At 36.6% G+C, this 86,341-nt stretch carries 78 protein-coding genes; 28 read left to right on the top strand and 50 right to left on the bottom strand.

From position 1 onward, the window contains the following. The first annotated feature begins 600 nt into the window (after window positions 1–600). The gene (locus KO524_RS11290; RefSeq protein ID WP_219294115.1) at window positions 601–774 is read left to right on the top strand and encodes a hypothetical protein; all 174 of its coding nucleotides are present in this window, start codon (window positions 601–603) and stop codon (window positions 772–774) included. Between the two features lie 94 nt (window positions 775–868). On the opposite strand, the gene dnaN is transcribed toward KO524_RS11290, so the two are convergent. The 5 genes from dnaN to KO524_RS11265 form a co-directional block, all read right to left on the bottom strand. After that, window positions 869–1,987: a DNA polymerase III subunit beta gene (dnaN, locus tag KO524_RS11285; protein ID WP_219294113.1), complete on the bottom strand. Its 1,119-nt coding sequence runs from the start codon at window positions 1,985–1,987 to the stop codon at window positions 869–871. 82 nt (window positions 1,988–2,069) lie between these two features. After that, complete coding sequence (gldG, locus tag KO524_RS11280; protein ID WP_219294111.1) at window positions 2,070–3,758, bottom strand: gliding motility-associated ABC transporter substrate-binding protein GldG; 1,689 nt, start codon at window positions 3,756–3,758, stop codon at window positions 2,070–2,072. Beyond that, window positions 3,758–4,483, bottom strand: coding sequence for a gliding motility-associated ABC transporter permease subunit GldF (gene gldF / locus KO524_RS11275; RefSeq protein ID WP_219294109.1), 726 nt, complete (start codon window positions 4,481–4,483; stop codon window positions 3,758–3,760). Before gldF ends, gldG begins: the two co-directional genes overlap by 1 nt. 9 nt (window positions 4,484–4,492) lie before the next feature. After that, on the bottom strand, window positions 4,493–4,789 hold the full coding sequence (locus tag KO524_RS11270) for a putative quinol monooxygenase (RefSeq protein ID WP_219294107.1): 297 nt from the start codon (window positions 4,787–4,789) through the stop codon (window positions 4,493–4,495). A gap of 15 nt (window positions 4,790–4,804) precedes the next feature. Continuing rightward, a complete protein-coding gene (locus KO524_RS11265) occupies window positions 4,805–5,626 on the bottom strand; it encodes an S-adenosyl-l-methionine hydroxide adenosyltransferase family protein (protein ID WP_219294105.1) in 822 nt (273 codons plus the stop codon). 96 nt (window positions 5,627–5,722) lie between these two features. Between KO524_RS11265 and KO524_RS11260 the strand changes: the two genes are divergently transcribed. After that, a complete protein-coding gene (locus tag KO524_RS11260) occupies window positions 5,723–6,679 on the top strand; it encodes a PhoH family protein (protein ID WP_219294103.1) in 957 nt (318 codons plus the stop codon). A gap of 146 nt (window positions 6,680–6,825) precedes the next feature. Here KO524_RS11260 and KO524_RS11255 read toward each other — a convergent pair whose 3' ends face one another. The 4 genes from KO524_RS11255 to KO524_RS11240 all read right to left on the bottom strand — a co-directional run bounded on the left by KO524_RS11255 (window position 6,826) and on the right by KO524_RS11240 (window position 14,659). After that, window positions 6,826–7,614, bottom strand: coding sequence for an META domain-containing protein (locus KO524_RS11255; protein ID WP_219294101.1), 789 nt, complete (start codon window positions 7,612–7,614; stop codon window positions 6,826–6,828). 109 nt (window positions 7,615–7,723) lie between these two features. After that, window positions 7,724–8,860: an efflux RND transporter periplasmic adaptor subunit gene (locus tag KO524_RS11250; RefSeq protein WP_219294090.1), complete on the bottom strand. Its 1,137-nt coding sequence runs from the start codon at window positions 8,858–8,860 to the stop codon at window positions 7,724–7,726. Window position 8,861: 1 nt separating this feature from the next. Next, the gene (locus tag KO524_RS11245) at window positions 8,862–13,190 is read right to left on the bottom strand and encodes a CusA/CzcA family heavy metal efflux RND transporter (protein ID WP_219294087.1); all 4,329 of its coding nucleotides are present in this window, start codon (window positions 13,188–13,190) and stop codon (window positions 8,862–8,864) included. Window positions 13,191–13,270: 80 nt separating this feature from the next. Next, entirely contained in the window at window positions 13,271–14,659 is a 1,389-nt protein-coding gene (locus KO524_RS11240; RefSeq protein WP_219294085.1) for a HAMP domain-containing sensor histidine kinase, read from the bottom strand. Window positions 14,660–14,788: 129 nt separating this feature from the next. Between KO524_RS11240 and KO524_RS11235 the strand changes: the two genes are divergently transcribed. Further along, entirely contained in the window at window positions 14,789–16,480 is a 1,692-nt protein-coding gene (locus tag KO524_RS11235; protein ID WP_219294084.1) for an acyl-CoA synthetase, read from the top strand. Between the two features lie 33 nt (window positions 16,481–16,513). Here the strand turns inward: KO524_RS11235 and KO524_RS11230 are convergent, their stop codons facing one another. After that, window positions 16,514–17,176 (bottom strand): response regulator transcription factor, encoded by a 663-nt coding sequence (locus tag KO524_RS11230; RefSeq protein WP_219294126.1) that lies wholly within the window; start codon window positions 17,174–17,176, stop codon window positions 16,514–16,516. A gap of 13 nt (window positions 17,177–17,189) precedes the next feature. Next, window positions 17,190–18,068: a diacylglycerol kinase family protein gene (locus tag KO524_RS11225; RefSeq protein ID WP_219294082.1), complete on the bottom strand. Its 879-nt coding sequence runs from the start codon at window positions 18,066–18,068 to the stop codon at window positions 17,190–17,192. A 113-nt stretch (window positions 18,069–18,181) separates the two neighbouring features. On the opposite strand from KO524_RS11225, the gene KO524_RS11220 reads away from it, so the two are divergent. Continuing rightward, on the top strand, window positions 18,182–20,266 hold the full coding sequence (locus KO524_RS11220) for an LTA synthase family protein (RefSeq protein ID WP_219294080.1): 2,085 nt from the start codon (window positions 18,182–18,184) through the stop codon (window positions 20,264–20,266). A gap of 85 nt (window positions 20,267–20,351) precedes the next feature. Here KO524_RS11220 and KO524_RS11215 read toward each other — a convergent pair whose 3' ends face one another. Beyond that, window positions 20,352–20,663 (bottom strand): rhodanese-like domain-containing protein, encoded by a 312-nt coding sequence (locus KO524_RS11215; protein ID WP_219294078.1) that lies wholly within the window; start codon window positions 20,661–20,663, stop codon window positions 20,352–20,354. Window positions 20,664–20,811: 148 nt separating this feature from the next. Here KO524_RS11215 and KO524_RS11210 point away from each other — a divergent pair, with 148 nt between their 5' ends. Continuing rightward, the gene (locus KO524_RS11210; protein ID WP_219294076.1) at window positions 20,812–21,474 is read left to right on the top strand and encodes a thiamine diphosphokinase; all 663 of its coding nucleotides are present in this window, start codon (window positions 20,812–20,814) and stop codon (window positions 21,472–21,474) included. Between the two features lie 110 nt (window positions 21,475–21,584). On the opposite strand, the gene KO524_RS11205 is transcribed toward KO524_RS11210, so the two are convergent. Further along, the gene (locus KO524_RS11205; protein WP_219294074.1) at window positions 21,585–22,490 is read right to left on the bottom strand and encodes a T9SS-dependent choice-of-anchor J family protein; all 906 of its coding nucleotides are present in this window, start codon (window positions 22,488–22,490) and stop codon (window positions 21,585–21,587) included. Between the two features lie 360 nt (window positions 22,491–22,850). Continuing rightward, on the bottom strand, window positions 22,851–23,894 hold the full coding sequence (gene aroC, locus KO524_RS11200; RefSeq protein ID WP_219294072.1) for a chorismate synthase: 1,044 nt from the start codon (window positions 23,892–23,894) through the stop codon (window positions 22,851–22,853). Between the two features lie 137 nt (window positions 23,895–24,031). Between aroC and KO524_RS11195 the strand changes: the two genes are divergently transcribed. Next, window positions 24,032–24,856, top strand: coding sequence for a UDP-2,3-diacylglucosamine diphosphatase (locus KO524_RS11195; RefSeq protein WP_219294070.1), 825 nt, complete (start codon window positions 24,032–24,034; stop codon window positions 24,854–24,856). Window positions 24,857–24,932: 76 nt separating this feature from the next. On the opposite strand, the gene KO524_RS11190 is transcribed toward KO524_RS11195, so the two are convergent. From KO524_RS11190 to KO524_RS11170, 5 genes are all read right to left on the bottom strand, one after another. Then, a complete protein-coding gene (locus KO524_RS11190) occupies window positions 24,933–26,435 on the bottom strand; it encodes a malate:quinone oxidoreductase (protein WP_219294068.1) in 1,503 nt (500 codons plus the stop codon). Between the two features lie 95 nt (window positions 26,436–26,530). Continuing rightward, window positions 26,531–26,941, bottom strand: a complete 411-nt coding sequence (ruvX, locus tag KO524_RS11185; RefSeq protein WP_219294067.1) for a Holliday junction resolvase RuvX — start codon at window positions 26,939–26,941, stop codon at window positions 26,531–26,533. Between the two features lies 1 nt (window position 26,942). Continuing rightward, on the bottom strand, window positions 26,943–28,118 hold the full coding sequence (locus KO524_RS11180) for an AIR synthase related protein (RefSeq protein ID WP_219294065.1): 1,176 nt from the start codon (window positions 28,116–28,118) through the stop codon (window positions 26,943–26,945). Between the two features lie 139 nt (window positions 28,119–28,257). After that, a complete protein-coding gene (locus tag KO524_RS11175; protein ID WP_219294064.1) occupies window positions 28,258–29,382 on the bottom strand; it encodes a cysteine desulfurase family protein in 1,125 nt (374 codons plus the stop codon). A 268-nt stretch (window positions 29,383–29,650) separates the two neighbouring features. Further along, complete coding sequence (locus tag KO524_RS11170; RefSeq protein WP_219294062.1) at window positions 29,651–31,426, bottom strand: MFS transporter; 1,776 nt, start codon at window positions 31,424–31,426, stop codon at window positions 29,651–29,653. 206 nt (window positions 31,427–31,632) lie between these two features. On the opposite strand from KO524_RS11170, the gene KO524_RS11165 reads away from it, so the two are divergent. Then, a complete protein-coding gene (locus KO524_RS11165; protein WP_219294060.1) occupies window positions 31,633–32,601 on the top strand; it encodes a hypothetical protein in 969 nt (322 codons plus the stop codon). A 17-nt stretch (window positions 32,602–32,618) separates the two neighbouring features. Here the strand turns inward: KO524_RS11165 and KO524_RS11160 are convergent, their stop codons facing one another. Further along, complete coding sequence (locus KO524_RS11160) at window positions 32,619–33,173, bottom strand: Smr/MutS family protein (protein ID WP_219294058.1); 555 nt, start codon at window positions 33,171–33,173, stop codon at window positions 32,619–32,621. Continuing rightward, window positions 33,163–33,372 carry a hypothetical protein gene (locus KO524_RS11155; RefSeq protein WP_219294057.1) on the bottom strand — a complete coding sequence of 70 codons (210 nt, stop codon included), beginning with the start codon at window positions 33,370–33,372 and terminating at the stop codon, window positions 33,163–33,165. The genes KO524_RS11160 and KO524_RS11155 overlap by 11 nt, the downstream gene beginning before the upstream one ends. Before the next feature lie 189 nt (window positions 33,373–33,561). Between KO524_RS11155 and KO524_RS11150 the strand changes: the two genes are divergently transcribed. Continuing rightward, a complete protein-coding gene (locus KO524_RS11150; RefSeq protein WP_219294055.1) occupies window positions 33,562–33,843 on the top strand; it encodes a DUF2752 domain-containing protein in 282 nt (93 codons plus the stop codon). A gap of 11 nt (window positions 33,844–33,854) precedes the next feature. Next, window positions 33,855–34,196 (top strand): CCC motif membrane protein, encoded by a 342-nt coding sequence (locus KO524_RS11145; protein ID WP_219294053.1) that lies wholly within the window; start codon window positions 33,855–33,857, stop codon window positions 34,194–34,196. 54 nt (window positions 34,197–34,250) lie between these two features. Here the strand turns inward: KO524_RS11145 and pdxH are convergent, their stop codons facing one another. The 5 genes from pdxH to pyrR form a co-directional block, all read right to left on the bottom strand. Continuing rightward, window positions 34,251–34,895 (bottom strand): pyridoxamine 5'-phosphate oxidase, encoded by a 645-nt coding sequence (pdxH, locus tag KO524_RS11140; protein ID WP_219294051.1) that lies wholly within the window; start codon window positions 34,893–34,895, stop codon window positions 34,251–34,253. Window positions 34,896–34,906: 11 nt separating this feature from the next. Continuing rightward, window positions 34,907–35,812 carry a ribonuclease Z gene (locus KO524_RS11135; protein WP_219294049.1) on the bottom strand — a complete coding sequence of 302 codons (906 nt, stop codon included), beginning with the start codon at window positions 35,810–35,812 and terminating at the stop codon, window positions 34,907–34,909. A gap of 94 nt (window positions 35,813–35,906) precedes the next feature. After that, complete coding sequence (locus KO524_RS11130) at window positions 35,907–36,239, bottom strand: ribonuclease Z (RefSeq protein WP_219294047.1); 333 nt, start codon at window positions 36,237–36,239, stop codon at window positions 35,907–35,909. Window positions 36,240–36,277: 38 nt separating this feature from the next. Beyond that, window positions 36,278–37,204 (bottom strand): aspartate carbamoyltransferase catalytic subunit, encoded by a 927-nt coding sequence (locus KO524_RS11125; protein WP_219294045.1) that lies wholly within the window; start codon window positions 37,202–37,204, stop codon window positions 36,278–36,280. 39 nt (window positions 37,205–37,243) lie between these two features. Then, window positions 37,244–37,789, bottom strand: a complete 546-nt coding sequence (gene pyrR, locus KO524_RS11120; protein WP_219294043.1) for a bifunctional pyr operon transcriptional regulator/uracil phosphoribosyltransferase PyrR — start codon at window positions 37,787–37,789, stop codon at window positions 37,244–37,246. Between the two features lie 182 nt (window positions 37,790–37,971). On the opposite strand from pyrR, the gene KO524_RS11115 reads away from it, so the two are divergent. Further along, entirely contained in the window at window positions 37,972–38,289 is a 318-nt protein-coding gene (locus KO524_RS11115) for a YbjQ family protein (protein ID WP_219294042.1), read from the top strand. A 54-nt stretch (window positions 38,290–38,343) separates the two neighbouring features. Beyond that, window positions 38,344–39,369, top strand: a complete 1,026-nt coding sequence (locus KO524_RS11110; RefSeq protein ID WP_219294041.1) for an META domain-containing protein — start codon at window positions 38,344–38,346, stop codon at window positions 39,367–39,369. A gap of 90 nt (window positions 39,370–39,459) precedes the next feature. Here KO524_RS11110 and KO524_RS11105 read toward each other — a convergent pair whose 3' ends face one another. The 14 genes from KO524_RS11105 to KO524_RS11040 form a co-directional block, all read right to left on the bottom strand. Then, a complete protein-coding gene (locus tag KO524_RS11105; RefSeq protein ID WP_219294040.1) occupies window positions 39,460–42,003 on the bottom strand; it encodes a M1 family metallopeptidase in 2,544 nt (847 codons plus the stop codon). 243 nt (window positions 42,004–42,246) lie between these two features. After that, the gene (sucD, locus tag KO524_RS11100) at window positions 42,247–43,119 is read right to left on the bottom strand and encodes a succinate--CoA ligase subunit alpha (protein ID WP_219294039.1); all 873 of its coding nucleotides are present in this window, start codon (window positions 43,117–43,119) and stop codon (window positions 42,247–42,249) included. A 92-nt stretch (window positions 43,120–43,211) separates the two neighbouring features. Further along, window positions 43,212–43,577: a nuclear transport factor 2 family protein gene (locus tag KO524_RS11095; RefSeq protein WP_219294038.1), complete on the bottom strand. Its 366-nt coding sequence runs from the start codon at window positions 43,575–43,577 to the stop codon at window positions 43,212–43,214. Beyond that, window positions 43,574–44,509: a UDP-3-O-(3-hydroxymyristoyl)glucosamine N-acyltransferase gene (locus tag KO524_RS11090; RefSeq protein WP_219294037.1), complete on the bottom strand. Its 936-nt coding sequence runs from the start codon at window positions 44,507–44,509 to the stop codon at window positions 43,574–43,576. Before KO524_RS11090 ends, KO524_RS11095 begins: the two co-directional genes overlap by 4 nt. A gap of 42 nt (window positions 44,510–44,551) precedes the next feature. After that, window positions 44,552–45,118 carry an elongation factor P gene (gene efp / locus KO524_RS11085; protein ID WP_219294035.1) on the bottom strand — a complete coding sequence of 189 codons (567 nt, stop codon included), beginning with the start codon at window positions 45,116–45,118 and terminating at the stop codon, window positions 44,552–44,554. An 18-nt stretch (window positions 45,119–45,136) separates the two neighbouring features. Next, window positions 45,137–45,922 carry an acyl-ACP--UDP-N-acetylglucosamine O-acyltransferase gene (gene lpxA / locus KO524_RS11080; protein WP_219294033.1) on the bottom strand — a complete coding sequence of 262 codons (786 nt, stop codon included), beginning with the start codon at window positions 45,920–45,922 and terminating at the stop codon, window positions 45,137–45,139. A gap of 11 nt (window positions 45,923–45,933) precedes the next feature. Beyond that, complete coding sequence (locus KO524_RS11075) at window positions 45,934–47,325, bottom strand: bifunctional UDP-3-O-[3-hydroxymyristoyl] N-acetylglucosamine deacetylase/3-hydroxyacyl-ACP dehydratase (RefSeq protein WP_219294031.1); 1,392 nt, start codon at window positions 47,323–47,325, stop codon at window positions 45,934–45,936. A gap of 53 nt (window positions 47,326–47,378) precedes the next feature. Next, on the bottom strand, window positions 47,379–48,392 hold the full coding sequence (gene lpxD / locus KO524_RS11070) for a UDP-3-O-(3-hydroxymyristoyl)glucosamine N-acyltransferase (protein WP_219294029.1): 1,014 nt from the start codon (window positions 48,390–48,392) through the stop codon (window positions 47,379–47,381). Between the two features lie 30 nt (window positions 48,393–48,422). Further along, a complete protein-coding gene (locus tag KO524_RS11065; RefSeq protein ID WP_219294027.1) occupies window positions 48,423–49,658 on the bottom strand; it encodes an HD domain-containing protein in 1,236 nt (411 codons plus the stop codon). 101 nt (window positions 49,659–49,759) lie between these two features. After that, window positions 49,760–51,268, bottom strand: a complete 1,509-nt coding sequence (hutH, locus tag KO524_RS11060) for a histidine ammonia-lyase (protein ID WP_219294025.1) — start codon at window positions 51,266–51,268, stop codon at window positions 49,760–49,762. A 105-nt stretch (window positions 51,269–51,373) separates the two neighbouring features. Continuing rightward, entirely contained in the window at window positions 51,374–52,138 is a 765-nt protein-coding gene (gene yaaA / locus KO524_RS11055) for a peroxide stress protein YaaA (RefSeq protein WP_219294023.1), read from the bottom strand. 78 nt (window positions 52,139–52,216) lie between these two features. Beyond that, a complete protein-coding gene (locus KO524_RS11050; protein WP_219294021.1) occupies window positions 52,217–53,221 on the bottom strand; it encodes a metal-dependent hydrolase in 1,005 nt (334 codons plus the stop codon). A 66-nt stretch (window positions 53,222–53,287) separates the two neighbouring features. Next, entirely contained in the window at window positions 53,288–53,767 is a 480-nt protein-coding gene (locus KO524_RS11045) for an Lrp/AsnC family transcriptional regulator (protein WP_219294019.1), read from the bottom strand. A gap of 82 nt (window positions 53,768–53,849) precedes the next feature. Next, on the bottom strand, window positions 53,850–55,004 hold the full coding sequence (locus KO524_RS11040) for a M14 metallopeptidase family protein (RefSeq protein WP_255555244.1): 1,155 nt from the start codon (window positions 55,002–55,004) through the stop codon (window positions 53,850–53,852). A 309-nt stretch (window positions 55,005–55,313) separates the two neighbouring features. On the opposite strand from KO524_RS11040, the gene KO524_RS11035 reads away from it, so the two are divergent. Further along, window positions 55,314–55,847, top strand: a complete 534-nt coding sequence (locus tag KO524_RS11035; protein ID WP_219294017.1) for a helix-turn-helix transcriptional regulator — start codon at window positions 55,314–55,316, stop codon at window positions 55,845–55,847. Here KO524_RS11035 and KO524_RS11030 read toward each other — a convergent pair. After that, a complete protein-coding gene (locus tag KO524_RS11030) occupies window positions 55,814–56,386 on the bottom strand; it encodes a 1-acyl-sn-glycerol-3-phosphate acyltransferase (RefSeq protein ID WP_219294015.1) in 573 nt (190 codons plus the stop codon). The two genes, KO524_RS11035 and KO524_RS11030, sit on opposite strands and share 34 nt — an antisense overlap. Window positions 56,387–56,420: 34 nt before the next feature. Here KO524_RS11030 and KO524_RS11025 point away from each other — a divergent pair, with 34 nt between their 5' ends. From KO524_RS11025 to KO524_RS11015, 3 genes are read left to right on the top strand one after another with little or no spacing between them, the layout of a single operon-like run. After that, complete coding sequence (locus tag KO524_RS11025) at window positions 56,421–57,104, top strand: spermidine synthase (protein WP_255555243.1); 684 nt, start codon at window positions 56,421–56,423, stop codon at window positions 57,102–57,104. Window positions 57,105–57,154: 50 nt separating this feature from the next. Continuing rightward, the gene (locus tag KO524_RS11020) at window positions 57,155–58,030 is read left to right on the top strand and encodes a transporter (protein ID WP_219294013.1); all 876 of its coding nucleotides are present in this window, start codon (window positions 57,155–57,157) and stop codon (window positions 58,028–58,030) included. Between the two features lie 5 nt (window positions 58,031–58,035). Further along, entirely contained in the window at window positions 58,036–59,154 is a 1,119-nt protein-coding gene (locus KO524_RS11015; RefSeq protein WP_219294011.1) for a GNAT family N-acetyltransferase, read from the top strand. A 100-nt stretch (window positions 59,155–59,254) separates the two neighbouring features. Here the strand turns inward: KO524_RS11015 and KO524_RS11010 are convergent, their stop codons facing one another. The 5 genes from KO524_RS11010 to KO524_RS10990 form a co-directional block, all read right to left on the bottom strand. Further along, on the bottom strand, window positions 59,255–60,523 hold the full coding sequence (locus KO524_RS11010; RefSeq protein WP_219294009.1) for an aminotransferase class I/II-fold pyridoxal phosphate-dependent enzyme: 1,269 nt from the start codon (window positions 60,521–60,523) through the stop codon (window positions 59,255–59,257). 377 nt (window positions 60,524–60,900) lie between these two features. Then, the gene (locus KO524_RS11005; protein ID WP_219294007.1) at window positions 60,901–63,306 is read right to left on the bottom strand and encodes a thiamine pyrophosphate-dependent enzyme; all 2,406 of its coding nucleotides are present in this window, start codon (window positions 63,304–63,306) and stop codon (window positions 60,901–60,903) included. A 410-nt stretch (window positions 63,307–63,716) separates the two neighbouring features. Next, window positions 63,717–64,349 carry a nitroreductase family protein gene (locus tag KO524_RS11000; protein WP_219294005.1) on the bottom strand — a complete coding sequence of 211 codons (633 nt, stop codon included), beginning with the start codon at window positions 64,347–64,349 and terminating at the stop codon, window positions 63,717–63,719. An 11-nt stretch (window positions 64,350–64,360) separates the two neighbouring features. After that, on the bottom strand, window positions 64,361–65,317 hold the full coding sequence (locus tag KO524_RS10995) for a phosphoribosylaminoimidazolesuccinocarboxamide synthase (RefSeq protein WP_219294003.1): 957 nt from the start codon (window positions 65,315–65,317) through the stop codon (window positions 64,361–64,363). Window positions 65,318–65,354: 37 nt separating this feature from the next. After that, window positions 65,355–67,340: a thiamine pyrophosphate-dependent enzyme gene (locus tag KO524_RS10990; RefSeq protein WP_219294001.1), complete on the bottom strand. Its 1,986-nt coding sequence runs from the start codon at window positions 67,338–67,340 to the stop codon at window positions 65,355–65,357. A gap of 494 nt (window positions 67,341–67,834) precedes the next feature. Here KO524_RS10990 and KO524_RS10985 point away from each other — a divergent pair, with 494 nt between their 5' ends. Continuing rightward, complete coding sequence (locus KO524_RS10985) at window positions 67,835–68,161, top strand: hypothetical protein (RefSeq protein WP_219293999.1); 327 nt, start codon at window positions 67,835–67,837, stop codon at window positions 68,159–68,161. Window positions 68,162–68,330: 169 nt separating this feature from the next. On the opposite strand, the gene KO524_RS10980 is transcribed toward KO524_RS10985, so the two are convergent. Continuing rightward, complete coding sequence (locus tag KO524_RS10980; protein ID WP_219293997.1) at window positions 68,331–68,765, bottom strand: hypothetical protein; 435 nt, start codon at window positions 68,763–68,765, stop codon at window positions 68,331–68,333. A gap of 476 nt (window positions 68,766–69,241) precedes the next feature. On the opposite strand from KO524_RS10980, the gene KO524_RS10975 reads away from it, so the two are divergent. From KO524_RS10975 to KO524_RS10940, 8 genes are all read left to right on the top strand, one after another. After that, the gene (locus tag KO524_RS10975) at window positions 69,242–70,192 is read left to right on the top strand and encodes an isopenicillin N synthase family oxygenase (RefSeq protein ID WP_219293995.1); all 951 of its coding nucleotides are present in this window, start codon (window positions 69,242–69,244) and stop codon (window positions 70,190–70,192) included. An 8-nt stretch (window positions 70,193–70,200) separates the two neighbouring features. Beyond that, window positions 70,201–70,551, top strand: coding sequence for a translation initiation factor (locus KO524_RS10970; protein ID WP_219293993.1), 351 nt, complete (start codon window positions 70,201–70,203; stop codon window positions 70,549–70,551). A gap of 16 nt (window positions 70,552–70,567) precedes the next feature. Continuing rightward, on the top strand, window positions 70,568–71,437 hold the full coding sequence (locus tag KO524_RS10965; protein WP_219293991.1) for a nucleoside phosphorylase: 870 nt from the start codon (window positions 70,568–70,570) through the stop codon (window positions 71,435–71,437). Between the two features lie 130 nt (window positions 71,438–71,567). Next, window positions 71,568–73,073, top strand: coding sequence for a succinate CoA transferase (locus KO524_RS10960; protein WP_219293989.1), 1,506 nt, complete (start codon window positions 71,568–71,570; stop codon window positions 73,071–73,073). Window positions 73,074–73,181: 108 nt separating this feature from the next. Then, on the top strand, window positions 73,182–74,027 hold the full coding sequence (locus tag KO524_RS10955; protein ID WP_219293987.1) for a substrate-binding domain-containing protein: 846 nt from the start codon (window positions 73,182–73,184) through the stop codon (window positions 74,025–74,027). Window positions 74,028–74,037: 10 nt separating this feature from the next. Next, entirely contained in the window at window positions 74,038–74,970 is a 933-nt protein-coding gene (locus tag KO524_RS10950) for a transglutaminase domain-containing protein (protein ID WP_219293984.1), read from the top strand. 9 nt (window positions 74,971–74,979) lie between these two features. Continuing rightward, entirely contained in the window at window positions 74,980–75,366 is a 387-nt protein-coding gene (locus KO524_RS10945) for a DUF423 domain-containing protein (RefSeq protein ID WP_219293982.1), read from the top strand. 184 nt (window positions 75,367–75,550) lie between these two features. Then, a complete protein-coding gene (locus tag KO524_RS10940) occupies window positions 75,551–76,675 on the top strand; it encodes a TlpA disulfide reductase family protein (RefSeq protein WP_219293980.1) in 1,125 nt (374 codons plus the stop codon). Between the two features lie 102 nt (window positions 76,676–76,777). Here KO524_RS10940 and ung read toward each other — a convergent pair whose 3' ends face one another. Further along, window positions 76,778–77,443 carry a uracil-DNA glycosylase gene (gene ung / locus KO524_RS10935; protein ID WP_219293978.1) on the bottom strand — a complete coding sequence of 222 codons (666 nt, stop codon included), beginning with the start codon at window positions 77,441–77,443 and terminating at the stop codon, window positions 76,778–76,780. A 225-nt stretch (window positions 77,444–77,668) separates the two neighbouring features. Between ung and KO524_RS10930 the strand changes: the two genes are divergently transcribed. The 3 genes from KO524_RS10930 to pheT all read left to right on the top strand — a co-directional run bounded on the left by KO524_RS10930 (window position 77,669) and on the right by pheT (window position 82,884). Further along, window positions 77,669–79,846, top strand: coding sequence for a DNA mismatch repair protein MutS (locus KO524_RS10930; protein ID WP_219293976.1), 2,178 nt, complete (start codon window positions 77,669–77,671; stop codon window positions 79,844–79,846). A 1-nt stretch (window position 79,847) separates the two neighbouring features. Then, complete coding sequence (locus KO524_RS10925) at window positions 79,848–80,261, top strand: thiol-disulfide oxidoreductase DCC family protein (protein WP_219293974.1); 414 nt, start codon at window positions 79,848–79,850, stop codon at window positions 80,259–80,261. Between the two features lie 190 nt (window positions 80,262–80,451). Then, a complete protein-coding gene (gene pheT / locus KO524_RS10920; protein ID WP_219293972.1) occupies window positions 80,452–82,884 on the top strand; it encodes a phenylalanine--tRNA ligase subunit beta in 2,433 nt (810 codons plus the stop codon). Between the two features lie 187 nt (window positions 82,885–83,071). On the opposite strand, the gene glyA is transcribed toward pheT, so the two are convergent. After that, window positions 83,072–84,346, bottom strand: a complete 1,275-nt coding sequence (glyA, locus tag KO524_RS10915) for a serine hydroxymethyltransferase (protein ID WP_219293970.1) — start codon at window positions 84,344–84,346, stop codon at window positions 83,072–83,074. A 113-nt stretch (window positions 84,347–84,459) separates the two neighbouring features. Between glyA and fahA the strand changes: the two genes are divergently transcribed. Continuing rightward, window positions 84,460–85,743 (top strand): fumarylacetoacetase, encoded by a 1,284-nt coding sequence (gene fahA, locus KO524_RS10910; RefSeq protein ID WP_219293968.1) that lies wholly within the window; start codon window positions 84,460–84,462, stop codon window positions 85,741–85,743. Window positions 85,744–85,800: 57 nt separating this feature from the next. Here the strand turns inward: fahA and ytxJ are convergent, their stop codons facing one another. After that, the gene (gene ytxJ, locus KO524_RS10905; RefSeq protein ID WP_219293966.1) at window positions 85,801–86,142 is read right to left on the bottom strand and encodes a bacillithiol system redox-active protein YtxJ; all 342 of its coding nucleotides are present in this window, start codon (window positions 86,140–86,142) and stop codon (window positions 85,801–85,803) included. Between the last annotated feature and the right edge of the window lie 199 nt (window positions 86,143–86,341).

Genomic DNA, 86,341 nt, shown 5'->3' with positions numbered 1-86,341 from the left:
CTTTTAAATCTTGTCAATAATGTGTCAGAGCGTTGTTTCCTTGCGGGTGGCAAAGATACAACTTTAATTATTTAAGAAACAAATTTAATTTTCGTAAATTTTTAAAAGAGTTAAACTCCTTTTATATGTTTCTTTTTTTAACTCCGTTTCTCAAAGAACTTCTGCGGTAATGCGGGTGCAAAAGTAGCCCTTTTTTCTAGCTTTCCTAATCTTTTGTTCTTTTATTTTACAGTTTTTTCAAGCCCCTTTCTTAACAGACTAATACCCCTTACTTTAGCTTTAGTGCAGATACTTAAAAAAGCGGATACGCGGATAGGCGGATAGGCGAATTCGCTTTAAAGTGCTGTGGGTTTAAAATTGCTGTGCTTAGTTAACTATTCTTGAAGGCGGATACGCGGATGGGCAGATGGGCGAATTCGCTTGGAAGCTTGTGAATGCGGATACGCGGATGGGCAGATACGTTTATACGCTTTGGAGCGTTGTGGGTATAAAATTGCTCTTTTTTGTAATTTATTCGCGAATAAGCGAATGCACGAATCAGCGAATAGACTCATAAAAACCATACCTATATATAAAGAGTGCGGATACGCGGATAGGCAGATGGGCGAATTCGCTTTGGAGCTTGTGAATGCGGATACGCGGATGGGCAGATACGTTTATACGCTTTGGAGCGTTGTGGCTGTAAAATTGCTCTTTTTTGTAATTTATTCGCGAATGGACGAATGGACGAATGGACGAATGAACGAATGGACGAATGGACGAATGGACGAATAGGCACATCCTCCTAACTAAATTTTAAAAAAAAAGTCCAATGATTCTCATCACTGAACTTTTATATAATTAAAAGAGATTACTCCTATTTACATCACTAGTTATTTAACATTACCGGCATTACCAACATAGTCACGGTTTCTCCTTCATCTAATCCATCAACTGGAGTTAAAATCCCTGCACGATTTGGCAACGACATCTCCAACATGATTTCGTCAGACTGCAAGTTATTCAACATCTCTGTCAAGAAACGAGAGTTAAAACCAATCTGCATATCGTCTCCTTGATAATCACAAGTCAAACGCTCATCAGCCTTATTGGAATAGTCAATATCTTCTGCCGAAATATTCAATTCTGTACCTGCGATTTTTAAACGAATTTGATGAGTCGTTTTATTAGCATAAATAGCCACACGACGCACTGAACTCAAAAACTGCGCACGATTAATCAATAATTTATTTGGATTCTCCTTTGGAATAACCGCTTCATAATTCGGGTATTTCCCGTCGATTAAACGACAAGTCAAGGTATAATTCTCAAAAGAGAATTGCGCATTAGAATCATTATATTCAATTTTCACTTCCGCATCCGAAGTCATTAAAATATTTTTCAAAATATTTAATGGTTTCTTAGGCATAATAAAATTAGCTTGACTTGAAGAACTAATATCTGCACGAGAGTATTTTACCAACTTGTGTGCATCCGTAGCTACAAAAATCAAACCTTCTGGCGAAAACTGAAAAAACACTCCAGACATTACCGGACGTAAATCATCGTTTCCGGCTGCAAAAATCGTTTTACTGATCGCTGTTGCTAAAACTTCAGCAGGAACTCCTGTAGTAGAAGGATCTTCTAAAGTCTCTGCTTTCGGAAACTCATCTCCCTGCGCATAAGCCAAAACATATTTTCCTAAATCAGAACTGATTTCTATGGTATTATTTTCTTTAACGGTAAAAGTCAAAGGTTGCTCAGGAAAAGTTTTTAGTGTTTCCAATAATAACTTTGCTGGAACCGCGATACTTCCTTGGCTGGTGGACTCTATTTCTAGTGTTGCAGACATGGTTGTTTCCAAATCGGATGCGGATACTTTTAATTCGCTATTATCTAATTCGAATAAGAAATTATCTAAAATGTGTAAAGTATTACTACTATTGATAACACTTCCAAGAATCTGCAATTGTTTTAACAAATAGGAACTCGATACAATAAACTTCATGTTATTTTGCTTTTTTAGGTGTAAAATTACTTTTACATTTTACAAATATATCGGATTATAACCAATTATAAAAGAATTTTTATCAACACTTACGCGCAAATCTTCTCTTTCTATAAAAAGTAAAGCCAAATCCAAAAATTAAAAGGATAAACAGTGGTAATCCGACAGTTATTACTTGAATATAGGTATAACGTTCGTAAACTTTTTGCTTGTCCAATAACGGTAAACTAACATTTTTTGTACGGATGTTAATAAGTCCCGAATCATCTAAAAGGTAATTAACCGCATTCAATATAAACTCTTTATTTCCATAGAGCTTGTTGGTCCACTTATCATAACCCAATTCTAAGGGCTGATAGTTTTGATCTAATTGATTTCGAATAACATCGCCATCCGCAACAACAATCATTTGATTGGCTCCGCTTTGCTCTTGATATGTTTTAGGTTTAAACGGCAATATCCTATTTTGAAATACCGATTTAAAATTTCCTTCCAATAAGACCGCTAAATTATAAAAACCTTTGCCCTGGTAATCTGCAGGACTTACTTCTTCGTTAACCATATCCAAACTGACCTGTGCCGGAGTACCCAGTGTTGCAGAGTTACGAGACGACTGTAACAATATCGTTTTTTTAATATCGTTTTTCAAGGTATCTATAGCATTGGCAAAGTCAAACTTGACTCCTTCGATATTTTTCACAATCGGATGATTGCCTTGCGGATAAGCAAAAGGTGCAAATTTCCAGATAAACTCTTCGTATTGGGTTTCACTGCCCTGACGCCCAACGGCCAATTTAATCGGCGTTGCCTGTTCATCCTTAACCAAAACCGGATTGATACGTACACCGTATTTAAACAACATTTCTCCCAAGCTCTGATCTTTAGGATAAACCATCATGCTTCCCGTAGCATTTAAACTGTCCATGTCGGCCTGCACTTGGTCGATCAACCAAATCGTTTTACCGCCATTCATGATAAACTGATCCAAAACTTCAATTTTATCTTCTGAAAAATTTAAACTCGGCTTGGCAATTATAGCCAGGTCATATTTTTGTAATTCTTCTAAGCTTTTAACCGGATTCGTAGCTACCGAATCCAAAGTGAAAGGTCCTATAAAATAATTCTCACGAACCGACTTTAGGAAGTCAGCTATATAATGATCATCCAATTCACCATTGCCTTTAATTATGGCAATTTTTTTTCGCTTTTCAGTAGTTACCCTATGTATAGCATCAGCTATAGCATATTCCAAATGCTGTACAGAACTCACCACTTTTTCTTCTGTATTAGCACCCATCATGTTTTTCAACAACGGTATCTGAGTATTTTTACCCGCATAAGTAGCAACAGCCCAAGGAAACACCATTTCCTGTACTTGTTTGCCCTTATCGGAAACCGTAATATTAATCGGCTTCATACCGGCTTCAAACAATTTTTTAGCCGTTTCCATCTGCTCGTCCTCCGATTCGACAGGATTGATGAATTGAAAATTGATGTTTGAATTATAGGCTTTAAACTCCTCTAATAACTGTCTGGTTTCGGTTTGTAGTCTTTTGAATTCCTGCGGAAATTGTCCCTCCAAAAAAACATCTACAAATAGCGGTTCTTTGATTCCTTTTATCACTTCTAACGAAGTGGCCGAAAGGGTATAGCGCTTGTCCTGAGTTAAGTCCCAACGCTTAAAGAAAAAACCCCCTAATACATTGATTAAAACCAGTAGTACCACTACTCCCAATAACGATATTATGCGCTGTTTGCGTTTTGTATTCATTACTTTTTGATGGATTTAATTTTAAAAACGGTTGCACTAAGAAAGAACACAGAGAAACTCACAAAATAAAGTATATCTCGCGAATCTAAAACTCCACGCCCCATACTTTTAAAATGCGAATTGATTCCAAAGCTCGCTATAAAGCCACTCCAACTTCCGCCAATTTTACTCCATTCATCTATGCCTACAAAAAACAAAAAACACAATACTACTGCAATGATAAAAGCTACGATTTGATTTTCGGATAAAGTCGATGCAAATACACCAATAGACGCGTAGGCTGCAATTAAAAATAACAAACCAAAATACGATCCCCAAGTACTCCCCCAATCAAATTGCGAACCGGATAACGATAAATCAGCAATTACCCATACATAGATCAAAGTAGGAATGATTGCCATGAGTATTAAAACAAACGCGCCTAGAAATTTTCCCATAACTATTTCCCATATCCGCAAGGGCTTTGTCAAAAGCAATTCCATAGTGCCTTGTTTTATCTCTTCGGAAAAGCTTTTCATGGTAACGGCCGGAATAAGAAATATCAGAATCCACGGTGCCAAGCTAAAAAACGGAGCCATATCGGCATATCCGCTTTGTAGAACATTGAAATTACCGTCAAAAATCCATAAAAAAAGTCCATTTAGTACTAAAAAAACGGCTATAACGAGATATCCCATTATAGAACCGAAAAAAGATTTGATTTCGCGTAGTAACAGTGCGTTCATCTGATAGGTTTAAGGTAAAGTAACTAATTTGTCAACACTCCAAGCCTCAGGCTTGTCTTTGAACAAAGTTTTGACAAAAGACCAAATCTCGCGAAAAGCTTCTGAATGTCGGTAATTTTCAAGATCGCTCTCTGCTGCCCAATAGCTGTAGGTGAAAAACACAGATGGATCTTCTTTATCTTGATACAATTCTAAAAACTGATTACCGGGATAATAACGTATAATTTCTTTTATAGTATCGAAATGTTCTAAAAAAACCGGTACTTTTTCTTTATGAAAACTCATTTTCACAATTCTAACAAACATAATTTTTTATTTTGATTATTCTACAAATTCAATAGTAATGGTATCGCGATATTCCAGTCCCAACAAAATTTTTGGAGAACCGGTAGTCAACGGGTTGGCACGGTAAAGCGAAAACTGCAAATAACCCAACTCATTGAAAATCGCTAACAGCTCCCCTTCTCTAGATTTTAAAGAGGTGGCATCGTTAATTTTAAAGTCGGAAAAATACTTATTTATTCTCTTAATCGGTCGATTTTTAACGTTTATTATAAAGTTTCTTTCTCCCTTAGTTTCTTCAAACATCGTTTTGGTGATATTGCTTACGGCATTGCCAAAATGATCTTCATAAATGATGTTACCGCGTATGCTTTCATTGTCTTTAGAAACCACAGCTTTGAGTTCACTTACATCGATTATGGTATCCGTATCTTGACCCAATTCACTCAATGATGCACCTTGAGCAATTTTTACAGCAGTACTGATAAAAACATCCATAGATGGGGTTCCCATTTCAAAATCAATATAAACCATTTGTTCCGCCTTTTGATCAGCTGTAAGAAAACTCATGATGCCATTATCGGCAGAAATAAAATAGTGTCCGTCTAAAAATACCGCTAATGGTCTACTGGCTTGTGTCAATTCAGCATCAACACCAACAATGTGAATGGTACCCTTGGAAAAGTTTTTATAAGCGGCAGAAATGACATAACCCGCTTGGCTTGTATTGAAATAATCTATACAATGAGAAATATCAACAATCTGACAGTCACGAATATAAGAAAGTATCTTTCCTTTAATCGCGCCGACAAAGTAGTCTTTTGTTCCGTAATCTGTTGTTAAAGTAATGATCGTTTCCATTATATATTTTTTACTATTTGATCGATAGTATAGAATTTTTGTATTAGCTTTGAGTTATGCAAAATTAGTTTATTTTTTAATTAAATCTTACCCCATTTGAACGAAAGAACTATAGAACTAACAGAAATTACCGCTAAAGAATTTTGGGGACCGCAAGATACCCATTTGGAAACCCTTAAACGCTTGTATCCAAAATTAAAACTAATAGCCAGAGGCTCTTTGTTAAAAATTTATGGGGAAGACGAAATTCTAGACGAATTTGAATTGCGATTTCATAGATTGGTCAAGTTTTTTTCAAAATACAACCGTATGGATGAAAACTCCATGGAACGCATCGTTATGGATGATGTTCCACAACAAATGAATCCCAGTGATAAGATATTGGTACACGGTGTTGGAGGCAAACTAATCAAGGCATTAACTCCCAATCAACAACGTTTGGTTCATTTCGTTGAAAACAACGACATGGTCTTTGCTATTGGTCCGGCAGGAACAGGTAAAACCTATACTGGCGTGGCGTTGGCTGTACGCGCTTTAAAAGAAAAGCAAGTCAAACGCATTATCCTAACTCGTCCAGCGGTGGAAGCAGGAGAAAACCTCGGTTTTTTACCCGGTGATATGAAAGAGAAACTCGATCCGTATATGCAACCGTTATACGATGCTTTACGCGATATGTTACCTCCTCAAACTTTAGAAGATTATTTGGCAAAAGGAGTCATTCAAATTGCCCCCTTAGCCTTTATGAGAGGACGTACCTTAGATCATGCCTTCGTCATTTTAGATGAAGCTCAAAACACCACACACTCTCAAATGAAAATGTTCTTAACCCGTATGGGAAAAGATGCTAAATTTATTATTACTGGTGATCCGGGACAAATTGACTTACCTCGAAAGGTTAGCTCTGGTTTAAAAGAAGCTTTGCACATTTTAAAAGACGTAGAGGGTATTGGTATGATTTATCTCGATGATAAAGATATTGTAAGACACCGTTTGGTCAAAAAGATAGTCGCAGCCTATAAAACGATGGAAGAACAAATTGAAATACAGAAATAAGCTGATACGCTGATACGCGGATGGGCGAATACGCAAATGGGCGGATGGGCTGATAGGCATATCAAAAAATAGGCCTTTCTACAATAAAACAGGGGTTGTCTCAAAAAAGACAACCCCTGTTTTTATATTAAAAATGTATGTTTGATTTACAGATAAACATAAGTATCTCTTCGAAACACCATTTTGCGTTCATGATCGATAAACAATTGCAACTCATCTTCTTTTAATTTAAACTTATTGGAATGCTCCAATACACTTAAAAGTTCTCTTTCTTTTAAAAATTCTTCACTTGCCTTTTCAGGAGCCATGATGTTTTTAAATTGAATACTATCCCCTTCACAAGCCAAGTCCCCATAAATAATATGATTTCCGCCACTACCCGAAAAACTCTTTGTACTCACATCAATATTGATTAATGGAATTTGATCAATATTTAAATCTTCAATTTTTTTATCTTCAAAGGACTGTAAAATCCAACTACCAGAAAGGTTAGGGTCAAAAATATAGTAGCCATATCCAGCAAAATCCGAAGCGACTTCATTACTGTGAATATTTCGCTTTAAATGTACCGCAATCGAATGGTCATACTCATAACCTGTAAAGATATCAGAAGTCAATTCTTCGTAAATTACGATTTCAATTTCCTCTCTTTTGGTATGTGTTTTATATACTTTTGTTTCTCCTACTTGTATCGCATCTACATAAGGGAAGACAATGGTTTCATCTGCTTTGTTTGCGGAATATATAATTCCTTTTTTACTAATGGATATATTCCAAAAAGGCTCATTTCCCACTGCTTTAAAAAAAGACTCATCTTCATTCTTTTTCTTTGAACCATTATCCTTCGCATTCTTTTTAGAATCCTTAGAGCGTTTTTCATTGTTTGGTTCAATCCCTGAACTCGGAAACAAAGATATAGTTAGTGCTAATATCATATTACTCAATTTTTCTTTTCATAAATATAAGATTCAAAGAATATACCAAAAGATCCAATATTTTATTTTTTAAGAATTAATTAATATAATTATGCCAAAAACAGCCGATTTAACCCGCCACATCATTTATGTCATATACACCATTAACAAGTATTTTTGTGTTATTTTTCAAGTCTTTGGCAGAAATTTCTATATATTTTTCGTTTTTTAATAAAATTTCTACTTGTATTTTTCGCAATATGATATTTTCCCCAAGCTCTCGTTCCAAAATAAAAATAAAACTTTTATCTTCCTCTGTCACCACGGCTTTTGATGGAATTCCCAAAGCTTGTTTTTGGGAAATGGCGATTTTTGCCTCGGCAAACATCCCACAATATACCCCTTCTTGAAATTCCTTGGGAAAATGCGCCACTACAGATACCGTTCTATTGGCTTCATCTATGGTCTTACCTATTGAAAATACAGTAGCCGAAAAGGGTTTAGAAGCGGCTTCAGTAATATTAAACACCAAAGCCTGGTTTAACTTAATTTTATCGATATCCTTTTCAAATATTTTTAGGTTTAATTGCATGGCACGAGTATCTACAATTTCAATCATGGATACTTCGGGAGAAACAAACATTCCAATCGCTGCGGTTACTTGATTTACCGTTCCTGAAATCGGCGCAACCAAAGATACTTTTGATGAAAACTGCCCTTTAGCTACAGCTTTTAAATCTACATTTAACAACATTAACTTGGCTGCAACACTTTTTAATTTCGCTTGGGCCGTTCTATAATCACTTTGCGCTTGTAAAAAGTTCTTTTGTGAGGCAATGCGCTCGTCAAACAACATTTTTTGCCGTTCAAATTCCGACTTTAAATACCCTATTTGCTCATAGGTTTCCAAATAATCTTTTTGAATGTCAATTAAGTCAGGGTTTTCCATTTGAACAACCACTTGTCCTTGCTTCACTTGCTGTCCTTCTGTTACAAATATCGATTTGACATATCCTCCCAACATGGCATTAACCTTAGCTTTATACTGAGGTGCTACATCGATTTGCCCTGTAGCTGCTACCTCATCGTTAAAGTTATACATACTCAAGGTGTCAAACTTCATTCCTATCGATTTAAATTGATCTGGGGTGATTAAACGCTCATCCGCAGCTAATTTTTCTAAAGGCTGCTCTTCTTTAGTCGCGACTTTATTACACGAAATAAACAAAGTCAAAAATCCGAATAATATTATATTTCTATTGATCATATTAGTAGTTTAAATAGTAAAGATTAAGATTGGCTTGTATATAAAGCAATTGATTTTCCAGGTATTCTTGTCGCAAGGCTAAAGCATTTTCAATACTGCTTATGTATTGAAAGAAATCAATGGCGCCGTTTTGATAACTCATAGCCCCAACCTTAAACAACTCATCTGCCATTTGTTTGCCAAAAGATTTAAAATAATCCATCCCCTCTTTAGCCTTAACAATCTCCATTTGTTGATTTTTGACAAATTGCTCCATACCGATTTGTAGATTCTCCCGTTCCAGTTCCCAGCCTTCCGCTGCGAGTTTTGAAGCTTTTAACTGCGCTTTAGTCTCGCCATAAAACAGCGGAATTGCCAAACCAATTTGAAAACCTGACATGGCTTGAGGCAAGTGTTTGTTGGTTCCCTGAAAGTATTCTAAGGTCAAATCGGGCATATAAGCTTGTCTGTTTTGTTTTATAGTAGCAGACCATTGCCCCGATTTGGCTTCTAACAATTGTTGGTATTGTTGCTGTATCGCTTGATCTTCTATATTAAATTCCCACTCCAAGTGACTTTTGTTTACTTCAATGGAATCAGGATCTTGAACTAATGCTTGCAAACGTAAGTTCTCCATTTGCAATTCTTTTTTTAATTGATTCAATTGTACTTTAACCTGTTGGTATTTGGCTTGTGAGGTTATCTTTTCCAAATAGTTGGTTTCTCCCAATTCAAATTTCCGTTGACTGGCGTATGAAAAGTTTTGATATAAACTGTCTAACTGCTGTAATAAGGCAACTCTGTTTTTTAGATAGATCACTTGATAATAACTATTTGAAACCCCATACGATATTTTAGTTTTATCCCAGTTTGATTGTGCATCTTCTACGCTATAATTAGCCTGTACCAATTTTTTCTTGGCGTGATACACGGTCGGAAAACTTATCTTTTGCTCTACTCCAAAAACGCGTAATGCCTTGTCGTTATCCGCTTTGTTGTTTTCGTCAAAACTGTAATATACATTAGTTTTTTCAATGCTATACGCTGTCTTGATTTCTGCCTTAGCGCGAGCCGTTTTTTTATCCAAGGCCAGAACACCTTTATTGTTTTTTTGTGCCGTAGCGATAAATTGTTCTAATTCTGTTGGCTCTTGAGCCGACATCGTTGTTCCCATTCCCAACAAACAAATTAAGATTAAGGTGGGTAAGGCGTGTGTTTTTTGTTTTTTCAACTGATTTTGTCTGAGTAATTTATACAATACAGGCAACACCAACATGGTTAATATAGTAGCTGTAAAAAGCCCCCCTATTACTACTGTTGCCAACGGGCGTTGTACTTCCGCACCAGCAGAACTCGATATAGCCATTGGTAAAAACCCTAAAGCTGCCGCAGAAGCGGTTAACAATACGGGTCTTAATCGATCGGTAGTTCCCTTAATAATCAATTCATCAATATTTTTCATTCCCGCTTTGGTCAATTCATTAAAGTGTTCTACCAATACAATTCCATTGAGTACCGCGATACCAAATAAAGCTATAAAACCCACTCCGGCAGAAATGCTAAAAGGCAAATCGCGCATCCATAAAAACAATACTCCTCCCACAGCAGAAAGCGGTATAGCTGTATAAACCATAAGGGCTTCTTGAATGGAATGAAAGGCAAAATACAGCAGTAAAAAAATCAATAATAAAGCTATAGGCACCGCAATCATCAAGCGATCTTTTGCACTTTGCAAATTTTTAAATTGTCCGCCGTATTCAATGGAATATCCCGCAGGCATCTGCAATTCCGTTCCCAACTTCTGTTGGATATCTTCAATGACGCTCTGTAAATCGCGATTACGTACATTTACCCCTACTACTATACGTCTTTTGGTGTTTTCTCTCGATATTTGGGCTGGCCCTTCGGTATAACTAATATGAGCGACTTCTTCTAATGGAATTTGCTGTCCCGAAGGAATGGTGATATACAAGCTCTTTAAATCGTCTAATCCCCTTTTATATTGTTCATCCAAACGAACGACCAAATCAAATTTGCGCTCTCCTTCAAACACATTTCCGACTTGTTTACCCGCAAAAGCCAAGGCTATAGTTTGATTTACATCGGCAATTTTCAATCCGTATCTAGCAATTTTCTGACGGTCAAAAACCACGCTCATTTGTTTTAATCCCGCTACTTTTTCGACTATGATATCCGCTGCTCCTGGAATTTTTTCTATGGAATTTCGAATTTGATGTGCCATTTTATTCAACACATCCAAATCCTCACCAAAAACTTTAATAGCAATATCGGCTCTGGACCCTGATATCAGCTCATTAAAACGCATTTCAATGGGTTGTGTAAATTCAATTTCCATATTGGGAATATACTTTTCAATTTCAGCTTTCATCTTATCAGCCAATTCATCCTTAGTCGCAGCAGAAGTCCACTCCCCTTTAGGATGTAGCTTTATAATGACATCGGTCTCTTCCATTGACATGGGGTCTGTTGGAACCTCAGCAGCACCGATTCGCGTAACCACTTGATCTACTTCAGGGAAATTCTTCAGAAGTATGTTTTCTATTTTGGTTGTTGTCTCTATCGTTTTACTGAGTGAGGTTCCCGTTTTTAAAACCGGCTGAATCACAAAATCTCCTTCATCTAACTTGGGAATAAACTCTCCTCCCATTCTCGTAAATAATACCACGGCTATTGCCAATAGCAAACCCGAACTAATTAACACGGCTTTGGTGTGTTTTAAAGCCCATTCAATCAGCGGTTGATACCAAGAAATTAAGCGAGCAATTAGACGTTTGGAAAAAGAATTTTCCTTTTCTACCACTGGTTTTAAAACCAGCGAAGAAATCACAGGTACATAGGTCAAACATAAAATCATCGCCCCAATAAGCGCGAAACTAAAAGTCATCGCCATCGGTTTAAACATTTTCCCTTCTACGCCAGTTAGTGATAGTATTGGAATAAACACAATCAATATAATCAATTGCCCAAAAAAGGCGGAATTCATCATTTTATTGGTGCTCTTAAAAGTAATTTCATCTATTGCAAGCTGCCGGTCGGCCTTGGTCATCGTTCTTAAATCGGCGCCCCCACTAACAATTTTAAAGGCGACAAATTCAACGATAATTACAGCTCCATCGATAATAATCCCAAAATCAATGGCTCCCATACTCATTAGATTGGCATCGATATCAAACAAGTTCATCATCGAAATGGCAAATAACAAACACAAGGGTATCACGGAAGCTACAACCAACCCAGAACGTAAATTTCCAAGTAACAGGACTACGACGAAGATGACGATTAAACAACCTAAAATCAGGTTTTCTGCAATGGTAAAAGTAGTTTTACCCACCAATTCGCTACGTTCTAAAAAAGGATTGATATAAACCCCCTCAGGTAGGCGACTTTGAACCTCAGCAACACGATCTTTTACCGCAGTCAATACTTTTTTAGAATTACCGTTTTTAATCATCATGATTTGTCCCAGTACTTTTTCACCTTCTCCATTCCCGGTTATCGCACCAAATCTATTGGCGCTCCCCAAGCGTACTACAGCTACATCATTGACTAAAATGGGTAAATTGTTTTCATTTTTAACCACTATAGCTCTTATATCATCTAAAGAAGTTATTTTTCCTTCCCCTCTAATAAAAAAACTTTGATTTTCCTTCTCAATATAGGCGCCACCAGCTATGCTATTATTACCTTCCAATGCCGTAAATAACTCATTAACCGATATATTCATCGCTTTGAGCTTTGCCGTATTGATAGCTACCTCATATTGCTTGAGATGACCTCCCCAAGTGTTTACCTCTACAACTCCAGGTATCCCAGATAATTGTCTACGCACAATCCAATCTTGAATCGTTCTTAAATCAGAAGTCGAATACCGGTCTTTAAATTCCGGTTTCACCTCTAAAGTGTATTGATATATTTCTCCTAAACCCGTGGTTATAGGCCCTATTTCAGGACTACCAAATCCTTCTGGAATTTCTTCTGCAGCAATTTTAATTTTTTCCGCTACTAATTGCCGAGGTAAATAGGTTCCCATGCTCTCATCAAAAACCAAAGTCACTACCGACAATCCGAATTTGGAAATGGATCGCACCTCCTTAATTCCCGGTAAATTGGCCATTTGAATCTCTATAGGATAGGTCACAAACTGTTCTATATCTTGAGTAGATAGTGTTGAAGACGTAGTGATGACTTGAAGTTGATTATTGGTAATATCGGGAACAGCTCCAATCGATAATTGAGTGACTGAATACATGCCAAAACCGATAAGTCCAAATGTAAAAAGCAGAATTATAAGCTTGTTTTTCAAGCTAAATTTGATCATTCCTTCCAACATGATTGTTTATTTTTTTACAAAATTACCTTCGATATTGGACAGTTTCCTTAAGCTAAACTTAAGAATGGATTAGAAATGTCTTAGATCCGTTTATTTAGAATAAGTCTTACAACAGTTCCTTGATTTAAAATACTTTTTATTTCGATAGGAATAGCTAATATCTCACTCAGTTTTTTTACAATCGCCAATCCCAGACCTGTACCTTTTACCGGTGTATCTTTAGCATTTTGAGAGCGAAAAAATTGATTGAAAACCTCATTTTCATCCCATTGAGAAAAACCAATTCCCGTATCTGAAATGGAAATTTCAACTTGATCATCACTTTCAGTGAAATCTACAAAAAGAGCCCCATTTTGAACATTGTATTTTATGGCATTTGAAATTAAGTTATTCAATATCATCAAAAACAAATGTTTGTCTGTATATACGCGACCAATTTGACTTGAGTTCATTTGTACTTCAATATTGTTTTGTTGAATGGGTACAGCAAATCGTTGGATGACTTCTATAAATAATTCTTGTAGATTCAATAATTCCATATTGATTTCACTCTGCGTATTTTCAATACGGGCCAACATCAGCAAATCATCAACTAGGGTATTCATTCGTTTGATTTCTGTAATGCAAAAATTAATTTTCTGGCGATACTCTATCTCTTCTCTCGGTTTGCGTATCAATACTTCTAGGGTTCCTTGCAATACCGCCAATGGGGTTCGCAATTCGTGTGAAGCATGGGAAGTAAATTCTTTTTCCCGTTCCAAGGCTTTTTCAATGCGTTCAATAAGGTTATTGATGGTCAAGGTCAACTCATACAATTCGTCCTTGTTTTCCGGTAAAGGCACGCGTTCCGATAAATTGCGTTCCGATATACGTCTGGAAGTTTTAATAATATTCTGTACGGGTTGTATGCTTTTTCCAGCTATGATTCGCGCCAAAAAAAACAAAACCACCAATACAAATGGATAGGCAAGCAGCAAAATTCGCTCGAGATTTAAGATTACCATAACCGCATTTTCCCGAGACATGGCGACTAATAAATACCCTACTTTAATATCATTTTCATAAAGCGGCACTTGTATTTGTCTAATTAAACGGTGATCCAAAGTCGTATCGAACAAATCGCCGTCCGTAAACTCTTGATCGAAAAGCAATTCTTTCTCCTTTAGGTTGGGCGATTTTTCAAATAGCTGTCCCGCTGCCGACACAAATTCTACAAAAACCGGATTGACATCAATGGCGTTGTGCTCTCGCTCCATCCATTCGTCCTCGTATAGCAATTCAATTTTACCGTTGACATATTTGTATTCCGACAAATGTTTGGATACTTCAGTCTGTATGTTATCATCGATATGTTTATTTAACGTAATCGACACAATTTGATGTACGGCAATAAATATAAGCAGTATTAAAAAAGCTGTTCCCAAAATATAATAGAACGCAATGCGATTTTTAATAGACAACGAAATCATAAAAAAGAATTTTAAACAAAAGTACATTTTTTTGTGGATTCCGAGATTCGCGAATCTGCAAACATAAATACAAAAGAATTCGCTATATTTATAATTCACATTATCAACCCGTTTATCCTAAAATTGATTATGACCAATTATTTTACAAGAATCAGTGAATTGATTGCACGACAAGATTACGATGAATTAAGTCGTGTAGTATTAAATAAGCCTCAACACTTTAATTGGGTTAGCGAGGTTTTTGAAGCAACGCATATAAAAAATCATCCAAATAAAACCGCTTTGTTGTGGACTGATGAAAGGGAAACACTTTCGTTTTCTTTCAAAGATTTGCAGGATCGTTACAATCAATTGTTGTGTTTTTTACGCAAAAAGGGCATTGAGCAAGGCGATGTATTGCTCACACAAATGATGTTTCAACCCATTAATTGGATTGCTATATTAGCGACTATAAAAGGCGGACTACAGTTGGTCCCTGCTGCCAGTATATTGGGAGTACACGATTTGGTGTATCGCTTTTCAAAAACCCTCCCAAAAGTGATTATAGCCGATTTAGACAATGCTGCAAAGATAGATGAAGCCGAACGCCTTAGCGAGAGAAAAATCCCAGTAAAAATCATCGCAGACGGTCAACGCGAGGGGTGGATATCGCTTGATGAGATTGCCTTAGAATCAATTACAGCTGAAGCCGCTGAAACTAAACCCGATGACAATCTGTTTCTTTTTTTTACTTCGGGAACTACCGATTTGCCCAAGATAGTATGTCATACCCATTGGAGTCAGCCCATAGGCCATTTGACAACTGCATCGTGGATTGGACTAACCGCCGATGATATTCATTATAACATTTCACAACCGGGTTGGGCTAAATTTGCGTGGAGCAGTGTGTTTGCTCCGTGGAACGTAGGTGCGACTGTGTTTGCACACCATACCACCGAACGTTTTAATGCCGCTAAAACGCTAAAACTGATCGAAAAACATCAAATTACCACCCTATGCGCGCCACCTACTGTATTGCGTTTGTTTATACAAGAAGACCTCAAGTCGTATGCTTTTAAGTTTAGACAATGTGTGGCTGCCGGTGAGCCGCTGAATCCAGAAATCATTGAACAATGGAAAGCGGGTACAGGAATCTTGATTCGCGATGGTTTTGGACAAACGGAAAGTACTTGTATGATTGCGAATTTACCCGGAAAAAAAGTTAAGCTGGGTTCTATGGGAAAACCCACTTTTTTATACGATATACTGATTGCCGACGATGAAGGAAATAGCTTACCCGACAATGAAGAGGGAAACATCTGTGTAAAAACTAGTGCAGAACGACTAAACGGCTTATTTAAAGGCTATTTATACGACAAAGAGCGGGAGAGACAGGTGTTTCGCAATGGGGTTTATTTTACCGGTGATAAAGCTTATAAAGATTCTGACGGTTATATTTGGTTTATCGGTAGAGACGACGACGTTATTAAGTCTTCCGACTACCGCATAGGCCCCTTTGAAGTAGAAAGTGCCTTACTGGAACACGGCAGGGTTTTGGAATCGGCCGTAATAGGTAGTCCTCATGAGGCAAAAGGTTTTGAAGTCAAAGCATTTGTCGTACTCAAAGATTTGAGTTTGGGTTCCAAAGAATTGGCCGACGAGCTGTTTGCTTTTTCTAGAGAACATATTGCACCATACAAAATGCCACGACTCATCGAATTTGTAACCGAAGTACCCAAAACCATCAGCGGTAAAATTAGAAGAGTGGAACTGCGCGCCTTACAAGCAGAACGTATCTCAAAGAATTTAATAGTCGATAGAGAATATACTTATAGAAGATAAAACAGCAGCGGCAGTTGTGAATTCACCTGCCGCTTAATCGTTGAGTAAAAATCCTACGCCGCGTATCGTTTTTAAGCGGGCATCGTCTTTTTTAAGTTTTAATTTTTTTCGAATGGCGTTCATAAAGACATCAATGACTCCTGTATCGTATTCAAAACTCGTTTGCCATACCGCGTCAATAATTTGATTTCGCGTACAAATCTTGCCTTTATTTTCGATTAAAAACTTTAGAAATTCAAATTCCCTTGGAGTAAAAGAAATTTCCTTATCCGCTTTAAAGACTTGATACTGATTTAAATCTAATACCACATCGCTCCACTTCAATAACTCAGGAACATCAGAAACTCTAAAGTGTATCTTAATTCGTTCAAGCAATTCTTCAAAACTAAAGGGTTTTTTAATATAATCATTAGCTCCGGCTCGCAATCCCGTAATGGTTTCAGCTACGGTATCTTTCGCCGTTAGAAAGAGAATGGGTATTAAGGCATCTTGACTTCGTATATAACGACACAATTCTAATCCAGACATTTTGGGCAACATCCAATCCAATAAACACAAATCAAAGGCATTTTGGTCATACAGGTCTTTCCCACTACTACCGTTAGCAGCCACCATAACCGTATAACCTTCCTCCTCCAATCCCTGTTTTAAAAAATTGGTAATTCCTATTTCGTCTTCAACTATTAGAATTTTCATCATTTCATTGTCCTTAACACAATACTTTTAATGCACTTGGTAGTACCTCTATTCTGAATTTGTTTTCTTTAAATAAATAATATTCCCCATCTAACTGAATTACATTGGTTTCAAAATCAGCAATAGTAACTTCCAATTCTGCCACTTGAGTCCATTCTGCCTTAGCAAAACTATCGGTTTTTTTAAGTAAGACCAACAATCCAAAATACAATTTTTGGATGGTGTTTATTTTGGGAACCATCAATATATCTAAAAGCCCGTCTTGTAAACTCGCTTTTGGAGTTAGCGTCATCGAATAACCCATTTCGTTGGAATTAGAAATGAACAACAACAACGGTTTGATGTTCTTAGACTGTCCTGCTATACACAATTGCATATTTTTAAACTCAAATTTCTTTGCCGATTGTATCGCTGCTTTTAGATATGATAGCAATTTGCGAGAACCCGACTTTTCGTAATTCTCAATTATAGTAGCATCGATTCCAAATCCCATATTGCTGAAAAAATACTTGTGATTAATTTTTCCCACATCGATATTTTTTACGTGGCCCTTTCTGATATTCTCCATAGCCGCTTCGACCGTTTTAGAAATTTCTAAATTCGATGCCAAGCCATTTCCTGAACCCACCGGGATAATGCCCAATGCGATATCGGTATTGACCAATTGCGCAGCTACTTCATGAATGGTTCCATCTCCACCACAAGCGACAATCACATCAGGCGCTAGCAGTATGGCTTGTTGCGTTAATTCTATTGCATGCTTTTTATATTGAGAAAAATGAATGACCACTTTATAGTCTTTCTGCGGAAAAAATTGCAACAATAACTTTTCACAAATATCGTGTTTACCCTTTCCGGAAATGGGATTTACAATAAAATGGATGTGCTTCATAAAAACGATTCGAGTTAAAACTCAATTAAATTGAATTCGCAAAGATAATATTTTCATATTTGAAACGAACATTTCTATAACAATTGTATTATTGCATTTTATTACTATTAATTATGATGTTAAATTTATCGTTTTTCAAACCGTTCAAGTACCTATTAACTTGTTATTTGATATTAAATCTCCTGTTGAGATTGGTTTTTGTTTTTCACCCCATCACCACTTCATCCTTTACATTTATGGAATGGTGCAAAATGTTTTCCATAGGAGCGGTCAACGACTTTTTTGTTTTTATCTTAAGTTATGCACTCTTTGGCTTGTATTACCTTTTCTTATCCAACTCAAAATACACTAAACCATGGGGATACATCATCTTTGGGTCGTTGGTTGCCTTACTCATTTACATTGTTTTTTTTAATACGATACTCAATGAATATGGCGGCTCTATACCTGAAATTGCACAAGCTTTTTTAGCTATAAAAGTTTTTTGTTTTGGTATCTGCCTGTTTTTCCCTAGAAATCGACTACAAATTCGTCAAGTTATTTACTTTTTTTCCCTAGCCTTATTTTCGCTTTTGCTGATTCAAAACACGGTAAGTGAGTACTTTTTTTGGAATGAATTTGGATTGAGATACAATTTTATAGCGGTAGATTATCTGGTATATACCAATACCGTAATTGGAAACATCCTGGAATCCTATCCGGTTGTTCCACTATTTATAGGTGTTGGAGTATTAACCTTAACCATGGCGGTTTTTATCTATAGAAAGACCTATAAAAACCTCCGTAAATTAATGAATTTTCCCAGTAAATTGCTTTGTAGTATTAGTTATCTACTACTTGTTTTTTTAGCTATTTACAGCCTGCCGAAGCTCAGTAACTTGGAAAATGCTTCCAATGTATTTACCAACGAAATTCAAGCAAATGGAACCTATAAATTTTACCAAGCTTTTAACCATAGTGAATTGGATTACTTTAAGTTTTTTCCCGTTTTATCCGAAGACAAAATGGTATCCATACTTCGGGACGATTATCCCGGCTACAAGGGTAAATCACTATTGCGTTCCATCAGCAGTGATTCACTGGAGTTAAAAAAGAATGTGGTTTTAATCACTATAGAGAGTTTAAGTGCTGATTTTATGAGCTATTATGGCAATGAAAAACAACTGACTCCCTTTTTAGATTCCCTAGCACAACAGAGTTTATTTTTTACCAATACCTATGCAACTGGAAATAGAACGGTTAGAGGATTAGAAGCCGTCACTTTATCTATACCCCCATCACCTGGAGAAAGTGTAGTCAAACGCAAAGACAACAAAAATAAGTTTTCGACAGCAAATGTCTTTAAACAAAAGGGCTATCAAGTAAAATACCTTTATGGTGGCGATGCTTATTTTGACAATATGCAGGAATTTTTCTCCCATAATAATTTTGATATTGTCGACAAATCCAGTTTTACGCCCGAAGAAATTAGCTTTAAAAACATTTGGGGCGTTTGCGATGAAGACATGTATCTTAAAGCGATTCAAGTGATGAATCAAGAATACCAATCGGGAGTTCCTTTTTTTAATCACATCATGACAGTGAGTAATCACCGTCCGTACACGTATCCTGCGAACAAAATAGATATCGATCCACAATCCAAATCAAGAGATGGTGGCGTTAAATACACTGATTATGCATTAAAACAGTTTTTTAAGCAGGCTCAAAAACAAGCTTGGTTTGCCCATACTGTTTTTGTTATTGTTTCTGACCACTGTGCTTCTAGTGCTGGTAAAACAGAATTGCCGTTGGATAAATATAGAATTCCAGCGATGATATACGCCCCAGGTTTTATCAGTCCTCAACAAAATGCAACTTTGATTTCACAAATCGATTTAATGCCAACGTTGTTTGGATTGCTCAACTTCGATTATAGCTCTAAATTTTATGGGCAAGATGTATTAAAACCAAGCTATTCCCCTAGAGCCTTTATCGCGACTTATCAAGATATGGGTTTTATCAGCAATAATATGTTAACTATATTATCGCCCACACAAAAAATACAGCAATTCCATTTTGAATCTACAAATCCACAAGAGGTAAAAATACCTTTGACAGCTGTAAAAACTATAGACCAACAACAGGTCGATCGCGCAACGGCCTATTACCAATCGATTGCCGAGCAATTAAAGAAAAAATACTACCAACAACTTCCATAAAAAAGGGCTCCTAGGAGCCCTTTTTTATATTTATCCACTATTTAGTGTTTCTTTTCAATAGTAAAAACGATTATTTTAAACACCTTTATTCTTCTACAATTGGACCTGTCCATTCTGTAATGCCCCCTAAGAGGTTAAAGGTTTTATCAAAACCCAATTGATTCATCAATAAACAGGCTTGATTACTACGTCCACCTGCCTTACAATACACATAATAACTTTTGTCTTTATCTAATTTATTGACTTCATCTAAGAATTCCTGCCCTTTGTAAATATCTATATTCAGTGAATTTGGAATAGCTATTTCTTCGAATTCATCTATAGTTCTCACATCTAAAATAACTGCATTTTCATCTTGTTGAAAATTTTCCCACCATTGCTCTTGTGATAGATTCATAACTTTTTGTTTTGAAGTTTTTATAAAAGTCAAATATAAATCAATTGTAGCAATTAATTCTCATTTAAAAACAAACTAATCGAGCCCTATAGGAATTTATATAGATTATAAATTTTAAATTTGTCGGTCTAACCCTTAGTTTAAAACCATGTCATCACATCATATTGTACGAGACGATCAAGAGCCTGCTTTAATTATCGCGAATGGCGAAGCCTGTAGTTCGGAGCTCATGGGGCAACTCTTAGAATGGTCGCCGTTAATTATAGTATTAGATGCCGCTATGGAGCGGGTTATGAAACTGGGAATTAAGGTAGATGTGTTACTCGGAGATTTCGATCACGGTTACACTCCTGAAACCTATTTGGAATACCAATATCCGTTAGAGATTATTCGGATAGAGGATCAAAATTCTACCGATTTAGAAAAAGCTTTTCAATACTTAATTGCACGAGGTATTCCCAGTGCTAATGTACTTTGGGGAACGGGACGTAGAATGGACCATACGATTTCTAATTTAACCAATATGGTTCGCTACAGTGATCAATTAAAGATTGTAATTCTCGACGATTATTCCAAGGTATATCGCCTACCCAATCACTTTGAAAAATGGTATACTGCACAAACGCCTATATCACTAATACCTGTGGGAACCGTGACGGGTATTGTTACCGAAAACCTCGATTATCCCTTAGCAGATGAAAGCCTAATTTTGGGCTACCGAACCGGTAGTAGCAATAGTGTGCAAAAGGACGGTATAGTGAAAATTACGTATAAAACGGGAGATTTGTTAATGATGGAATGTAATGATTAAATAAACTTTTGCAGTAGATTGAATAAAATTGCTTCTACAAAAAGAAAGAGGTAACCTACATAGACACCTCTTTCGTCATAAAAATATTTGTGATTTTACATGTGCTTCCCTTATTTTTTAATGATTTTCTTTGTTAAGAAACCTTCGTTAGTGGTGATATGCAACAAATAAACTCCTGCTTGCAATTGCGACACGTCTATTTCTAAAGACGGTTCCGAATTGAAATCAAAAGATTGAACCGTTCTGCCGTTTAAATCCCTTACATCCACTTTGGAAACCAAAATATTTCCGGAATTGGTCAAGTTAACCTTATTGATAGTTGGATTTGGAAACAGCAAAAATTGAGAAGCTAAGGCTTTATTTATACTGGCAGTTTCCGAACCAACAACTTTAAAATCATCAACCAGAAAAGTGAAAGCATCGAAGGAAACACAATTTATAGAGATATAAACATCTTGACCTGCATATTGATTCAAGTCATAAGAATATTCTATCCATTCTTCGGTAGTTTCTACATAAGCTCCTTCAGAGATTACAGTAAAACTACTTACTTCTGTATCTGTTGTTGAAACCCCTACTTTAAATCGATCTGCACCATCAACAACAGTTGAAGATTTCGCAAAGAAACTTACTTTATTCTGGTAATCCAGCAAGCGTATTTTAGGAGATATCAACCAATCATCATTTCCAAGAGAATCTTCAGGAACGGCGGCAAATGCAGCCATAACTTTTTCACCACTGTAAGCATCCCAATTATTCCACGGGATTGCTGGCGTAGTTGCTCCAGAATTAAATACAATAAATGAAAGCGGCTGTGTCATATTTGGGAATTCGATACCGGGAAAGCCATAGGTAGGCAAATTATCGACATCTCTTAGTGTCCATTGTCCTATATCCGCAATAGCAAAATTGTCGTAAGATTCGAAATCATCTTCGAACAGGGTCTGAACCCCCTCTTGAGCCTTCATTTCCATAAAGCTCAGCATAAAAAACAATACAAGTAATTTTAATTTCATATTTAATAATTTTAAAAGTTATTATCAAACCTAAAAAAAAATAATTACAAAAACACTATCTTTATATAATTAAATTACATAAAAAAGCATAAAAAAGCAAATTATACTCAATTAAAATCACCAAACATTAACAAAACATCATTTTAAAAACAAGATAATTTTTTTAAATAAATAAAAAAATCCGACTTGGTATTAAAATTTTCTATTCAAATTAAAATAGTTTAACATTCAATGTCAGCTAAAAAAAACTAAAATAAGGAGGCGCATGGCTGTAAAACAACAAGAGGCTGTCTTAAAAAGACAGCCTCTTGTTAAATTCAGTTCAATCCAAAATGCCCTCTATAAAAAGCCCATATCTCCTTATAAAATAAAATCGGCTAAAACTAAAGCAGCCATAGCCTCCACTATAGGTACGGCTCGTGGCACCACACAAGCATCATGCCGTCCTTTACCAGAAACCACCACCTTATTGTTATTTATATCTATGGACTCTTGATCTTTCATCAAGGTTGCGACAGGTTTAAAGGCCACACGCAAATAAATATCCATACCGTTACTGATCCCTCCCACTATTCCTCCTGCATGGTTGGTAAGCGTTTTACCACCCGGAAGGATTTGATCATTGTGCTGGCTACCTCGCCACTGAGAACCAGCAAATCCACTTCCGATTTCTACGCCCTTTACGGCATTAATCGACATCATGGCTTTGGCTAATTCGGCATCCAATCGATCAAACACGGGTTCTCCAATTCCCACGGGAACATTTTGTATCACACAGCTAATAATACCTCCTATTGTATCTCCATCCTTTTTAACCGATTTAATTAGATTTTCCATTTCCAAGGCCATTGTTAAATCGGGACAACGAACGGGATTCCGTTCTATATTGGCAAAATCCAATTCGGTATATGGAACTTTAAGCTCTAAATCACCTACTGCAGAAACATAGGCCGTTATTTTGATGTCTTTTAAAAGTTGTTTTGCCACTGCACCGGCCACCACCCTGCAAGCGGTTTCCCGGGCAGAACTGCGTCCACCACCACGGTAATCTCGAATACCGTATTTTTGCTGATATACATAATCGGCATGACTCGGACGAAAAACATCTTTGATATGCGCGTAATCATCAGATTTAGAATTTTCGTTTTTAATGATAAAACCTATCGGTGTTCCCGTGGTTTTTCCGTCAAAAATACCCGATAAAAACTGAACCTTATCGCTTTCTTTACGCTGGGTTACTATTTTTGATTGTCCCGGTTTTCTACGATCTAATTCACTTTGAATAAATTCCATATCCAAGACTATATTTGGAGGACAACCATCGATTACTCCTCCAATTGATTCACCATGCGATTCACCAAAAGTACTTACCCTAAACCTATTACCGTATGAATTACCTGCCATAATATTTCTTATTTTAATTCATTTATGCCACCACTACATTTGTCTTGCTTACTCAAAATTCCTAATAATTCCATAACTTTCCATTAACGCTAGTTTGAACTAAGAAGCTTTTATTTGTTATAATAAAAACTGATCCATTGAAAAAAAGACTCTTAGAAATGGTCGTTATATCCGATGTTCATTTGGGAACATACGGTTGTCATGCCAAAGAATTACTCAGTTACTTACAATCCATTAAACCCAAAATCCTTATTTTAAATGGCGACTTAATCGATATCTGGCAATTTCGAAAATCATATTTTCCCAAATCCCATCTAAAGGTCATCAAAAAAATAATTGATTTGGCTTCTAAAGGAACAAAAGTATATTATATTACGGGAAATCACGACGAAATGCTTCGGAAATTCAGTGATTTTCAATTGGGCAACATTGCTTTAGTCGATAAGTTGGTGTTGGAAATAGACGGTAAAAAAGCATGGGTTTTTCACGGAGATGTTTTTGATTCTTCTGTACAACACGCCAAATGGATTGCCAAACTAGGTAGTAAGGGATACGATTACTTAATATTACTGAATCGATTGATCAATTGGTTTCTAATCAAACTCAACAAAGAGCCGTATTCACTTTCCAAACGCATCAAAGCCAGCGTTAAAAAAGCGGTTAAATTTATTGGAGATTTCGAAAAAACCGCCACCGATTTAGGAATTGATAACCAATATGATTATGTGATATGCGGACACATACACGAACCCAAAATAAAAACGGTTCGCAACGCTAAAGGGAATATTACATACCTCAACTCGGGCGATTGGATTGAAAATTTAACAGCTTTGGAATACAACAAAAAACGCTGGAAAATATACCAACATTCCACCGAAGCAGCCGTGTCTGAGGACGAAGAATACTTTTCTAGAGAAAATGAATTGTCCGATGCCTTGGCTACCTATCTCAACAAGCGGTAAACCGGTCTTCTAAATATAAAAAGGCTGTTTCAAAATTTGAAACAGCCTTTTTACACTATACATCACTGCTTTAGTTTTATTTATTATAAGGATATAAATTTAAAACTTCGGCAGTTTTAAGTCTTAATTCCTTCGCCAATTCGGGGTGCTCATTTAAGAGTAATCCAAAAGAAGGCACCATCGTTTTCATTTTGGTTTGCCAAGCCTCAGAGGCAAATCGGTCAGGGAAACATTTTTCAAGCAAAGTAAACATGATTGATGTAGCGGTTGAGGCTCCAGGAGAGGCTCCTAATAAAGCCGCAATAGACCCGTCTGCAGCACTTACTACTTCGGTACCAAACTGTAAAACGCCTTTTCCGTCGGCATCTTTTTTAATTACTTGAACGCGTTGACCTGCTACTTCTAGAGTCCAATCTTCTTGTCGCGCTGCAGGCATATATTCTCTTAAGGCTTCTAATCGATTTTCGTCTGATTGCAAAACCTGTCCAATTAAGTATTTTGTCAAGGGAATGTTCTTTAACCCTGCTCCCAACATCGGTTTGATGTTGTTGAGTTTGATTGATTCAAACAAATCCAAATAAGAACCGTTTTTTAAGAATTTTGTTGAAAATCCGGCATAAGGACCAAACAACAAGGCTCTTTTACCGTCAATGAAACGCGTGTCTATATGAGGAACAGACATCGGTGGTGCACCTACAGAAGCTTTACCATAAACCTTGGCAAAATGTTGATCAATCACCTCTTGATTGGTACATTTTAACCATTGTCCTCCTACTGGAAAACCTCCAAAACCCTTTCCTTCTGGAATATCGGCTTTTTCCAACAATAGAATAGATCCTCCACCTGCTCCAATAAAGACAAATTTAGCTTTAATTCTCGATTTCTCATTGGTATCTACTTGTTTAGCCGATACCCTCCAACGTCCGTCTTCTTGTTTTTTAAGGTTTTGAACTTTGGTATTAAAGTGCATATTTACACCATCCAAAGTTTGTAGATAAGCAAACAACTCGCGAGTTAATACTCCAAAATTGACGTCTGTACCAAACTTCATAGCCGTAGCGGCATAAGAAGTATTTAAGTCGCGTTCATTCATCAATAAAGGTGCCCATTCCTTTATTTGCTCTATTTTATCGCTAAATTCCATGTCTTGAAACAAGGGGAACTTTTGCAATTCTTCATAGCGCTTTTTTAAGAAAGCAACGTTATCGTCGCCCCATACAAAACTCATATGCGGAACGGCATGTATAAAGTTTTTAGGATTTGTCAACACTCCTTTCTGAGTCAAATACGTCCAAAACTGCCTAGACAATTCAAAAGATTCGACGATATCAACAGCCTTACTGGCATCAATAGTACCGTCTTCTCTTTGGGGTGTATAATTTAATTCACAAAACGCAGCGTGTCCTGTTCCGGCATTATTCCAAGCATCGGAACTCTCTGCCGCAGCTACATCAAGCCTTTCAATAATATCGATTGTAAGATTGGGCTCGAGTTCTTTTAATAAGATACCGAGTGTAGCACTCATGATACCAGCACCTATTAAAACAACATCTGCTTCTGATTTCTGTATAGTTGACATCGCAATAAAATTATTTTTAGCAAAGTTAATCGTTTTTCAATTGATCTGTTTAAACAAAAATATTTTTATTATTGTTTGCAGAAAAATTTACTGTTTTATTTTTTTCCAAGATAATCTTGCAGTATGATTGTTGCTGCAATCTCATCTACCAAGGCCTTATTTTGACGTTGTTTTTTCTTCAAACCACTATCAATCATAGTTTGAAATGCCATTTTTGAGGTAAATCGTTCGTCCATTCGTTCTACTTTCATAGTTGGAAAAGCAAGGCTGAATTTTTCGATGAATTTTTCAATTAAAGGCGCAATTTCCGAAGGTTCGTTGTTCATGCGTTTGGGTTCACCAAAAATTACAATTTCCACGTTTTCCTTTGAAAAATAATCTTTTAAAAAAGCCAATAAATCCGGGGTTGCTACAGTAGTTAAACCCGAAGCTATCATACGGAAATCATCGGTTACTGCAATACCGGTTCTCTTTTTACCAAAATCGATGGCTAATACGCGAGACACCTTATTCGTAAATAAAGGTTCCGTATTCTGAAGAAATGGTCAATTTCTTAGAATCAGCGTTTTCTACTCTTCCGATAAGCTGCGCGTTCACGTTAAATGATTTGCTGATCTCAATAATATCTTGAGCAACTTCTGGGCTGACATACAATTCCATACGGTGTCCACAATTGAAAACGCGATACATTTCTTGCCAATCGGTTTGGGATTGTTCTTGTATCAATTTAAACAAGGGTGGTACGGGAAATAGGTTATCCTTAACGATATGAAGGGCATCGATAAAGTGTAGTATTTTGGTTTGAGCACCTCCACTGCAATGTACCATTCCGTGAATTTGCTCGGCATTGAACTGACTTAATATGCGTTTGATAATTGGCGCGTAAGTACGGGTTGGAGATAAGACCAACTTTCCAGCATTTATGGGCGAATTTTCTACGCTATCTTGTAATTTCATTTTACCTGAATATACCAGACTTTCTGGTACGGAAGGATCAAAGCTCTCCGGATATTTTTTTGCCAAATAATGATCAAACACATCATGACGAGCCGAGGTTAATCCGTTACTACCCATTCCTCCGTTGTATTCGCTTTCGTAACTGGCTTGACCAAATGATTCTAATCCTACGATGACATCGCCGGCTTTGATATTGGCATTGTCTATAACATCACTTCGTTTCATACGAGCGGTAACCGTAGAGTCCACAATAATGGTTCGTACAATATCGCCCACATCAGCCGTCTCTCCTCCAGTAGAATGGATGGTAACTCCGAAATTTTTTAAATCTTCAATTAAACTTTCGGTCCCATTGATAATAGCCGAAATGACTTCACCAGGCACCAAATTCTTATTTCTTCCTATAGTAGATGATAAAAGAATATGATCCGTTGCTCCTACACAGAGTAAGTCGTCTATATTCATAATCAACGCATCTTGTGCGATACCTTTCCATACTGACAAATCTCCAGTTTCCTTCCAATAGGTATAAGCTAAAGACGATTTGGTCCCTGCTCCATCTGCGTGCATAATTAGACAATAGTCTTCATCGCCCGTTAAATGATCGGGAACAATTTTACAAAAAGCTTTTGGAAAAAGCCCTTTATCAATATTTTTAATCGCATTGTGAACGTCTTCTTTATCAGCAGAAACTCCGCGAAGCGCATATCTATTATTAGAATTCATAAAAAGTGTGTTGTTTGTGCAAATTTACTGCTTATATAGAAGTAAAACAATCCCTTTAAAAAAAGAAGATTTTACTCTGTAGTTATTTTTTTTGACTAAAAGCAACAAAAAATCTACTGTTAAACAGTAGATTTCTATGTTATACTCCTTGTAAAACCTCGATTAATATATCGATATCTTCCTCAGTCGTTTCATGACTAAAAGACACTCTTAAGCTCGGTTTTTTCAATTCGGTCTCACTTAAGAACTCCGACAATACATGTGATGGTTTTTGACTACCTGATTGACAAGCACTTCCACGAGAAACCGCAATTCCTTTCATGTCCAATTGAAACAACATCATGGCTGCTTTCTCTTCTGAAAGCGGTAATGATACGTTTACTATATTGTAAAATCCTATTTGATTGCCGTTAAACTTGACTTCGGGAAAAACTTCCATAAGCTTGGTTTGGCAATATGTTTTTATATTCTGAATGTGTTGGCGTTCTAAGTCCAATTTCTCATAAGAAATCTCAAAAGCCTTAGCCATACCAACTACTTGATGTACAGCTTCTGTACCGGCACGCATACCTTTTTCTTGTTCACCTCCAAAAATCATCGGCTTTAAAACGTTATTCTTACGTATAAAAGCAAATCCAATTCCTTTAGGTCCGTGAAACTTATGTGCACTTGCCACTATAAAATCGACCGGAATACTTTTTAAATCCATTTCAATTTTACCTACAGACTGAACGGTATCGCAATGAAATAAGGCCTGATGTTTTTGACATAAATCCGCAACTCTCTGCAAATCCAATTCGGTACCCACTTCATTATTTACATGCATTAAGCTCACTAAAGTTGGCACTTCATCCGCTAACATTGCTTCGAGTTGATTATAGTCAATCTCACTATTAGGCAAGATGTTTACAAACTCCAAATCAATGTTGTATTCCTTCTCCATCTGTTTGGCTGCATATAAAACAGCGTGATGTTCCATTTTTGAAGTAATGATTCGCTGTACTTTTAAATCACGTACAGCCGAACGAATAATCCAATTATTGGCTTCTGTACCGCAAGAAATAAAAATTATTTCCGAAGACGAAACATTTAATTGTTTGGCAATACTCTTTCTTGAAGCTTCAATCAACGATTTTGCTCTTCTTCCCACAGCATAAGTTGAGGATGGATTTCCGTATTCTTCAGAAAGCACTTTGATCATTTCAGCAATTACCTCTGGTCTTAGAGATGTAGTAGCTGCATTATCAAGATATACTTGTTTCATTTTTTATATAGTAGGTAAATTGATTTGAGGTATAATACCCAAAATCCATTCAACCTTTTTTAGTTACTTTTAAATAGTCCGTCTATAGTATATAACGGATTGACTACAAAATTAATAAACTGTCAAACAATTTGAAAGTCATTCCGCATTTCTTTATTGCAAAAAACAGTACTTATTTATGTTTTATCAAATTCAGGGCAAAATTAATCTAATTTACAGAACTTTACCTCCTAATTCGCTGTACATTTTTAAAAAATAAGCTCAATTTTTAACTGTCTAGTGCATCAATATCAATTTGCTGTTTCATCAGAACTTTTTTAACTACTACAGCAAAGACCAATAAGTACACAAAACACAATAAGGGTACCCAATAGGAATTATGGATTCCAATAATATCGGCCAGTTTTCCTTGAATAGGTGGAATGATACCCCCACCCAAAATCATCATGATTAAAAAAGACGAGCCCTGAGCGGTATATTTACCCAAACCAATAATCGCCAGATTAAAAATGGCCGGCCACATTATACTACACGCCAAACCACCAGCCAAAAAGGCATAAATAGCAAGAATACCTTCGGAAAACAATCCGACGCTTATAGCAGAAACACCGAAAATACTAAATAACAATAGGGTTCTTGCTGAGCGGTCTTTACTCAAAAAAGAGAAAATGATTTGAATAATTACACAGATAATATAATAGTACAAGGGCTCCATATCGTTGCCCGCCAAAACGTTCACACCTATGATTACGAAATAAGCCAATAGCGGCACTACGATTAAAGCCATGTTTTTCTTAAATCCCTTTAACGAAAAAACACTTACAGCACCTGCCCAACGCCCAATCATCAAACTTCCCCAATACATAGATACATACGGCGCAATTTCGGATGAATGCAGTCCTCCAAATTCATCTAATTTCAATAACTCACCAAGATTACTTCCAATCCCCACTTCCACTCCTACATAAGCAAACAAAGCAATCATTCCCAAAACCAATTGCGGATACTGCATGGCCCCCCAACCTTCACTTCGTTTTTGACTACCTTTATAGGCGTAAAACAGTGAACCCAAAATAATTACTAAGCCCAAAGCCAACCAAATCATTCTTTGATGTTCAATAGGTTGTTTAACTTCTTTTATATTTTGCTGCAACTGCACTATATCAGACTGGCGTTTGTCCAATTCTTGCGGAATCAAATCCAGCGTTTTAAGCTCCTCTTGTTTGCTCTCCAAAAGAGATTCCATTTCTAGAACTCTTGTATTTGCTTCACTTTTATAGGTTTGAAAAACCGGTATAAAAACCAAAATCAATAAAAATGTCATGACCAATAGAACTTTTAAAGCTTTATTCGCTTTTTCCATCGGTTCTCCCAAAATACCATCGGGAACTTTTTTTGAAAAATAAAACATGGCTGCGGCAATCACAAACAAAATTCCCACAGCGGCGTATAAAAGACTTGTGGTATCTAAAGTCAAATGTTTAATTTGATCATCCGTAATTGACGACGTACTTCCAAATAAGGCAAAAGCTACAATTAAGGGACCTATTGTTGTTCCCAATGAATTGATTCCGCCACCTAGATTAACTCTACTGGCACCCGTTTTTGGGTTTCCCAATAAAATAGCAAAGGGGTTGGCCGCTATCTGTTGTAAGGAAAAACCTAAGGCAACTATAAATAGTCCAATCAATAATCCGACATAGAAATTGGTCTGAACAGCCCAAATCATCACTGCTGCCCCTGCTGTTGAAAACAACAAACCATAAACGATACTTCGTTTATACCCCCATTTGGAAACCAAATCTTTGCCTTTGACAGCACTAAACACAAATAAAAAAAGAGATCCAAAATAATAAGCCGTATAAAAGGCAAAATCAATTAATTGCGATTGGAATTGATCTAGGGAAAAATAGTTCTTACAAAACGGTATAAAAATACTATTACCCGCAGAGAAAAAACCCCAAAAGAAAAATACCGTTACTAAAGTGTATAAGGCCGGGTAATTTGTTTTAATAACAGCTGTAGTTTCAGTAGTCTCTTTCATTAACATAATTTTTAGATTTCAAATATACCGTTTTCTAAAAAAATCTAAGCCTTTAAAGTTGGTATTTCTATCTATAAATAACTTATTTTTGTCACTATATAATTTTACTATAAGATAATCGTTCGTATCCGTGTTTTTATTACCCATATATAGTGATTAAAATAGCAGGAAAAACGGTAAGCTTATAAATAAATATAAACTTTATTATGAAAAGATTGTTGAGTGTGGGTATGCTAGCCTTAATATTTAGTAGTTGTAACGATGGAGACATCGTTTACAAGGAACTCAATTTCGAAAACCAAGCCGTTCAAAAGTGTTATGATAAAGATTTATACTATAAAATCAATGCCAAGGACATGATGATTTTAAAAGTAGATCCGAATTTACTCATTGATTCCAACCTTAAATTGGGTGAGGAAAAAACCTTTGAAATTGGCACTTCCCTAGAGCTTATTTATAGAACTTACGATGAAATGGCCGATAGCAAATCAATTTGTGAGAGTCTACCTCCTGCTAAACCCGTGGTGGTATCGGAAATGATGGCCAATCCAGGAGGGACAGCATTAATCGTTAGAGATTTGAGAATTCAAAAAAATGAACTGATTACAGAACCTACTGTACTTAATTATTTTTATACCATAAACTTTAGAGATATCAGCTTTAAGGATGGCGATACGAATATCAATCAAACCAAATTATATTTTGGAGAATATAAGTACAAAACGAACAACTTAACTTTTAACTTTGACGGCATCATAAAATTTTGTGACGAAACCAAAGCTACGAGACTGGTTGTCAATAGCGCCACAGAAGCGATGGTACTAAACATTGCTGCAGATGTTTTAAAAAACGAAGAAAAAACAGTGAGTTTTAGCTTAAGTGAAACCGAAAACCTTAATTATAAAGCCTATACCATCTCAGGTGGGGCCATTGATCAGGTTAAAGCTTGTAGTGATGAAACCGTGTTTGGAGAAACCATACAAATCGAAAACTGGAATGCTACCACCGGTACACTTAAGGTAGTTACTACCAAAGTGATTCAACCGGAAAACAATCCGGAGCAAAAAGTAGAATACTTACATAAACTCTCATTAGAAAATGTGGTTTTCAATAAAGAAGGCAAATCCTTTGTAAGAGATGTTGTCCCGTTTGGAGAAATCACCACTCAATTATAAAAACAAAAAATCCCAACTTAACGGTTGGGATTTTGTTTTATATATACTTGGGTTGCACCCAATCCGTATTTTTGATAATTAGCATCTTCAAAAATCACTTCTGGATAACGAGCAAATAGGTAATCCAATTCCAATTTCAATACGCCTTCACCTATACCGTGAATAAAAACAACTCGAGGAATCTTATTGCGGATTGCAAACTCCACTTGTCCCCTAGCAGTATCCACTTGCAGTGTTAATATATCGTGATTACTCATCCCTCTAAACGAAGGTACCAATTTCTCTATATGCAAATCTACCTCTAATATAAACTCTTCCTTTTTCGATTTTTTCTCTTTTACAAAAGAGCGTTTTACAGTACCCTGCTTATCTAATAAGGCAGCTGAAATCGACGAAATCGTTGCTGCTTGTTTTAACTCCGAAGTATCGCCTGTTTTTAATAATTCGCGAAGTTGGTATTTCAGTAAAAAACCATCCTCCGTTTCTATAGTAACTTCCGTTTGGTCAATAGCCACCACTATTCCGCTTTGATCTTCATCTAAAACAGAAACTAAATCACCTTTATTTATCATCGTTAGTCGTATTTGAAGGTGCGTTTGGCGTTGAATCTGACGTTGTATTACTCGGAACTTTGGACATCAATCGCATCATCCCGTAAAAAAACAAAACGACTCCAACAATCTGAATCCAAATATTGGGATGCGTTTTGGTTTGTTCTAAAAATGCCCAAGCAATAAAAATCAAAGTAACGATAATGTATATTGTTTTCATAATTATCTAATAGTTTTAAAAAAATGGCCTTGATTCCCTACGCCTTCAAAAAATCGACTTTTCACGATATAAAAAACACGGTTTTACTCCAAATCATATTTTAGCAAAAATAAAGAACTTTAAAAAATTGTACTAATTATTTAATTACATTTTTTTTTTGTAAAATTGCGTTAAATTAAAAAGTTCCCCATGGAAAAATTGATGTTGCCCTGTCTAAATAAATCAATCTTTGGTATTGATTGCTTTGGCTGTGGTACACAAAGAGCTGTTGCTTTAATTGGACAAGGAGAATTTGTAAGAGCCTTTTATATGTTTCCTGCAATTTACACTTTAGTTTTATTTTTCGGGCTTGTCTTTTTAAATTTTATCGATTTATCACGGAATTACCATAAAGCGATTATTATAGTAGCGCTTATCAACGCTATTATCATGGTTGGATCGTATGTTTTAAAAATGTTTATTCTAATTTAACAAATAAAGTAATGGAGAATCAGTTCGTACAAAAGTTACCCAATTCCAATACTGTACTCGTTTTGGGTATCGTATCATTAGTTATGTGTTGTTGTATGGGAGCTGGCTTAATTCCTTCTATTATTGGGCTGGTTTTAGCCAATAAAGACAGTAAATTATACCACTCAAACCCAACGGCTTATTCGGGTTATCAAAACTTAAATACCGGTAAAGTACTCTGTATTATTGCCTTGATAATCGGTATTATCAATTTGTTGTCCAATCTATATATTTGGGCTTTTGTTGGAATGGACAATTTTAAAGAAGCCATGGAAGAGTTTCAATTGCAATTGCAACAACAACAGCAACAGTAAACTATTCTATATGACAATAAAAAAGCATGGCTGCTTTTTTATTGTCATATATTTTTATGGAGCCAAACGCTCTATCTTCCAATCTAAATCCGCTTCTAAAGTATAACGGATACGATCGTGTAAACGATTGGGCCTGCCCTGCCAAAACTCTATGGAAACGGGTTTTATTAAAAACCCACCCCAATGACTCGGCCTAATTAACTCCTTGTTAAGCATCTGACTTTCCAAATCTGTCAATTGTTGATATAAATAAGCGTAAGAAGAAATCACTTCACTTTGAGGTGACACCATGGCTCCCAATCTACTTCCTTCGGGACGACTGTTAAAATATGCATCCGATACAGTTGCTGGAACCTTTTCAGCAATTCCTTTAATAATTACTTGGCGCTCCATAGAAGGCCAAAAAAAAGACAAGCCTACTTGTGGATGTGCGCTTATAGCCTTCCCCTTTTCAGAATGGTAATTGGTATAAAACACAAATCCGTTTTCGTCGTATTTTTTTAACAACACTATCCTCGCTTTTGGAAAGCCATCTAATCCCAATGTAGAAACCGTCATGGCATTGACTTCCTCAATACCAGCATAGGCTTCAACTTCGTGAAACCATTTCCTAAATTGCATCAGTGGATTGGCATCCACCTCGGACTCGATTAAAGCACTTTTTTCATAGGATTTTCTGTAATTACTTAAATCACTCATATTTACTGCTTTTAAAATTCAAATTCTTTTCCGTCATCTGCACAACTCACATATGGAAAAATCGTCTCAGCTTCTTTCTTAAACAAGTTAATATCGGTATATCGGGTCGAATAATGACCTAAAATCAACTGTTTTACCGCTGCTTTTAATGCTATGGTCGCTGCCTCTTTTGCCGTAGCGTGTTTGGTTCTTTCGGTATAGTGCGACTCCGATTCTAGAAAAGTACTCTCGTGGTAAAGCACATCTACTCCTTTTACAAGCGGTATTACCGCTTCATTATACATCGTATCAGAACAAAAGGCATAACTTTTAGGAGGAGCGGGATCGTAAGTAATATCTTTATTCGCTACTACCGTTCCATCGTCTAAAGTGATATCACTACCGTTTTTTATCTTTTGATAATAACAACTTTCAATACCCAAATCCTCTATGGCACCAATTTTTAATTTGCGTTCCCCACTTTTCTCTTGAAATAGAAATCCATTAGTATAAACGCGATGAATTAATGGAATAGTCGATACAACTACTTGAGCATCTTCATAAACCACCTCGCTATCGGGACTCTCCAATTCATGGAAATACAGGTTATAGCCTGTAAATGAATTGGACAACCTCAGTTGCAATAAAATGACTTCCTTAATTCCCTTAGGACCATAAACGTGTAAATCGTTTTGCCTATTCAAGAGCATAAAAGTTGAGATTAGCCCGATTAATCCGTAAAAATGATCGCCGTGTAAATGAGAGATAAAAATGTGGCTAATACGAGAAAATTTAATCTTTTTTTTTCGCAATTGAACCTGAGTACCCTCACCACAATCGATTAAAAACATATGATTTTTAATCTCTAAAACTTGTGATGTAGGGTTGGTCATCGTTCTAGGGGTTGCTGCATAACAACCTAGTATGGTTAATTTCAAGATGAAGTTTTTTAAAGAATCAATGTATGAAAGTACGAAATATATTTTAGGAATAGGTCAAAAAAAAAGCTTAATAATTAAGCTTTTCTTTTTTTTAAAATCCCAAATCTCTTTCGATTTCGTCCATTTCGATAATATCGTGAGCTTCCTGTACACTCGGCACTATAATTAATTCCTCGTCAAAATCGTTATAATTTACAGACGACATGACTAAGACAAGCGATTTCTTGTTTTCAGTTTGCATACTTACCAACTCTAAAAATTGATTTAAGGATTCCAATTCCAGCACTGGCTCCTGGCTTAAGTCAAAAATAAGGTTGTGTTTTTTTAAAGTTTCGTATTGCGTCTTTACTTTCGCAATAAATTCGGTGATAGTATCCTCGCTTTTTTTTATTACGAGGGTATGTCCCTTTTCTTTAATCTTCATTTCTATAAATTTTTATAAAGAGCTAAGGTATGGATTTATTATTTAATTTTTGAAGCTAATAGGTATATCACTGCCATACGCACTGCTACACCGTTTTCTACCTGATCCAAAATAATGGATTGTTGCGAATCGGCTACATCTGAGGTCAGCTCAACACCACGGTTAATCGGTCCGGGATGCATGATTACAATTTCTTTATTTAGCGAATCCAACAAAGCTTTATCCAATCCATACTGTTGTGCATATTCTCTAGTTGACGGAAAATAATTCACATCCATACGTTCATTTTGCACGCGCAATACATTGGCCACATCACACCATTCCAAGGCTATTCTCAATTGGGGTTCTACCTTTACACCCAAACTTTCTATATGTTTTGGTATTAGTGTTTTAGGCCCACAAACCCGTACTTCTGCCCCTTGCATTTGCAAGGCAAAAATATTGGACAATGCCACCCTCGAGTGCAAAACATCACCGATGATAACCACCTTTTTTCCTGCAACCTCACCCAACTTCTCGCGAATAGAATAACTGTCCAACAAGGCTTGAGTAGGATGCTCATGAGCTCCATCGCCAGCATTGACGATACTTGCCTTAACGTTTTGAGATAAAAAATGAGCAGCTCCTGCATGACTGTGACGCATAACAACCATATCCACTTTCATCGCCAAGATATTGTTAACGGTATCCAACAGCGTTTCGCCTTTCTTTACAGAAGATTGAGCTGCAGAAAAACTGATTACATCGGCCGACAATCGTTTCTGAGCCAGCTCAAAAGACAATTTTGTTCGGGTACTGTTTTCGAAAAAGATATTGGCAATGGTAATATCTCGTAAAGAAGGCACTTTTTTAATAGGTCTATTAATTACTTCTTTAAACTGATCGGCAGTTTCAAAGATTAAATCAACATCATTTTTTGTAATGTATTTGATTCCCAACAAATGGTTTACACTTAATTCTTTCATCGTGCAATGGATTGCTCTATGTTATTAATTTTCCTTTTTCTAATCGTTTTGTATCAAAAAAACCCCGTCTTCCAAACTGTTGCTTTCGCCCCAGCTAACCAAAACCTTTTCGTCGTTGATAGCATCCACTTGACGGCCTCGATAATCGGGCTGAATGGGTAAATGGCGACTAAACCTTCTGTCAATTAAAACCAAAAGTTCAATCTCTGCCGGACGTCCAAAAGACTGTATCGCCGTTAAGGCCGAACGAATACTTCTTCCAGTGTACAATACATCGTCTATAAAAATTACTTTTTTGTTTTCAACCAAAAAATCAATCTGCGTTTTATTGGCTTCTAAGGGTTTTTGATTTCTTCTAAAATCATCTCGAAAAAAAGTAATATCCAAAAAGCCCAAGCTGATATCTTGAACAGCATATTCCCTTTCAATAATTGATTTAATTCTTTCGGCTAAAAATTTACCGCGAGGCTGAATTCCAATCAGAATCGTATTCGAAAAATCCAGGTGTTTTTCGACTAACTGACAAGCCAAACGATGCAGTATGATATTGACTTCTTTTGAAGTAAGCAATACTTTAGGATCCATAATGAAGTGTTGTGTTTGGGATGTAAAAGTACAATTTTTTCTGCTTTCAAAATAATTTTTTCAAATAATCATTGTTTGCTAATCTTCTTAAAACCGAATTGCAATTTTTAATTAATTCTTGAGAAATTTATTTTAAAAATCAAAACTTAGTATATTTATACCTTCATATTAATATAAGATTCATGATAATTACAACAACACCCACTATCGAAGGTCACCCTATTAAAGAATACAAAGGCATAGTAACTGGCGAAACCATTATCGGAGCGAATGCTATTAAGGATTTTAAAGCGAGTTTTACCGATTTTTTTGGTGGTCGTTCTACCTCTTATGAAAAAGTTGTCATCGAAGCTAAAAACACAGCCTTACAAGAAATGCAAGAACGCGCTAGACAACTGGGAGCCAATGCTATAGTCGGAATTGATTTGGACTATGAAACCATTGGTCAATCGGGCAGTATGTTAATGGTTACAGCCAGTGGTACAGCGGTATTTATTTAAAAAATAAATCTTGGCAGGCTATTTGCCTATGCTATTCAAAATAAAAAATAGATTATGAGAAAAAGCACACTTATGGTTACTTTATTCACAGTAGTAACCGCAGTAACACTTCAAGCTCAAGTTGTACAGCGTATTTTTATTAAGGAAAACACCAGCCCATGTACAGGTGTAGCCCCGATGAATTGTTTAAATGTACGATTTGACAACGCCACCAACTGGGAATTATTTTACAGCAGTATAGAGGGTTTTGAGTATAAACCGGGATTTCAATATGAATTGTTGGTAGAAGAGACCGCATTACCTAAAGATCAGGTACCGGCAGATGCTTCATCAATCCGTTATAAATTAAAAAAGGTGGTTTCTAAAACAGCCGCCTCAAAAGCGATATGGAACACCAATTGGACCTTAGTAGAATTAAACGGAAAAGCCATACATACCGACGCGGTAAAAGTAGAATTTAATGCGGGAGCAAACAGTGTCTATGGAAAAAGCGGTTGTAATAATTTTAATATGCCATTAAGTGCCAATAAAAAGGGAACTAAGATAGTTACCAAACATGGTGCGGGAACCTTGATGGCTTGCCAACCCGATTTGATGAAGCTGGAAGATGACTTTTTAAAAACCTTAGCGGCTAAAAAAATAGACTTAAAAATAGTAGATGGTCAACTTCAATTGATTCATAAAAAAACCGTTTTAATGAAGTTTGTTAAAACCGTTGAAAAAGACCATAGTGCCTTAAAATTCATTTCTAATAAAAAATGGAAACTGATTCAAATGAACGGCAAAATGATTGAAAAAAGCAATCCTGAAATCACTTTTGACGTCGAAAACAAAAAAGTAAACGGCAGAACGGGCTGTAATAATTTCTTTGGTGCTTTAGATATCACAGACACAAAAGTGCATTTTGGAGCCGTAGGCATGACTAGAATGGCTTGTATGGACCAAGTAGTTGCTAAACAAGAAAATGAGTTTGTGGGCTTATTGAATGAATCGGACTTAACTTATGATGTGGCCGATCAAACTTTTAATATTTATAAAAACAACCAATTGGTTTTAATGTTTGGATTAACTGATAACTAATACTTAGTTTATTGCAGTTCACAATTAATCTTAAACATGCATATATAAACATAAAAAAGCTGCCTTTCGGGCAGCTTTTTTATGTTTATATCAATCCATTTTATCGACCGTTTGTTGCAGTAATTCCCATTGTTTTTTAAGATTTGTGTTTTTGACTTTATCTTTTTCATAGGCTATTTTTTTAAGGTCAGCTGCCGTTTGCGTCATTCGTTTTATCAGAGTAGCCGCCTGTTCGCTTTGTTTTTTTAAATAGGCATAATACAAGCTATACAATTGCACTGCTGTTTGGGTTGCCTCGTCGGTATCGTTACTCATTACCCATATAAAACCTTTTTCCAATTGATCACCAACTGCGGCATCTTGACTTTTAGCAAACAGATAAAAAGCTGTTGTCTGAATGACTAAGTCTGCCTTAGACAGATTGTTTTCAGCTACCCAAACGGGGATAAAAGCCGTAATTAACTCTTCACTGTTTTTAATCACCTCTTCATCTATTCCGCTTTGATAATCCACAAATCGTATAGGATCATTTTTTAAGATGCCATCAATAGCGGCAGATTGTACGCGAAATGATTTGCTTTTAGCGGCCGTATCGAATAGATCTTCATCGAATTCCCCTGCTTGATTCAACGCGATAATAGCTTGTGCTTGAACCAGGGTCTTAAGATCGTTTCTAACTATATTCTTCAAGAGTGGAACCACTGCTTCTACAATCGCTGGCGAAGTCAAATTCAAGTTGTTAATAGCCAAAGCGCGAATACCATCATTATGGTCTGACAAGGCTGCAACCAACCCTTTTAAAGCTTCTCCATCAGTGGTTTGCTGCTCTGCAAAAGCCAATACAGCTTGTTTACGCGCCACAAAATTGGCTGGAGCATATTGATACTGCAAACGGTATTCCGCAATGGACTTAGAGGCCTCTGTAAGGTCAGATAACAATACTTGATCGGCATTATATATAATGACTTCTGGTTTTTTGGAAACGCTAAATTCAATCAAATCACGTTGTTTTGCCGCCACCCATATATGTTGTCGCGTTACTTTACCGTTCACCACTATATCAATAGCATAAGGGAATTCAAAATAATTTTCACCCTGTTGTTCCAATTCGATTATTACTTTTTTATTTTTGGCATCAAATTCCGATTTGACTACCATATTGGGCTGTCCACTACCGAGAAACCATTGATTAAAAAACCAATTCAAATCACGCCCACTAACATCTTCAAGTGCTAAGCGCAATTGTGTATATTCCGCCTTACCAAATTCATTGTCCTTTAAATATTTACTTAAACCTTTAAAAAAAGCCTCATCACCCAAATAATTTCGTAACATATGCAAAATGGCCCCTCCTTTATTGTATGTCACTTGATCGAACATATCTTCTTGGGAGCGGTAATGCATCCGAACTAAATGCTTGTCGAAATGATCACCATTTTTATAGGATTCTATTTCAGCGTCTAAATTTTGATCCGCTTTCTCCTTTCCATACTTATGTTCTACCCATAAGTACTCGGAATAATTCGCAAAAGCCTCATTCATAGAAAGATTGGACCAACTCTCTGCCGTAACCAAGTCGCCAAACCAATGGTGAAACAATTCATGAGCAATAACCGTCTCAGCCGTATTTTCGTCTATAAGTTGTCCGGGTTTCTGCTGTACGCCATCATTGAATAGCGAAGCGGTGGTATTTTCCATAGCACCACTTACATATTCGCGGGCTGTCATTTGCGCGTATTTATCCCACGGATACGGATAGTCGAGCAAATTAGAGAAGAATTCCATCATTTCAGGTGTATTTCCGAAAATATCACGAGCATAGTCTTTATAAGCGGGTTCCACATAATAATCGACATCGATGCTTCGCCATTTATCTTTTACCACAGCATAATCGCCAATTCCTACAAAAAACAGATAGGGAGCGTGCTTTTGAGTCATCTTCCAATAGTCCGTTTTAGTACCGTCATTATTGTTGATACTACTCACCAACAAACCATTGGATAAGGACAGGTATTTTTGAGGGTAAGTCAAATAAATCTCTTGAGAGGTTTTTTGATTGGTTTTATCAATTGTTGGAAACCAGCAGGAAGAGGATTCGCTTTCGCCCTGTGTCCAGATTTGTGTAGGCACTCCAGTTTGTATGCCCTCAGGATTGATAAAATAAATCCCTTTTGCATCGTTGATTGCTTGACTCCCCTCTTGTTTTACTTCATTGGGTCGCGCTGTATATTTAAGGTGTATGGTATAGGATTCGTCCCTTTTATAAGTTCGATCCAAATCAATATTGATTTTTAGTCCATCATAAGTAAACTTTAATTTTTTGGTTTTCGTTCCTACAATCAAATCTACTTGATGAATCAACATGGCTTTGGCATCCAATTCCAAAACTGCAGTTGGATAAAAATGCGGCTTCAGCGTAATCCACGCATCGCCTAAAACCTCTTGTTTGGCATAGTCAAACTTTAAATCCAATTTGGTATGCACCAAATTATTGATGCGTTCCGGTTCTGCGCGATATACTTCCAATGGAGTTACATCATTCTTTAGATAACTCGGCGGTAATGTTTGCACTTGGGCAAAAGTCATGGCACTACATACTACTGCTAACCATAGTGCGATTCTTTTCTTATTCATAGCAATATCTTTATAATTTGACACGGATTTGTACCAAAGGCAGCTTTTTATGATGCTGTTCTAAGTCATTGACAAGAGTTCGTACCAAAAGTACATTTACAATTAAGTTTAAAGGTAATTATCCAATTTATATAAATACCTTATTTTAAGAATATTTTAATTTTGGAAATCGGGATGGCACAAACGAAAAAACCAGTAATCGACAAGATTACTGGTTTTATATGGTACTGTTTTAGTTTATGACTAACCCAAAACTTCTTTTACTTTTTTACCAATCTCTGCAGGAGAATCTACCACATAGATACCACATTCTTTCATGATGCGTTTTTTAGCTTCTGCCGTATCATCAGCACCGCCAACAATTGCCCCAGCATGTCCCATTGTTCTACCTTTAGGAGCAGTTTCACCAGCGATAAATCCAATTACTGGTTTTCTGTTTCCATCAGCCTTAATCCAACGAGCAGCATCAGCTTCTAATTGACCACCAATTTCACCAATCATAATGATTGCTTCTGTTTCTGGGTCGTTCATTAACAATTCAACCGCTTCTTTAGTAGTAGTTCCAATAATTGGATCTCCCCCAATACCAATAGCAGTAGTGATTCCCAAACCTTGTTTTACAACTTGGTCAGCAGCTTCATAAGTTAATGTTCCTGATTTAGAAACAATTCCTACAGTCCCTTTTTTGAAAACGAAACCTGGCATAATACCAACTTTAGCTTCTCCTGGAGTGATTACTCCTGGACAGTTAGGTCCGATTAGTCTAGAGCTTCTTTCTTTAACGTAATTATTTGCACGAATCATATCAGCAACTGGGATACCTTCAGTAATCGTAATGATTACTTTAATTCCTGCATCAGCAGCTTCCATAATAGCATCAGCAGCAAAAGCTGGAGGTACGAAAATAATTGATGTATCTGCACCTGCTTGTTCAACTGCATCTAAAACCGTATTAAATACAGGACGATCTAAATGAGTTGTTCCTCCTTTTCCTGGAGTTACACCACCTACAACATTTGTTCCGTATTCAATCATTTGAGATGCGTGAAAAGTACCTTCACTACCTGTAAATCCTTGAACTATTATTTTTGAATCCTTATTAACTAAAACACTCATGATTTTGTTTTTTTTATTTAAATTTCGTTATACAAAAATAACCATTTGAAAGCAATCTGTGAAACTTTTATTGCTTTAATAATTACTACTTACTAAATTACTAAGTGACTCATCTGGTAGCCGCGATACAGTTGGTTATCTTTTATTTCCCAAGTTGCAAAGAAAGTCGCTAAAACCAACTCTTCATCGGGGTTTTCAAAGGTAGTAACATAATGAGTATAGCGAATGCTGACCTCATTTTCTGCGCTAATTACTTGATGAATTTCACATCGTAAAGAATAATAATTCAATCGAATTTCCTTCGAAAGCGCTAAGATATCCTGTTTATCCAGTTGAATAAATCCTTTAGAGCTGGTCCAATCAAGCAATATATCTTCATGAAGTACCTCTTGAAGATAACTCTTACTTAGAATAGCTACGGATTCATAAAACTTTACAACGATATCTTTTGCGGTCATATATTCTTTACTTTAATTAGAATTTCAGGAAGTTTTTTAATATTGGCCAATTGTTTTAATTTCTCTCGAGACTCTTCTATAGGTGTTCCAAAATAAACCTTCCCCCCTTCAATGGACTTGGTTACTCCTGTTTGCCCTAATACTACTGCTTTTTCACCGATGGTGATACCGCTAGTAGTTCCTACTTGTCCCCAAAGAGTCACTTCGTCTTCCACAATAACACAACCGGCTATACCGGTTTGCGCTGCAATAAGACATTTTTTACCAATTACCGTATCGTGTCCGATATGTACTTGATTATCTATTTTTGAACCTGCTCCAATAGTAGTATCACCGGTTACCCCGCGATCTATAGTACAAGCCGCTCCGATAGAAACTCCATTTTCAACAACCACTCTTCCACATGAAATCAACGGATCGTATCCCTCTGGGCGTTTTTTGAAATAAAAGGCATCTGCTCCTAAAATAGCTCCAGCATGAATCACTACATGATCTCCGATAACGGTTCCATCATAAAGAACTACATTGGGATGTATCGCACAATTCTGTCCAATAATTACACCATTGCCTATAAAAACATTGGGTTGAATCTGCGTTCCTTCACCTATTTGGGCATCGGCAGCAATTGCCTTTACCGCAGGTTTAAAAGGATTAAAATAGGTTGACAACTTATTAAAATCCCTAAAAGGATCATCGGATATCAACAAAGCTTTTCCTTCAGGACAGGGTACATCTTTATTGATCAATATGATAGACGCTTTAGAATTTAAAGCTTTATCATAATATTTAGGGTGGTCAACAAAAACGATTTCTCCTGTGTTTACAACATGAATTTCATTCATACCATAAACTTCAAACTCTGGATTACCTATAAATTTACAGCCTATAATTTCAGCTATAGTTTGCAATTCTTGAACGTTCTTAAATCTCATTTATCTGAGTTAAATATATTGAAAGTTTCTATCAAAAACTAATTATTCTTTAATACGTTCGATGTAAGCACCGTTTGAAGTATCAATTTTAATTTTATCTCCTTCATTAATAAACAAAGGCACGTTTACCGTAGCCCCCGTTTCTACTGTCGCTGGTTTGGTAGCATTCGTAGCCGTGTTTCCCTTAACTCCTGGCTCTGCATAAGTAACTTCTAACACAACCGAAGAAGGCATATCAACAGCGATAGGCATATCGGTTTCCGTATTGATTTGCACCATTACATTTTCTCCTTCTTTTAATAAATCTGGAGCATCTAAGATGTTTTTCAATAAAGTGATTTGTTCGAAAGTCTCTACATGCATAAAGTGAAACTGATCACCTTCTGGGTATAAAAACTGAAATTTATGTGTTTCCACACGGATTGGATCAATTTTATGTCCTGCAGAAAAAGTATTATCCAATACTTTTCCGTTAGTCAAACTCTTCATTTTAGTACGTACAAACGCAGGGCCTTTACCCGGTTTAACGTGTAAAAATTCCGTTATTTTGTATATATCGTTATTGAATTTGATGCACAATCCATTTCTAATATCTGATGTACTTGCCATTTTTTATCGTTTTATAAATTAATAAATTCCCGTATAACCTTTCATAATCCCTCTTGAGGAATTTCGAATAAACATAATAATCTCGTCGCGTTCTGGAGTTGCTTCCAAATCGGCTTCGATGATACTTAATGCTTGAGTGGTATTGTAATTTTTTTGATAGAGAATTCTATAAATATCTTGAATTTCACGAATTTTTTCCGTGCTAAATCCACGTCTTCTAAGACCTACAGAGTTGATACCAATAAAGGACAAAGGTTCTTTAGCAGCTTTAGCATAAGGTGGCACGTCTTTTCTAAGAAGTGAGCCTCCAGAAATCATGGCATGATCTCCGATATTGATGAATTGATGCACTGCCGAAAGTCCTCCAATAATGGCATAATTTCCGACCGTTACATGTCCTCCAAGCAACACACCGTTAACAATAATTACATTATCGCCAATATGGCAATCGTGTGCTATATGTGCTGTAGCCATAACCAAACAGTTCGAACCTATGGTGGTTTTTCCTGAGGCAACAGTTCCTCTATTGATGGTTACACATTCCCTAATGGTAGTATGGTCGCCAATGATGGCCAAGGAATCTTCTCCTCCAAATTTTAAATCCTGAGGAACAGCTGAAATAACAGCTCCTGGAAAAATATTGCAATTCTTTCCAATTCTAGCTCCCTCCATGATAGTAACGTTGGATCCTATCCAAGTCCCCTCTCCAATCTCAACATTATTATGGATCGTTGTAAAAGGTTCAATCACTACATTTTTAGCTATTTTTGCTCCTGGATGAACATAGGCTAAAGGTTGATTCATACGATCTTTTTTTAGTTTTGTTTTTTCACTATTTGCGCCATTAATTCTGCTTCAGTGACAAGTTTTCCATTGGCATAAGCATTGGCTTGCATATGACAAATTCCTCTACGGATTGGAGATAATAATTCCAATCTAAAAGTTAAAGTATCTCCTGGTAAAACTTTATGTTTAAATCTAACGTTGTCTATTTTCATAAAATACGTCAAGTAATTCTCTGGATCTGGAACTGAGCTTAAGATAAGAATACCGCCGGTTTGCGCCATGGCTTCCACTATTAAAACTCCCGGCATAACCGGTGCTCCTGGAAAGTGTCCAACGAAGAAAGGTTCATTCATCGTTACATTTTTCAATCCTACTACATGAGTTTCGGACATTTCCAATATTTTATCGACCAATAAGAATGGCGGACGATGTGGCAGCATAGCCATAATTTGCGTACTGTCCATCAAAGGCTCTTTGTGCAAATCATAGACCGGAACTTGATTTCGCTTTTCCGCTTTAATAATTTTGGATAGTTTTTTAGCAAATTGCGTATTGACAAAGTGCCCCGGTTTATTGGCTATGACTTTACCTCTAATACGGGTCCCAACCAAGGCCAAATCACCAATAACATCCAATAATTTATGACGGGCTGCCTCATTGGGATGATGCAAAGTCAAATTATCTAATATTCCGTTTGGTTTTACGTTAATGGTTTCCTTTCCGAAAACCACTTTAAGATTCTTCATGGTCTCTTCTGAAATATCCTTATCAACATAAACGATGGCATTGTTTAAATCCCCTCCTTTAATTAATCCATGAGACAATAAAGTTTCTAATTCGTGTAAAAAGCTAAAAGTTCTAGAATTGGCAATTTCATCTTTAAAATTACTCAGCGATTTTAAAGTAGCGTTCTGCGTACCCAATACTTTGGTACCGAAATCTACCATAGCCGTTACTTGATACGTATCGGATGGCATTAAGATAATTTCACTACCCGAAGCTTCATCAACATAAGATATTACTTCTTTAACTATATACTCTTCTCTTTCTGCATCTTGTTCTACCACACCAGCTTTTTCAACAGCCTCAACAAAATATTTAGACGAACCATCCATAATTGGAGGCTCTGATGCATTTACTTCAATAATTACATTGTCTAAATCACAACCAACTAAAGCAGCCAAGACATGCTCCGTAGTTTGTACTTTAACGCCTCTTTTCTCTAGATTAGTTCCTCTTTGAGTATTTACCACATAAGTAGCATCTGCTTCGATAACAGGGTATCCCTCCAAATCCATTCGTACAAATGAAAATCCGTTGTTAATTGGCGCTGGTTTCAAGGTCATTTTCACTTGCTGTCCAGTATGAAGTCCAACTCCTTCTAGGGATATTTCATTTTGGATGGTTTTTTGTTTAACCATAGTAGTATATTTTATTTTTAAACATTTTCACACTTTATACGTATTATAAAGTATTATTTCTTTTTCAAATCATCAATTTCTTGAACGATTTTTGGTAAATTTTTAAAATGTATATACGATTTCAAAAAATCGTGATACGGCAATTGCGGCGATCCCTGAACCGATTCATTATCGCTTAAGCTTCTACTGACTCCGGTTTGGGCCTGAATCTTAACATGATCGCCAATCACGATATGTCCTACGATTCCAACCTGTCCTCCTATCATACAGTATTTACCTATTTTAGTTGATCCGGCTACTCCAGTTTGCGAAGCTATTACAGTGTGTTCTCCTATTTCTACATTGTGAGCAATTTGAATCTGATTGTCCAATTTAACCCCTTTTCGAATATAAGTAGATCCCAAAGTTGCTCTATCTATCGTAGTACCTGATCCCACTTCAACATCATCTTCAATGATTACATTTCCGATCTGTGGTACCTTGGTATAACTGCCATCTTCTGAAGGAGCAAATCCAAATCCATCTGATCCAATTATTGCACCAGAGTGAAATGTACAATTTTTTCCGATTATAGTTTCCGAATAAATTCGAACTCCTGCAAATAAAACGGTATTATCTCCAATAACCACATTATCTCCAACAAATGTATTGGGATAAATCTTTACATTGTTTCCAATTTGAGTATTTTTTCCAATATAACTAAAACTGCCCAAATATAAATCGTCACCATAAACAACTCCTTCTGAAAGTACAGACGGTTGTTCTATGCCCGACTTCATCAATTTCACTTGATTGTAATATTCCAATAATTTAGAAAAGGACTGGTAAGCATCATCTACTTTAATCAAAGTAGCTTGTATTTCGTGCTCGGGTTCAAAAGTCTTATTGACAATAACTACCGAGGCTTTGGTACTATAAATGTGGCTTAAATATTTCGGATTGGCTAGAAAAGTCAATGAACCAGCCGTACCTTCTTCGATTTTGGCCAATTTATGAACCTCAATCGTAGAATCTCCTACAATTTCCCCATCTAAAACGCCCGCTATTTGTCCTGCTGTTATTTTCATCACCGCAAAAATATAAAATATTATTGAAATTTAGGTTTCTAATAAGGTTTTTGGGTAACAAACAAAATACTTTGTTACTGGTTTTGAAAGCGCTTTTAGATTTAATTGATCAGAAGCGTCCAAAACATCGACTACTTCCTTGTTTTTTTTCAAAATTCTAATGGGTTCTTCCGATTTTTTATAGGCTTGATTTTTCACTTTACCCTTAAAAATAAAATAACTCGCTTCCTCCTTACTTCTATTGTTTTTTGTCATCCATTGCAAACGCATCTCCTCCACCTCTTCTTTAGAAACTTTTTCCGAAATTAATCTAATTTTTAACAAATCGCGATTAATAATCATCCGACTGAGCTCCGACAACACATAGTCGTCGTGAAATTGCCAACTTTTTAAGGCTCCGATAATATCAGAATCGTCCAAAAGCGCAAATTGCTCCAAGGCATTTTCATCAAAGTCTTCTAAAAAAATTTGATTTTTCAGGAAAAACTGCAAGGCATTACTACACCATAAATCCTTTCCTTTATGAGTTAACTCCTTCGCTCTTTTTAAAACCCGCATAAGTATCAATTCAGCACAGACACTGGTTTTATGCAAATAAGCCTGCCAGTACATCAATCTACGGGCAACGATAAATTTCTCTACAGAATAAATTCCTTTTTCCTCAACAACTAAGGTGTCATCATTGACATTAATCATTTGAATCAAACGTTCAGAATTGATGTTTCCCTCCGCAACACCACTGTAAAAACTATCTCTTTTTAAATAGTCCATACGATCCATATCCAATTGACTCGAAATCAATTGCAACATAAACTTACGATGATATTGCCCTTTAAACACTTGAATTGCCAAAGACAATTGCCCATCAAACTCTTCGTTTAATCGATTCATAAACAACAGCGAAATGGACTCATGAGAGAGGTTCTCAACTATACTGTGCTCCATGGCATGCGAGAAAGGACCATGTCCTATATCGTGTAATAATATCGCAATATAAAGTGCAGTTTCTTCTTCTTCGGAGATTTCTATGTTTTTAGAACGCAATACCTGTACCGCTTTCTGCATCATATGCATACAGCCTAAAGCATGATGAAATCGAGTGTGATGTGCGCCTGGATAAACCAAATACGACATGCCCATTTGAGAAATCCTTCTCAGTCGCTGAAAATAAGGATGTTCAATCAAATCATACAACAGCGTATTGGGTATGGCAATAAATCCATATATAGGATCATTTAACAGCTTTAGTTTATTTATTGTAGTCAAAAGGATTTAATTTTAATCCAAACAAAGATAGGAATATATAAAAAAAAACCACACTTTTTAGAGACAAAAGTGTGGTCTTGTTATACTTTGATACTAAGATACTAATAAAAGACCTCAGAATCTATTTGAAAAGAATTTAAGAAAGATATCGATTTTTGAATATCATAATGCAAAATACGATCTTCATTAACAAACGGTACATCCAATCTATAAATACCGATAAACGATTCGATCAATTCACTAGATTTCAATGGTTTTCTAAACTCTAATGCCTGACTAGCATTCATTAATTCAATAGCCAAAATACGCTCTAAATTCTCGAGTATTCTCAAGGTTTTTGTAGCTCCATTTGCCCCCATACTCACATGATCCTCTTGCCCATTACTAGACACTATACTATCAACACTTGCCGGAGTAGCTAATTGTTTATTTTGACTAACTATACTTGCTGCGGTATATTGTGGAATCATAAAACCGGAGTTTAATCCTGGATCATTAACCAAGAAAGGAGGTAAACCCCTTGTTCCTGAAATCAACTGATAGGTTCTACGTTCAGAAATATTACCCAACTCAGCCAAAGCTATCCCCAAGAAATCCAATCCCAGCGCCAAGGGCTGTCCGTGGAAATTTCCTCCAGAAATGATTAAGTCTTGACTGTGAAACACATTTGGATTGTCAGTTACAGAATTGATTTCTGTTTTAAAAATCTTAGACACATAGTCTATAGTATCTTTAGAAGCACCGTGTACTTGAGGAATACATCTAAAAGAATAAGGGTCCTGTACGTGTTCTTTATGTTGTGCGATAATTTCACTGCCTTCTAAAACTTCAGTAAAGAATTTAGCGGTTAAAATCTGACCTTTGTGTGGACGAACCAAGTGAATCAATTCATTGAATGGCTCTATACGCCCATCAAACGCTTCTAATGAAACTGCACCAATCAAATCGGACAAATACGATAGTCTTTGTGATTTCATCAAGATATAACAACCGTAGGCACTCATAAACTGAGTTCCATTCAACAAGGCTAATCCCTCTTTGGATTGCAACTTAATCGGTTCCCAACCCAATTGCGTTAAGACTTCTTTAGCCGGTTGCTGTACACCTTTATAATATACTTCTCCCTCCCCGATTAAAGGTAAAGACAAGTGTGCTAGCGGAGCCAAATCACCCGAAGCTCCAAGAGACCCTTGATTGTAAATAACCGGTAAAATATCTAGATTGTAAAAATCAACCAAGCGTTCTACCGTGATTAATTGCACCCCAGAATTCCCAAAACTAAGTGATTTTATCTTTAGTAGTAACATGATTTTCACTATCTCTTCAGGAACCAACTCTCCGGTTCCGCAAGCGTGAGATTTTACTAAATTTTCTTGAAGTTTAGAAAGGTTTTCCGTGTCAATTTTTACATTGCACAACGAACCAAAACCGGTATTAATTCCATATATAGGCGCATCCTGAGTTCGCATTTTCTCATCTAGATAAGCACGGCAGTTTTCAATATTTGCACGAGCTTCTTCGGAGAGCTCTATTTTTTTATTTTCTATAATAATTTTCTGAAGTGTTTCCATTGAAAAAACATCAGAACTTATATAATGTATTTCTTCCATTATTGCTCACGTATTTAAAAGTCAAATTTCATCATTAAGAGCTTAAAAAACAACTATTAATTGGAAAATGACCTACTTATTTAAAAATCATTGACTGACAGCTTATTAACGTATAAATACTAATTTATTTTCCGTAGAATTATCCGCACTAAACGCATAACCGTCCGTATCAAACCCCTTTAAGCCTTCAATGGTTTCTATTTGGTTTTCGATGATATATCGCACCATCATTCCCCTAGCTTTTTTAGCAAAAAAACTGATCGATTTTAGTTTACCCGCTCTCAATTCTTTAAAATCTGGTGTTACCAATTGCCCTACTAAGGCTTTTTTATCAACTGCAGAAAAGTATTCTACGCTTGCTAAATTAATCAATAATTCCCCTTTTTTCATCTCCTTATTCAATGCCGCAGCAATCAACGGTTTCCAAAACTCATAAAGATTCGCCGATTCTCCCACACTCATTTTTGTACCCATCTCCAATCGATAAGGTTCAATAAAATCAAAAGGCTTTAGCAAACCGTACAGCCCAGACAATATCCTGAGTTTTAACTGCAAATCAGCACACTGCTCTTCATTTAAAGTATAAGCATCTAAACCGCTATAAACATCTCCATTAAAAGCATAAACGGCTGCCCTTACATTTTGCGAAACGGCAGTGGTTTTTAAAGTTCGCTCTTGATTTCTCGTCCAATTGAGTTCAGCTAACTTAGCTGATATATGCATTAAATCAGCCAAATCCTTTTGACTGTAAGTCTTTAACACCTCATTTACCAACTTGACTTGTTTCTTAAAGATAGGCTCCGTCTTAAAGGAAAACGGAACTGCTGTATTATAATCTAATGATTTAGCAGGTGAAATTAGTATTTTCATTTTTATCTCTTTTATCTTTTCAAAGTTAAATATAATCTCCTAGAGCAACCGTATATCCAAAAGGCATTTGGTTAAAAATTAGTCGCCAAAGATTCGAGTCCACATATTCTTCAGCATAACAACACCATCTCTTTTTTCTTTTTTCACCTCTTGAGCCTCCCAAACGCCATCTGCATTCTCAAACAAGTGATAACTAAACGCAAATTGAGTTTCTTTTGGATAACTCTTTAACAAACCAAATCTCAAGTCGTTAAAATACAGCTGATTTTTTGATTTCGACATGGTAAATTCTCCATTTGACAAATCGATTAGCCGCTCTACAACAGGTTCCTTTTCGATATCCTTAAGGAGTTCCAAATTTTTATCGAATTCCTGATACTCAATTTCGCCTTTATCAAAAAAGGAATAAGTCCCAATCCAGTAACTGGAATCCATTTCAACTATTCCATTCCATAAAACCGTATTAAAGGCAGTAGGTTTTACTGCAAGGGAATTAAAAACCTGCTGTTGTTTATCCAAACTCTCTTCAAATTTGTTGTAGGCTAAAAACTTCAAGATTAAAGTGATCAATAAATAAGCCGAACTGACAACTATACCATAAGTATTCCACTTCATCCTCCGTTTCATATCCTTGGTTTCCCGCATTGATTTGACTAAGAAAAAAATAAAAGGTAAAGTATAAAGTGGATCAACCACGAAAATGGACTTAAAAGCAAAAGAATAATTCCAAGGCCACAAGATTTCCGTTCCCCAGGTAGTAAATGCATCTAAAAAGGAATGTGTTACCAGTCCCAAAAAAACGAGATTAAAACCCTCTTTAAAACTAACACCTTTAGCGCGCTCTATTCGATGTAGCCCATATCCTAGCAAAACCGCCAAAACCGTTGCGAATAAAAAGGAATGCGTAAGCCCCCTATGGATTTCCAACGCGACAATTGGATCTAAAAAGAGACCAAAAACGACATCTAAGTCAGGGATCGTTCCTGCAATCGCACCATATAGAATGGCTTTGTTTTTAATTTTTGTACCGAGAACCGCATTACCAACCGCTGCCCCTAAAACAATTTGAGTTAGAGAATCCATAAAAAAAATTTAAATATAAAAAAAACCGCCCGAAGGCAGTTCTAATTCAATATGATTTATCAACTACTAAAGTTCTTTGAAGATGGTATGCATCAAACGTTTTTTATCGTTGATACTTTCTTCCAAAGAAATCATAGACTCTGTTCTGTAAACACCATCTATATCATCTATTAGATAAATAACTTCTTTAGCGTGACGCGTGTCTTTTGCTCTAATCTTACAGAAAATATTAAATTTACCAGTAGTAACGTGAGCTACAGTAACGAAAGGAATTTCATTAATTCTTTCCAATACAAATTTAGTCTGAGAAGTATTGTGAAGGAAAATTCCAATATATGCAATAAAAGAATATCCTAATTTCTCATAATCTAAGGTAAGAGATGATCCTTGAATTATCCCTGCATCCTCCATTTTTTTTACACGAACATGAACTGTTCCTGCGGATATCAAAAGTTTCTTTGCTATATCTGTAAAGGGTACTCTTGTGTTGTCAATCAACATATCCAAAATTTGATGATCTATCTCATCTAATCGAAACTTACTCATAAATCAATAATTTATCTAATTCTAATTTGAACTACAAAAATACTACAAAAAATCAATGTTCTTTAGTAAATTCGTGGTTTTATTATTTTTTTAGCAATTCATTAACACTTAATTGTCCCAAATCAATCAATTCCAAGAGATTTCCGTCAATTAATTCATTTATATCTGGCTCGGATACTTTCCATTTTACTGGAACATCCACCACTAAATGTGCCTGTAACCCTTCCTCTATATTAATCGCCACTATAGTTGGTGCAAAATTAATAATTTTATCTATTAAAACCTCTTTATATTGCACCCAAACACGATCTTTTTTACCAGAATCCGTATAAATCGACTGAACGTTAGTAAATAACACATCTCGAAACGATTTTTCGTTCTCCGGTATTGCAAGATAATCATTTATTCTTATATTTTTGAAATCTTTGGAATTAATATTTGTTAAAATTGTTAATAGTGCTCGGAAAACCTCGCTTCTAGTAACTTCTCTTTCATAATCCCTAGGAAAATGGCCTGCCTCAAACAAGATAGTAGGCACTCCTCTAGATTGAAAATAGTCACCAATACAGTTCAAATTAAAACCGTCATCAAATCGTCCTATACTATTAGGTAGATACTTTTGCAACTCCTTATTCATAGTAACGATCAATTGCATCGCTTCTAAACGACAAGCATTAACCTCTCGGGCTTCATTATAAGAAGGGGCCAAAAAAGATATAGTAGCAGGATTTTTCGTTTTCCCAGCTGCAAAAATAGTTCTTTGGTCGTGCAAATTAAATGCGTAATGAGGCCTAAATTGATCAAATACATTTCTTAAGCATCGACTCTCCGGTTGAGATAAATTAATTGAATCGCGATTTAGATCCACCTCATTGGCATTAACCCTGGTATAATTTTCAGCACCATCAGGATTAAGAATCGGTATGATTAAAAGCGTAAACTGCGACTTAAAAGATTGCGCCATCGCTTCGTTCGAATTTAAGAAACACAATAAATCCGCAACCGCTTTTGTGGTAGTCGATTCATTTCCGTGCATCTGAGACCACATTAAAACACGGGTCGATCCCCGTCCAACTTGAACCGATTTTATCGCTCGTCCTTCAACACTTATCCCTTGAGTTTCCAGTTTAAAATCAACAGACAACTCCTTATACAAGCCCTCTAAATCTTCCGAAACCACATAGCGCCCATATACCCAAGGCGATTTATAAACAGCACATATTTTATCTATATTCATAGTCCCTATTTGCAAATTACAAAAGTAAACAACTTATTATTTACAAATGTAAACATCTCATATCTTGCTATTGTTTACATTTGTAACAAAGTGGTTTTTTAAAAAACCGCTACACGCTCCTGTTTTTATAGGAGATAATAAAAATTAATATTTAACACATCAATAATCACTAATCCAGCAATCTAAACTTAATTACTTAAAGTAATAATTAATGTATATTTTAGGCTTCGGACTAAGAATTTGTTTTTGTAAACATTATTTTATTACATTTGTAAACAACAACAGTTGTTAAATTTCAACAATTAAGCCATGGATAATTTTGTAAACCGATTAGAATTTTTACTACAACACTATGAGTTTAGTGCATCCACTTTTGCCGATAAAATTGGTGTACAGCGCTCGAGTCTTTCGCATCTTTTGTCTGGACGAAACAAACCCAGCTTGGATTTTATCATGAAAATATACGAGGCTTTTCCAGAACTAAATCTGTATTGGCTACTAAAAGGCGAAGGTGATTTTTTACCGGAAAACAGCCCAGCTCCTCCGTTAAATTCACCCTCTCTTTTTTCTGAGGAATTCCAAAAAACAGCAATCACTTCTCAAGTGGCACCTCCAAAAAGCACTCCTGAAATTACGGAAGAAAGCGTATTAACAACTCCGACTGAAGTAGTCCAATCGGAACCCAAACCCACTTTAGTAACACCGGAAATCTCTAATGAAGTTTTACCGAAAACAATCCAAAAAAAAATCTGCTCGACCAGAGAGATCGAACAGATTGTGATTTTTTATAAAGACGGTTCTTATAGCGGCTATACCCCTAATTCATCGGAATCCGGTTCATAACTATAATTGGCTTTTTTCCCTTTAATTCCGCGATACAAATTTTGTAAGTATTGGATATCGGCATCAGCTTTATCCGTAGGATAAAAAGGTGGAAAAAATTTGACTTCTTTTTTTCCGTAATCAAAGGCAACGGGAATAATCGGAACGCCAGCGCGCTGAGCAATATAATAAAACCCCGTTTTCCACGTACCCACTTTTTTTCGAGTTCCCTCTGGAGCAATAGCCAAACGAAATATTTCTTTCTCTTCAAAGATATCGGCTATAGCTTCTACTTTATTACTTTTTTTACGTCGATCTAATGCGGCTCCCCCCATCCAATTAAAATAATAATTGAACGGAAATAGAAACAACTCCTTTTTGGCTACAAAATTCATATCCATCTCCATAATCCCCCTTGTAAAAACACCTAAATAAAAATCGTGCCAACTGGTATGTGGCACCACAATCATCACGCATTTTTTTATTTCTGGATCAATAGTCCCCGAAATCTTCCATCCCATAAGGTTGTGGAAAATCCATTGGTAAAGCTTTTTCTTCATTTCTCATTTATATGCTGCTAAAATACATTTATATTTGTACTTAACAATTGAAAATATGGTCGCGCGTTTCCTCAGTTTTTTTATTCCAATAAAAGCAAAAGTGTTTTCCTCTAAGATAAACGATACTTTAGAGGTGAGTTGGAACAACGGCAAACTGGTTTTAGACACGCCCCATACCAACTATTCTTACGGCAACTTACAGAAAATCTTAAGAAAAGGATTGCAAACTATAGGATTCCACCAAATCAAGAAAATGCAATCCGTTCTGGTGTTGGGTTTAGGAGCAGGCAGTGTTATCCATACTCTACGTCGTGACATTGGATTTGGCAAAAAAATAACCAGTGTAGAACTCGATCCCACGGTTCTTGATATCGCCAAAAAATATTTTAAGCTAGACGAGTTCGAAAATCACGAAATCATCTTAGGCGATGCTTTTGAATTTGCTTTAAAAAACACCAGGCACTATGATTTAATTCTGGTCGATATTTTTCAAGATGCAGAAATGCCTGGTTTTTTATTTGAAAGTTATTTCGTTCATCACTTACAAAAGATGATGCGCACCAATTCCTATCTTTTATTCAACACCATTACACTGGTATCCGAGCACACGGATAGAAACACAGCATACCTAAAACTCTTTGATTCCAGCGAATATTACGTCCGTCGCTTGTCGAAAATTCAAAATCACAACGAAATCATCATTATACGAAAACTATAACTCGGCCTTTCATTATATTTCTTTATTTTTGAGAAACTAAATTGCTTAAAATGCTTCAAAAACTCACAGTACTACTGGCTTTGCTCTTCACTTGTGTCTTACAAGCTCAACATACCAGCGAAATTAACTCCAACAGACCAAGTCAATCCATGGGTGCTTTTTCCGTAGGAAAGACAGTTTTACAATTGGAAGCAGGTGCCACCTATCACGATGATCCAGTTACAGACCATGTTAAAAACCAATATGCCGCAGAATTACAACTGCGCTATGGCGCTTTCTTTGAATCTTTAGAGCTGGTAGCCGATTTCAATTTCGCCAAACAGCATTTTTACAAACCCGTAGATGGGCAGGCCATCAACACATCAGCGACCACAGGTTTTTCCAATATAGAAGTTGGTGCAAAGTATTTAATTTATGATCCTTTTAAAAACTACGAAGAAAAAATAAATATTTACAGCTGGAAAGCCAATCAACGATTTAAGTGGCGTCGCTTAATTCCCGCAGTAGCGGTTTATGCCGCAGCTACATCAAAGCCAACAGGCGTCTTTTCAAGCCCTGAGGAGCCCGAAATAAGCCCAAAGGTCATTCTTATCGCCCAGCAACACTTTAGCGAAAAATGGGCCTTAATTACGAATTTAATAGCCGACAAAATCAGCTCTGAAGAATTTAGAGGTTATAGTTATATAGTAACACTTACCCATGGCATCAATAATCACTGGTCTGTATTTGCAGAAAATCAAGGTTATAAAAATGATTTTTACAAAGAAATGAATTACAGAGTGGGCACTGCCAACCTAATTGATAAAAACATGCAGATAGACCTAGCCGCTGGTATGAATCAACGCGAAGGGCATGCCTCATTTTTTGCACAAGTAGGTCTTTCTTGGCGATTTGATAAGAATCACCGCGATGTGGAATTAAAATAAACGTGATGATTGAAATAAAAGAAGCTATTAGCAAACGAGAAATGATGGATTTTGTAAAATTTCCATTTGAATTATACAAGGGAAATGCCTATTGGGTTCCCCCTTTGATAAAGGATGAATATAAAAGTTTTAATCAAAAAAATGACATTTTTAAAAGCGTAAGCGTCAAATTTTTCTTAGCCTATAAAGACGGGAAAATAGTAGGGCGCATTGCGGGAAGCATCAATTGGACAGAAGTTAAGGAGTTGAAAAAATCAAAAGTTCGATTTGGTTGGCTCGAAATGATCGACGATATAAATGTAACTCGGGCTTTACTTGAAAAAGTAGAAGAATTCGGTCGTGAAAATCAATTGGCATATACAGAAGGCCCCATGGGATTTTCAAATATGGACAAGGCGGGCATGCTGACCGAAGGATTCGAATATATTGCCACCATGATTGGTATTTACAATTTGGAATATTATCCTCGCCATTTGGAGCAGCTGGGTTATCAAACCGAAGCGGAATGGCTTGAATACAAATTGGACATCAACACTTTTAATCCCGACAAAATCAATCTAATGGCCGATTTGGTTTCCAAGCGCTATGAGGTCAAGCTACTCGAGTTTAAAACGATTAAGGAACTGCTACCCTATGTTGATGAAATGTTTGGTTTACTCAATAAAACTTATGCAAACTTACAGAGTTTTGTACCGATACAGCAATTCCAAATAGAACATTATAAAGAAAAATATCTGTCGTTTATACATCCCGATTTTATATCCTGTGTTATGGATAGAAACCATAAAATGATTGGTTTTTCCATTACTATGCCTTCTTTTTCGAGAGCATTTCAAAAAGCCAATGGCAGTTTGTTTCCGTTTGGGTTTTGGCATTTGTTGCAAGCGATGAAAAAAAACAATCACGCCGAGTTTTACCTGATTGGAATCGATCCAGAATATCAAAACAAAGGCATCAATGCTTTAATGTTTAAAGAGATTTACGACAATTTCACTAAGAAAGGTATCTCCTTAATCGAAACCAATCCGCTGTTGGTCGAAAACAACAAAATACAGCAATTATGGAAACAATTTAGTCCGGTAATACACAAGAGGAGAAAAACGTTTAGAAAAGAGCTCAGCTAGAGTTGTTTAGGATATTTATATTAAGCTTCGCCCCCAAAAATATTTACCTATAAAAAAAGCTTCCAAAATGGAAGCTTTTTTTATTTATAACGACTACTACTTATGATGCATTACTAACATCAACCGTAGTTCTGCTAGCAATTTCCTTATAAGTACCGTTTTCTAATTTCTCTCTAATCGCTTCATAAGCTGCTAAAGTTTCAGAAATATCTTCCATAGTATGTGTCGTAGTCGGTATCATTCTCAACAAGATAATCCCTTTAGGAATCACAGGATAAACAACAATCGACAAGAAAACATTATAATTCTCTCTTAAGTCATTAACCATTACCATAGCTTCCGGAATACTTCCTTCTAGATATACGGGTGTAACACAGGTATTGGTATCACCTATATTAAAACCTCTATCTTTTAATCCGTTTTGCAACGCATTTACATTTTCCCAAAGTTTGGCTTTAAGTTCCGGTTGGGTTCTCAAAAGATTCAAACGGGTAAGCGCTCCTTTAACAAATATCATTGGAAGTGCTTTTGCAAACATTTGAGATCTCAAATTGTATTTTAAATAATCGATGATGTCTTGATCAGCAGCAACAAATGCACCGATACTCGCCATTGATTTTGCAAAAGTAGAAAAATAAACGTCAATACCGTCTTGACAAGCTTGTTCCTCACCTGCTCCAGCTCCTGTTGCTCCTAAGGTACCAAACCCATGGGCATCATCAACCAACAGTCTAAAGTTATAACGATCTTTTAAAGCGATAATTTCTTTTAATTTTCCTTGTTGTCCTCGCATACCAAAAACACCTTCGGTAATCACTAGGATTCCTCCTCCAGTGGTTTCTGCCATTTTAGTAGCGCGTTGTAAGTTTTTTTCAAAACTTTCAATATCATTGTGTTTGTAAGTAAAACGTTTACCCATATGTAGACGAACACCGTCGATAATACAAGCATGTGAGTCCACATCATAAACGATAATATCGTTTTTCGTTACCAATGCATCAATAATAGAAACCATTCCTTGATAGCCAAAATTCAATAAATAAGCAGCTTCTTTTTGTACAAAAGCAGCCAATTCATCTTGAAGTTGTTCGTGCATGGTTGTATGTCCAGACATCATTCTCGCTCCCATAGGATATGCGGCACCATATTCTGCTGCTGCTTCAGCATCAACGCGACGCACTTCGGGATGATTAGACAATCCGAGGTAATCGTTGATACTCCAATTGATAATTTCTTTGCCATGAAACATCATACGATTAGACAAAGGTCCTTCTAATTTTGGGAACACGTAATATCCTTCAGCTTGTGAAGCCCATTTTCCTAGCGGTCCTTTACTTTTATGTATTCTGTCGAATAAATCATTTATCATAATATAGCTATGTTTAAAACAATGTGCAAAAATAATGATATTTTATATGCTATCATAATATTTAGCTATCAATTTTACTGGTCAAAACCCTAGAACTCAAGTTGTATTTACTGAGAAAAAGTTAAAAGCCGGTATAGTTTGTAATTCCTATCCTAAAAAAAAAGGACAATCAGTTAAGCTTTTATTATAAGGTTCTTTTTATCTACTTGTTTCCTAGTAGAAAAGTCCGTACAACACTAGCTCGTTTTTAGCTGCGAATCCGTGTTGTATACAATAAGGTGGTTGCATTATTCCTTAAAAAAGGAACTTAAAATCTTATAAATAAAAAAGGGCTTTTCATAAGAAAAGCCCTTTTTGTACCAAAAATATAATTCGAATTAATATAAACTTGGATATTTGATTGGATTTGCCTCGTTCATTATTGCATAAATTTTTTCAAAAACATCCTCGGAAGATGGTTTAGAAAAATAATCTCCATCTGTTCCGTAAGAAGGTCTGTGTGCCTTAGCAGTAAGCGTCTGAGGCGCACTGTCTAAATAACGATAACCGCCTTGCGTTTCAACGATTTCCTGCAATAAGTAAGCCGATGCTCCTCCCGGAACGTCTTCATCTACCACCAATAAACGGTTGGTTTTCTTTAAACTCGCCGCCACTTGATGTGTTATATCAAACGGCAAAAGTGATTGGCAATCTATTAATTCCACTTCGATTCCCAATTCGAGTAATTCAGCTGCTGCTTGTTCGATTACACGTAGGGTTGACCCATAGGAAACCACCGTGATATCCTTACCTTCTTTCATGGTTTCTACCACTCCAATCGGCGTTTTAAATTCTCCTAAATTATTAGGCATATTCTCTTTCAAACGGTAACCGTTTAAACACTCAATAACCAAGGCCGGCTCGTCTGTTTCCAATAAAGCATTATAAAAACCAGCGGCTTTTGTCATGTTTCTCGGAACCAATACGTGCATTCCTCTGATTGCATTGATAATCATACCCATCGGTGATCCAGAATGCCAGATTCCCTCTAAACGATGACCACGAGTACGCACTATAAGTGGTGCTTTTTGTTTTCCTGAAGTTCTATATTGTAGCGTTGCCAAATCATCACTCATGATTTGAATAGCATATAACAAATAGTCCAAATATTGGATTTCTGCAATCGGTCTTAGACCGCGCATCGCCATTCCAATACCTTGACCTAAAATCGTTGCTTCGCGAATTCCTGTATCGGAAATTCTTGTCGCTCCAAATTTTTCTTGCAAACCTTCCAATCCCTGATTTACATCACCAATATTACCCGAGTCTTCACCAAAAATCAATGCATTTTCATGTTTTTTGAAAATGGCCTCAAAATTATCCCTTAAAACAACTCGCGCATCCACTTCTTCGGCATCGTCGTTGTAAGTTACAGGCACTTCAACAATATGCGCTAGACTGTCTTTGGAATTGGAATATAAATTAGAACTGAACTTAGGTTGAATTTTTTCAAAATAAGCCTTGATAAACTGCGCCATTTCAGCCTGAGGAGCCTCATTAACAACCAGTCTTATTATTTTTCTTGCTGCGGTTAAAATTTCTTTTCGAATAGGCTCTTTTATCGCCTCTAATTCCGTAGCACTTTGTTCAATTACATCGCGATGAGCACTTTGGGGAGCTACTCTTTTTAACAATTCAACGAATTCTGTACGCTCTTTTTTAATAGGATCTATATAAGCATTCCAAGCGGCTTTTTTAGCCTCTAATACTTCTTTTTTAAGAATTTGATCCAATTCATCTAAGGAGTCGGCCGTCGCTATATTGTTTTCTATAATCCAATTTCTCATTTTCAACAAACAATCAAACTCCACTTCCCATTCCAAGCGCTCTTTGCTCTTGTAACGTTCATGTGATCCCGAAGTGGAATGTCCCTGAGGTTGAGTTAATTGTTGAACGTGAATTAAAACCGGTACATGTTGTTCTCTCGCAATTTGAGAAGCGGTATTATAAGCCTCAATTAAGGCAACATAATCCCATCCGGCAACTCTAATAATTTCGTAACCTTTTTGTTCGTCATCACGCTGAAACCCCTTGAGTATTTCAGAAATATTTTCTTTGGTAGTTTGGTATTTGGCGTGTACAGAAATACCGTACTCATCGTCCCAAACACTCATAACCATAGGAACCTGTAGTACTCCAGCTGCATTGATGGTTTCAAAAAACAAACCTTCAGAAGTAGAAGCATTACCAATAGTACCCCAAGCAACTTCATTACCCGATACAGAAAAATTATTTTCTACATCCATATTGGCGAACTCTCTATATACTTTTGACGCCTGTGCTAAACCTAACAATCTTGGCATTTGCCCTGCTGTAGGTGAAATATCGGCGCTAGAATTTTTCTGTGCTGTTAGTTTTTTCCAGTTTCCATTTTCATCTAAACTGTGGGTAGCAAAATGCCCTCCCATTTGTCTTCCAGCCGACATCGGATCGTGGTCCAAATCGGAATGACCAAATAATCCTGCAAAAAACTGTTGCGTAGTCAAAGCTCCAATTGCCATCATAAAAGTTTGATCGCGGTAATAGCCCGAACGAAAATCTCCATTGCGAAAGGCTTTGGCCATAGCTAATTGCGGCACTTCTTTTCCATCTCCAAAAATTCCGAATTTCGCTTTTCCCGTCAACACTTCTCTTCTTCCCAATAAACTACATTCTCTACTGGTACGCGCAATTTTATAGTCTTGTAGAACTTCTTTTTTAAAATCTTCAAAAGAAAGAGGTTCTTTTATAGCCGTTTGATTCATAGTAAAACCGTATGATGAAATAAATAATATTACAGATCACGAATATAATACAATCTAATTAGAAAAACTAATATACCCGCTTTAGAAGTATTCCTAAAAAAAGAACTTTATATTGCATTATTCTTTGTTAAATCGAAAAACACCTCGTTATAGGAGGTAAAAACAGGTAAATCGCCACTTTAATTACCAAATTATCAGTTTGACAAAAAGTCGTTTTTAGTCCAAAAAAAATGATTTTTGGGTAATTTTTAAGCTTTTAAATGAGGGTAATTTGCACATTCGCGAATTCGTTTACGCGCATTGCAGCCTACCACACTTTTCAATTACTACACTCCTTTAATAGGGAATTCCGTGCAGATTGAATTTGTAAACTATAAAAAAAGCTGTCTTAAGACAGCTTTTTTTATAGTTTACTCTATTATGGTCAACATCTTCTCGAGTGGAAATCGCACTTTTTTTAGTGGAGCCAACCAATCGTTTTCTTCATCTCTATAACCTAAAGGAAGCAGGGTTACACTTTTTAATCCCCTTTTATCCAAGCCTAATAAAGTGTCCAAAATCGCATTGTCAAACCCCTCCATAGGAGTAGCATCTACTTTTAGTTCCGCAGCAGCTGCTATAGCCATACCGAAAGCAATATATGCCTGTCGTGCCGCATGCTGAAATTGTCTTTCCAAATCCCAAGGCTGAAATTGCAACAACAAACTGTTCTTATAGTCGTCCATAGTTCCCGCAGCTAAATGCCTTATTTCTTCCATATTGTCGAAAACAGCATCCAATCGCGCTTCGGTATATTGATCCCAAGCTGCAAACACCAAAAGATGTGAACAATCTAAAATTTGAGATTGTTGTGCCGCTTCATTATAAATCTTTTCTTTAAAGCTTTGGTTTTTTACCAAAATCATCTCAAAAGGCTGTAAGCCTGAGGATGTTGGCGCCATACGAGCCGCTTCGATAATTTGATTCACTTTGACTTCTGGAACCACAGCGCCCGTCATTTTCTTAGTAGCATGTCTCCAATAAAGACTTTTTAATAACTCCATACCATCAATCATTAGTTTTTATAATCTGCTAAGAAAGCCAATACATTTTTCTCAATTCGTTCCAATATATTAGCAACATCTGCCTTTTGAAAAGTTTCGCCCATAATCTTCTCATACAATTCAATATAACGCTCCGAAACGGTTTGAATATATTGATCGGTCATTTCGGGAACTACTTGCCCCTCTTTACCTTGAAAGTTATTAGCGATTAACCACTGTCTCACAAATTCTTTAGACAATTGTTTTTGTTGCTCTCCGTTATTTTGACGTTCTTGATACCCCTCTGCATAAAAGTATCTAGAGGAATCCGGAGTGTGAATTTCATCGATTAGAACTATTTTTCCATCTTTAGTTTTACCAAATTCATATTTGGTATCCACCAAAATCAAGCCTCTACTCGCTGCAATCTCCGTACCTCTTTGATATAATGCTCTTGTATATTGCTCTAAAACCAAATAATCTTCTTCTGACACTATAGCCTTACTTAAGATGTCTTCACGAGAAATATCTTCGTCGTGATTTCCCAAATCCGCTTTAGTAGAAGGGGTGATAATCGGCTCGGCAAAACGATCATTTTCCCTTAAACCGTCTTCCATAATAACACCACACAAAACTCTTTTCCCCAAAGCATACTCTCTGGCAGCATGTCCAGAAAGATATCCTCTAATAACCATTTCAACTTTAAAAGGTTCACACAAATGCCCAACAGCAACATTCGGATCAGGTGTCGCTATTAACCAATTTGGTACTATATCCTGCGTGTTTTGCATGAATTGAGTAGCAATTTGATTTAATATTTGTCCTTTGTAAGGGATTCCCTTTGGCATTACCACATCAAAAGCAGATAGTCGATCCGTAGCTATCATGACCAATAATTGGTCGTTGATATTATATACTTCACGCACTTTACCGTGATATACTGATTTTTGATTTGGAAAATTAAAATCGGTTTGTGTGATTGTATTCATAAATATGGGTTTGTTGTGTTGTTGTTATCGGTTTAAATTAATACGCCAGTAAATCGATTAATTCGCTTTCAAATCTTCCCTTCGGTAAATATTGATCTTCTAAGGCTTTTACAAAAGGAATTGCCGTATCCAAACTAGCAACACGTTTTACTGGTGCATCTAAATACTTAAAACAATTTTCCATAATAGTTGCAGCTATATCACTAGCCACACCTCCAAACAATGAATCTTCTTGTAAAACAATTACTTTTCCGGTCTTTTTTACCGATTGATAAATCGATTCCCAATCCAAAGGCTGTAAAGTTCTCAAATCCAACAAATCCGCTTTAATATCCGGATTTTTATCCAAGGTTTCCAAAGCCCAATGTACTCCTGCGCCAAAAGTAACAATGGTTACATCGCTACCTTCTCTTAAAAGAGCAGCCTGTCCAAACGGAATCGTATAATAATTGGTTGGCACTTCTTGATAAATACTTCTATAAAGCATTTTATGTTCGAAAAACATTACCGGATTAGGGTCGTTAATTGCGGTGTTCATCAAACCTTTAGCATCTAAAGGAAAGGCTGGATAAACCACTTTTAATCCTGGTGTTTTAGTAAACCAAGCTTCATTGGTTTGCGAGTGAAAAGGCCCTGCTTGCGTACCGCCTCCACAAGGCATTCTAACCACTACATCGGCTTTTTCATTCCATCTGTAGTGAATTTTAGCCAAATAGTTTACAATAGGATTAAAGCCCGTCGAAACAAAGTCACCAAATTGCATTTCAACTATGGCTTTTTGTCCGTTTATAGACAATCCCATAGCAGCTGAGACTATAGCACTTTCACAGATTGGTGTATTTCTGATTCGCTCTTTTCCAAACAAATCCACAAATCCGTCAGTTACTTTAAATGCTCCTCCATATTCTGCAATATCCTGACCCATAATCACCAAATTAGGATGGCGCTCAAAAGATTGTTTTAAACCCTCTGATACGGCGTCCACAAGTCGAATCTTATGTGTTTCTTCCCCCATCTCAAACACTTGGTGTTCATAGGGCGCATACATATCTCTCAATTCTTCATCTAAATCGGCTTCGATCAACGGTTCACTTTGAACTTTAGCCCAATGCTCGTCTATCTCTTTTTTAAATGCAGCTCGAATCTCAACATCGGCTTCTGCACTTAATACACCTAATTCTAACAAGTATTTTTTATAGTTCTCCAAAGGATCTTTAACCGCCCACATATCCATCAACTCTTGAGGAACGTATTTGGTTCCGCTAGCCTCTTCATGACCGCGCATTCTAAAAGTTTTAAACTCGATTAAAACCGGATGTGGATTTTCTCTCATCGACTTGACAATGTCCGTCAATTTTGTATAAACCTCTAATATATTATTTCCATCTATAATATGGCTTTCCATACCATAACCTACAGCTCTATCCGCCAAGTTTTCACAGCGATATTGTTCATTGGTCGGCGTTGAAAGTCCATAACCGTTGTTTTCTATAACAAACAATACCGGCAAGTCCCACACAGAAGCTACGTTTAATGCTTCGTGAAAGTCCCCTTCAGAAGTTCCACCCTCTCCAGTAAATACCGCAGTAACTTTCTTTTCATCTTTTAACTTATGTGCCAATGCAATTCCATCTGCCAATCCCAATTGAGGACCCAAATGTGAAATCATTCCTACGATATTAAATTCTTGTGTTCCAAAATGAAACGAACGCTCTCTTCCTTTAGAAAAGCCATCTGCTTTACCCTGCCATTGTGAAAACAAACGGTATAGCGGGATATCTCTACTGGTAAAAACCGCCAAGTTTCTATGCATAGGCAACACGTATTCGTCACGATCTAATACACTAGTAACCCCAACTGAAATCGCTTCTTGCCCTATACCTGAAAACCATTTTGAAACCTTTCCTTGACGAATCAAGATTAACATTTTCTCTTCGATTAATCGAGGTTTAAGTATTTTTTTATACAAATCCAAAAGGACTTCATTAGTCAAATCTTTTTTGTCGTATTTTATATTTTCCATAGTAAGTCATAAAGGGGTTAAAATTAATAATTCTTTAAAGAATAACTAAAAAAAACACCGCTTAAATATTTTTCCTTAAATATTGATTTTCAAGCCTATAAAAAAGAACTGCTTTACAATCGAAATCACAGTGAAAATATCAGCTGTTAATCGCGATTTATTAAGCCGTTAAACTCAAAAAAAAGCCACGGCTATGCTTTCTTTTTTTTAAAATGAAAAGCTGCGGCTTTATCTCCGACTTTAGCAGCGCAAAATTTTAACAATTTTAAGCAAAAACAGCCTTAATTATCCCCCTAACAAACGGAGATGAAAAATCAAAAAACCAGTATTTTCAAGGCTTTTCTACCCGCTGAGATTTCTAGATTTTCTAAAAATTATTAATTTTATCACAAAAAACACAACTGCGTATTCCGCAAAGAAATTATATATTAATTTCACTTTACAAAATCAAAGAATGATTTTGAGTCATTATTACCAATTTAATACTAAAAATTATGAACATTAAAAATTCAATCGCTCTTACTGCTTTACTAGCTGTATTTGCATCAGCAAGCACAATGGCTCAAACAGGCGAAAAGCTAAAAGCAACTGTAAATCAAGAAGGTGCTAAAACACAAAAGAAAATTGAAAAAGCAGAAGGCAAAGTAGAACAAACCAAAACTACAGAACAAGCTAAAGTCAACACTCAAGTAGCCAAATCAAAAAGTAAAATAGAAGAGGTAAAAACCAAAGAAACCGCTAAAGTAGACGCCAAAGTCAGTGATATGAAAAAAGAAACTGCAAAAGCGGAGGACAAAGCAAATCAAATGAAAAAGAAATAGGAAATTTTCTATTTAAAGTATTCATCAGCAGTTACCTCACGTAGTTGCAAAAAAAATCACCTCTAGCAATTTGGAGTTCAAACTCAAATTGGAGAGGTGTTTTTTTTATATTAAACAAAGCCTTAATAGCCTTAATAGCCTTAATTTGTAAACACTATAATCCTATTAATTACAAACCAGCCGCGATTACTTTATAATCTGTAATCTTTAAATCTTTACCTTCTTTGGATAGATATAGGATTTCTTCCGATTTTCCATTGGCATATTCAACATTGTATTTTAAAACATAATGAGCGTCTGCATTGGACTCGTCGGTGGAAGTATTCTTTTGCCAATCTTTAATTTCGAAAGTTTTAATTTCGCCTAACTTGGCTTCTTTTTCCAATAAATAATTTTTTAATTTCTCTTTAGAAGATTTTGCGAAGTAATCGTCGCCCATTAAGTTATAGATAGAATCATAATTTTTATTCATCGAATAATAATACAACCATCCGCCTACAGCTTCGGCTGCTCTTTCATCTTGTTTAAGCCCTCCTTTTGTAACATTAGAATTACAAGCAATAAAAAAAGGCACTGCCAAAAAAAGTAAAAGTTTTAATTTCATAATTGTTATTTTTAATGTTATTAATTATTTTACATTACCGCATTATCTATATTAGTAAATATAAACTTTTATATGATAAATGGCAAATTATATTTACTATAATTTTCAATTATCGAATTATTCTTCACCTACAAACTCAAATCAGCTTTGTATTTAGCGACTATTCTGTTAAAAAATAAGTTTTTATTATACATACAATTCCTTGATAACTCACACACATCAAGAGACAGAATGTCCTTCACAGCACACGGTAGCTCTTTTTTATAGTTTAAAAAATTGCTGCATTAATTGCAAAATCACTTCGAGCCACTCCAAACCAAAAACACAAGCGTACCCAACATTTAAGAACCGAATCAGAGCCACTAATAAAAGTCCTTAATATAGATAATAGTTGTAAAATTCGAACCCAGGTATTAAAAAATATCAGTAAATTTGCTTCACTTATATTAAGTTTTTTTATTAAACAAATTATAACAATGCAAAACATTCCCAGTGTTGACTTGCGTGATTTCCTATCGGACGACCCGATACGTAAACAAAAATTTGTAAATGAAATCGGAAAAGCCTACGAAGAAATTGGATTCGTAGCATTAAAAGGTCATTTCCTAGATGACCAACTCGTTGAAAACCTATATACAGAGGTTCGCAACTTCTTTAGCCTTCCCCTGGAAGTCAAAGAAGGCTATGAAATTCCAGGTATTGGTGGACAACGCGGTTATGTCTCTTTTGGAAAAGAGCATGCAAAAGGGCGCAAAGAAGGAGACTTAAAGGAATTTTGGCATTTTGGACAATATGTTCAAGACAACCCAGAACTAGAAGCGACTTATCCAGCGAATGTTCAAGTGAGAGAGTTACCTCATTTCAATACAGTAGGAAAAGAAACCTACCAAATGCTTGAGAAAACAGGTGTTTACGTATTGAGAGCCTTGGCTTTATTTCTCGGATTAGACGAGTTTTATTTTGATGCTTTTCTCAAAAACGGCAACAGTATTTTACGTCCTATTCACTACCCTCCCATACTGGAAGAGCCCAAAAATGCTTTGCGCGCTGCAGCCCATGGAGACATTAATTTGATCACGCTGTTAATGGGAGCTCAAGGAAAGGGATTACAAGTACAAAACCACGATGGTCAATGGATTGATGCCATTGCTCAACCGGATGAATTGGTTATTAATGTAGGCGATATGTTGTCCCGTCATTCCAATAACAGATTAAAATCAACCATACACCAAGTGGTAAACCCCGTCCGTGAACTATGGGGAACCTCTCGATTTTCAATCCCATTTTTTATGCATCCAATTAGTGAAATGCCGCTAAACTGTTTGCCTGAATGTATTGACGAAAATCACCCAAAACAGTTTGATGACATTACTGCTGGCGCATATTTACATGAGCGTTTAGTTGAATTGGGATTAATTAAAAAATAAACACCGTAATGAGTAAAAAAATCAGTAATTTAGAAGATTTAGGCGGCTTTGTATTTTCGACCAATGCCTCTTTTTCATATGAGGAATCCAACGAAGAAAAAACTCCGCTAAAAGCTAATGAACAGCGATTGGAAGCTCATTTAGATAAAAAAAATCGAGGTGGCAAAGTAGCCACCTTGATTAAAGGTTTTCAAGGTAGTGATGAGGATTTAAAATCTCTTGCCAAACAACTCAAAACCCTTTGTGGTGTAGGCGGTTCAGCAAAAGATGGCGAAATCATTATACAGGGAAACTTTAGAGATAAAATCATGGAGTTCCTCAGCAAACAGGGATACAAAATCAAACGCGTAGGCGGATAATTTAAAAACACACACCATGCCCATCAAATCATCTGAATTAATTTTAAATCCGGACGGGAGCATTTATCACTTAAACCTTCGTCCAGAAAACTTGGCCAAAGATGTGATTTTTGTTGGCGATCAAGACCGTGTTGAACAGATTTCTGAACATTTTGACACCATTGAGTTTCGCACTCAGAAAAGAGAGTTTAAAACGCATACCGGCACATTTAAAGGAAATCGCATTAGCGTCATTTCAACGGGTATCGGTCCTGACAATATTGATATTGTTCTAAATGAGTTGGATGCTTTAGTCAATATTGATTTCGAAACGCGTTTACCCAAACAAAATCACACCTCTTTAAACATCGTTCGCGTAGGTACATCCGGATCACTTCACTCCGACCTAGCTGTAGATAGTTTTTTACTATCGCAATACGGAATCGGTATGGACAATATGTTGCGTTCTTATGAACTGCATGACATCTGCGAAGAAGAGATGGAAGATGCTTTTATTCAGCATACCCAATGGGACTCTAGAAAAGGCCGTCCTTATATCATTGGTAACAGTCCGTCATTGGAAGCCCGCTTAAGCGGTACTCAAATGAACTATGGAATTACCGCTACTGCAAGTGGTTTTTATGGAGCACAAGGAAGAGTATTGCGACTGGCTTTGCAAGACAGTTCGCTAAATCATAAAATAGATACTTTTACTTTTGATTCTTATAGAATAACAAATCTCGAAATGGAAACTGCGGCTATATACGGATTATCAAAACTATTAGGCCATCAGGCGGTATCGCTAAATGCGATTATCGCAAATAGGGCCGACGGCACCTTTAGTACCGACCCCTACAAAGCAGTACGTGCATTAATCAAATACACTTTGGAAAAGCTAACCGAATAGGTTAGCTTTTTTGCTTTTTAGCCTTATATTTTAAAATGATTCTAAAATAGGATGGAACTTAAAATAGGGAAGGTATAATTTTCAAAACTCTCAAAATAACGCTAAATTTAGCGCTTAATTTATTTTTAAGATGATTGAAGAAAATTTGCCACTAGAAAGGATTAATTTTGAAGCATATAAATCAAAAATTATCACTGCTGAGCAAGCAGCTCAATTGATCCCAAACGGCGCAGTAGTTGGTGCGAGTGGGTTTACCAAAGCTGGAGATAGCAAGTCTGTATTGCCGGCTTTCGCAAAAAGAGCAGCCACAGAAGATGTAGCAATCACCTTGATAACTGGAGCTTCTTTAGGCCATACTACCGACGCGGATTTAGCCGCCAATCATGCATTAATTCGCAGGATGCCCTTTCAAGCAGACGCTACTTTAAGAAAAAGCATCAATAACTACGAATTAAAATACGTCGATCAACACTTAAGTGAAACGATAGAACAACTTCAATGCGGTCATATACCCGCTGTAGACATCGCCATCATCGAAGCTTCCTTTATCAACGATCAGGGTTTTATAATACCTACTACTTCAATAGGTAATTCTGCCTATTTTGCAGCTGCCGCACCTAAAATAATTATTGAAATCAACACCTTGGTACCGACTTCTTTTAGAGGAATTCACGACAATTGCGTACCACAAAGTTATCCAAACAGAGAAATTATACCGATACAAACCGTGAGCGATCGCATAGGAGAAGCATTTATCCGCCTGAATCCAGAGCACGTAATCGGAATTGTTTTTACAGATATACTCGATACACCGGCAGAATTGACACATCCCGACGAAAAAACAACTGCTATATCACAACATTTACTGCGTTTTTTTGAAGGAGAAATCAAAAAAGGCACTTTAACTCCTTCTTTACTGCCTTTACAGGCTGGAATCGGAAAAGTGGCCAATGCCGTACTCACCGGATTAATCGATGGCCCTTTTGAAAACCTTACCATGTATTCTGAGGTATTGCAAGACAGCACCTTTGATCTTATCGATTCGGGTAAGATGAATTTCGCCTCAGGCTCCTCTATTACAGTTACCGAAAACTGCTACCAACGCATTTTAAAGAACTTTGACAATTACCAAGATAAATTGGTATTGCGCCCTCAAAACATCAGTAATTCACCCGAGGTGATTCGTCGCCTGGGAATTATTGCCATCAATACTGCTATAGAATTCGATATTTATGGAAACGTCAATTCCACACATATAGGCGGAAATCGCATGATGAATGGAATTGGAGGCTCGGGTGATTTTGCCCGAAATGCCTATTTAAGTATTTTTGTAACTCAAGCAGCTTCAAAAGATCATAATTCCATATCTCATGTTTTACCGATGGTATCGCATGTGGATCATACCGAACACGACGTCGACATACTCGTTACAGACCAAGGTTTAGCCGATTTACGCGGTTTATCGCCTAGAGAGCGCGCAGAGGTCATCATCGAAAACTGTGTACACCCCGACTACCGCCCTTCAATTCGCGATTATTTCGAACGCGCTAAGGCTGTAGGCGGCCACACCCCTCACCTTTTAAATGAAGCCTTTAACTTTCATATAAAATTCAAAGAAACGGGCTCCATGAAATAAGCGACACCAAAATCTCCATCTAATAAATGGAGATTTTTTTTGCGTTTTAACCAAAAATTATTACAAATAACGCTTGCAATTCCTATCTTAGCAGTTAAAATATCAGAGATGAAAACAGTGAGGATTGCAGGAGTACCGGAACACTTTAATCTGCCTTGGCATTTGGCCATTGACAGTGGTGATTTTGACGCTGTCGATTTAAATTTAACCTGGACTGATGTACCCGAGGGCACAGGAAAAATGTGCCAGATGCTACGAGAAGACACCACTGATCTTGCCGTGATTCTAACCGAAGGTATTTTAAAAGATATCGCCTCAGGCAACCCCTCCACCATTGTACAAGAATACGTAAGTTCACCGTTGCTATGGGGAATACATGTAGCTCATGCTTCTCCTTATAAAGACCTAGCCGATTTAAAAGGCAAAACTGCCGCAATTAGCAGACTGGGTTCAGGCTCCCATCTGATGGCGTTAGTAAATGCCAAACAGCAAAATTGGAATTCTGAAGTCCCTTTGCAAATTGTCAACACCATCGATGGTGCTGTTACAGCATTATCCGAAGGAACCGCAGACTATTTTATGTGGGAGCGCTTTATGACACAACCCTTAGTCGATCAAGGAATTTTTAGACGGATTGGATCATGTCCAACACCGTGGCCCTCATTCGTTATTGTTTGCCGCAATGAATACCTAGAAAAAAATCGCGCTGTAATAGAACAAATACTGGAAATCATCAACATTACTACAGAAGAATTTAAGCAAATACCGAGTATAGACCGTACCTTAGCTTCCAAATTCAACCAAAAGACAACAGATATACAACAGTGGCTTGAGCTGACAAAATGGTCGCAGAAACCACTAGACCAGGCCGCCTTTGATGCTGTTCAACAAGAGCTTTTGTCCTTAAATTTGATTGATAAAACTATTAACTACCACCAAGCCGTAAAGTCATAAGCGCGAGTCGATGAGCGAAATTAAAGAATCCCAATATAAGAAAATCATTTCTAAGCTTACCATACCTAAGCCTTGGGACTCTATTATTATACTCGTACTTAACGTACTAGTAATCATACCTGTATTTATAATTATTCACCAGAACATTATAGATCCAGACTGGCCCTACCATATCGATAGAATATTGTTATTTATCGCTCTGGTATTGCTATTTCAATTGCTGTTGCGTTTACTCAAAACTTTTCTATTTGTTTGCGTTTTTATTTATATCGCATTTTTAGTTTGGGGCACCTTATTTCAAGGCTATGGCTTTACCGCGGTTTATGACGATTATCGCGCCATGATTTATTCCATGTCTGATAGTCCAAACCCCCAAGACGTTATTATTTCTAAATTATTGCCGTTTCCCAACAAATCGAAAATCATCAATGCCGTTGAATACAACAACCCCAAGGTTCGAAATTTTGCCTTACTAGCCACTACCAAACACTTTACCAATATAAAAGGACACAGTGAATACCGTCAAATCATACAGTGTTTTGCTATTTTTAAAGAGATTCGCAACCGATGGAATTATGTAAATGACCCTAAAGGCAGAGAATATATCGCTACAGCATCGGAATCGTTACAACACTTTTCTGGTGATTGCGACGACCACGCTATCTTGATGTCTGCTTTAATACAGGCGATCGGTGGTACACCCAGAATAATACATACCAAAGAACACCTGTATCCCGAGATGTTAATAGGAACTAAAGCCGACTTAGAAAACATCAATTACCTGATAAAAGAGGTTCTTTTTAAAGAAGAGAGTCGCGGTAAAGAAATCCATTATCACATTGACGAACGCGGGCAAATATGGCTTAACCTAGATTATACCGCTCGATATCCCGGTGGTCCCTTTATGTCTGAAGAAATACTCGGAGCCTTAACTTTAAACTAAAATATATACATGAACGAAACAGCCCTACTATTTGGAAGTATCTTTGGCGGAACTGCCGTTATATTTGGTGCCTTTGGCGCCCATTTTTTAAAGAAACGCTTTAATAAAGAACAACTCGCCAATTTTGAAACCGGTGTTAGATACCAAATGTATCACGCCCTAGCCCTTTTAGCTATAGGCCTATCGAGTTTACCCCCAAACGACTACTTAATCAATGCCGTTCGATTTTTTATCATAGGCACATTACTCTTTTCATTCAGTATATACGGACTCACTATCAGTAGTGCAATGAAAAGCAAAATCAAGATTTTAGGCCCAATAACACCCATAGGAGGATTATTCTTAGTTGCGGGGTGGTCTATGATTTTGATTTTTTTTATCTCCATAAAACCGTAATAAAACAGCTCCATTTTAATTTACCAAAGAATTGGATCATAAATTAACAATTTATTAATTAGGGTTCTAGATTTTTCGGTATATTTGTATTGGCGTATTCATTTGTTTTTACGAACACAAAAAACAACTAATACATTGAAAATCAATTAAATCAACCTAATTAAGAATAAATTAATCAACACAAATGAAAAAAATCTTTTCTCTAGTCGGTGCCCTAGCACTTATGGCTTCATGTAACAACACACCAACGGATAGTTTCACTATTAGTGGTAATGTAAAAGGCATCGAAGATGGAACAAAAGTTTACTTAAAAAAACAAACCGAATTGGACGTAGTATCTGTTGATTCAACAGAAGTAAAAAACGGAAAATTTGAAATTAAAGGAAAAGCAGGTGAGACTGAAATTTCTTATATCGCTTTTGGAAAAGAAGGAAATTTAGGCCTTCCATTTATTCTTGAAAACGGAGATATCAAAGTAGATTTCAATAAAGATGATTTAGAGAATTCTAAAGTTACCGGTACAAAAAACAACGATTACTTTGTAACTTTCAACAAAGAAGCTGGTGTTTTACAGAAAAAAGTAGTTGAATTCCAACAACAAAATCAAATGTTGATTATGGAAGCTCAACAAAGCAATAACGAAAAAGTATTGGATTCACTTTATGGTATCAATGAAAAATATACTAATGAATTAAAAAACTATACATTATCATTTGTTGAAAAAACTCCAGATGCGTTTATCTCTATTTTGATTTTGAATCAAATGACTCAAGGAAGCAGTATAGAGCCAGCAAAATCTCAAGCGTTATTCGACAAAATGCCTAAAGAAATAAAAGAATCTAAACAAGGTAAAGAATTGGCTGAATTGTTGGCTAAGGTTGGAAAAGTAAGCGTTGGGAAAAAAGCTCCTGATTTTTCTGCTCCAAACCCTGAAGGTAAAATGGTTAGCTTAAAAGAAAGTTTAGGAAAAGTAACTATTGTTGATTTCTGGGCTTCATGGTGTGGTCCGTGTAGAGTGGAAAACCCTAATGTGGTTAAATTGTACAACAAATTTCACGAAAAAGGTCTTAACATTATCGGAGTATCTTTAGACAAAGACGGAGACAAATGGAAAGAAGCAATCGCAAAAGACGGATTAACTTGGGCTCAAGTATCTAATCTTCAATTCTGGCAAGATCCTATTGCTGCAGATTATTCTGTAAAAGCAATTCCTGCCACGTTTATCTTAGATGAAAACGGAGTTATCGTAGCGAGAGATTTAAGAGGCGAAGAATTAGAAGCTAAAGTTGCTGAGTTATTGGCAAAATAAATTTTACTCGTATAAAAACGCAAAAAGGAGTTCCTATCGGAACTCCTTTTTGCGTTTTAAATATAGTCAGTTCTATGTATATTATTTGATTTATAAAAAAACTTACCATTCCACCGCTGCTCTACCCGATTTTTTTAACAGTTCGTTCGTTTGACTAAAATGCTTGTTCCCAAACCAATACCCTCTATTAGCACTCAATGGCGAAGGATGACCTGCAGTGAGTACAAAATGCTTATCTCTGTCTATTTTCCTCCCTTTTTGAATGGCATAATTACCCCACAACAAAAAGACCACTCCCGTACAATGCTCTGATATATATTCAATTACCGCATCAGTAAATGTTTCCCAACCCCGTTTTTGATGACTCCCTGCCTTGCTTTCTTCTACCGTTAAGGTTGCATTTAACATCAAAACACCTTGATTGGCCCAACGTTCCAAATTGCCGGATATCGGCAAGGGCTCGCCTAAATCACTTTCTAATTCTTTAAAAATATTTACCAAAGAAGGAGGAAAACGCACCCCATCGTTAACCGAAAAACACAAACCGTTTGCTTGACCGAATCCGTGATATGGATCCTGTCCCAATAATACTACTTTGACCTCTTCTGGGGCTACGGCATCAAAAGCAGCAAAGATTTGTTGTTCAGGTGGAAAACAGCGCTTTAAACCGTATTCATCCGCCACGAATTGCAACAGTGATTGGTAATAATTCTGTTGTTGCTGTTGGTCAAAAAAATCTTTCCATGTAATAGGGCTTTCCAATGTCATCGCTACTCGATCGTTTTATAATTAAGGTACTATACCGCTACTACTTCACGGCTGTATCGATTTGGAATCGAAAGAATCGCACTTAAAGTTAGTCGTTCTTTGATTTGCAACAAATATAGAAATTTTCACTATTATTTTCTCTTTCTTATGCCATTGAGTATAGAAATAGCCCTTGATAACTCGCAAAATAGTGGTAATTTTGTTCTTTATTACGAGAACTATTCTATGACATCCATACAAACGAAAACGCTTCAAGATTTAGAATTCCAGACAGTACTCCAAACCATATCCGAACTTTGCGTAACGATAATGGGAAAAGAAAAAGCCCTAGAGGTTGTTCCGTTCAAAACTTCGGAACAAACCATCGAAGGTCTTTTGCAAACCTCTGAATATTTGTCCTCTTTCACGAATAATAATGTGATTCCCAATCATTATTTTGACGAAATCCATTATGAACTAAAGTTTTTAGCCATTGAAGACAGTTACCTCGATGTAAGCAGTTTTAAAAAAATCGCAACTTTGGTTGAAACGACGTTAACCCTGCTCGCTTTTTTAAATAAATTTCAGGAATACTATCCTACTTTACAAGCACAAACTACTGACTTAGAAATCAACAAACAGATTTCAAAAGAAATTGATGCTGTATTAGATAAATATGGAGAAGTCAAAGACAATGCTTCGCTAAATTTGCAAGAAATACGCAAGCAAATCAACGGTATCCGCGGTAAAATTAATCAGAGTTTTGTTGCCGCCTTAAGCAGCAGTAACAGTGCGGGCTATTTGGATGATATTCGCGAATCTGTGGTTGACAACAAACGCGTATTGGCCGTAATTGCGATGTACCGTAAAAAAGTTAAGGGAAGTGTATTGGGACAATCCAAAACCGGAAGTATTGTCTATATAGAACCGGAAGCAACCTTGCGATATTCACGTGAATTGAACAATCTAGAATTTGAAGAACGCGAAGAGGTTATGCGTATTTTAAAACGCCTAACCAATGTTATCCGCCCTTTTCAATACCTAATTTCCGATTATCAGGACTTTTTAACGCATATCGATTTGATTGCGGGAAAAGCCAAATACGCAGAGAAAATAAACGGAATTAAACCGCATATTACCGAAGAGCGTCGGGTGTATTTCAGAGATGCTTACCATCCGGTTTTATTGCTTAACAATAAAAAGAAAAAGAAGCCGACCTATCCCCAAACGATAGAGCTGGAACAAAACAGTAGAATTATAGTTATTTCTGGTCCGAACGCCGGAGGAAAGAGTATTACCTTAAAAACGGTAGGTTTATTGCAATTGATGCTGCAGTGCGGTCTATTAATACCGGTACACGAACGCAGCGAAACCTTTATTTTTGACCGTATACTAACCGATATAGGCGACAATCAATCGATAGAGAATCATTTGAGCACCTATAGTTATCGTTTAAAAAACATGAATTATTTTTTAAAGAAGTGCAACGACAAAACCCTCTTTTTAATCGATGAGTTTGGAACAGGTTCCGATCCCGAACTCGGTGGTGCCTTGGCCGAAACTTTTTTAGAGGAGTTTTATGAACGCGAAGCTTTTGGAATCATTACCACCCACTATACCAATTTAAAGATATTGGCTAACGAATTGCCGTTTGCCACAAATGCCAATATGTTGTTTGACGAAAAAACCTTAGAACCGCTATACAAGCTACATGTGGGTCAGGCAGGAAGTTCCTTTACTTTTGAAGTCGCTCAAAAGAACGGCATTCCCTACAGCTTAATCAATCGAGCAAAGAAAAAAATTGAGGGCGACAAAGTGCGTTTTGACAAAACGATAGCCAACCTCCAAAAAGAGCGTTCCAAGTTAGAAACCACGTCAAAAAACCTTAAGGAAGAAGAAACTAAAGCACGTGAGGAAAGCAAAAAAATGGAACATATTAATGTTAAAATTCAAGATAAATTGGAACGGTATCAAGAGCTGTTTGACGCCAATCAGCGTTTGATTTATCTCGGTCAAAAAATGGACGATTTATCGGAAAAATATTTCAACAACAAAAGTAAAAAAACGCTTTTTGGCGAACTATTACGTGTGGTAGAAATAGAAAACTCCAAGAGAAAGCCCATACCGGTCAAAGAAAAAAAGGTCAAGGAAAAACAGCAGGAAGTGCTGATTAAAGAGGTCGAACAAAAGGTGGAAAAAATTCGAGTAGAAAAGAAAGAGAAAAAGGAACAAGTAAAACAAGAATTAGCCAATCAGCCTAAAATTACTTTAAAAGTTGGCGACCGCGTAAGAATGATCGACGGCAAAGCCGTAGGAACACTAGACCAAATCGAAAAGAAAAAAGCTACTGTAAATTACGGTATATTTGTATCGAAAGTTGATTTGGATTCTTTAGAATTGGTAGAACGAATGAAAAACAAATAAGATGCTAGACCTCCCCAAAAACAAAAAAATAATACTCTTTGATGGCGTTTGTAATCTGTGTGACAACACGGTACAAAAAGTTATCAAAGCAGATATACACGACCAATTTCGATTTACTCCATTGGATTCTGAAAAGGGTGTGGAAATATTAAATTACATAGGCGTGGAAGCTGGAACTATCGACAGTATTATACTGTATGAGCCGGGCCAAGCCTATTATGTTAAAGCCGAAGCAGCTTTAAAAATAGCGGGTTTTTTAGGTGGAAAATACAGTTTTTTGACATTGCTCAATATCTTTCCTAATGCCCTACTCAATCGCGGATATGATTATATAGCTAAAAACCGCTACCGTTGGTATGGCAAAAAAGACCAATGCATGATTCCGACTGCAGAAACATTAAACAAATTTATTTAACACTAGTACATCTATTGATAACAGCCTATCCGAGACAGGACAAAACATATCCCAATAGAAGGTTCATTCTCTTTTAGAACTGTTAATTGCGAACCCGATTTAGGTTTATTTTTTTATCGTTAAATATCTCAAATAATTTCACTTAAAAATTGGCATTGCGTATATTTGCCTACTTATAAAATCGAAACTAATGCATATTTCATACAATTGGTTAAAACAGTTCATTAAGTTAGACATTACCCCAGAAGAAACCTCCGAAATACTAACCGATTTAGGTCTTGAAGTTGAAGGACTTAGCCGTTACGAAAGTCTTAAAGGAGGCCTACAAGGTGTAGTAGTTGGACATGTTTTATCTTGTGACGCCCACCCGAATGCAGACAAATTGCGAATTACCAAAGTAGATATCGGAACGGATACGCCGTTACAAATCGTATGTGGTGCTCCGAATGTGGCGGCAGGACAGAAAGTCCCTGTAGCTACTATTGGCACGGTACTAACCGATGGTGAAGGCAATGCTTTTACCATTAAGAAAGGCAAGATTCGCGGCGAGGAAAGTTTTGGAATGATTTGTTCTGAAGAAGAATTGGGCTTGGGTCAAGGGCATGATGGTATCTTGGTATTAGATAATAAATGGGAAGCTGGAACTACAGCGGCTACGCTTTTTAATATTGTGACCGATGATGTTTTTGAAATTGGATTAACACCCAATCGTTCCGATGCAATGAGTCATTGGGGAGTTGCACGTGATTTAAGAGCCGGTTTGCTACAAAATCCCGCCTACACCCATAACAATGAAATCATTACCCCATCTGTAAGTAAATTTAAGGTGGAGAAACGTACGTTAAAAATGGATGTAGTCATCGAAAATGCTAAAAAAGTACCTCGTTATTGTGGGGTAACTATTTCAGACATCGATGTTAAACCCTCTCCTGAATGGTTGCAAAACAGATTAAAATCAATTGGAATTACTCCAAAAAACAATATAGTAGACGTTACCAATTATGTTTTACACGATTTGGGACAGCCGCTACACGCTTTTGACATTGCAAAAATAAAAGGTTTAAAAATCAAGGTAAAGAACGTTGAAGCAGGAACAAAATTCACGACTTTAGACGGTGTTGAACGCATTTTACACGAAGACGATTTAATGATTTGCGACGAAACCGGACCGATGTGTTTGGCAGGCGTTTTTGGTGGACTTAAATCGGCTGTGTCGGAAAATACCACTTCTATCTTTTTAGAAAGTGCCTATTTCGACCCGATTGTCGTTCGTAAAGCAGCAAAAAGACACGGACTAAACACCGATTCTTCTTTCCGTTTCGAACGTGGAATTGACCCTTCTATAACCGAATATGCCTTAAAACACGCTGCCCTTCTAATCCAAGAAGTAGCTGGAGGGGAAATCACTTCGGATATTATCGATTTTTATCCAAAGAAAATAGAAGATCATTCTGTATTCTTAAATTTCAATAATGTCACTAAAATTTTAGGCGAAGAAATCTCCAAAGAAACCATCAAGAAAATTTTGGTTTCTCTCGATATTAAAGTCAACAGCATGAACGACTTGGGTCTGGGAATCCTGATTCCGGCCTATAGAGTTGATGTACATCGCGAAATTGACGTTATAGAGGAAATTTTAAGGGTATATGGATACAACAACATCAAAATACCTTCTAAGCTTAACGCTACGATTTCTAACACCTCTAAAACAGACGATTTCAAGGTTCAAAACATTTGCGCTAATCAATTGGTTTCTCAAGGATTCCACGAGATTATGAACAATTCTTTGACCACACCGGCTTATACCGAACTTACGGCAGATTTAAAATCGGCCTATCAAGTAGATATACTTAATCCTTTGAGCACCGAACTCTCTGTAATGAGACAAACGCTGTTGTTTGGTGGATTGGAAACCATATCATATAATATCAACAGAAAACAATCGGATTTAAAATTGTTTGAATTTGGAAAAAGCTACCTAAAACTTCCTTCAGGATATGAAGAGTCAAAACATTTGGCCCTTTTCTATACGGGAAACAATGCTGCTGAAAACTGGAATACCACTCAAAAACCGTCTGACTTCTTTGAATTCAAAGGATACATCAACAGTCTATTAGAGCGTTTGGGAATCAATCACTCCCATACTCAACCTGTAGAAAATGATGTGTTTTCAGAAGGAATTTCACTTTATCTCGGTACAGAACTGATCGTGGAATTGGGTATTTTGAAAAAAGCACTTTTAAAGAGTTTTGACATCAAACAAGAAGTGTGTTATGCCGATTTCAAATGGGATGCTGTTTTAAAAATGCTTACTACAAAGATTAAATTTAACGATATCACTAAATTTCCAGTGGTACGTAGGGATTTAGCTTTATTAGTCAGCAATAACGTATCGTTTGAAGCCATCTACAACTTGGTCAAACAAGTGGATAAGAACTTGATCCAGGAAGTGAGTTTATTCGACGTCTATCAAGGCGATAAATTACCCGAAGGCAAGAAGTCTTATGCCATCAAAATCAAGTTACAAGACGTCAACAAAACCCTGACCGATGTACAAATCGATAAGATCATGGGGAAAATACAAAAACAATTGGAAACGGAACTCGATGCCCAATTGAGATAAAAAATGAAAGCGGTCTTTGACCGCTTTTTTTATAGCTATTATCCTCTGCGTTAAGGACAGCAGCGGCATCCTTTTGATGAGCGGCAGCGATTCAAAAGATATAGCGAATGGCCTGACCCGAAGGGAAACGCCAAAAAAAAACAGCTCCAATACTGGAGCTGCTCATATTACTTATTTTAAATGGGGTTTAGTACACGAACATCGCGCGTTCTCCCATCATATCATTTACTTCTTCTGCAACCGCTTCAATCACATCCTCGTCGGTATGATTGGTCAAAACGCGGTCAATCAATTCCACTATGGTTACCATATCTGCTTCTACCAATCCTCTTGTAGTTACTGCAGGAGTTCCGATACGGATTCCAGAAGTTACAAACGGTGATTTATCGTCAAATGGAACCATGTTTTTATTTACAGTGATTTCCGCTTTTACCAAGGCTTGCTCTGCATCTTTACCACTGATGTTTTTGTTTCTCAAATCGATCAACATCATGTGGTTGTCTGTACCACCAGAGATAATATCATATCCTTTAGCAACAAATGCGGCTGCCATAGCTTTGGCATTTTTTTGTACTTGTAACATATATTCAAAAAACTCATCAGAAAGCGCCTCTCCAAATGCTACAGCTTTAGCAGCTATAATATGCATTAAAGGACCTCCTTGATTTCCTGGAAAAACAGCGCTATCTAAAAGTGACGACATCATTCTCACTTCGCCCTTTGGTGTTTTCAATCCGAATGGGTTTTCAAAATCTTTCCCCATCATGATCATTCCTCCACGAGGTCCACGAAGTGTTTTATGCGTTGTTGTAGTTATAATATGACAATGAGGCACTGGGTCATTCATCAGTCCCTTAGCAATCAATCCTGCCGGGTGAGCGATGTCTGCCATTAAAATAGCACCTACGCTGTCTGCAATAACTCTAAAACGCTCAAAGTCCATATCACGAGAATAGGCTGAAGCACCTGCAATAATCATTTTCGGTTGTTCTCTCGTAGCTATCTCCTGAATTTTATCGTAGTTTAAAACTCCTGTTTCTTGATCAACACCATAAAATACAGGCTGATACAATCTACCGGAAAAGTTTACCGATGAACCGTGGGTTAAATGCCCTCCGTGAGAAAGGTCAAATCCCAATATTTTATCTCCGGGTTTTAAACAAGCAAAATACACTGCTGTATTGGCCTGTGAACCTGAATGGGGTTGTACGTTTACATATGCTGCTCCAAACAAAGCTTTAGCCCTATCAATCGCGATCTGCTCAATCACATCGACAACTTCGCAACCTCCATAATAGCGTTTATTGGGATAACCCTCAGCGTATTTGTTGGTCAATACTGATCCAGCGGCTTCCATTACTTGCTCACTTACAAAGTTTTCCGACGCAATTAATTCCAATCCGTGTATTTGTCTGTCTTGTTCTTCAAGAATCAGTTCAAAAATTTGTGTATCGTTTTGCATTTTATTTGTTTACGTTAAAATGATTTCAAAAATACGAAAAACGTTTGTTAATTACACGCTTAATTATATATTTGATCTACTTATAAAACCAAAATCATTTAAAAATTGTAACTATGATAATAACTGCTAATGACCCGAAGAGAAAGTCTTGGTTAGAAGTTGCGCCAGATTGCGACTTCCCCATTCAGAATCTTCCCTTTGGAGTTTTTATAACCAAAGAAGATGTTATCACTATTGGTACTCGAATTGGAAAGTTTGCCATTGATATGAATGCTTTACACCAATTGGGGTATTTTGAAGGAATCGATTTGACAGACGATCTTTTTATGCAAGACACCTTAAACGATTTTATTTCGGCAGGAAAGAAAACATGGAGAGCGGTACGCAATCGCTTGTCCGAAATATTCGACACCAACAACACCACACTTAGAGACAATACCAAACACCGCGATATTGTCATTTTCAACATAGCTGATATCGAAATGCAATTACCGGTTTTAATCGGTGATTATACCGATTTTTATTCCAGTAAAGAACACGCTACCAATGTGGGTATGATGTTTAGAGACCCTGCTAATGCATTATTGCCCAACTGGCTTCACATTCCTGTAGGTTATCACGGTAGAAGTTCCACCATAGTACCATCAGGTGTTCCAGTACGCAGACCTTTAGGACAAACCTTACCCAAAGGAGCGTCACAACCGGTTTTCGGTCCCTCAAAACGAGTGGATTTTGAATTGGAAACGGCTTTTATAACTACAGATGCCAATGTTATGGGCGAAAATATTCCCATTGCAGAAGCAGAAGAGTACATTTTCGGTATGGTGCTTTTAAACGATTGGAGCGCTCGAGATATACAAACCTGGGAATATGTGCCTTTAGGTCCGTTTCTCGCCAAAAACTTTGCCTCTTCAATTTCGCCTTGGATCGTCACTATGGACGCGCTAGAACCCTATAGAACAACCAGTCCGAAACAAGATCCAAAGCCATTTCCGTATTTACAACAAGACAACAATCGCACTTTTGATATTAATTTAGAAGTATATATAAAACCTGAAAACAGCGAAGCAACACGGGTTACGGTTTCAAATTTTAAATATTTATATTGGACGATGAGTCAACAATTGGCACACCACACCATTAACGGTTGTCGTATTAATTCAGGTGATTTAATGGGATCAGGAACCATTTCCGGTTCCACTCCAGAGAGTTTTGGTTCGTTGTTAGAATTGACTTGGGCTGGACAAAATCCAATTGCCATGACCGACGGTTCACAGCGTACTTTTATAGAGGACAACGATACCGTAATCATGAAAGGGTATTGTCAAAACGGCGAAGTTCGCATTGGTTTTGGAGAAGTTTCTAGTCAACTACTAGCCAATACACTCAGTATATAAAAATTATTAAATAAAAAAGCTCCGAATTCGGAGCTTTTTTATTTAAAACCAGCTGCTTTACAGTTTGGCATTAACCGCTTTAAACACGGTATCTGCATCAATATCACTGTGAGATGCGTGATAAATTACCTCGTTTTTATAGATTGCAATCAACTGAGGCGACTGATGTTCTACTTTATAGACTTCCGCTATTTTGTTTGATATAGCTCTATAGGCAATAAGATCCAAAAAATAGGTTAACACCATTTCTTGCTCTTGGTAGCTATTCTCAAAATTCTTTAATACCGTTTTACTTATATAACACTTAGTACTGTGCTTAAATATCAATACAGGTGCTTGCTCTGACAGCAATGCTAACTCCTTCAATTGACCTTCAGATTCTAGTTGTATCCATTTCATAGTTATCGCTTTTAAACAAAGTTAGGCTTTTTTTTGCAAATTTCTCTATAAGCCTATTTGCACATACGCCCTAACACGTAAAAAGGGTTCAGCCTATCAGCCTATCAGCCTATCAGCCTATCAGCCTATCAGCCTATCAGCCTATCAGCCTATCAGCCTATCAGCCTATCAGCATATCAGCATATCAGCATATCAGCAT

The sequence above is a fragment of the Flavobacterium sp. NKUCC04_CG genome, assembly GCF_019345525.1.
Classification (GTDB): Bacteria; Bacteroidota; Bacteroidia; order Flavobacteriales; family Flavobacteriaceae; genus Flavobacterium.
Note: the sequence above shows the minus strand (reverse complement) of the source record. Positions and strands in the feature narration are given on the sequence as shown.

What these genes read in the sequence shown, in the direction of transcription:
- KO524_RS10975 (WP_219293995.1), top strand. Translation starts at nt 69,242, where the DNA reads ATGCAAAACATTCCCAGTGTTGACTTGCGTGATTTCCTATCGGACGAC.
- aroC (WP_219294072.1), bottom strand. Translation starts at nt 23,894, where the DNA reads ATGGCAGGTAATTCATACGGTAATAGGTTTAGGGTAAGTACTTTTGGT.
- pheT (WP_219293972.1), top strand. Translation starts at nt 80,452, where the DNA reads ATGCATATTTCATACAATTGGTTAAAACAGTTCATTAAGTTAGACATT.
- KO524_RS11245 (WP_219294087.1), bottom strand. Translation starts at nt 13,190, where the DNA reads ATGTTGGAAGGAATGATCAAATTTAGCTTGAAAAACAAGCTTATAATT.
- KO524_RS10965 (WP_219293991.1), top strand. Translation starts at nt 70,568, where the DNA reads ATGCCCATCAAATCATCTGAATTAATTTTAAATCCGGACGGGAGCATT.
- KO524_RS10945 (WP_219293982.1), top strand. Translation starts at nt 74,980, where the DNA reads ATGAACGAAACAGCCCTACTATTTGGAAGTATCTTTGGCGGAACTGCC.
- KO524_RS11190 (WP_219294068.1), bottom strand. Translation starts at nt 26,435, where the DNA reads ATGTCAACTATACAGAAATCAGAAGCAGATGTTGTTTTAATAGGTGCT.
- KO524_RS11150 (WP_219294055.1), top strand. Translation starts at nt 33,562, where the DNA reads ATGGAAAAATTGATGTTGCCCTGTCTAAATAAATCAATCTTTGGTATT.
- KO524_RS11020 (WP_219294013.1), top strand. Translation starts at nt 57,155, where the DNA reads ATGCTTCAAAAACTCACAGTACTACTGGCTTTGCTCTTCACTTGTGTC.
- sucD (WP_219294039.1), bottom strand. Translation starts at nt 43,119, where the DNA reads ATGAGTGTTTTAGTTAATAAGGATTCAAAAATAATAGTTCAAGGATTT.
- KO524_RS11005 (WP_219294007.1), bottom strand. Translation starts at nt 63,306, where the DNA reads ATGAATCAAACGGCTATAAAAGAACCTCTTTCTTTTGAAGATTTTAAA.
- KO524_RS11250 (WP_219294090.1), bottom strand. Translation starts at nt 8,860, where the DNA reads ATGATCAATAGAAATATAATATTATTCGGATTTTTGACTTTGTTTATT.
- efp (WP_219294035.1), bottom strand. Translation starts at nt 45,118, where the DNA reads ATGGCAAGTACATCAGATATTAGAAATGGATTGTGCATCAAATTCAAT.
- KO524_RS11050 (WP_219294021.1), bottom strand. Translation starts at nt 53,221, where the DNA reads ATGGATTCTCTAACTCAAATTGTTTTAGGGGCAGCGGTTGGTAATGCG.
- KO524_RS11235 (WP_219294084.1), top strand. Translation starts at nt 14,789, where the DNA reads ATGACCAATTATTTTACAAGAATCAGTGAATTGATTGCACGACAAGAT.
- KO524_RS10955 (WP_219293987.1), top strand. Translation starts at nt 73,182, where the DNA reads ATGAAAACAGTGAGGATTGCAGGAGTACCGGAACACTTTAATCTGCCT.
- KO524_RS11265 (WP_219294105.1), bottom strand. Translation starts at nt 5,626, where the DNA reads ATGGAAACGATCATTACTTTAACAACAGATTACGGAACAAAAGACTAC.
- lpxA (WP_219294033.1), bottom strand. Translation starts at nt 45,922, where the DNA reads ATGAATCAACCTTTAGCCTATGTTCATCCAGGAGCAAAAATAGCTAAA.
- KO524_RS10960 (WP_219293989.1), top strand. Translation starts at nt 71,568, where the DNA reads ATGATTGAAGAAAATTTGCCACTAGAAAGGATTAATTTTGAAGCATAT.
- KO524_RS11220 (WP_219294080.1), top strand. Translation starts at nt 18,182, where the DNA reads ATGATGTTAAATTTATCGTTTTTCAAACCGTTCAAGTACCTATTAACT.
- KO524_RS11225 (WP_219294082.1), bottom strand. Translation starts at nt 18,068, where the DNA reads ATGAAGCACATCCATTTTATTGTAAATCCCATTTCCGGAAAGGGTAAA.
- KO524_RS11125 (WP_219294045.1), bottom strand. Translation starts at nt 37,204, where the DNA reads ATGAAAGAATTAAGTGTAAACCATTTGTTGGGAATCAAATACATTACA.
- KO524_RS11145 (WP_219294053.1), top strand. Translation starts at nt 33,855, where the DNA reads ATGGAGAATCAGTTCGTACAAAAGTTACCCAATTCCAATACTGTACTC.
- KO524_RS11110 (WP_219294041.1), top strand. Translation starts at nt 38,344, where the DNA reads ATGAGAAAAAGCACACTTATGGTTACTTTATTCACAGTAGTAACCGCA.
- KO524_RS10970 (WP_219293993.1), top strand. Translation starts at nt 70,201, where the DNA reads ATGAGTAAAAAAATCAGTAATTTAGAAGATTTAGGCGGCTTTGTATTT.
- KO524_RS11075 (WP_219294031.1), bottom strand. Translation starts at nt 47,325, where the DNA reads ATGGTTAAACAAAAAACCATCCAAAATGAAATATCCCTAGAAGGAGTT.
- pdxH (WP_219294051.1), bottom strand. Translation starts at nt 34,895, where the DNA reads ATGAGTGATTTAAGTAATTACAGAAAATCCTATGAAAAAAGTGCTTTA.
- KO524_RS11240 (WP_219294085.1), bottom strand. Translation starts at nt 14,659, where the DNA reads ATGATTTCGTTGTCTATTAAAAATCGCATTGCGTTCTATTATATTTTG.
- yaaA (WP_219294023.1), bottom strand. Translation starts at nt 52,138, where the DNA reads ATGAAAATACTAATTTCACCTGCTAAATCATTAGATTATAATACAGCA.
- hutH (WP_219294025.1), bottom strand. Translation starts at nt 51,268, where the DNA reads ATGGAAGAAATACATTATATAAGTTCTGATGTTTTTTCAATGGAAACA.
- KO524_RS11045 (WP_219294019.1), bottom strand. Translation starts at nt 53,767, where the DNA reads ATGAGTAAGTTTCGATTAGATGAGATAGATCATCAAATTTTGGATATG.
- KO524_RS10950 (WP_219293984.1), top strand. Translation starts at nt 74,038, where the DNA reads ATGAGCGAAATTAAAGAATCCCAATATAAGAAAATCATTTCTAAGCTT.
- KO524_RS10940 (WP_219293980.1), top strand. Translation starts at nt 75,551, where the DNA reads ATGAAAAAAATCTTTTCTCTAGTCGGTGCCCTAGCACTTATGGCTTCA.
- KO524_RS11090 (WP_219294037.1), bottom strand. Translation starts at nt 44,509, where the DNA reads ATGAGATTTAAGAACGTTCAAGAATTGCAAACTATAGCTGAAATTATA.
- glyA (WP_219293970.1), bottom strand. Translation starts at nt 84,346, where the DNA reads ATGCAAAACGATACACAAATTTTTGAACTGATTCTTGAAGAACAAGAC.
- KO524_RS11030 (WP_219294015.1), bottom strand. Translation starts at nt 56,386, where the DNA reads ATGAAGAAAAAGCTTTACCAATGGATTTTCCACAACCTTATGGGATGG.
- KO524_RS11180 (WP_219294065.1), bottom strand. Translation starts at nt 28,118, where the DNA reads ATGAATTCTAATAATAGATATGCGCTTCGCGGAGTTTCTGCTGATAAA.
- KO524_RS11165 (WP_219294060.1), top strand. Translation starts at nt 31,633, where the DNA reads ATGAAAAGATTGTTGAGTGTGGGTATGCTAGCCTTAATATTTAGTAGT.
- KO524_RS11010 (WP_219294009.1), bottom strand. Translation starts at nt 60,523, where the DNA reads ATGATAAATGATTTATTCGACAGAATACATAAAAGTAAAGGACCGCTA.
- KO524_RS11000 (WP_219294005.1), bottom strand. Translation starts at nt 64,349, where the DNA reads ATGGAGTTATTAAAAAGTCTTTATTGGAGACATGCTACTAAGAAAATG.
- KO524_RS11255 (WP_219294101.1), bottom strand. Translation starts at nt 7,614, where the DNA reads ATGATATTAGCACTAACTATATCTTTGTTTCCGAGTTCAGGGATTGAA.
- gldF (WP_219294109.1), bottom strand. Translation starts at nt 4,483, where the DNA reads ATGAACGCACTGTTACTACGCGAAATCAAATCTTTTTTCGGTTCTATA.
- KO524_RS10995 (WP_219294003.1), bottom strand. Translation starts at nt 65,317, where the DNA reads ATGAATACAATCACACAAACCGATTTTAATTTTCCAAATCAAAAATCA.
- KO524_RS10990 (WP_219294001.1), bottom strand. Translation starts at nt 67,340, where the DNA reads ATGGAAAATATAAAATACGACAAAAAAGATTTGACTAATGAAGTCCTT.
- KO524_RS11205 (WP_219294074.1), bottom strand. Translation starts at nt 22,490, where the DNA reads ATGAAATTAAAATTACTTGTATTGTTTTTTATGCTGAGCTTTATGGAA.
- KO524_RS11115 (WP_219294042.1), top strand. Translation starts at nt 37,972, where the DNA reads ATGATAATTACAACAACACCCACTATCGAAGGTCACCCTATTAAAGAA.
- dnaN (WP_219294113.1), bottom strand. Translation starts at nt 1,987, where the DNA reads ATGAAGTTTATTGTATCGAGTTCCTATTTGTTAAAACAATTGCAGATT.
- ung (WP_219293978.1), bottom strand. Translation starts at nt 77,443, where the DNA reads ATGACATTGGAAAGCCCTATTACATGGAAAGATTTTTTTGACCAACAG.
- KO524_RS11160 (WP_219294058.1), bottom strand. Translation starts at nt 33,173, where the DNA reads ATGATAAATAAAGGTGATTTAGTTTCTGTTTTAGATGAAGATCAAAGC.
- KO524_RS11015 (WP_219294011.1), top strand. Translation starts at nt 58,036, where the DNA reads ATGATTGAAATAAAAGAAGCTATTAGCAAACGAGAAATGATGGATTTT.
- pyrR (WP_219294043.1), bottom strand. Translation starts at nt 37,789, where the DNA reads ATGGATCCTAAAGTATTGCTTACTTCAAAAGAAGTCAATATCATACTG.
- KO524_RS11155 (WP_219294057.1), bottom strand. Translation starts at nt 33,372, where the DNA reads ATGAAAACAATATACATTATCGTTACTTTGATTTTTATTGCTTGGGCA.
- KO524_RS11130 (WP_219294047.1), bottom strand. Translation starts at nt 36,239, where the DNA reads ATGAAGATTAAAGAAAAGGGACATACCCTCGTAATAAAAAAAAGCGAG.
- KO524_RS10980 (WP_219293997.1), bottom strand. Translation starts at nt 68,765, where the DNA reads ATGAAATTAAAACTTTTACTTTTTTTGGCAGTGCCTTTTTTTATTGCT.
- KO524_RS11175 (WP_219294064.1), bottom strand. Translation starts at nt 29,382, where the DNA reads ATGAAACAAGTATATCTTGATAATGCAGCTACTACATCTCTAAGACCA.
- KO524_RS11210 (WP_219294076.1), top strand. Translation starts at nt 20,812, where the DNA reads ATGTCATCACATCATATTGTACGAGACGATCAAGAGCCTGCTTTAATT.
- KO524_RS11290 (WP_219294115.1), top strand. Translation starts at nt 601, where the DNA reads ATGGGCGAATTCGCTTTGGAGCTTGTGAATGCGGATACGCGGATGGGC.
- KO524_RS11230 (WP_219294126.1), bottom strand. Translation starts at nt 17,176, where the DNA reads ATGAAAATTCTAATAGTTGAAGACGAAATAGGAATTACCAATTTTTTA.
- KO524_RS10930 (WP_219293976.1), top strand. Translation starts at nt 77,669, where the DNA reads ATGACATCCATACAAACGAAAACGCTTCAAGATTTAGAATTCCAGACA.
- fahA (WP_219293968.1), top strand. Translation starts at nt 84,460, where the DNA reads ATGATAATAACTGCTAATGACCCGAAGAGAAAGTCTTGGTTAGAAGTT.
- KO524_RS10925 (WP_219293974.1), top strand. Translation starts at nt 79,848, where the DNA reads ATGCTAGACCTCCCCAAAAACAAAAAAATAATACTCTTTGATGGCGTT.
- ytxJ (WP_219293966.1), bottom strand. Translation starts at nt 86,142, where the DNA reads ATGAAATGGATACAACTAGAATCTGAAGGTCAATTGAAGGAGTTAGCA.
- KO524_RS11170 (WP_219294062.1), bottom strand. Translation starts at nt 31,426, where the DNA reads ATGAAAGAGACTACTGAAACTACAGCTGTTATTAAAACAAATTACCCG.
- KO524_RS11270 (WP_219294107.1), bottom strand. Translation starts at nt 4,789, where the DNA reads ATGTTTGTTAGAATTGTGAAAATGAGTTTTCATAAAGAAAAAGTACCG.
- gldG (WP_219294111.1), bottom strand. Translation starts at nt 3,758, where the DNA reads ATGAATACAAAACGCAAACAGCGCATAATATCGTTATTGGGAGTAGTG.
- lpxD (WP_219294029.1), bottom strand. Translation starts at nt 48,392, where the DNA reads ATGAAAATAACAGCAGGACAAATAGCGGGCGTTTTAGATGGGGAAATT.
- KO524_RS11035 (WP_219294017.1), top strand. Translation starts at nt 55,314, where the DNA reads ATGGATAATTTTGTAAACCGATTAGAATTTTTACTACAACACTATGAG.
- KO524_RS10985 (WP_219293999.1), top strand. Translation starts at nt 67,835, where the DNA reads ATGAACATTAAAAATTCAATCGCTCTTACTGCTTTACTAGCTGTATTT.
- KO524_RS11095 (WP_219294038.1), bottom strand. Translation starts at nt 43,577, where the DNA reads ATGACCGCAAAAGATATCGTTGTAAAGTTTTATGAATCCGTAGCTATT.
- KO524_RS11105 (WP_219294040.1), bottom strand. Translation starts at nt 42,003, where the DNA reads ATGAATAAGAAAAGAATCGCACTATGGTTAGCAGTAGTATGTAGTGCC.
- KO524_RS11215 (WP_219294078.1), bottom strand. Translation starts at nt 20,663, where the DNA reads ATGAATCTATCACAAGAGCAATGGTGGGAAAATTTTCAACAAGATGAA.
- KO524_RS11040 (WP_255555244.1), bottom strand. Translation starts at nt 55,004, where the DNA reads ATGAATATAGATAAAATATGTGCTGTTTATAAATCGCCTTGGGTATAT.